Genomic DNA, 83,562 nt, shown 5'->3' with positions numbered 1-83,562 from the left:
CCCCCGTGAGAGTAGGACGCCGCCACATCAACCGTCAACCCTTCAGGATTTATTTCCTGAAGGGTTTTTTCATATGATCATTTTTTTGGAGGAAGAGCCAGGGTGTTAAAAAATTCTTGCTTGTCCATCCATTTATTAATGTCACCTTTATACCAACTGGTTATCTTGATCGAAAATTTGTATTTCTACCCGTAAAACAATTTTTTAACCAATCATGTATTTTTTTAAAAGGATTAAAATTCTATATAACGAATTATAAAATACATATATTAAGAGGAGGGATATTATTGAAAAAAATACTGTAGCCTCGGCACTTTATATCATTGGGATTTCTGCGATAACGGTGGGGATATTATCAGGGTTATATTATGGGTTAAATGAAGAGTTTATGGTTCTAGGTGCCTTGCAAGGTATTATCGGTTTAACTTTATTTATTAACGGTGTAGTCTGGGGGATAGTATTTTTTGGTTTTTCTGAAGTTATCAAATTATTACAAGGGATATATAATCAACGAGAAGTCTCCCTCTCTGAAACAAATTCTTCTGTTAAGGAAACTCCATCAAACTTAAATATTAGTGATCTTCTGGGAGATAATGATGTAAAAATTTCTGAAGTAGTACGGAATGAAATTATAAGCTTTTACTCAAGTAAAGGATTGACTGTTCAAGAAATAGCCTGTACTGACAAAGAAGATTTTTTCTTAGTAACCGTAGATGGTAAAAATGAAACAGTAGAACTAGGTGGTTTTAATCCAGTTATTCACCCTTCATGAAAAAAGATATTCAGAAAGAATGTTTGGCTGACTCTAAATTAAGATCAGCTATTTTTGTTTACATTGGAATATTTTATCTGATGTATGGACATAGGGGTACCATATATATTGGGCATTGGAAAACCGAGTATCCTATTTTAGTTAGTCTCTCATTAGCTCACAGAACTATTGAGAGGTTTTTTTTCTTCCAAATTTTCAGCAATGGCGCATATATGTTCAGTGTTGTAGAGAGGTCATATAACCAAATCGATGTCGAAAAAATAAATAAAATAGAATAAATTTTCAGAATACATTGACAAAAACGGATTCTTCTTTTAAACTTGGAATTGTTTCGAATACGTATTCTATAACATTACAGCTTTATCCGAGAGAATGGGAAATAGCTGTTAGTTGAAAGGACTTTATCCAAATGAGGCTCACAGTTCATGACATCGCGCGTGTCGCAAATGTATCACAAGCCACTGTTTCAAAAGTACTTAATAACTATTCGGGGGTAAAAGAATCCACAAGAAAAAAAGTTACGGATGCCATTGAAGAGCTGAAATTCACACCGGATTCTGTTGCCAGAAGCATGGTTACGAATAAAACCAATACCTTAGGGTTGATTGTAGGTGATATATCCAATCCTTTTTTTGCAGAATCTGCTAAGATCATTATCGGAAAAGCTCAGGAGAAGGGGTATGATGTCATCATCAGTAACACAGATCATGATGATGAAAATTTAGAGAATGCTATTCAAACGTTGATTTCTAAGCGTGTGGATGGGATTATCATTTCTTCTATCAGCAGGTCAAGCATGAGAATAAAAAAATTGCATGAAAACGGATTCCCAATTGTTTTGTACAACAGTAGAGTAGAAGGGGATTCTTCTAATTCCGTAGTCCTTGATAATTATAGAGGAGCCGTTTTAGCTGTCGATCACTTAGTCGGATTAGGGCATCAAAACATTGCATTTATTGCAGGACCTACAAAATATTTAACAACCTATGAACGTTATTTAGGTTACCGGGAAGCTCTTGAGAAACACGGATTGGTCCTTAACACAGATCATGTTTATGATGGGGAATATGATTACAGGAAAGTTTACGATTTTTCTTACAATTTACTTAGCTCCCCTGATCGGCCGACTAGTTTTTTTGCCACATCTGATCAGATGGCTCTGGCTGTCATGGACGCGGCTGCTAGTAGAAAGATTAGTATTCCTCAAGAATTATCAGTCGTTGGATTTGACAATATGAGTATATCTGCAAACGCATACATTGGTCTCACAACTGTTTCACAACAAAAAGAAAATATGGCAGAACTTGCTCTCAAGAAACTGATATCTTTGATTGAAAAAACAGAATCAGATGCTCTATCCATTCAATTATCTTTGAAGCCTGAATTAATTGTCCGTAAGACCACTTCTGCACCAAATAAAAAGTAACTTCAGGAGGGAGGGAATAGAGGATGGAACCTGAGCATCTATTCAAGTTGGATGGTAAGGTTGCGATGGTGACAGGGGCGAGTAAAGGAATCGGCAAAGATATCGCAAAACTTCTAGCCCGTGCTGGTGCGGATCTCGCCCTCGTAGCAAGAAACAAAGAAGAACTGGAGAATGTTGCAGCTGAAATAAAGGCATTGGGGAAAGATGCATTCATTCTGCCTTTTGATTTGTCAGTCATCCATGACATTCCGACAATAGTAAAGAGAGTAATAGATTATTTTGGGCACCTTGATATTCTAATCAATAATGCAGGATTGAATATTCCAAAAGAAGCAGAAAGTGTGACAGAGGACGACTGGGATAAAGTGATGGATATTAACTTGAAAAGCGTTTTCTTCTTATCTAAAGAAGTAGGACATTATATGAGAGAACAGCAATATGGAAAAATCATAAATATGTCATCTCAAATGGCCTTCGTCGGCTATTTTAAAAGAACCGCTTATAGTGCCAGCAAGGGAGGGGTTACGCAGTTGACGAAATCCCTTGCCATTGAATGGGCGCAGGACCAAATCAATGTAAATGCGATAGCCCCAACGTTTATTGAAACGGATATGACAAGACCTATGTTTGAAGATGATCGTTTCAAACAGGAAATTCTTAATCGAATTCCATTAGGCAGGTTAGCAAAGACGGAAGATTTATATGGTTCTGTACTCTTTTTAGCATCAGATTCTTCAAGCATGGTTACAGGACATACGATCCGTGTCGATGGCGGCTGGACGGTATGGTAATGGGAAAAAGAATATTTTTTTAGTTTTTATCGAATACGTATTCCAAAAATCGGAAGGGGAATTATGATGGAAGATACCAAAAAAACTAACATTACAAATGAAGAAATGGAAAACAACTGGATTGTACGGTTCGACGAAATGAAGGAAAGAGGCATTCCTTTAATGTTTATTGACAGCATTTTACCAGGTCATCAGCGTCTCAATTATGCATTAGTTGGGGATACCGCAAGCGAAAATCCAGAATATAACCCGATCATTACGGAACCACATGGTTTTCAGATTGGGATGGTGAAAGCCCCGCCAGGAAACGGTCCGGCTTACCATACGCACGATTATATTGAAGCTTTCCTTCCTCTTACAGGAGATTGGCGCTTCTATTGGGGGAACAGCCCGGATGAGATTGAAGGGGAAACCATTATTGGACCATGGGATCTTATATCTTTGCCTCCCCACCTTTATAGAGGTTTTGAGAATATCAGTGATGAAGATGCATGGTGCTTTGCTGTTTTGGAACAACATGAAGTTTTTGATAAACGGGATCCCAAGTGGGCACCGCAGATAGTTAAAAGAGCGGCCGAACATAACTTTAATGCAGATGAAAAAGGTAAAATGATTCCACCGGAAAACTTTAAAGAATTAGAAAAACAAATGGCTGAGAAACTTCGAATGGGTAAAAAGTAAGCGTTTACCTTTGCGGTTTTGAAACGATAACTCAAATGATAGGAAGGAGGAGGAGATACCTTGACACTTCAAAATGTGTTTGATTTTCATATGCCCAAAGTACTTCGAACGGGAGCAGGTTCCTTCTTGACATTGGCAGAGGAAGTCGAAAAATTTCATCCTGAAAAAGTAGGGGTCATTAGTGATAGAGGGTTGGAGAAGGCAGGCCTGGTGGATAGATTAGTAGACTCTATTGATCAAGTTCCAGATTCTATCGTCACATTTACGGATATCCAGGGGGAACCGACGTTTAAGCTTGTGGGTGAAGTTGTAGAGAAAATGAAAATGGAAGCGTGTGATCTCATTATCGGAATCGGGGGAGGCAGTGCTTTAGATGTAGCGAAAGCAACCGCTGCCTTAATGGATAAGGAAAATATCACCCCATACTTGAACGGTGAGTTAACAATCGAGTCCAGAACAGTTCCTAGTATTCTTCTCCCTACCACGTCTGGTACAGGCTCGGAAGTTACGATGAATGCTATATTTGGAGATGAAGAAGAACAATTAAAGCGTGGCATCGTCAGTGCTTCTCTTTTACCGGACGTCTCCATTGTCGACCCTGAATTGACCATATCCTGTCCGCCAAGAGTTACAGCATCATCCGGAGTAGATGCTTTTACTCATGCTATTGAGTCCTATGTTGCTGTAAAAGCAAATCCATTAACAAAGATGTATGCGGAAAAAGCGATGAAATTATTTGGACCGAACATCCACAGGGCCGTGCATAATGGCGATAAGGATTTAAAAGCCAGAGAAGGGATGAGCCTGGTCAGTTTATTCGGGGGGATTTCGCTGGCAAATGCAGGGGTAGGTGCTGTGCATGCGCTGGCTTACCCTTTAGGTGGAAAATATAAAATTGAACATGGGGTAGCGAACGCGCTGCTTTTACCCTATGTATTGGAAGTGACAGGGAAGACTTGTGCTACAGAAATGGTTCAAATAGCAAAGTTTCTTCAACTGGGAGATTATGATGAAAACCCCCATGAAGCTCTGGATGAAGTAGTTGGTTATTTGTATGAGCTACTGGACCAGTTAGACTTACCTAGTTCTCTATCAGAACTGGGTGTAGAAGAAGCTTCCTTGAATTTGCTGGCCGATCAGGCATCGAAGGTGGAGAGACTCTTATCCAATACTCCATTTAACTTATCAAAGGATAAGATAACTAAAATTTATCAAAATGCCTATCATGGTTTGCCACAAATGAGAAGGGAGGAGGTACAGAATGTTGAAAGAACGACAGGCCAAACTGTACATTAACGGAAAATGGCAAGAGGGGAGCGACTATTATGAGTTGAAATCTCCTTATAATGGTGATTTTATTACGGAAGTTTCTCTTACTACGCCACAAGAGGTGGAAGAAGCATTAGTGAGTGCAGAAAGAGGAAAAGAAAAAATCAAAAACTTGACTTCCCTTGAACGTTCAAAAATTCTTGAAAAAGCTTCGGCTATTTTTGAAGAGAGGTTGGAAGAATGCGCCCAAATACTGACACTGGAAAATGCCAAGCCTATTAAATCAGCAAGGGGAGAAATACGGAGAACGATAGAAACGTATAAGTTTGCCGCAGAGGAAGCAAAACGGGTTCATGGGGAAACGATTCCGATGGATGCAGCAGCCTCCGGAGCGGGGCGACTCGCTTATACGAGAAAAGAACCTTTGGGGATCATCGCTGCTATTACCCCATTCAATTTTCCATTTAATCTTGTTGCCCATAAATTGGGACCAGCCATCGCAAGTGGTAATTCTGTAGTGTTGAAACCAGCCTATCAGACTCCTCTCTCTGCATTACTAACAGCAGAAATTTTCGAAGAAGCTGGTTTACCTCCAGGTGTTTTGAATGTGGTGACAGGACGCGGGAGTATGATAGGAGATATTCTTGTACAAGATCCCCGGGTGAATATGGTTACATTCACAGGTAGTTTAGAAGTAGGACTTGGTATAAAGGCAAAAGCAGGATTAAAGAAAGTAACATTAGAACTTGGCTCCAATTCAGGTTTAATTGTAGATAGCACGGATGATTTGGATGAGGTTGTAGCAAAAAGTGTGGTAGGATCTTTTGCTTTTGCCGGCCAGGTTTGTATTTCTATCCAACGCATTTATGTTCAGCAGAGGCTTTATGATGAGTTTGTCTCGAAATTTGTGGAGCAAACGAAAAAATTGGTGACAGGTGATCCTAGAGATGAAAATACCGATATTTCTGCGATGATCCATTTTAATGAAGCGGAAAGAATAGAGCAATGGATAGAAGAAGCAAAAACTTCAAATGCGAAGATTCTTTGCGGTGGTACGAGAGAAGGCTCCTTATTCGAACCTACTATTATTACGGAAGCTTCATCCAATCTGTCCATAAATTCAGATGAAGCATTTGCCCCAATTGTGACGATCCAACCATACCAGGAGTGGGAGGAAGCAGTTACGATGATAAACGATTCATCGTATGGATTACATGCAGGTGTGTTTACCACTTCAATGGAAAAAGCGTTTGATGCTGCGGAACGAATGGAAGTCGGTGGGGTATTGATCAACGATATTCCTTCCTTCCGTGTGGATCACATGCCTTATGGAGGTGTGAAAAATAGCGGGATAGGTAAAGAGGGCATCAAATACTCCGTTGAAGAAATGCTGAACTTGAAAATGGTAGGGTTTAATTTTGGCTAGTCATTTTTAATTGTACATGGAAAGGTTGAACGAGATGAATAAGCCTCCACTTATTTTATTACCTGGTACCCTTTGTGATAAAAGGTTATGGCAGCACCAAGTTGAAAATCTCTCCAGCTTAGCGGACGTATCCGTAGTCATGTTAACGGAAGATGATTCTATTGAAGATATGGCCCGTAGAGTACTGAAGGAAGCACCCGAGCGTTTTGCACTTGCTGGTTTGTCTTTAGGGGGCATCGTAGCGTTAGAAATTGTGAAGCAGGCTCCGGAAAGAGTTCTAAAGCTTGCCTTACTGGATACAAACCCGCGATCTCCCCGGGAAGAACAAGCGGAAACCTGGGAGAAGTTCATAGACATGGCTGAAAGTGGGGAGTTCAGGCAAATCACAAAGGATTACTTGTTGCCCGTATTGATTCATCCTGACAGTCAAAAAAATGAGGAACTGACTTCTGAGATAGTAAAAATGGCAGACAACATTGGAAAGTCTGCAATGGTTCGGCAAATGAGAGCATTAATAAGTAAACCGGATGGGCGCGCGGCATTGAACAAAATAGGGTGTCCAACACTTGTGATGACAGGAGAAAATGACACAGTATGCACAATGGATATGCATGTGGAACTGGCTGAGAATATAAAGAATTCGAAGCTTGTAACGATTGATCATTGTGGTCATTTAAGTAGCATGGAGCAACCAGAAGCGGTCTCAGCTGTCCTTCAATATTGGCTCCAATGTTAGCTGGTACGTATTTGCTTTTTTAAAAAGGAGTTAACTATACCATGAGTAATCACATAAAGGACAAAATTAACAATGACGAAAGAGTTATGGGAGCCTTTATTAACATGTATGCTCCTTCCCTGGTGGAAATGATAGGATACGCTGGCTTTGATTTTCTGATCATTGATGATGAGCATGGAAGCTTCAGTTCTTCCGAATTGGAACACATGATCAGGGCTGCAGAAGTTGTGAATTTGACTCCTGTTGTCCGCGTTTCCTACAATCCCTCAAGTATTCAAAAAGCTCTGGATCGAGGGGCAAAAGGTATTCAAGTTCCTATGGTCAACAGTAAAGAAGAAGCGGAAGAAGTCGTCAAGAAGGTGAAATTCCCGCCACTGGGGAACAGAGGGACAGCATTTTCTATCCGTCCTGCTAAGTTTGGTAAGGATAAAGGCAAAGAATATATAGAGAGAACAAACGATGAAGTATTAATCGCAGTCCATATCGAAACGGAAAAAGCTGTACAAAATTTTTTGGAGATTATGGACGTACCCGGTATCGATATAGCCTTTATCGGTTCGACCGATTTATCGGTTAACATGGGTTATGCAGGAGATATAACACATCCACATGTGCAAGAAGTTATGGAAGAGTTGTTTGAAAAAGGAAAGAAGAACGGGGTACGAATGGGCGCAGTATCAGGTAATGAAAAAGGAATAAAAGAAGGTTACTTGAAAGGAGCTTCTTATATGGGAGTCGTAGCTAATTCTTTCATTATGGCTGCATTGGAAAAGGCAGTTCAAACAAAGGAAAATTACGATTGAACTTGTCATTGTGACACAGGACAAGTTGGTTCATGAATAGAGGCCTTTTAGTACGCCTTCCATAAAGAATAGGAAAAGTTTAACTGGAGCGTGGATGGATGTGGCAAATATGACGATTGAAGAATTGGTTAAGGGTTACAAGAACCAGGAGTATTCGCCGGTAGAGATAACCAATAAACACTTAGATCAATGTAGAATCTATAACGCTGAATACAACGCTTTTATTACTATTTGTGAAGAGAGCGCTTTGAGTGAAGCCAAACGAATCGAAGCTACCATGATGAATAATAGAGGGGAACAAGGTATTCTTCAAGCAGTCCCCATCTCTTATAAGGATTCTATTGATACAGAAGGAATTAGAACGACGAATGGTTCCCTCATTCACAAAAATCGTATCGCGACTGAGGATGCAAACGTAGTAAAGGTATTAAAAGAAACCGGTGCTTTAAATCTCGGGAAAAACAATATGTATGAATATGGATTTGGAATTACTTCTGACAACCCTTTCTACGGCCCAGTTAAAAACCCGTGGAATACAGATTATATGGCTGGTGGTTCCAGTGGAGGGTCTGCAGCAGCTGTAGTAGCGAACCTTAGTATGGCATCGATAGGTACGGATACAGCAGGATCGATTCGCGTCCCGGCAGCTTGTTGTGGTGTGATCGGTTTAAAGCCGACATATAACCTGATTCCAATGAATGGAGTAATGCCGCTGTCATGGACACTCGACCACGTTGGACCGATCACAAAAACCGTAAGTGACTTAAATATTGTTATGGAGGCGCTTACTAAAAGGCCTTATAAGAAGTCAGGAAAGGAAGGCATAAAAGGATTAAAAATCGGAGTTCCTAATCAGCATTTTAATGAAGGGTTAAATGAAGAAATACGAACGTTATATCATAAAGCTCTTAAAGATTATGAAAGAATAGGAGCTGAACTTGTTGCGGTAGATATGCCGTTTGCTACGGAATCAATAGACATCGCCACTACAATTGCCACTGCAGAAGTCGGTTATACACATAATGAGTTAATAAAAACGTCGCTTGATCTCTACGGGGAGGGTGCCAAAGAAACGTTTGATAAGAGCCGGTCCATCTCTTCTTTTGAGTATATTGAAGCTTTAAAAAAACGGGAGATAATGAGTCATAAAGTAAGTGAATTATACGAGAGTATCGATGTAATCGCTACCCCCACTCTCCCTGTGCCAACGACAAAGCTTGGCGAGAGTGAAGTGGATTTTGGTTATTCAAAAGAAAAAGTAGGGGATTGTATGATTCGGTACACGTGTTTATTTGATATAACCGGTCACCCAGCCCTGTCTCTTCCTTGTGGTATAACTAATGACTCGATGCCTGTTGGTCTGCAGCTTATATCAAACCATTACCAAGAAGATGTATTAATGAATGCAGCTCACATGTATGAAAAATATTACTTGAATGACTTTTATCAATTGAGAAATTCTTTAACCTCTCACTAAGATTAGTGATAAATGAAAAGATTGAAGCACTATCGAATCCATTTATAGAATACGTATTCGGTAAAATTTAGGTGGTGGTATGTGAGAGCCTATGAGTTTGTCTTTTATTCAAAAATAACGGCTAAACTACCGTGGTCCCTATAGGATGAACGTAATAAACCTTTAGAAAGGGTTGATGGAATGATTAAAAGGAAAAATGTCTCGACGATAATCAGTATGCTTTTAATTCTTTCCTTTTTGATAGCGGGTTGCAGTTCTTCAAGCAGTGGAGGAAGCTCTGATGATAATAAGATTTCTGTCCTTCTTTCAGCAGGAGAAGTTGGACAATTTAATGCCTGGCAAGCAAGGACCGAAGAGTTTACAAAAGAGACAGGCATTGAAGTGGAGTATATTATAGTACCCTACGAAAATTTGTTGGAAGATATAACTACAGCTGGTATCTCAGGTAGCGGCGCGTATGATGTTGTCGCATACCTGGACACTATGGGCCCTTCTATTCAACAGTTTCTTGAACCCCTTAATGAATATGCGGAAGAAGACGATTTTGAGTTCAACCGATGGCCGGAAGCTGTTCTTAATCTATCGACCTATGATGATAAAGTATATAGTTTACCAGTAAGATCACATGTTCAAATGCTGTTTTACCGCAAAGATATATTTGAAGAATTAAACATCGATAGCCCGGAAACATGGGAAGAACTAGTTTCAGCTGGACAAAAAGTCCAGGACAATACAGATCTATCAGGAATTGTTCCGTATTACGGCGCAGGGAATAATGGACAAAACCTCTATATGTGGACTTCTTATTTATGGAGTAATGGAGGGGAGATATTTGACGAAAATATGAAACCCGTATTTAACAATAAGAACGGGGTCGAAGCAACAGAACGTTACATTAGTCTTTTAGATACGATCGCTCCAGCCGGTTCAAAAACATTTGGAGAACAAGACGCTAGAACTAATTTCCAAAATGGTAAATCAGCTATGTGGATAGGCTGGTGGTGGGCATACAGTGGTTTCAATAGTGATGGTTCAGAATTGGCGGATAATGTAGGTTTTGCTCAAGTTCCTAAATGGGACGGAAAAGAAAGTGTTTCAAACGTTAGTTCTTTTCCAATGGCAATGACCAAAGGATCTCAAAACAAAGATGCTGCTTGGGAGTACCTTAAATGGCTGGCGGAACCTGAAATGGAAAAAGATATTGTGATGGACACTCTAACGAATGAGTCTCCAGCTGAACAACATTCCATTGTTGTTACACAGAAAGCTAACTTAAAAGATGAAAAATTAAACGAGCTTTCCGACAACTTTTATAATGTAGGTCTTAAAAATTTCCAAAGCGCTAAAACATTTCCTACCATCCCGGAATGGCCACAAGTGGCTGATATTCTTAGCACGGCCATGAACGAGATGGCCACAGGTAAAGAGGTTAAGCCTACCTTGGATCAAGCTGCACAAAGAATTGAAGAATTGATGAAAGAACAAGGCTATTATGAATAATGGTGATTGAAAAGTTTATTATTAATTGGGATTTGGAAGGTTTTACTCTTCCAAATCTTAATTAATAAACATAGGGGGAGTGACGTTGAAAAACAAGTTATTTAAATATATCTTACTGATCCCCGCTTTTATTTTGTTAGCGTTGACCACATTTTATCCTCTTGTGAGGTCATTTTGGATCAGTCTCCATGATTGGGACTTAAAAGAGACCGCTGAAATGGGTCCGTTCGTTGGTATTAATAATTATTTAAACGCTTTTTCCGATTATCAGTTTTGGAATACGTTAAAGGCAACCCTTATTTTTACAGGAAGTACTGTCATTACAACGATTGTATTAAGTATACTTGTGGGTTTATTACTCAGTAAAGAAAAAAAACATTTATCGTTTATCCGGGCTGTATTAATCATTCCATTTGCAGTCAGTCCAGCTTTAATCGGCTATTCCTGGCGGTTCATGCTCAATCCAGATTATGGTTTGTTTGATAGAATAATAGGTTTTTTCATACCAGCCTTGTCTGATGTGATTTGGTTATCGCACGAAGCAACAGCCATGGTTGCTCTTGTATCTGTAGTGGTGTGGATATTCATGCCTTTTATCAGCCTGATGTTCATCAGTGCATTGATGGGGATGCCAAAGGAAGTATTTGAAGCAGCAAAAGTGGATGGAGCTTCCTCGATGCAAACTTTTTTCCGTATTACGTTACCTATGTTACAACCGATCATTCTTATTGCAACGATCCTGACTACAATGTTTACATTAAAAGCATTTGATCCAATAGTTACACTTACACAAGGAGGACCTGGAGCTTCAACCTCTGTTCTAAATTTCTTCATTTATAAAACTGGATTCCAATTCTTTAATTTGGGTTATTCTGCAGCATTGGGATATATCTTAGCCGGAATAACGATGGTAGTCGTTATTGTTTATATGAGAAGGCTTGTGAAAGGAGACCAGTGGAACTAATGAATTCCCAAATGAATCTAGAGAAACAACCAAAAAAGGCAGAAAACCGTAGAAGTATAAGAAAGATCTTTCCTTCTATTCTGGAGAATATAAGTGTGCTTTTGATCGTACTTTTCCTTTTTGTACCGATATTTTGGATCTTCCTTACTTCGTTTAAACCTTATGAGGAAGTTTTTACTACCAGTATATTTTTTCAACCTACATTAGAAAATTATCTGGCTGTTTTCAGTTCCTCCTTCGATTTAGGGAAGTACTATTCAAACAGTACGATTGTAGTTGTTGTCACATTACTTATTACATTAGTGGTTAGTGTATTAGCCTCTTACAGTCTTTCCAGATTCTATATCCCAGGAAAGCAAATAATTATGTTTGGTATATTGGCAACTCAATTCATTCCATTAATCATTAATGTCATTCCTTATTTCGTCATGTTTCGGAATTTGGGTCTTTTAGACACAACCTTAGGTCTGATTATTGTGAACTTAGGCCATACCATTCCCTACGCAATATGGCTTATTAAAGGATTTATGGACAGGATACCTATAGCTATTGAAGAACAAGCCAGTATTGATGGCGCTAGCAGATTAAGGATTATATGGAGTATTCTATTACCTCTTGCCAAACCTGGAATCATAACAGCCTCTGTATTTTGCTTCGTTATTATTTGGAATGAATTCATGTTTGCATTAATTCTGACCAATCGGGAAGCAGTTACGTTACCAGTTGCCCTACAGTTTTTCATTGGAGAAGAAGGTGTGATATGGAACCAAATGGCAGCAGCTGGAACACTTTTCATTTTGCCTACTGTGGTATTTATGTTATTGGTTCGTAAGCAATTTGTTCAAGGGATGACCTCAGGTTCTATCAAGTAAATAACATGTGAAATATTTCTAAAAAGGATGGGTTTTAAATGGTAAAAAAAAGCGATGGTCAACAGGAAAGAACTAATATGGAAGATTTAAAGGATAAGGAAGAACGGAGAGAAAAAGGCCAGGATGAAATAGTCTCCTTACGTAATAAAGTTTTCTATGCGGATAGTAGAGAAGTGAATCGGATCGATCACAGAGATAATCAAGATTATTTAAACATGAACGAGCAGGAATTGAAAAAGCAAAGCATGGAAGGTTTTGACGATGAATACAACAACATTGTCGACTATATCGTCAAGATTACCAGGCAGATTTGGAAGGAAAAAGATATCGGTTTGATATATGACACGTATAGTACCGATATACAAATTCATAAAGGAAGAATTAATAGCCATGGGGTGAATGAAGTGATTTCCGGTACGTTGCAGACATTACAGGCATTTCCTGATCGGAAGGGCTCAGGCTGGAGTGTAGTGTGGTCCGGTAATGATAAAGATGGTTTCTTCACATCCCACCGTGGTCGTTCCATAGCTACCAATACAGGTGATAGCTTTTACGGACCTGCAACAGGAAAAAAAGTCATGTTCCGGACTACGGCTGATTGCCTTATACATTCCAATAAAATTTATGAAGAATGGTTAGTAATGGATACGTATCATCTCGTTCTGCAGTTGGGATATGACCCAATTGAAGTAGCGAAAATAATGGCTAAAAATACAAAAAAACTAGCTCCTCCTTTGAACTTTGGTCTTTCGGAAACTGCAGAAGTAGGGTTGCCACCTAAAGTTTATGTTCCTGAGCATAAAGGGTTTGAAATTGGTGATTTTATGCTGCAAGTTTTTAACCGCATATGGGAAAGACGATCAATTAATTATATTAAAGAGTTTTATGAAGATAATGCTACACTACATTTTGTTTGTAATAGAGACTTAGTTGGATTCAATGAAATTCAAGGTATGTTCATCAGCTTCTTCGCTTCCGTACCCAATGCAAAAGTACTAATAGATCGTGTTACTTGTAACAGACGAGAAACAGACGGAGAGTATGATGTTGCTGTACGTTGGAGAATTCAAGGAATCCATGAAGGTACTGGATACTTTGGAGCACCAAGTGGGAAACCTATCGAAATATATGGGATCAACCACTATAAGATTAAAGATGAAAAAATAACCGAAGAATGGTTTTTATTTGATGGCATGGAAGTATTAAGACAAATTCACATGGAGACAAACGAGGATGAAGACCAGGAAGACGGTGTTAATACAAGTGAAGATGGAAATTTCACAGGTGTCTCCTAATCAAATGATTAATAAGAGAAAAAATGGAGGGATAGATATGGAATTCTTAAAACAAGCTGAAATTCAAGAAAGTGATCAATCGGCAGACACGGAGAAAATTGTAAAAGACATTATTTCCAATGTCCGCTCTAATGGAGACGAAGCGGTTAAGAAATATGAGGAAACACTAAGTAATTCTTTCCGGCCCTTGAAGGTAGAGGAAGATGAAATTAAAGAGAGTACAGATTCACTTTCTCCAGAAATAAAAACACTAATAGAGCGTGTGGTAGAAAGAGTATCCTCATTCGCGGAGGCGCAACTTGAATGTCTTACTCCTTTTGAGAAAGAATTTGGACCAGGAATTCGTATGGGACACAAAATCATACCAATCGAGAAGGTTGGAGCATACGTTCCGGGAGGGCGCTTTCCTCTCCTTTCGTCTGGTCCGATGGTAGTTGCCCCTGCAAAGGTAGCGGGAGCTAAACAAATTGTAGCCTGCAGCCCGGCTAACTACAAAGGGGGAATTCACCCCGCTGTCCTGTATGGACTTAAGTGTTCAGGTGCTGATCATATATATGCCATTGGTGGGGCGCAAGCTATTTCAGCAATGGCATACGGGACGGAAACTATCCCAGAGGTAGATGTTATTGGAGGGCCGGGTAATCGCTTTGTAGCTGAGGCTAAAAGACAAGTTTTCGGCAAGGTGGGTATCGATTTAATTGCAGGTCCAAGCGAGATTCTTGTCTTTGCTGATGAGACTGCTGAGCCTAAAAAATGTGCGGCCGATTTATTAGCTCAAGCCGAACATGACCCAAATGCACGAGCGATTATAGTATCTACTTCCCGCACAATAGCGACCCGAACAATAGAAGAGGTTAACACTTATCTTAAAGAGTTCTCTTCAGATTCTCCTGCTCACGAATCCTGGGCTAATATGGGAGAAGTGATTTATGCTGAGTCTATGAATGAGGGTATAAGAATTTGTAATGAAATAGCTATTGAACATCTTCATTTACATCTAAAAGATAGTAGAAGTATCATGGATCAATTTACTAACTATGGATCGATCTTTCTTGGTGCAGATAGTTCTGTGGTTTTTTCTGATAAAGTCTCTGGAACGAACCACACATTACCGACACAGAAAGCGGCTCGCTATACGGGAGGCCTTTGGGTTGGAAACTATGTAAAGGTAGCCACACACCAGGAAATCACTGGTGAGGGAATTGAATATTTAGCTGATCATTCTACTAAACAATCAAATGTAGAAGGTTTAGAAGGACATCATTTATCAGCAGCCGTTCGACTGTCTGATATGTAAGATGTAAATTAAGTTTTTGAAGTTAGCTTTAGCATATAAAATGATAGTTTCCTATAGAGATAATCCTTTGTATACATCTTACGAGCTCAGAGATTTTTCTTCTTTAAATTCAGTAAAGTAGTATACTTTGCTAATTTGTCCATTTTCTTGAATATAACTAGCAAAAAGTTTTGGGGAATAATTTGCGCTTTAGGAACACTTAATGAGTATTTCAAATGATCTTTGAGGGGTGGAAAAATGAAAAAGAAGGTTCACTTTGGACTGCTGGCGGCTTTTTCTTTACTAATGGTGACTCTGATAGGGTGTTCAACAAGTGCAGGCTCGGAAGATAAAATTACGGTTGACGTTTTTCAATACAAGGTAGAACTTAAAGAGGAAATAGAAGAATTAGCAAAAATGTATGAAGAAGAAAATCCAGACGTCAAAATTAATGTGCAAACTCTTGGCGGAGGTAGTAACTATGGACAGTCTCTTGTTACAAAGTTCTCTTCTTCTGAAGAACCTGACATCTTTAACGTTGCCGGACCTTCAGAGGTAGCAAATTACCGTGAGCACTTAGCTGATTTATCTGATACAAAATCTGTAGAAACAGCGCTCGATGGAACACTAAATGGTGTTACGGATGGGGAAGAAGTCCTGGGAATCCCATTAAACCAAGAAGGTTATGGCCTAATTTATAACAAAAAAGTTTTGGAAGAAGCTGGTGTTGATCCTGATAGTATTAAAACATATGAGGATTTAAAAGCGGCTGCGGAAACGATTGATAAACAAAAAGATAGTTTGGGTATTGAGGCTGTGTTTGCTGAACCGGGGGCGGAAAAATGGCCAATGGGTTTCCATTTAGCAAATTCTTACTTAGCTCCAGAGTTTAATAATGATATTTCAGAGGCATACAATTCTGAAACAGTTGAGTTTGAAAGAGGAGACGAACTTAAGAGAATGCTGGATTTAATCAATGAATATGGGGCACAACCAATTTTAAGTATTAGCTATTCTCAACAAGTTGAAGAACTCTTTGCTTTAGGGAAGGTTGCGATGATCAAACAGGGTAACTGGGTTTACAACTCCATTTATGAAATTGATCCTGAATTCGCAGAGAACAACATTGGAATCATACCTTTACCGGTAGAAGGATTTGAAGGGACCATTCCGGTTGGAGTAGCGATGTACTGGGGTGTAAATAAGACAGCAGATGAAGAAGTAATTCAAGCAAGTAAAGATTTCCTGGATTGGATGAATACTTCTGAAACGGGTAAACAGTATGTGATGGAGGAATTCAAGTTTATTCCAGCCTTTGAAGGCTATGAAACATCTATGATATCTGACCCAATTTCTAAGGAAATTTATGAATATGCAGCCTCAGGTGAAGTAATGGGGTGGGTATTTAATGGATTCCCTGTTAGTTGGCCAGGTGGAGCGCTCCCTGTTAATATGCAAAAATATTTAGGTGGTAAAATAACTTGGGAAGAAATGATTGATGATTCTCAAGAAAAATGGGTAGAACTTCGTGAAAATTAACTAAAGAAGCCAATAAAAGAGGGGTCCCTCCTCTTGTTGGCAATTAATAGTACGAGCTAGGAGAAAAATGAGCAGGAGATAGGCGTGCTAGCATTCAAGGGGTATTACGAGAAGAATGTAGAGGCTTTAATTAAATAATTTACCGTAACTATGTTTTCTGATCTTACTATGCGGGAAAGCACTTCCCGCAATTTTTCGCCATAAATAAAGAGCGCTTCAGTCACGAAGCGCTCTTTATTTATGCCTTGTGGGTCTAGGGTGATTTATTCCGGACATTTTTGTTCAAAGCAATTATTTTTTCCATGAACTGCTCACTTGTGAAAGTGCCTGCCCCCAGTTCGTTAACACTTTAGCGAAGCGGGGGTCAGGCACTCTTTTATATAAAAAAAGAGAGCAGCTCTTCATTATAAAGAGCTGCCCGATTTAAAATTTAACCTTCTTTCATCTCTGTTTTCAGCTTACGGAGCGGCTGTGGTGGACAAGCCTTCTGGGTAAGACGGGAAACGATGATGATGGTCAGCAGTCCGCCTACCATCGCGAGCGTACGGAATGGGAAGAGGACGACGCCTTCTTCGACCATCGGATACGGTAGGAATGCCGGTAATCCTAGAGCTGGTTCGCCCCCTCCGAAACGAAGGAAGAAGGAAACGGAAAGTCCTGCAATCGCTCCGTATGTGTTTGCTTTTTTATCAAACAATGCTGTCGTCAACTGAGGGAATAACATACAGTAGACGAGGTCGGCACACAGATACCAAAGGGTGTACACACTGTCGATGTTCAGGGCGACGATGGTTGCTGTGAGTCCGATGATGATAATAGAAACACGGATTGTACGTTTAATGTCTTTTCCATTCGCTTTCGGTTTCACAAGCGGTCGGTAAATGTTCCATGCGGCCATGGAAGATGCTGATAGGATGGATGAGTCCATCGATGACATGACCGCTGCTGCTATGGCACCGAGTGCGACGATAGAGATGACATATGGCGACATATAGTTGATGACGTAAGCGAGAATCTCGGAAGCGGCTCCAGGGCCTTCGATTCCGTAGCTCGCCCAGTCAGCAGAGAAACCTGCGACACCGATCATGACGGCCGGTACGGCAAAAATGATACATAGGATACCTGCTGCAATCGAAAGCCACATCGCTGTATTTTCCGTTTTTGCAGAAAGAACCCTTTGGAAATAAACCTGCCAAGGAATACCTCCGAAGATAAGCAGCAATGCATAGTCCCACCAGTTCCAGTAATAATTTCCCCAATCCGGATGGTTCCAGCCATCAAGCGGCGGAAGGAGGTTCGTAAATCCGTCCATCCCTTCTTTATACGCTCCCCATGCCTGGCCGAGTCCTCCGACTTCCGAGAGTGCAAACGGAACGACGAGAAATAGCCCGATGATGATCATGATGATTTGAGCTACGTCCGTAAGAGCGACGGACCACATACCACCGACAAAAGTGTAGGCGATGGCGATAATGGCGGAAATGATGATGGATGTGGTGAAGTCCAGTCCGAGAATCAAGCCGAACGTTGTTCCGAGAGCAACGAGAATCGCAGCACTCCAAAAGAGTTCGCCTAGTAATGCAGGCAAGTAAAGAACCCCTGCGACTTTTTTTCCGAAACGTACTTCCAGTGGGTCGAGCATCGTCGTGAACTCGTACCTTCTCATTTTACGGGCGTAGAAAATACCGCCAATGATAAGGCTGAGCCCGTATCCCCAAGGCGCCTGAGCCCAGACGACACCTGAGGCGAACGTCGTCTCGGCTGTCCCGGCAATATATCCGCCACCGACCCAAGTCGCGGTCATGGTGAACATGGCGACCCATAATGGCATGGACCGGCCGGCGACCATCATATCTTTGGCGCTGTCCGATTTCTTCCCTGCAGTGATGGATCCGATGTAGAAGATGACAGCATAGGAGATGAACATAAATGCCAATGCTCCCCAATTGATATCGTTACCTGTAAATCCTACGTATATTGCGACGAGGAAAAGTAACCCTAAAAAACCAAATAAGCCTGCTTTTTGAACGTTATTATCCTGCTTTTTATTTGTCTGCTTTTTTTCAGTATGCTTCCTGTCTGGCTTTGCAGATGGTTGCGGTTGCACGCAATCACTCCTTTTACTTCTATGTCTAGTTATGGATTGATTTGGAAAGTAAATAAATCGATTTTTAAAAATGTAAAGCTTGCAACAGAACCGGTTCTTTTAATCGATTAAAAACATTTAATAATTATTAAACGATAACAACACTTACCTTAACGTAGAATAAATGTTTGTCAACTCGACTTTTGGGGAAAATTGCGGCTCAGACTTTTAGCGACAAGGGATGGACGGATTTTAGAAAAGTGTGAGATAAGGCGCGTAATTACGGTTTCGACTTGTTTTTTCATTTTCGAATTCCCCCTTGTTTTAAAAAGCAGGAGGAGTAGTAGTTTACAACAAGAACTCCCTATAGTATCATCAAATTAATTAAAAACGTTCAGAAATAATTTAACAAAATGAATTAGTAGAGCGAAAGAGGAGGGCAGAGCTCTTGTTACTATGCAGGTCTCAAAGGACAAACATGGGGCGAAGGTATTGAACCCCCGATCCCGGACAGTATGAGTAACTATGACAAAAGTAAAAAACGGGAATTACGGATGCTTGCAGAAAAAACTGCGAAAATCAGGCTGGATGAAAAAAACGTTTTAACCTGAGTCATCATAAGGAAATCTATGTTTAATAGAAGAAACCAGTAGGAGAGGTGGCGATTCATTGAAGAAAAAGACAGAAGAACTGATTGAAGAGGCAGAAGGAGCCGTCGTCAATTCAATCGCTGAAACGATGGACTTATATGGCATCACACCGACAACAGGGCGATTATTCGCAAGGATGTACTTCAAGCAAAAGCCGATGACGCTCGATGACATGAAGGAAGATCTCGGAATGAGCAAACCGAGCATGAGTATCGCTGTCCGGAACCTTCAGGAGGTCAGCATTGTCCAGAAAGTTTGGCAGAGGGGCTCCCGCAAGGATTCCTTCCTGGCGGAGAAGGACTTTTTCAAATATTTCTCCCACTTTTTTGGAAGCAAGTGGGAGCGGGAAGCCAAGCTGAATCTCACAGCAATTGAGGATGCAGAAAAGATGCTTAAAAAAGTATTGGACGATGAGGAATCAGGGGAAGAGGCGATAAAAAGAGCGAAGATTGATTATGAACAGCTAGAAGACTATCGCAAATATTGCAAGTGGCTCGAACGGCTGTCCGATTCCATCGAGTCCGGGGAGATTTTCGACTTTTTGCCGGTGGAAGAGGAGACTGGGTATAAAAAGAATTAGCGTTCGTGTAAGGTCCCACATCACCAATCAGAAGGCTGTTGTTCATCAATAATAATTAAAGCTGCTTATTTGATTTTAAATCTACTTAGGTTAAAACCCTGATCACATAGACATCTTCAGTTCTATATTAATTATAATTTCATGGACCAAGGGAATCTACCAAACAAAAGAAACCTACTTCCATTATGGGGGAGTAGGCTCTTTCATTTCTTATCACTTCAACGTGGTAGAGGGGCGGGGGTCAGGCACCGACACCAGCAACATCATAAATTTTTTAAAAAACTAAAAAGTGCATGATTGAATGAACGATAACTTTTGATTGGTACTTGGTGAGAAGATTTGCCGACCAGTACACTTTCCATTTGCGGGACTTGCCGTTTATACAGCTCTACATACGGGCGTATATGGCTGAATTGACCATATAATAGAAACAATGGACAGGTAAGTTTGTGCAAAAGGTGGGTACATTTATAGTTCATGCTTTGTTCATAAAAATCGTAAGCGCTTTGGGGGTTTGCTCGTAAACATTCATCAAGAAGAATACGTTGGTCTTCTTCCGTTACTTTATGAGACCATGCTAAAAGTTTACTTAAAAGCTCACTTTGTCCAGAGCGTACTAGTGCCAGACCGAATTGATATTGCTTTTTTAAAGCTAAGGTACTTACTTCCGGAAATCCCCCTGAAAGCACGAGCGCTTTGACACGCTCCGGATAGGTTAGTGCAAAATCCTGTGCAATTGAACCTCCTGCTGAATAACCAACAATAGTAACTTGATCAATCCCCAACGCATCTAGAAGACCCGATAAATCTGCGGCAAGGAGGGGAATAGTCACCTTTTCATCACTAACCCCACTTCTGCCATGACCCTGGATATCATATGTAATTACCCGAAAACGGTCCGAAAGTTCATGTTGGTACTTGAAGACATTCTGCCCCATATGCGGCGGGTGGATAAATACAACGGGAGAGCCTGTCCCCGAGGACTCATAGTACGTCGACAACGAAGAGGAAATTTTGACAATTGGCATGATGACTTTCCCTCCTTATTTAGATAATAATGTGTATGGATTTTCCTTTTCCTTTCTATTGCTCTTCTTGTTCTGTTAAATCGGGAACTAATGATGTATCTTTTGATTCACTTAATATATCCAGTTCCTTCATTAATAAATACGCCTCAATGTCTCCGGTCTGACAAAATATATTCCAAGATATATTGAACACAAAAATCCCGCCTTTCCCTTACTTCCTAAAGATAATACCGACATACTTAGGTTGCTCCATATATGAAAAACGATGAGGTTAAATATTTTCCAGTCCTAATAGTCATCTTTATTAAGACAGAAATTGACGGTAGATCCAACTTTTTTAATCCTTTTGGATGTGAGTTTAACCTCATACTGATATAGTGAAATGGAAGAGAAACTTTCCATTTAATGTTATTCAAGAAAGATGGTCTTTTGTTTTATTACCCGAAAAGCATTTTATGCCGTTTTATTTCTGGAGAAAGCAGGGTAGATCAAGAGCATTAGAATCGTAAGAAACGGAGGAGGAATTTCATGAACGGTAATTCAGAAGTGGTTTCCGTTACCACTAATCGTGGACGTATCCAAACCATTCTATCGCAATTGAAGGTAACACAAGAAAAAATCCAAAGTGATGAAAGGGCCTATTTTGATGAAGATAAAAATAGGGCAGCAATAGCTCAGTATTACAATGCCATTGATTTTAAAAACGATGACGCTTCCTTATTATCATCTCTGCAAAAATTGCTTATGGAAACTCATACCGATCCAGTGCGGTATGATCCCAGTGAACATGTATATCCCTGGGTTGATTTAAGGCCGGACGGAAACTTGAAAAGTATATACTCTGGTCAAGAGAAAAAGCCGGAAGCTGCCATACAAGAGGATTATGAAACATCCTTAAAACGAAAGTCAGAAATGGAAAAGACGAGTGATCAAAATCGAGTGGCCCGGATTGTGAGTGATTTTAAATATAACTGCGAACATGCCGTCCCTCAATCGTGGTTTGATGGACAAGAGCCGATGCGGGGCGATCTTCATCATCTTTTTACGTGTGAACCTACTTGTAATTCCATCCGGAGTAACTATCCATATTATGATTTTAAGGACTATCGACCAGAAGGAATCCAATATAATCGAATCGAAAAAGCGTGCGGCAAAGCTGACAACGGTTTATTTGAACCAGAATACGCGAAAGGCACAGCAGCAAGAGCGATGCTTTATTTCTTAGTCCGTTATCCACATCAAATGGATCCATCTTATAAGAAAAAGATCGACCTTGAGCTTTTGATAGACTGGCATCAAAAGTTCCCGCCAGATGTTTATGAAAACCATCGTAACCAGGCCATTTACAACATTCAAGGGAACCGCAATCCGTTTATAGATTTTCCAGAGGAAATGATAGAAGTCATGACTCAGTCCTATGGATAAGCAATCATTTAAAAACGACTCTACCGAATGAAATTCTTTTTTGTAGGCAGAGAGGGAAGCACCCCATTTTTGATGCTAATCATGGTCTTTCGAGAACTCCCGAAAATTAGAATTGGATAATTTAAAGGAATCTCAAGAAGATCGGGCTGTAATTAGGGCCTATTTAGATGAAAAAGGTATGTATAAAATATATATCATAACAGAAAATTGTTTCCCAACGTGGTGCAAGGATATATTGCGGGATGCTAAAGAATTAGAGGAGAGGATCGATCCTATGAATGAAGAGCAGCGCCAGCCAAAAATAGTTCCTTTATTTCCAGTATCTAAAGTTCGCAAAGTTGAGACCAGTTCTGCTAAGGATCTTATTCATAGGTCAGACGAGCTTTTAAATGAATTGGATGAACTACTTGAAAAACTGAAGGATAACAAGTGAGTCCACCTATATTAGGCCTACACCTCAAGTCAACTCAATTTTGCAACTTGGAATAAGTGATTATAACAAAGCCAACCGATTTTTGTGGTATTGGTTGGCTTTTTGTATTTTGTATTTTGCACAAATGAAGAAATACTAAGCGTACGATTTCCGTGTTTTGATTGCAGTACCCCTTATATAGCACCGGTACCAAAATTAATATTCCCCACAAAAAAAGACAATCGCAACAACCTGCGCTCGCCTTACTTTGATCTGTTTTTTCTCTTCTCCATTTCCCTTTTGATCATCGGTATCCCTTTTTCTTTAACCGCTTTTTTCACCTTAGGATTATTCAGCAGTTTTGCAACCTTAGTCAATTTTGACATGGCACGTACCTCCTATTTATCCTCGCAGGACAAACATAGTTGAGTTCCTATTCATTATAACTTGTTATCTGTCCGATATAAAATATTTCCCTTAACCACCTCTTTAGGTAATCCATTCTTCCATTTCACTTTTAGGATGGCAATCTCTTACCCAGTTTGAGCTTAAAATTATGTAGGTTTTAGAAATTTTGCCGGAAAACGGAGGACAAGAATAAGAAGCACCATAACAAGTTGTCTAGTTTAGACCAGAAGTTACATAAGGCCTCCTTGTTGAATGGGATGATTTGAAGGAGGAGCTTTTTCAGACGTTCTCTACACAGTATTGAATACTTCCTAAGATAAAAAGGAATCATACTACTATATTTAGTTAGTCAAAGGTGGTAAAGGAGTGCTTAAATGGATACTGCTCGTAAACCCATAGCGTCATCCGAACTTGCAACGCTTTGGATTGCTTATCAGAAAAAGACTATGATGGTACAAGTTACGAAGCATTTCTTGGCAAAAAGTCAGGACCCCGGAGCAATAAAATTGCTGCAGGATTTTCATGAGGAAGAGAAAAGATGTGTGGATGATATAAAACAAATTTTAGAACAGGGCAGTGTTGCCATTCCGATTGGCTTTACAGAAAATGATGTAAACCACGATGTCGGCCCATTATTTGATGATATTTATCATATTTCCTATTTACGAATGATGGCGAAAATTGCTACAGGTCTTCATGCCCTCCATATGACAATGACCTATCGAAAAGACATTTTGGAACTGTATAAAAACTTCACGGTGTTTGCTGAAGAAACATATATAAAAACAAGCCAATACTTGTTGGAAAAAGGTGTGCTCCCAAAATCTCCTGCTGTTACACCACCTAAGCAAGTTGAATTTGCGAAAGAGAAAGACTATAGGGCGGGGTTCAAACCCATGGGGCAGCGAAGGAGCTTAAATACAATCGAAGTTGCTTATCTATACCAGGGAATCGAAGCAAATATTACTGGAATGAAGTTAATGACTGGCTTCTCCCAAGTAGCACAAGAAAGAGAAGTCAAAGACTATTTTATCCGCGGAAAGAATATTTCTAAAGATATTATTAACACTTTCAGTAAAATGTTATTAGATAGTGACATTGTGGTACCCGCTACGTCTGGGGGGCGAATTACAGATTCAACGATGTCCCCTTTTTCGGATAAGCTAATGATGTACAATACTTCCATTTTAACGAGCTTTGGTTTAGGAAGCAATGCACTGGGTACTTCGTTCAGCCTACGAAAAGATCTGCCTTTAAAAATGGCCAAGGTGGCGAAAAATGTTTATGACTTTGCCACTGATGGAGGGGATCTAATGATTAAATACGGTTGGGCAGAGGAACCCCCACAAATGGAAGATAGAACGGCATTAGCTGAAGGAGAAAAAACGTAGAGATAATGGGGCTAACATAATAATGAAAAATGGAAGGAAAAATCACCAACTCCAGTAGAGTGAGAACATCATCAAAATGCAGATAGGGAAATGCCAATGAATAGGAGCAAAAACGATAAGTTAGAGAAACTCTTATGGAGCATGGCTTTCCCTGGTTTTGGACAAGTACTAAACCAAAAACGCGTAAAAGGGTTCTTTTTATCTTCTTAGAGATCGTTATTAATGTTCAAGCCTATTTCAATCAGATTATGGAAATATGGATCTGGCCATAAAACAGGCAGATTATTCGTGGTGGTTAATGTTTTATCCTTGTTTATCCTGTTTTGCAGCTTGGGATTTTCATAAAGATGCGCAAGGTAAGACGCCTATCTTAGCTTTTCTTCCATTCCTGGGGGCAGTTTATTTCGTTACAGTAGGGCTGATAATGTCTCCAATTTTTCAAGTTTCATGTATAAGGGTTGGTCCTGTATGGTTACCTATCCTATTTTTGATCCCGGGTATTGGCATACGTTTATTTCTCAGGTTTTTCCTAATAAAATTAAATCGGAAAAACAGTTATACGGACGATTACAGTATATAGCAATTGTAATCACGGATATGATAAATAACAGTGTTGTAATTGTTTGGAGGTCTTTTTGATAAGCTGTAATATCAGTTAAGAATGAGTCAGCAAGAAAAAGCAATTGAAATATGTAATTTAAATTAGTAAATAAGAGTACTATTGCAATGCTATCTGATTAGAGAAAGACGTAAGAGACAGGAACGGAATAGCTAAAGGTGTAGAGGCTCCAGCAAAATCTGGAGCCTTTTTTTCTAACTGGATAGCTTTCGTTTATAATTCTTGTAGCATATAATCAGGAATTTTAACTCCTTCTTCCATCATTCCTATAAAGGCGTTTACTAGGTTCCCGTCAAATTGGGCCCAAGCACAACTTTGTAACTCTTTTAATGCATCTTCGTAACTTAGGGTCTCTTTCTGATAGTTGCGCCTATCAATAGTCATGGTGTCAAATGCATCACAAATAGCAATTATACGCCCCTGAATAGTTGCTTCATCTCCTAATAATCGTCTTGGGTAGCCGGTTCCATCCCATCTTTCATGGTGATCTCTAATGAACTTAGCTGCCCTGGTCAAACCGAGGTGCTTTCGAACAATTACATTGCCCACATGGGAATGACTTTGAATAATAGTAAATTCCAAATCACTCAGTTTTCCTGGTTTCAATAATATGCTTTTAGCAATCCCCACCTTACCGATATCATGTAACAAAGATGCTACACGTAAGTCTTCATCATAACAATCCATTCTTTTGGCTAACATACTTGAGAGGAACATAACTCGAAGAGAATGGTATTTAAACATTTGGATGACTTCATTATCCTGAGCGATTTCGTAGAAAAGAGTTTCAGGGTCTTTTCCTAAACCTTGAGTAGATTTATCAAACATAAAAGTTGTGTCAGGCTCGGGGAGGTCTGCTTTTGTGCGAATAGTAAAAAGTGAATTTATCTTATTAAATATTTCATCATATGAAATTCTTTCTTCTCTTTGTTCTGCAATAAAATGAATAATCTTTAAATCTTCCTCGTCGTAAATGCCTTCATCATTTTCTATCTCAACAGTGTGGTTTAGTCTATTTTTCAATTCCTCAAACCATTCTTCAATAATATTAGGACTTTTCTCCACATAGTTAGAAATATCTTGTAAAGTGTACTCCTCCACATGAGCCCCTCCCATTTGAAAATATAAACAAAAAATGCATCACAGAACTCTCCCAACAGCGACAATATACCAATTTAAAGCTTTAATTTGATAAATTGATATAGTGGTTTATATATCGGAAAGTTTCTTTAAATTTCAAGTTGGTTCAGTACAGGTAGGACGCGAAAGACCCCCCCAAAAATTGATGGTGGAGTTCTTATCTTTAAATAAACATATATTTGAAATTTCATTATTCGATCCATTTCGATAGTTTTATGAATTATTGTTCTATTTTGGGTATCTATAAAGGAGTGATTAGAATGGATGGCGGAGAGTATTAAATTAAGAAGCAAAAACTTTACCCCACTTTCATTGTTAAGGAAGGGAAGGAGTATTGATTTTTGGAGAAAATATTAATGTGGAAATATTCTTTTTATGGTGGTGTTTTACTTTAGGAGTTATGCCATAGGTATTACAGAAACAGCAACACCAGTTGCTATGGGACAGTGAAAACATTTGAATAATGCAATAAATTATTCATGCTGAAGTTTACACTTATATTTATAGGAATGCATACTATCTTCCTTAAAACACTAATCGAGTTCGCTTTTTATAGCAAAAGAGAGCTTAAAGATTTAAATTGGAGGATTATTTTGGTTAATTTTACTTAAAATGGGGTATTGGGAAATTATCCATTATACATAGGTTTTAAAAGGATATAAGGATAAAATTTAATACGGGAACAGTAGGGGATATAGATATTCTAGCTTTTAGGATAATATATGGATACACCTTGATCTTAAAAAGAGTAATGCAGCCAGGATTTTTTCTTTGGCGGGGAGAGGTTAATACCGAAAGTTTAACAAAGCAGTTACAGGAGCGGAAGAAAACTTTTCGTCTCCAAAAATTACAGAATGAGGGGTAGGACCTACGAACCCATTGAGAGAGGAGGAGTTTAATAGTGAAAAAAGAATTATCATTACAGTTGGAATGCACTATGTTATTTCAAACAAATCCTTATATGAGTGAAACAATTACAGGTATAGGAACACGTTTAGGGAGAAAAACAGAAGACCTTCAATCCATAGTAGAATCACTGGTGCAGCAGGGTATTCTGCAGAAGTCAGGGGATGAAGCATCTCCTTTATTCCGCTACAAAGAGCCAGTAGTCACTACTGAATTGGATTTTACCAAAGAGTTGGATCGTTCATGAGAGAAAATGCGGAACTATTAGAGGAATTGCAAGAAACCTATGCCTGTCACTATGATCTTACTATAATGGTTACAGATGAAAGTGGAGAAGCAGTTACTCCGATCAAAGGGAAAAATTCTCTTTGTAATAAATTATTTGCTCAAAAACATGAGAATTTAATGGGGAAAATAAAAGAAAGTTTGAACGATATACGAACGATTTCTTCTCCCATTACTCATGATCTTATACCAGGAATCCATATGATAGTAGTCCCCCTGGAGATTCCAGGAGGAAATAAGGCGTTTTTGTGGTCCGGAGTTTTTGTGGAAGAGAACGGCCGCCAATTTGTTATAGAAAAACTGAACCAGCATGTTAATGAAGGGGTTTCCTGGGAATGTGTAATTGACGAAACGCCTGTACTTACTTCAGGAAATAAAAAGGAATGGCTTAATCTAGTGAGTAAACTGGCTAAGATCATTTCTCTTTGTTTTGATAGAGAGAAGGCTTCTTTTGACTTTAATAGCTTCTTACTGCAGCAAGCTGTGAACAATAAAACGGAAGGTATTATAGAAAAACTTGTTGCCCATCATCACGACCACGACTTTTTAGGTATAGCTGAAAAGGTGGATGGAGAGGAATACCGTGTTACACATATTGCGGGAGAAGGGGCAGCCTCTTTGCGGGGCGCACCTTTTTTCTTAGGCGAAGGATTCCTCGGCCGTGTGCTTATAAGTGGAAAGGCTGGCTACTGGGAAGACATTAAAAGAGACCCAAGATCCTATTTCTTTCACAGGTTCTCGCTCTCCCCTGGAGCACTTTTTTGTTATCCTATCAAACGATATGATGGTTCTTTATCACTTCTATTCGGGGGAAGCTTGTCAAACGGGGAGATTCCTAAAGGAAGTTTAGACTTAGGGAAAGCCCTTGCCAATGTTTTAGAAATGAAACTGTTAACAGAGAATCTACAAAAAGAGAATAGTGAGCAGCTCAATCGCCTTTCTTCTCTTGTTGAAATTTGTAAGTTGATGGCATCTACTCCAGAAACAAAACGAATTCTTTATATCCTCGTAGATATCAGCTTGAATTTGGTAGAAGGACCATTTTCGTGTGTTGTGTTAAAAGACAAAGATGATGAAAAAGCTCAGATAGTTGCAAGAGGCGATATGACCGATCAAGCTAAAGATTATGTGAAAGATGTAGTGAACCGTTATTACAGACAGTCTAGTAAAGATACTTCCGACGACTCCCTGCCAAAAGAAAATGTAACGCCTTGGGGCGGGACTGTGATTGAGTGCCCTTTATTTAATCGGGGTGAACTGTTGGGAGTTTTATGTGTAGGAGTAGAGCAGTTATCTGCACAACAGCTGAAGGAACATATAACATTCCTGCATACTTTGGGTATTATCGGGGGCATTTCCTTACATCTTGCAAAGGTAGAAAATGAAGGAACAACTTCGGGACAAGTAGAGACTTTACACAAAGCTATTGGCCAATTTGATGAAGAAGCTTATATGACTGCAAGAGAATCCGGGAAGTTAGCCAGTGAGTTTGCTCTTAAGCTAGGTTTACCTGCGCCAATTATAAAAGATATTATTAGTGCTTGTCAGCTTCATTTCTATACTGGTTCGTTTCTTGAACAATTTTTCCCTGATAGTAGGGTTCCCTGGATTGTCGAAGAAGGGAAAATGCTAATAGGGAAACCGCTTCAGGAGTGGGAAGAAGCAAACATATGCAGTCAAGTATTTGCAATTGTTTTCATGTATGAAAGAAAGAGGAGCATAGAATTGTTCGAACGCGGGGAAGCCGCTATTTTTCAAGATTTTATATCTTTTATTAAAGAAACGCACGTGATGGAACAGGAAATTTCGCTATCAGATGATCTGGAGGAGCCGGAACTTACGTCTTTCTCTGATACAATTAAGGAGCAGGCGAACCTTTCTCCTCGGGAACAAGAAGTCCTGAATTTAGTTATTCAAGGACTAAACAACAGAGAAATTGCAGAGGAACTGTATATAAGCGGTCACACCGTAAAAAATCATGTAACGAAGATCTTCCAAAAGCTTGATGTGCCTGACCGTGCCCATGCTATATCGAAGGTTTATCAATTAAAATATGCACACTCCTAAACCAATAAAACCTCCCATTCAGGGAGGTTTTTTATTGGTCAGAAAAATTATGAAGTAGATGATTTAATTTTTTTAGTGGCATAAGCAATCCGTCGTGTGAAGAAGACCACATTCCTCTGGCTGTTTTAACTTATCCATGTCGTGGCTTTCGGAGCGCTTACGCTTTTGTCCATAGTTGAAGAAAGAATAGGAGCAATCGGACTAAACTGGTTTTCCTATAGGAAGGATCCTTAAATGGAGCAGTATATAGGAAAGGTTTCTCATTGCGGCAGGATGTTCCATAACAGGAACAGAGGGGGATAGTTTATTATAATGAACAGCGGCATAATAGGGATTGTAAGTTGATCGCTCAAGAGTTCAACGAACCGGAACAAAAGCTGGGAGGTGACTCGTTGCAGGTAATTGATCGTCAATCCAACCAATTGATAGTAAAAGATTTACAAACAGCTTACACCTTTTGGTCAAGGCTAAGGGGACTAATGATGACAAAAAGCATACCAGACAATTATGGTCTGCACATTGCACCTTGTCCGTCGATTCATACGTTCTTTATGAAATACAGCATTGATGTTATCTATCTTAATGAACGAAAAGAAATCATTGGAACCGAAGAAAATCTAAGTCCTGGTAGGTTAGGCAAAAGGTTTTCAGAAGCGGAATCAGTTATCGAGCTTCCTGCAGGAGGAATAAAAAAAGTCTCGATCACTGTAGGACAAACCTTGGCTTTTGTAAATGGGGAAAATGAGCAAGTGAGTTAATCAAACACCAGCACTATATTCATAGTTAATAATACAAAGGGAGAGATTTTAATGGTAAACAAAATAAAAGGTTTATTTATCGAAGAAGAAGGTCAAGGCATGACGGAATACGGGTTAATTTTAGGGCTTATCGCTGTTGGAGTCATTACTGTATTAATTACTTTAGGGGACCAAATTAAACAAGTGTTTACTGATTTAACAAGTAAGCTTCCAACCTCTGGAGCGTAAGATTTAAGCTTTTAAAATAAACAAAGGACCCTATTTTCAAATAGGGTCCTTTCATAAAATCAAAAAATGAAGGAAAGGATGGACCATGTGATTAACGTTTTATTATTTTTCATTTTGCTCATTTGCGTCATTACAGATATTAAAGAAAGAAAAATTTATAACAAAGTTATTTATCCTGCTTTGCTGTTCACTTTTATCTTTCACTTCACCACACATGGGTGGGAAGGGTTAAGCCATTCTTTCCTTGGTTTTTTGATTGGCTTTAGTTTATTGCTGATCCCTTACTTTCTAGGGGGGATGGGGGCAGGAGATGTGAAACTGCTTGCATTAATCGGTGCTCTTAAAGGAAGTGCTTTTGTTTTTCAATCTTTCCTATATATGTCCATTATCGGGGCAATGATAGCGTTGGCCATTATCCTGTTTCGCCGCGGGGTCCTGCAATCAATCGTATACTACTTTGCTAGTTTAAAAAGCGGGATCAGACTTCCGGGTGGTATGTCTAAAGGTTCCTTAACAGCAACGTATCCTTATGGTGTAGCAATCGCCCTTGGAGCAACAATTCGTGTAATGACAGAAGGGAATTTCCCTTTATGGTAAAAAAAGAGGATGGTCAGTCCCTTGTGGAATTTGCTCTTGTCCTGCCAATTTTATTATTACTTCTTATAGGTATCATTGATTTCGGTCGGGTACTTTATATTCATCTTCAACTTGAGCTTGTCACGCAGGAGTCCGTTCGGCTTGGGGGTCTGGGGCAAGATGATGAAGCTATCCGTGCCTATGCAGCGAATCACTTCGAAGCGGGTGACTCCTCTAAATTGGATGTATCGATCACCCCTTCAGGAAGTACCCGAAAGACGGGGGATTATGTGACGGTTTCAATCTCTTATCCTGAGAGCTTCTTGCAGCCGCTAGGTAGCGCGTCTATTCCTTACATGATAGAAACCAGCTCAACGATCCGGGTTGAATAAGGAGAGGAAAATGAAGCGATTTTTTAGAGTCTTAAAAAGTAGAGAAAATGGAAACGCTGTTGTCCTCGTGGCCATAGCCATGGGAGGGATACTGACTCTTGCAGGACTGGTGATTGACGGAGGGCATTTATTTATGTCCAAAAGTCATCTGCAAAAGACTGCCAATGCAGCAGCCTTATCAGGAGCACAAGAAATTGTAAATGACCAGGATGATGTAGATTCGGTTGTTAACCATGTATTAGAGTCCCATGGAGAAACAGAAAGTCTGCTGCAATCGACAGTGGAAAATAATCAAGAATTGCACGTAGAGCTTGAAAAAGAAGTTCCGCTGTTTTTCTCTCCCCTTTTCGGAATGGGTCATATACGTGTGAACGTGGATGCAAAAGCTGGCTTGTATCCAATGGGGGAAGCAAAAGGGGTCGTGCCTTTAGGTATCGATGAATCCGTCCCATTATATTACGGAGAGACTTATCAGCTTAAGGTGGACGCAGGGGACTCAACATCTGGGAATTTTGGAGTGCTTGCACTTGAAGGTCCTGGAGCTAAATCTTATGAAGAAAGTTTAACTTATGGATTTGATGAAAAATTAAAGGTAGGAGATATCGTCAGTACACAGACCGGTAATATAGCTGGACCGACGAGGAACGGAATTGATTACCGAGTTACTAACTGCCCCGATGGAGAAGTCAATCAAAGAGATTGCTCAAGGGTCATGTTAGTCATTGTGTATAAACCATACAGCCAATCCAGCAATCAATTGAAAAGTGTAGAAATTACTGGTTTTGCTTATTTTTATATTACCGAACCAATGGCTCAAAACGATGATTCAATCAGCGGGATTTTTATAAAACGTGCGGGAGCAGGGACAGTCGGGGAAGAGGCCACACCCGATCGCGGTGCGTATGCAATCAGATTAATAGAGTAGGTGATGTTTGAATGAAACCTAAAAAAATATTATTGCTGGCTGTTATCTCTGGATTAATTACAACCTTTCTATTTTACACCATTATGAATAAGCAAATATCCAGTGCATCTGGGGAGGAAGCGATGATGGCTGAAGTAATAGTTGCAAGGGAAGATATCCAACAAAATCAAAAAATAACCGAGGAATTACTGACAAGAAAACAAATGCCAGAGGATCAAGTACACGCCCAAACAGCGAGGAAAGCATCAGATGTAGTGGGGCTCTTTGCTACTGCTGATATAAAAGAAGGAGAGTCAGTCATGCTGCACCGTGTTCAGCCAAGCGAAGATGAAGATGAATTTGTTACTAAAAAAGTGACAGAAGGACATCGGGCTGTTTCTATTAGTGTGGATTACGTTAAGTCTGTATCCAATTTGGTAGAACCAGAAGACTTCGTGGATGTTGTGCTAAGTGAAGGGACTGAAGGAGAAACGATAGAATCTAAAGTTATTCTGGAAAATGTACGTGTACTATCCGTAGGACAGCGAATGGTAGAAAAGAAATCTGATGAACCAGAGGAGGAGTATACAGCTGTAACTCTGGAACTGAAACAAGAGGAAGCCGTGAAGCTGGTTAATGGAAGCGAAAGAGGGAACCTTCAACTTGTCCTTTTGAGTGAACAAATATCAGAACGGGAGGAGAAGGAAGGAGCATCACCGGATACGGAAAACAAGACAACTGAGCATTCATCCTATATCACCTTACCTGAACAATCGCTTCTGCGAGAAGGTCCAGGACTGGATTACCCCGTGTCTGATGTTATTTCTAAAGGCTCAAAACTTAAAAATCTGAATGAACAAAAAACAGACGATGAAGAGCGGATGTGGATGTTTGTAGAAACACCCGGGGAGAAAAAAGGATGGATAAGCAGCCGGATTCTTAAACAGGTAAATGAATAACTGAAAGGAAGTGGAGAAACAGTGACAAACTATAAAAATCCAACATTAGGAACGCATGCATTACATGAAATGATCGCCGTGTGCGGTGCTGTTGGGGGAGCGGGGAGAACATCTGTCACTGTTAATCTTGCAGCCTCTTTAGCTAAAAAGAAAAGGAACATACGGATTGTCGATGGAGATTTACAATTTGGCGATACAGCTTTAGCCCTTGATCTACAGCCGCCGCAGACGTTGAAGGACATTGCCGAAAGAGTAGACGAAAGGGATTTCCAGGATTATTGGACAGTACACGATTCCGGGATCGAGCTGCTCGCAGCTCCCTACCGACCTGAACATGCGGACTTGTTTACGGCTGATATGCTTGCTTCGCTGATTGAATCAGTGAAGGCCGATTCCGATATCTTATTAGTGGATACGGAAGCAGGCTTAACGGAAAGTAGTTTGCAAGTAATGGAAAAGGCTGATCGTATTCTGCTAGTTACAACGCCGAGGATGGCGGCGTTAAAACATACTCGGTTAATGGTAGAGACACTCCAGGTGCTCGATATGAAACATAAAGTTGAAGTGATCGTTAATCAGTTCACTACTGGGTCGGTAATGAAAGCAAGTGAAATTAGAGATTTAATACAAACAGAAAATATACATTTTTTACCATATGAATACAAGGGTATATCCGAATCACTGGATTTAGGAATCCCACTGGTGGAAAGCCATCCAAAGCATTCCTATTCAATCCAAATCGGTCAGCTGGCAGAGGGGCTTTTCCCAACTATACAAATGAAAAGAGAAAAGTATAGTGTTGTAAACAAGGTGATTAATAGATTAAAAGGTTCAAGGGGGAGCAGGCATGAGTTTATTGGCAAAACTTCAATCAAAGACTCAGGAAGAAGCTGATGTAAATAAGAATAAAGAAGTGGCAGAAAATGATAGAACAATACAGCCGCCACCTCAACCAGCTCCTAAGAAGAAAAAGTTGGATAAAAAGCCGGAGATAAAACCAGATCCTAATAAAGAACTGAAGAGTTTGACGTTTAAATACATTTTAAAAGAACGGAAAGACGAAAATGTTGAAGAGATTGTCGATGATTTAGAGGAAATTATCAATAATATCATCATTGAAAATGATATGAATCCTAAAATAGAAGATTTAGATAAATTAAAGAAAGAATTAGCTAATGATTTAACAGGTTATGGTCCGATCAATCCATTACTTCTTGATGAGGACGTTTCCGAGGTAATGGTGAACGGCCCTTTTCAAGTGTATGCAGAACGGGGCGGGCGGTTAGAGCTTACGGATATTACTTTTCGTGATAATGAACATGTAATGGCGGTTTTGGAAAAAATTGTATCCCCTCTCGGACGGCGAATTGATGAAAGCAGTCCAATAGTTGATGCTAGACTTCAGGATGGTTCAAGGGTGAACGCTATCATCCCCCCATTAGCTTTAGGCGGTCCTACGATTACCATTCGAAAGTTTGCAAAGGATCCATTTACAATAAAAGATTTGATACGTTTTGGGACATTGACAAAAGAGATGGCGGACTTTATTCAAGCTTGTGTAGAAGCAAAGTTGAATATTTTTGTAAGCGGCGGAACAGGATCGGGTAAAACTACAACCCTAAATGTCCTCTCCTCTTTTATTTCTAATAAAGATCGTATAGTAACTATTGAGGATGCTGCAGAGCTTCAACTAGGGCAAGAGCATGTAGTTTCACTTGAGACCCGCCCACCAAATATTGAAGGAAAAGGAAACATTTCCATTCGTGATCTTGTTAGAAACTCTCTTCGGATGCGCCCCGATCGTATTGTGATTGGGGAGGTCCGGAGCGGAGAAGCTTTAGACATGCTGCAAGCAATGAATACGGGACACGATGGTTCTCTTGCTACTGGCCACTCTAACAGTCCGCGCGACATGATCGCCCGTTTGGAAACGATGGTATTGATGGCTGGAATGGAGCTTCCAATCAAAGCAATTCGCGAACAAATTGCTGGTGCTCTTGATGTCATTATTCAACAATCGAGATTAAAGGATGGTACCCGCAGGATCACGAATATTACCGAAGTTCAAGGATTGGAAGGAGATATCATTGTACTTCAGGATATTTTCACTTTTAAGCAGTCGGGTATCGATCAGGAAGGAAAAATCATTGGAAAGTTAGTGCCAACAGGGGTGCGGCCTAAGTTTTATGAACGAATGGAATATGAGGGCATACACTTACCCGCCTCTATCTTTATCGAAAAGGGAGAGTAATTCGAGTGACTATCTTATTCGTAGGAGCTGTATTTCTTACTATATTTCTCTTTTTACTGGCGCTTGGCACCAGACGTCCAGTTACAGTTGGGGAAGAGGAGGATGGAACTCCATCTTTGACAGCTAAAGAGTTATTAAGACAAAGTAACCAGCGCCTGAAAATGATGTTGATCAGAAAGAAAAAGCCGACAAAAAAAAGAAATCAATTAGAGGAGCAGCTAAGCGGAGCAGGTCTTAGTATGAAAGCCGAAGAATTTATTGCTTTTCGGTGGATTGTCAGTCTTATAAGCGGCGGCTTATTTTACCTTATACTGCAAACTATTATTGGGCTGATATTAGGCGCAATTATCGGTTTTTTTATCCCGCATTTTTTGTTGAAAAGGAAGCGTAGGATAAGAATTAAGCAGTTCAATAACGGGCTGCCAGGAATGATTACTTCTATTATCGGTTCCTTGCGTGCCGGATTTAGTTTTCCCCAATCCTTGCAAATGGTTGCTGAAGAGTCTTACTCCCCGATTAAAGATGAGGTCCAGATTGTATTAAAATCTATGCAATACGGGACAAGTTTGGAAGAGGCTTTAATTGAGTGGAAAAAGCGGCTGCCGAGCGAAGATCTCTCTTTATTAGTCGAAGCGATTTTGATACAAAGACAAGTAGGAGGAAATCTTGCCTATCTCCTCGACAAAATAGTAGAAACAACGAGGGAACGTACAAAGATAGAAAATCAGATTAAAACATTAACTGCTCAAGGACGTTTGTCAGGGGTGATCATAAGTCTTTTGCCTGTTGGTCTAGGGGGGCTCATTTATTTAATGAATCCCGAATATATCCTTACATTATTTACGAATCCTATTGGGCAAGTATTGATCGCAGCAGCTCTTATAGGTGGGATCATTGGCTTTATACTAATTCGGAAAATAACGACTATAGAGGTGTGAATCGATGCTATTATTGTATATTAGTTTCTTTCTATTTATCAGTCTATTAGTTTACTCTCTTCTTACTTTTAGAACAGTAAAAGCTGCACACCGTACGAAAAGAATAAAGGCTTATTTTACATCCTCTTACCAAGTGTCCGATCCTATCCAAGGAGAAGAAGAACCTTCATTCTCTTACCGCGTATTGGCCCCTTTATGGAAGAATATGAAAAGAAAGTATCAAAGAAAATGGAATAAGGAAAAGGTTGACCAGCTTGAAATCAAGCTTCTTCAAGCTGGTCAGCCTTTTGGGCTGTCTCCTGTCGAATTTAAAATATTCCAGCGGATTTTATTATTTATCTTACCGTTTATTGGTGGAGCTTTTTCCTTTTTCCTTAATGGGAGCATGTCTTTAACAACTTTACTAGTATTAACAGGAACAGTGGTAGCTTTTATACTTCCTAAGTATTATTTGAAATTAAAAGCAGATAACAGAAGTAAGCTTGCTGTAAAAGAGCTGCCTGATACACTTGATCTTTTGACGATCAGCCTTGAAGGCGGTTTAGGTTTTGATTCTGCTTTAAGCAAAGTAGTTTCAAAAAAAAGAGGTGTTCTTTCTAAAGAATTCAACCGTTGTTTGGAAGAGATTCGTTTAGGAAAGACAAGAAAAGAAGCGTTAAACGCGATTATTGATCGGTTATCTTCTGAGGAATTAAAGTCACTCATTTATAACATCGTACAAGCAGAAAAACTTGGCGTTGGAATGGTTAAGGTGCTAAGAGTTCAAACGGAGGAAATCCGTGAGAAAAGAAGGCAGATAGCGGAAGAAGCAGCTATGAAGGCGCCAATTAAGATGATGTTTCCGCTAGTTTTGTTTATATTCCCAACCTTATTTATTATTTTACTTGGACCTGCAGTCCTGCAATTTATCGACGCATTTTAGGGCCCATTCGCTTGCAGTATTTCCACTAAATAGTTTTAGGGGGAGTTGATATTATATTATTGAACTCCTTGCCCAAAAACTTAATATCTTTCTAAACAGATTAATTCTAGGTTTTAAATAGTTTTGACTGGATATTTCTCTTGGAAATTTAAAATAGCTGAAAGTCTCCCATAAAGTAATCAATCTTAAGGGAGATTTTTTTATGGATTTTCTATCTTCCACTTTTCTTCAATACATTTTTAAAGGAAATATCTGATTGGTGAATCCATCAAATGGCTAACCATTGAAGTAGTAAACGGGGAAATGACTTATGTTCTTATTGAACTGGACGCAGGAGGAGATCCGTGTCTGCTTGATGATCGAAGAGGCTTCTGTACCATAGAAAATCTCACATGCCGGGAGGTGGGCGATCCAAATCGCAGAGAAATCGTTACGATGCAGCTGCCGAATGGAGAGCAGGCAGAATTGCAGCTCATCCATGTAGCCATCACTTTCGAGGTGACCGTGACGATTGAAGGTACGAATGGAGTTTGTGTAAGTGGCCCTGTGGAGTGGACGATTTACGATCAAGTGATCATATGTGCACCCCCGGCTACCGTTATTGCGTGTTCCGTGGAATTAAGTGATTGTGCAGTCGATCTTGAATGCAGAAATGGAAGCTTAACTTCCGTCATCCTACGGTTGCTTTTGAACAATAATCTTCAAACACAAACCGGAGCGACTGTCCGTTTAAGCGGATTTCCTAGTGCAGCCAGAGGAAATGAAATGGAGCTCCAGCAGGAAGAGCAGTTATGTGTGAATGTGACACGTGTCTTGGATTGGGTGCAATTGTGTAGGGAAAAAGAAATCGTTATTGATGTAGAGAGACTCACTTTCAGATGCAATTTTGGTTAAAGTATAGGATAGTTTTTAAAGGATTTTTATAGAAAGGTGGGTAGGGATAGATAGGTATACAATTCAATTTCGGATTTTTTTACCTTTGGTTACACATTATTTCTAGATTCATACGTTTAGATTTAGTTTTGGTTAAGCGTTTTGGGCTATGGTTTTGACTGGTTTTTAAAACTTAACTTATAACCTCTCAAGAGTTTATAAACTCATGAGAGGTTTTTCTTTTTTTCTTGAATTTGTAAGAAGTGCATTGCCAATCTCAAAACTGAGTCTTCAAGTATATGGTAGTAGGATTGTGGAAGACTCAGATGCGAGATATTAACCTGAAACTTTTCTTTTAGAAGGGTTATTTCACTTCTTAAGTTGTGGTCATAGCAGGATTAAGGTGTGGCTGGTTACGGGTACAATTTATACTTAATATTGACTGGACACTTTTTGGTGTCGTATAATAAAGGGCACTGATGGGTGTCCTATTTTTAATGAAGGAGAGAAGAGCTTGAATACTATTTACCAAAAGAATGACGTTTTTGTAGCTATTGCAGATCCTACAAGACGAAAATTAATACATCTGTTGGCAAGTACTGAAGAGTTACCTTTACATGAATTAACTCCTTATTTCCAAATGGGTCGTACTGCTGTTTCAAAACATTTATCAATCCTAAAAGAAGCAGATTTAGTAACCAACCGTAAAATAGGTAGAGAAACAAGGTATCGGCTAAATGCAACCCCCTTACAGGAAGTGAAAGATTGGTTATCCTTTTATGAAAAGTTTTGGAATGAAAAGGCATTATTACTAAAGAATATAGTAGAGGAATAAAAAATTTCAGATTTTGTATAGGAATTTTCAAAGAAAAGGTTGCTCTTGGATGTGACTTCGAAAAGTTGAAGGAAGGTGTTTCTGAATGACTAGTAGTGAAGAAAGTCGTAAGGTTGATGGTTTTTTAAGAAAAGAAAAAAAGTGGAAGAGTGAATTTGAAAAGTTAAGACAAATAGTTTTGGATTGTGGTCTAACAGAAGATTTTAAATGGATGCACCCTTGTTATACGTTAGATGGAAAGAATATTGTTTTAATTCACGGCTTTAAAAAATATTGTGCTCTTTTGTTTCACAAAGGTGCTTTGTTAAAAGATCCTGATCAAATACTTATCCAACAAACCGAGAATACGCAGGCAGCACGCCAAATTCGATTCACCAATGTTCAGGAAATCATGGACATGGAGAAGACCCTGAAAACCTATATTCATAATGCTATGGAAGTAGAAAAAGCAGGTTTGGAAGTAGAGTTCAAGAAAACTTCTGAATATACCGTTCCTGAGGAATTAAAATCTAAATTTGATGAAATGCCTGAATTGAAAACAGCTTTTGAATCGTTGACGCCTGGACGACAAAGAGCGTATCTTTTTTATTTTTCTGGAGCCAAACAATCTAAAACCAGAAATTCAAGAATTGAAAAATATACGCAGAAAATTTTAGATGGAAAAGGATTGAATGATTAGCATTTTATAAATCATATATGGAGGGATAGATAATGGCAGATCTATCATTGGATTTTCAATTTAAGAGTCCGATCAATAAAGTATGGGAAGCCTTAACAAATTCAGATACTCTTGCACAATGGGTAATGGAAAATAATTTTAAACCCATTGTCGGATTCAAATGTCAGTTTCGTAATGAGGAAATAGATTTAATTGTAGATAGTGAGGTATTAGTTGTGGACGAACCTCATAAATTATCATACACATGGGTAGGTGGTCACATAAAAACAATCGTCACCTGGACATTAAAGGAAGAGGATGGAATTACATATTTACATCTCGACCATACAGGCTTCGACAAAGAAGACCAGGCATTCAACGGTGCGAAATATGGTTGGGCGTATAAAGTGGAAGAACTTAAAAAAGTATTGATGGAAATTGAAGAAAAAGGTGCAAACGAATGAGTTTTTTTCAAGATGCATTAGCAATGTTTAAGAAGAGAGATTTATTATTTTTAGAAAGCTACAAAGAAACAGAAGATGTTTATACCTTCCTATTTCAAAAAGAGAACGACTTAAATTGGAAAGCTGGGCAACATGGTTTGTTTACGATCACTCATAAGAAAATTAAAAACAAAACACGCCCATTCACTGTCGCATCGGCTCCTGCTGAGGGTGTGGTTAGAATATCGACGCGTATTAGTGAAAAGCCAAGTGAGTTTAAACAAGCGATGCTAGAACTGAAACAGGGAATGACAATAAACATGACCGGGCCTTTAGGGTCATTTAACCCGGAAGATAACAAACCTTCCCTTCTCATAGCAGGTGGAATTGGTATTACACCATTTCGATCAATTTTAAAACAAATAGAATTAGAAGAAAAAGGCATCAAGAAGCCAATGCAGTTACTCTATCTGGATAGCAATAAGTCTTTTATATTCAAAGATGAACTTGATGCGATTGCTAACCATCCTTTGATAAGTGTCACTTACCTGGACTCAAGGGATGGTTTATATCAGGAGATAGATACGTTCACCACCTTAAATGAGGGGGATGGTCAGTACTTTATTGCTGGATCTAAGTCAATGGTGAAATCAATATCCGACTTTTTAAAGAGTAACCAGGTTCCTAAGAAAAATATCAAAAAGGATGCCTTTTACGGGTATTAGTTATTGGTCTTCAGGGAAGCGCTGGCAGAAGCGCTGGGACGGTTCCTGCGCTTCCTAAGGCATATAAATGATCAAGATTGTTCGTCGTTTGAAATGCTTAATCATAAAAGGTAGAAGGTATGTAAAAAGCGAATTAAGGTTCATTCTGCACTTAGAAAAGGTCCAAAAATTTATTCTTGCTTTATATATTTATGTACTCAGAATGAAACTTTCTCCTTTTGTATTGAATTGAACTTGAGGAAGCATAAGGAACCGTCCCAGTGCTACTTGTTTAGTGGCTCTAAAGTCATTTTGGAAGCAGCTATTCGGGAATATGATGGGCGAACGATTACAAAGAACCCTGTCTTAAAACCTGCAAACAGGGGTACAAGTGTAAAACCTAGTATAAGGAAAAACATCCATAATAATGTAGAGAAGAAACTACCAGCAATATATAAGCCTTTCGCTGGTAGTCTCTTCAGTATTATTATTTACTTTTAACTAATACAGTCGTATGGGCGGGAACTTCTAGCGATGATTGGACTTTTTTTGTACCTTTTTCACTAGTGAATACCAATTTATCCTTTTTACCTACTGAAAGTTCGACAGAATTATTTGAGAGGTTGTGGTAAACCTTCACAGTTTCGTCTTGATAGGTTCGTGAATAAGCAATAACTTGAGATGTATCCGTTTCTAATGGTTGTAGATCTCCTTTTTCTAATGCTACGTGATTCTTGCGTTCGCGAATCAGTTCACGGTAATGATTCAATAAAGAATCTTTGTTTTTATCTTGTGCTTCAACAGATCTACCGTCATCACCCGTATTATAGACAGGCTCTTCCCAACTCGTTTGTCCTTTTCCATCTCCTTCATACCAGCGGAAGGGTTCACGAATGAGTTCATCTGGTTTTTCCCCAGTCATCCCTATCTCTTCACCGTAGTAAATAAAAGGATTGCCTGGAAGTGTTAATAAAATAGAAGCAGCGGTTTTGGCTTGGTCAACATTGCCGCTAAGCTCACTCATTACACGATTTTGGTCATGATTTGTTAAGAAAGTAGCATCAATCTTATTTGGATTATACTCCTTGTACAATTCATCTGTAGAATTGACAGCTGGAACAACTCCTTGATCTATGCCGTTCTTAACAGAGTTTACAATCGTTTCAGCTAAATCAAAGTTAAATAAAGAATCTAAAGATTGATAGTATGGAGCAACTACTTCTGGCTCGTCCCATACTTCACCGACTAAATAAGCATTTGGGTCAGCTTCTTTCATTGCATCTCTAAATTCATTCCACCACTCGATATTTTTCTCTGCACCTTCTTCCGTTTCCCCCTCAAAAATGTGCAAAGCGGCATCTAATCGGAAACCATCTGCCCCTTGATCCAGCCAAAATCTACCAATATCTTTAATTTCTTCTTTAACTTCCGGGGAGTCAAAATTCAAATCAGGCATACCGTGCCAAAATGTACCGTAATAATATCCTTCTCCATTTGGGTTTTTATGCCAAACTTGTTGCCCCCATGGACCTTTTTCATCGAGATCTGTATCTTCATCTGCCCAAACATAATAATCACGATATTTACTGTCTGGATCAGAACTAGCACTTTCAAACCAAGGATGTTCACTGCTTGTATGATTAATCACTAAGTCCATAATCACTTTCGTATCCCGTTTATTAGCTTCTTCTGTTAGTTTTTGAAAATCTTCAAGAGTACCATAATCAGGATCAATACTATAGTAATCGGTCACATCATATTTATGGTAGCTGGGGGAGGGGTTGATAGGCATTAACCACATACCATCAACTTGCAGGTCTTTCTTGTTATTAGGGTTACCATCATTTAAATAATCCAACTTCTTTGTAATCCCGTTTAAATCACCATGTCCATCTTCGTTTGAATCATAAAAAGAATTGACATAGATTTCATAAAAGACACCATCAAGACTATCTTTGGATACTTTAGGTTGTGGATCAGCTTGGACAACAGACGACAGACTGGCAGCTAGCATAAAGGATGCAGCTGTAGCTGACCATTTCTTTTTGTTCATTATTCCAACTCCTTATTAACAATGATGTGCAATCGTTTGCGCAAACTAATTACATCATCAGCATACAATCCTATGTAAACGATTTCAACTAGCTGTTACAATTTTTAGAATTTTTGAATAATATTACCTAGTTAATTTTAAGTGCGGTCATATAAGAACAAACATTCAGTATAGGTGGGAGTCACTGCTACCATACTTCCCAGTTTCAAAATACGTATCAAAAACCAAGTATCCTTCCATCATTAAGAACGGCTCTATTAAATGAGAGTCGTTTTTTTATGTAGGGAAATGTTTCCCTCAGCACGTTGATTCACCATTTAAACGCGAGGACGGTTTGTGGGCTTCTGGATTAACGCTTTAGAATTCTAAAGATAATTTCAAACAAATTTTTTTTTAGCATAAAAAAAAGTTTGTTGACAAAATGGGCTATTCACTTTAGAGTTAAATGTATAAAATATTCAGAAGATATAAAGGGAGGTGAACAACTTGGAACATATTAATGAGGAGCTGGATTTTTTAGAATCATTTATAAAGGGAATTGCTAATCATTTTGGCGAAAATTGTGAAACCGTTTTATTAGATGTATCTAATCCAGAGGAATACGGAAGTGGATTGATAGTTGCTATTGAAAACGGACATATTACTGGGAGAAAAGTTGGAGACACTGGAACAAATCTAGGCTTAGAAATATTAAGAGGTACAGAAAGTGATGGGGATAAACATAATTATATGACCCAGACCAAAGATGGGAAAATGCTACGATCAACTACGATGTATATTCGTGATTCACAAAATGTACCTATAGGTTGTATCTGTATTAATTTAGATATTACAGACCTAGTAATGGCTGAAAATACTATAAGACAATTTACAAAGGCAGATGAAATCAATACTGAGGTTAAAGAAGTATTCGTGAATAATGTAAATGATGTTTTGGATATGTTGATTCAAGAAGCACAAGAACATGTCGGGAAACCTGTTGCTCATATGAATAAAGAAGAAAAAATGAAAGGCATACAATACTTGGATAAAAAGGGGGCTTTTTTGATAAAAAAAGCAGGTGATACGATTTGTTCCTATTTTGGCATTTCAAAATATACATTATATAACTACCTGGAAAAGTCTAGAGTGGAGTAACTAATAATGAAAATCTTCAAAGGTTTACCCCAATACGAATCGTATACAAACTATTTAAAAAGTTCTCGAAAAATTGTATAAATTACTACCCTACCTAAATCTGGAGCGTGGATAAATATAAAAACCCCTAAGTGATATTTTCCTCCAAGAAAATTATATTTTTTCATATGTAGTTTTACTATATAAGAAAAATATTAAAGGAGAGGTATAAAAATGGGCGAAGCGCAGTTGATCTATTTTTTAGTGTTTCTTGGTTTTCTTCTTGCTATGGTAGCTGTTGGAATTATTGTGAGTAGAAATGTTAATAGTGGTGAGGACTTCCTGATGGGAGGTCGCGGTTTGACTACACCATTATTAATTGGAACTACTCTAGCAACATTAGTAGGAACTGGGTCAAGTATGGGAGCTGTAGGTTTTGGATTTGCTAACGGATGGGCGGGAGCTCTTTATGGCATAGGTGGATCTATTGGAATGTTTCTCTTACTAGTTTTGTTTGCAGATGTAAGAAAGTACAATTTTATGACTTTCTCAGAAGAATTAAGCTTTTATTACGGAGCCAATAAATTTGTTAAAGGCTTAACCTCTATTATTCTATATATGGCGTGTATTGGTTGGTTAGGAGCTCATATTATTGGAGGGAGTTTATACTTAAGTTGGATTACAGGCCTTAATCCGATTACATCTAAAATAATTGTTGCAGTGGGTTTCGGTTTATACACGCTTATTGGAGGTTATTTAGCTGTTGTTTACACGGATGTTATACAAGGTTTAATTTTATTTTTAGGTTTTATTTTATTGACAGCGCTTTCTATTATAAAAATCGGAGGGTTTGGGGAACTTAATGCCAATGTTACTCCTGAGATGAGCTCCTTTTTAGGATTGGGGCAAATAGGAGTTATTCCTGCTATATCCTTGGCAGTAGTTATTGCTATAGGGGTACTGGCCACCCCATCATATCGACATCGAATTTATTCCAGTAAAAATGAACTAACTATAAGAAAAGGATTTTTAATTACAGGTATACTATTTGCATTATTTTCTTTGTTCCCAGCTATTGTAGGGATGTCTGCAAGTATCCTTAATCCTGAACTTGAATCCGGTTATGCCTTTCCATATTTAGCCACAGAAGTATTTCCTCTCTGGATTGGAGCTGTTGTTCTTATTGCAGGACTTAGCGCCACCATGTCATCTGGAAGTTCTGATTTTATTGCTGCAGTAACCATTCTCCTTAGAGATGTGTTTGAAGTTTTTACAGGAAGACTTCCGAAGAAGGAAAAGATGGTTCTCTCATCAAGAATCTCACTCGTATTAACTCTACTACTAGCATTGTTTTTCACATTATTTACCAATAATATAATTACTTATATCTCAAACTTTGTTTCAACAGTCATGTCAGGTTTATTTGTAGCTGCTCTATTAGGTAAATTTTGGGATAGGGCGAACTGGCAAGGTGGTATAGCAAGCTTGATTGGTGGATCTGCAACTTCATTTATACTTTTAAACAATGAAAGTATGATGACTTTTTGGGGAAATCCTATCATTCCTTCAGTTCTAGTAGCTTTGGTAGCAAATATCGTTGTTAGTTTACTAACCCCAGCTCAAAAAATATCCAAAGAAGAGGCTCTTCGCTTACTAGAAGAAGAAAGAACTAGGTTGGACGAAGGGACTATCATTCCAGATAAAAAACATGTTCAATAGGAGGGGTAAAATGTCTCAAACGCCTTATATAGTAATAGATGAAAAAATTTTGCATAAAAATATCAGAAAAATGTCAAAATTGGCAAAAATGAACGAGGTTGATTTAAGACCACATATTAAAACACATAAAATCCCTCATATCGCTAAATTACAGTTAGCAGAAGGAGCGGTTGGAATTACCGTAGCAAAAATTTCAGAGGCTAAGGTAATGGCTAGTTATGGTATTAATGATATTTTTATCGCTTATCCAGTAGTCAGTGGAGCGAAAGCGAGAGAAATTTGTGTGTTAAATAAAGAGCTTTCTAATTTAATAGTTGGAGTAGATAGTATCGAGGGCGCCAGAGTCCTGAATGAATATGCTAATAAATACAATCAGATCATACAAGTCCGCTTGGAAATTGATACGGGCTTGGAACGGACGGGAGTGGATTTTCAAAAAGCTATAGTTTTGGCGAAAGAATTAGCCCAACTTGAATTTCTTTCCTTACAAGGTATCTTTACTTTTAAAGGTCCTGTATATAAAGGGGAGGCAACGACAGATGTCCAAAAGGCTGGTAGAGAAGAAGGAGAGCTTATGGTAGAAGTTGCTACTCAGTTAAGGGAGGCTGGAATTGAGGTGGACGACATCAGTGTAGGTTCTACTCCAACCGCAGCCTCGGCTGTTACCGTGGGAGGTATTACAGAAATTCGTCCAGGCACTTATGTATTTAATGATGCAATGCAAGTTAAATTAGGAGTTAGTGAATGGGAAGACTGTGCGGCTAAAGTGATTAGTACGGTGGTAAGTCGCCCCTCTGATAAACGTGCTGTTATTGATGGGGGCAGCAAAACTTTTGCAACGGATGTGCAACCGAATCATGCCCCGCTTTATTTGCAGGGGTTTGGTACCATGCAACAATATCCTAAAGCTCTATTTGCTCGGATGAATGAAGAACATGGAGTAATAATGACCAATGGTTCTGATCTTAAAATAGGGGAAAAGGTAAGTGTTATACCAAATCACATTTGTAGCACCATTAATCTTCATAACTATGTTTATTTGAAAAAGGGAGAAAACGATTATGAAAAACTAAAGGTAGAAGCAAGAGGTATGATCCAGTGAGGAGGTATTGTGATGCTAGATACGGTGATTAAGAATGGAAAGGTCATCGATGGAACAGGAAACCCTTGGTTTTATGGAAACGTTGGGATTAAGGAGGGGCGAGTTGTATCTGTTGGACCAAACACCTCAGATGATGCAAGAGAAACTATTGATATTAAAGGGAAAATTGTGTCTCCAGGTTTTATTGACGGACATTGCCATTCTGACCTTATGATTCTTGATTTTCCTGAAAGTGAAATTAAACTTCAACAAGGGGTTACGACAGAAGTAGTGGGTAACTGTGGTCTCGCACCTGTACCTGTTAATCCTTTACACAAAGCAGCACTTCAAACGTACGTAGAACCAGTTTTGGGTAAAGCCAACAAAGATTGGAAATGGGAGACGATAAGTGATTACTTTAATGAGCTTGATAAAAGTCTAATTTCAGAAAATGTTGCTTCTTATGTCGCTCATGGTTCCCTACGAATTGCTGTAATGGGATTTGATAATAGACCACCAACGAGAGAAGAAATGGAAGAGATGAAATATATTTTAGAAGAGGGAATGAAAGCTGGAGCAATTGGGCTTTCTATTGGACTTTTATATTCTCCAGGAAGTTATTCCACGAAAGAAGAGCTTGCAGAGTTATGTGAAGTCGTAGCTAAATATAATGGACTATTCTCAACGCATATAAGAGGAGAAGGCAATAATTTAATTCCTTCTATAAAAGAGGTTATATGGATAGCCAATAAATCAAATGTTCCTCTTCACATCAGTCACTTAAAGGCAGCTGGTAAACGAAACTGGGGCAAAGTGATAGAGGCTATGGAAATTATAGAAAATGCTCGAAGTAATGGAATGGACGTAACTTGTGATGTTTATCCCTATTCAGCTGGATCTACTATGCTTACCACCTTATTACCTCCTTGGTCATTAGAGGGGGGGATATCTTCAGTATTGTCTAAACTAATAGATCCAATAGAGAGAAATCGAATTAAGCAGGAACTAATTCACGAGCAAGAGGAATGGGATAATCTCGTAGTATCAACAGGATGGGATAGTGTTTTTGTATCTTCAGTAAACTCGATTAACCTAAAGAGGTATGAAGGGAAATCAATCCTTGAAATTAGTCATGAAACAGGAAAAGATCCAATTGACCAGGCTTTTGATTTATTAATTGAGGAGAATGGAAACATTGGAATAGTTTTCTTCCATATGGATGAAAAAGACATTCAACAAGTTATGCATTACCAAAACTCTTTAATAGCATCAGATAGTTTAACCTGTTATACAGGAAAACCTCACCCAAGGCTTTATGGTACTTTTCCAAGGGTATTTTCAAAATATGTTAAACAAGATAAAGTCCTCTCAATTGAAGAAGCGATTAGGAAAATGACATCATTTCCAGCTAAACGGTTTGGTCTAGGGAAACGAGGATTATTAACTGAGGGGTATGCAGCAGATCTAGTCGTATTCGATTTTGAAAAAATAGATGACCGAGCTACCTATAATACTCCTGAAGTTTACCCAGAAGGAATAGAATATGTTTTTGTGAATGGAAAACTTACAATGAATGAGAAGAATCATAATTCACAAAGGTGTGGATGTTTTATTAAACAAACAAATTCAACTATTCTCGCGAGGTGAAAAAATGATTAATGTAGAAGAAAAAATAAAAGAATTAGGGATTGTTATTCCTGAAGCCCCCAAACCAGGTGCTGTATACGTGCCTGCTAAAAGGGTAGGGAAATTAGTTTATACATCAGGGCAAGATTGCAGGGTGAATGGCAAACTTCTTTATGAAGGGAAACTCGGTAGCGATCTTACAGTAAAACAAGGTTATGAGGCTGCTCAACAGACCATGATTAACTGTTTAGCAGTACTAAAAGCTGAGATAGGAGATTTTAGTAAAATAAAACAGGTAGTAAAGCTTCTTGCTTTCGTAAACTCAGCTCCCGGTTTTGTAGAACAACCTTATGTAATCAATGGAGCATCTGAATTGTTGGAAGCAATTCTTGGTGATAAAGGTAAGCATGCGAGATCTGCCATCGCTTCAAATGAACTACCGTTTAATACACCAGTTGAAATTGAAATGATTGTGGAAATTGAATGATGTTTAAAGTAGAGATAAGTGTAAGAACGGAAGAACCTACTCCTCCATAAGGGGAGTAGGTTCTTTTGTGATAGCTTTATTAAGCAAGGAGAAAGTGTAAGGAATCATATAAATGATCAGGAATGTTCGTCGTTTGAAATGTTGGGTCAAAAGGTAGGAAGTCTGTAAAAAGCGAATTAAAGCACATTAAAAGCTAAAAAAGCTGTCGAGCGCGACAGCTTTTTTAGGGTTAAATCTCTTACGTATGTGTCAGCCTTTTTTTCCTTTAAGAAAGTACGAAAAGGAAATGCTGGGATTAACTTAACTAGTACTTCCCAACCAATGGAAACACTGTCAACCAATCTTTAAAACGATCGCAGCTCCATTATCACCTGCTGCACACCCTGTGACCAAGGCGTATCCTCCACCTTTATCTACAGTTTCTTCTATAGCTTCAATTAATAAACGGCCGACAGTCGGCGCCTGGGGATGTCCAAACACTAAGGAGCTACCATAGTTATTGAAATGCATAGGGTCTATTTCTAATGCTTTCCCTAAATATAAATCATTGACAATAAAAGGATTATGATTCTTAATAGTCGTAATGTTCTCTATGGATAACCCAGCTTTTTCTAAAGCCATCCTGACGGCAGGTACAGGAGCAGCCGGCATCCTTGCTTTCTCTACTCGTGAATAACCATAGGACAAAATTTGAATAGGGATGCTTGGATCTGTACTTAGACGCTCGGCATGCTCTTGTGTGGTTACGATAATCCCGGCATTGCCATCTGCCGGGTGTGTCTGACCTCCGAAGGATACAATTCCGCCTTCTATTGTCGGCTTCAGACGGTGTAAGGCTTCTGCTGATGTTTTGGTAACACCTTCATCTCTTTCCACGATCTTTGTTTCTCGTTTGGAGACTGCGATTTCTACTGGCTGCATATATCGTTTCTGAAAGACTGCATCATTTTTTAAAGAATCTTCGTATTGTTCGTATCTTCTTAATATAAGTTCATCTGCTTCTTCCTTGGTAAATCCGTTTTCTTTGGCGACGTTTTCAGCAGTCATTATCATTCCCTGTCCAGTGGAAGGGTCTGCAGCCATGTTATCTAAGTTCCAATTTTCCGATATAACCTGCCCGCCTAAACCTTTAGGGTTAGGCCATATAGTATGCGGTCCATTCGAACATCGGTCTGTTAATAAGCAGTATCCTGTATTCATATTTCCAACTTCAATGGAAGCGGCTGCATTATATAAGGAAGTGGATGATGTTGCACAGGCATGCATCACGGTTTGGCCTGGAACGTCTGGAGCACCCATCATTGTCGCTGCCCAGGAAGAACCATAAAATACACCTTTTTGACCAACGGTAATACCAAGATATAGGAAATCTAACTCTTCATTGGGATCAATACTTTTTGATTCAAACCATTTTTTACTGCTTCTTGCTCCTAACTCCATTGAATTTTCATTTTGAAAACTGCTCTGCCATTTGCTGAAGGGAGTGGAATAATATCCGCCATAAGGTATATATGCTTTATTAAACATGCTCATAATTATCAGTCTCCCCTATAAAAACCGGTTGGGTATTGCTGATAGAGGCGGTAAGACCTCTCAAAGCATCTTCCGTGCTGAAGATTGCCGTCAAGTGGTTTAACTCAAGCTCAATGCCATCGTCAATAGTAAGCTCTGCTTGTTTATTGACTAAATGATTTATCGTTTTTAATGCAATCGGTCCTTTAGCACTAAGTATGTTTATTAGTTTTTCTGCTGTTTCCTTGTTTATAGCCCCAGGCTTTTTGCCACTTAACAGCATTTCAACGTTATGGTCAGCAAATGCCTGCTTATATTTGTTTAATGTGTTTGGAATATTTCTATCCTCATATTTATCCGAACGACCTTTTTTAACCATTGCTTCCACAGTTTCTTGAATGTTTTCTAAATTCGTCAATTCTGTCACTAAGTTTAATTCTTTCGCTTCTTCTGCTCTAATAGCTTTGCCTGTCATAACATAATATTTTGTTAACTCTTTCCCGATATGGTGGTTTAAACGGAGCATACCTCCAAGGCCAGGGTAAATACCTAAACCGCTTTCAGGAAATGCCATAGATCCCTGATCTGTTGCAACAATGGCTTGACATGCCAGGGCCAGTTCACTTCCTCCTCCAAGCGATAGACCATCTAAAATGGCAACCGTCTTTTTATCAGATGTTTCTATTCTTCTGAATAAATGATGACCTCTTCTAGTGAAAGCTACATTTTTTTCAATATGATTATTTTCTATACAGTCGATAAAAAATTTAATATCCGCCCCTGCGACAAAGGCTTTTCCTGCACCTTGTATTGCAATTCCATTTATATCTGGGTTTTCTTCAGCGCTCTCAAAGGCCTCTTCCAGCTGTTCGACGACCCCTGGGTTTAGAGCATTCATTGCTTCTGGACGATTGATAGTAAGGTAAGCGATGGAATTTTTCACTTCTGTATCTACATATTTGAATGCAAATGGTTTATTGTTTTCTGCCTGTTCTTTCAGCATAGATGGATGGTGGAAGGAGGGCCGTTTGGAATATAGCTCATTCACGATGGAATAAGATTCCTTGATTCCCATTTTATTCATTAGTTCGAAAGGTCCCAGCTTCCATTTTAATCCGACTTTAGCTCCTATATCTGTGTCTTCTATACTTGCTACTCCTTCTTCGACCTGCGCTGATGCTATACCAAATACTACAGCAAGCAAATGCTTTTTAATATCATCGAAATTCTCCTCCAGGACTTCTCCGTTTAAATCCCATTCTTTTTGACTTTCTACCTGTTCTTTCAATAAGTTTGCTGGGGCATAAAATTCACTGATTTCTTTAGCTAAATGAGACGAAGAATGTTCAGCAATAGGAAGTCCGGTAACATTCATCAATTCGAAAGGTCCCATACCTATCTCAAATGCTTGCTTTGCTGCGGCGTCGATCGTCGGAATATTCCCGAACCCTTCTTCCAACAGATGTACCGATTCATTTAAAAAGGGAACAAAGTAACGGTTGACTGCAAATCCAGGGGAATCTTTCACCGTTATACATGTTTTATTATGAAGTTTTCCAATCAAAAGAGTGGTTTCAATCGTTTCTTTACTTGTTCCTTCATGGGGAATCACTTCTACTAGTCTATTTTTAGCCGGGTGATAGAAATAGTGCATGCCTATTACTTTATCCGGGCGAACCGTGCATTCAGCAATGTCTTTTACAAATAAACTGGATGTATTCGTAGCGAGGATTGTTTTCTCAGAGCAGATAGCATCAAGCTTTTGAAACACACTTGATTTTATTCCTATATCTTCGAAAACGGCCTCTACGACTAGATCGGCATCCTCTAAGTCTTCGTAGGAAGTGCTGCCATGAATACGATCCATTACTTCGGTTACCTGGTTTTCATTAAAAATCCCACGGGTTACCCCTTCTTCAAGAGTGGACCTTATATTTGTAACTCCTCGATTTACTTGTTCTTCTTTCAGATCAACTAAGATCACATGCAGGCCTTCTTGAGCCATCTTCTGGGCAATCCCGGCACCCATATTTCCTGCTCCAACAACGCCCAGCTTAAATTTCTTTCCCATATTTTTTTGCCTCCTACTATGAATAATTTCTATTGGATGATTTTCCTTGCACTATGATTGTCTTTATTCTATGACGCGGAATAGGGAAGGGAAAGGTTGATTTTCTTTTATATGGAACGTATATTAGGAGAAACTGGTCCTTCAGGGAGGGAGAAGATGAGTCATCGCACAAATACAAGCCTCGAAAATGCGCTGTATGCATTAAAAAGCTTTTCCGGCAATAATCCGGAACTGGGTGTTAGTGAACTATCAAAAAAATTGGATATAGGAGTGAGTACTGCGCATCGTCTGCTTGCATCATTAGCTGACGAGAACTTTATCGTTAAAAATAGGGAGACACAAAAATATTCACTTGGCCTTTCTATTCTTGAATTAACAAATACGGTGACGGAGCAGATCCATATTATTCGCGAGTCCATCCCAATTCTCCAACGTCTGAGAGATGAGACAGGGGAAAGTGCACATTTAAGTATTATCGAGGACACAAATGTTATTTATCTTCAAAGGTTAGAAAGTCCTTACAATACTCCATTAGAAACATTCCTTGGGAAAAGGAATCCCGTTTATTGTACAGGGGCAGGTCAGACTATTCTTGCCTATCAGTCTGAAAGCGAAATGGATAGAGTACTGGCCTGTGATATGAAAGCGCATACATCATACACCATAACAGATACCGATAGATTGAAAGCAAAGTTTGCTCAAATAAGGAAATCCGGATTTACGATCAGTGATCAGGAATATGAAAAAGATTTTTTCTCTATCAGCTCTCCTGTATATAATAAGGAAAACTCAGTGATTGCTTCTATGAGTATCGTTGGTCCTGTGCAGAGAATGAAACCGGCTAAAGATAGTCTCATTGATAAAGTGATCACCGCGGGAAGGGACTTGTCAAAAGTAATAAAACAACGGCTGGCTTCTGTCAATAGAAAAGGATGATAGGTATGTCTTCACAGAAATATCTGCTTACTTCAATCATTAATGCCATGAGAATCCTCAACCTATATAAAACAAGCAAAAGTAAAGAACTCAGTGTGACGGATATATCAACCCGAGCTGACTTGCCGAAAAGTACTGCCCACAGATTAATCACTACATTGCGAAGAGAAGGTTTTTTGTCCCAGAATCCCCGGAATGGTAAATACCGACTTGGATTATCACTGTTGACTCTCGGTGGTGTGATTTCTGTGCATAAAGAAATTTATCGTGATACTTTTCCTTTCGTAGAACAACTTGTTAGAGAGGTGGACGAAACTTGCCATATATGTCTGCTTGAAGAAAAACATTTAGTATTTTATTATCGTGAGAACAGAAATGAACCCGAAAATCTTGTAACAAATGAAGGCCGGAAAGGACCTATCCATTGTACAAGTGCTGGTTTAGTCCTGCTTGCTTATCAGGACCCGGCATTCAAGGAGCAAGTTTTATCCAACCCTCTCCGAAGTTACACCCCGCATACGGTAACTAACCCGGAGGAACTCCAGACTCGCCTTGATTCGATCGAAAAAGAGGGCTTTGCGGTCTGTGATGGAGAATACTATGAAGGGTTCTCCAGTGTAGCTGTACCTATAAGGGATTATTCCTCTAATGTTGTCTCCTCCTTGACAATGATATGTCCCACCAAACGGCTTAAGGCAAAGGAAATCTCGTTTTATGTAAATCGGTTGAAAGAAACAGCTGACGATATCTCGGAGGAATTGGGGTATTATGGGGAGCTGTGATAGGACGGAAATCATTTCGATTGAATGATTTCCGTTTTATATTGAAAGAAACTAGTGCATTGGCCTTTTCATACGGGAAATCTTTACAAATTATCCAAAAAGCCAGATAGTTCATTAGTAAGCCAAAACGACAAAGGATTCGCCTTGTTTCTCCGAGCAATAATACTATCAGATAAAACTTTTATAAAATTCAAAAAGTAATCAGTTGTTCCATATAAGAGAAAATTCTATGGCTTCGGGAGAATTCGTCTACTTATAATTGAAAGCGATTACAATCGTTGGGAGGTCAATGTTGGTAAAACACTGAATGTAAATAGGAATTCTAAAAGAGGTGAAATGATGGTGAAGACTCCATTCATAGAGACAATAAACGACGTAATAAAAGAGTCAGTGAAAAATTACGGAGATAGGGAGGCTGTATACGATCAATATGAACGGTTGACGTATATTGAATTATGGAAGCAAAGCATGAGGCTGGCGGAAGGACTCAGGAAATTAGGTGTTAAAAAGGGGGACAGAGTCGCTGTCTGTTTGCCTAACTGGAACGAAACTGTTGTGGTGTTTTTTGCGACAGCAAGACTGGGCGCAGTATTAGTTCCTTTTAACCCTACGTATCGTTCAAATGAAATAGAGTATATATTAAAAAATGCTGAACCCGAAGTTTTGTTTATTACTGAAAGGTTTAGTGAGAGTATGGAAAAATCAAGAGCATTGAGTTTAGTAAAACATGTGATTTCAGTTCGCTTTAATGATCGTGATTGCATTGCCATTCAAGAATTACAAATGAATGAAGGGAAGAGCTCCACAGAAACTGCCGTATCTCCTGAAGATTTATTTTGTATTTTATATACTTCTGGCACTACCGGCCTTCCCAAAGGAGTGATGATTTCCCATGGAAGCGTTTCGAAGTGTTCTACTGCGGTAGTAAATGAAATGCGGTGCAATGATGATGATGTTTTTATTGTTCCTGCTCCTTTATTTCATATATTCGGGATCGCCTGCAATTTAATTGCAGCAGTTGCTGCTGGCGCAAGAATGGTGCTTGTCGAGAAATATAACCCAAAGCTGATGCTGGAATTAATAGAACAAGAAAGAGTTACCGTCCACCAGGGGGTTCCAACAATGTTTTTGAAAGAACTTGAAGTTCCGGGTTTCGAAAACTATGATTTGTCGTCTCTTCGTACTGGAATGGTAGGAGCAGCTCCTATATCCCCAGAACAGATGAAAAAGATTCGAGAAAAAATGGATTTTCATTTATGCCAGTCTTTCGGAACTACCGAGACAAGCGGTGGTGTAACCATTAATGGTTATGACGATGATGAAGCTTCCATATTGAAAACTCTAGGGAAACCCTTCGAAGGAATAAAAATTAAAATTGTAAATGAATTCAAGGAGGAGCTTCCTGCTGGAAGTACAGGTGAAATTGCCGTTCACAGCTTTGGAAACATGAAGGGTTATTACAAACTCCATGAAAAAACTAAGGAAGTTTTGGGAGAAGGAGGCTGGTATTATACAGGAGATCTGGGGTTAATGGATGAGGAAGGGAATCTTCACTATGTAGGAAGAGAGAAAGAAGTGATCATACGCGGAGGACTTAATATTTATCCAAAGGAAATAGAAGCTCTGCTATACGAGCATGAGAACATCTCCGAAGCAGCCGTGATCGGCCTTCCAGATGAAATACTGGGAGAAGTAGTGTGTGCTGTCGTCCAGCTTCATCCAGGGAAAGCGATGACGGAGCAAGAAGTGAAGGACTATGTATCAGCTCACCTGGCTATATATAAAACGCCAGCTTCTGTAATTTATGTCGAGCATATTCCAATGACGTCCAGTGGTAAAATTCAAAAAGTAAAGCTTAAAAAACAGCTCATCCCCAAACATGGCTAAAACCAACGGTCAACAAAAAAGAGGAGGGTATCGATGAAGAAACACAAGCAACCTGAAGTTCAGTCCCATTGGAAAATAGGAAACTATCAGATGCGTCTGCCTTTCATTCATTATCGACTGGAAACTCCAGAATTAATTCAAGGAATTGTGATATTTACTATCGGATTAAGTATGATCGAAATCATGACTGGTCCTCTTGGCATGTCCTATAGCGCTGCACTGGCTATCGTTATCTTCGGTCAGTTCTTTATGCTGTTGCCACCGATGTTAGGAGTGCCTTTTGTTCCTGGGTTCATTACTCCGCTCATCCCTGTTCTTATTGTGTTTGTAAGCGGGTTTGAACCTGGGGCACAGGCTATACAAGCATTAATAGCTCTTCAATTAATAGTGGCCTTTATCTTCTTATTATTCGGGGTCACTGGGCTTGGGAGAATATTTGTAACAAAACTACCATCTTCATTAAAAGCAGGAATCCTGATTGGTGCTGGAATAGCAGCAATAATGACAGAAATTGAACCTGGAGGAAGACTTGCTGAAACTCCGATCACCCTTATAATAGGTGGGTTTCTATGTTTATATACCATGTTTTCAAAGTCCTTCCGCAAACTTCATGATAATAATAGATTCCTTCGTTTTATTGCCAATTACGGGATAATGCCAGCTATCATCGTGGCTATTCTAATAGGATGGATCATTCAGGAATATCCTTCGCCGCAAGTGGAATGGGGAATTACGATCCCTTCTTTAACCGCTATGTGGAATGTCACTCCATTTGCAATCGGTTTTCCAGGGTGGGATATTTTCATTGCTGCTGTCCCTACAGCTATCCTTGCCTACATTATTGCCTACGGGGATGTCATTGTTGGAGATAAACTCATTGAACGGTCGAGTACTTTCAGGCCCGATGAAAAGATTGAATACAATACGAATCAAATTCATATGTTGACATTTGTCCGGAACTTCGTCCATGCCCTGTTTTTCCCTCATCCAGGCTTGGCTGGTCCTATATTCACTGCAGGAACAGCTTCCGTTGCGGAAAGGTATACGTTCGGGAAAAAAGCGATGCAATCTATATTTTCAGGTACAAACTCCTTGCTAATTTCTTTAGCACTGGCAATTTTTATTCTTCCACTCGTTACTTTGTTTCAACCGTTTCTGCCCATAGCACTCTCGATTACTCTTATACTAACTGGATACTTATGCATTACAGTCGGTATTCAACAATTGAATAATGAAAAAGAGATCGGGGTAGCCGGTGTAATGGGGATCGTCCTTGCTGTATATGGTGCTGCTTATGGATTGGTAGTTGGTGTTTTCCTTTATCTTTTCATCCAGCGTGAAGACATTTTCCCAAGAAAATCCCAGTCCGAAGAGAATCTACAAGAAGAAGAAAGAATAGAGAAGATTTAACTGTCGTCATAACAAAATACACCCTCTAGAGTAAGAAGTTTAGAGTTTATAGGAAGTAAATGGGAACAGAGTTTTTTTACAGGAATTCTATAACGAATATAGCAACCAGGAGGAGTAACCATTGAAAAATACCCATCATCTTAAAGTTAGATTTGGGGATACTGATGCAGCCGGCATTGTCTTCTATCCGAATTATTATAAATGGCAGGATCAATCCACCCATGAATTATTTGAAGCCGCAGGCTACAGTATATCTAAGCTTCAGAAGGAAGATAAGGTAATCATTCCATTATTGGAAGCCTTTTGCCAGTTCAAATCTCCCCTTTTCTTTGAAGATGAAGTAAGCGTTCAGACAGAAGTTAGAGAGATCAATAAAAAGATTTTTAAAGTGGAACACCTGTTTTTCAGGGAGGAAGAACTGGTTGCTGAAGGATATGAGTTGAGAGCATGGACCTCCACAGCTAGTGAAAAGCCAAAAGCGATTCCTATCCCTGAGTCTGTACAAGAAACTTTATTGGATGATTGAAAAAAAGCAAAAAAGCTATGTTCTGAATTCGCTTTGGAACATAGCTTTTTATTTTGTAGCGGGGAGTAATGGTTGATCGATCGGACACAAAGCTTTTCTTACTCTCTATAAATTATTTGCTTTTAAATTTTCCGTTAGTGTTCCATATATAAGAATAACTCTCTCCTATAGACAAGTGCTTTATTTTATACTGAACTCACAATAAAAATTGTAAATAATCTGAAAAAAAGGAGCATTTGATTATGAGTGAACAAACGAAGAAGCGTACAGCTATCGTTGTAGGTGCTGGGCCTGTCGGTTTAACTGCTGCCCTTACCTTAAAGAGCAGGGGTATATCCTGTGCGGTGATAGAAGCGGATCCTGAAGATCGTCCCCGCCCTGGAAGCCGAGCCATCTTTCTGCACAATGCATCTTTAAAATTATTGGAAAGTCAATATAAAGGCTTAGGATTTACCTTGGCCAGAAATGGGATTGTCTGGCCAGTGAAACGCACCCTTTACAAAGGAAAAGAAGTGTATAAAAAAGATTACGGCATTACGAACACTCATGATCCCCATAAGCTTCCTCCTTTTACTGCCCTTCATCAGGATGAAATAGAAGGTCATATCTATGAGGCCTGTATGCATGCCGGTGTAGAGTTCATCTGGGGAACACCTGTGGCTGACTGTCAAACCACGTCTGAAGGAGTGACAATCACTACTGAGTCAGGAGACGTATGGGAAGCTGATTATGTAATCGGGGCTGACGGTGGCCGATCCGTTGTCCGAAATTCAGTCGGTTTAAAATTTGAGGGACCTCGTACGCAAGATACTTTTCTTGTTGTAGATTTGGAAGAAGACGAAGATAATCCTCTGCCACTTGAGCGGATTTTTCACTATCAACATCCTGCAATGGGAGGAAGGAATGTCATGCACGTTCCTTTCAAAGGAGGATGGAGAGTCGATTTGCAGTTACTTGAAAATGATGATCCAGAAGAATTCAAAGACGTTGAGGGTGTCAAGAAATGGCTTCCTAAAGTGATGGATTCTAAATACGCAGATAGAATTAAATGGGTCTCTTCTTACCGTTTTCATCAAGTTGTCGCTAACTCTTTTACGGATGAAAATCATAGAGTCCTGTTGGCTGGTGAAGCTGCTCACTTGTTCGCGCCTTTTGGGGCGAGAGGGCTTAATTCCGGGGTCCCTGATGCCATCATTGCAGTAAATGGTATTGAAAAAGCCTTGGAAAGTAAGAGTGATGAAGAGAGACAAAAGGCCATCTATGCTTCAGCAAAGGAACGGAGAATTGCTGCTAAATGGAATAGAGACGGCTCTACTACTGCTTTGCACCACTTGCAAGGAGAATCACCTGAAATGAATATGAAAAGGGAAGTAGCAGCATCTCTCACAGCGGTAGCACCTAAACTGGGACGCTGGCTGGATGAAGGTCCTTATGGTCCCAAATTTGGACCACCTGAATTGACTACTAAATACTAATCAAGGGAGCGAGGTCTATGGCAATAATATCAGATGCTCCGAAGAAAAAGCTCTTTGGACCCAATGATAAACGAGTCAAGACATTGATAGACAGACTGATAAATATGGATTGGTATCATCAAATAGGAACGAAGAATGTAAAAGTAGAAGAAAAACTGAAAAAATTCATGGAAGCCTTTGACTTATATGACTATGAAAAAGAATGGGTCTCTATACAAGAGGTTCCTGATAAAATTAGTAATTTAAATTTAGAAGATACCAAACTTTGGGATCGTCTAAAGGAGGTACCGGAGAGAATTAATAATAAGGGTATAGAAACTGGCAGAAAAGATGCTTTGGATCTGTTAGTCAGTGATATACCGGAGCTTGTTTATCATGGTTCATTTAAAGGGGCATATAGAACCTACCAAGATCAAAAAGCTGTTTCCTTGGTAGTAGGGCACGCCTTGTATGTCAGTCTTCTGGCTTGTACATGGGAAGTTATAGCAGACCAGGCTGGATGGGAAAACAACCCATTTCTTTATCTGATTGATATATTGGAAGAAGGACACCTACCTATTGGGCCGCAGCAAAATATTTTTTATTTAGTGTAGGAAAACAAGAAGTCATGGTGGCATTAGCGGAATCCATATTTCTCCTTGCTCTGGTGAAGCAGTCGTAAGAGAGTTCAAGGAAGTTAACGGGCTCAGAAAATGGGATGGAAGGTGGAAATTAAGTAGCAGGATGAAATCATATTTTCTGTAAATTTGAAAGCGCTTTTAAAGAGAAGTGACAGCTTAGAGTAGAAATGAAGTTCGTAATGATCAAGCACTATCACGATTTGAACGGCAGTCATGAAGGATCGAAGGTATGAAGTGAATAAATGAATATTTCTAAAAATTTAACCGGGATGAAATTTGAATGGAGGAGAGAAGCATATGAAACTAGTTAATTATACTGCAAGCAAACAAGAGAAGCGAACAGGAGTCTATAAGGATGGCCGGATTATTGATTTAAACAGAGCTTATGAGAATCACAAAGCTTCATGAGGAAGCCAGATGGCAAAAAAACTGGCTGATGTGTATGTCCCTTCAGATATGTCTTTACTGCTGGAAGGTGGAGAAGAAACGTTACAGGAAGCGAGTGAAGCGGTGAACTACGTGTTAGAAAGCGGTCTTGAAGCAGATGGAGAGGTCGTATTTGATAAAGAATCTGTCAAGTTGGAAGCGCCGGTCGGAAAACCGAACAAGATCATCTGTGTCGGTCATAATTATCGCGAGCACATTCTGGAGATGAAGCGGGAACTTCCGGAAAACCCTGTACTGTTCGCAAAATTCAATAACACCATTTCAGGTCCTCAAGATCCCATCGTGAAAAAAGACGTATCCGACCAATACGACTTTGAAGCAGAGTTTGCTTTCGTCATCGGCAAACAGGCAAAGAACGTAAAGGCGGAAGATGCTCTTGATTATGTGGCAGGCTATACAATTGCGAATGACGTAAGTGTCCGTGATCTCCAAAAACGTACGTTGCAATGGCTCCAAGGAAAAAGTGTGGATGGCACCCTTCCACTTGGCCCTTGGCTCGTGACGAAAGACGAAGTGCCAGACCCGCATGCTCTTGACATTGAGTTAAAAGTTAACGGAGAAACCAAGCAGAAATCAAATACTGGGAATCTAGTTTTTGATGTGAATCGTCTCGTTGATTTTGTCTCCCACCTCATCACCCTTGAACCAGGCGATATCCTTCTTACCGGAACACCGGGAGGAGTAGGCGTCGCCCGTGATCCTCAGGAATTCTTGCAAGAAGGAGATACAGTCACGATCAGCGTCGATCAGGTCGGTGTATTGGAAAACGTAGTAAAGAATGAAGCAAAAGCGGAGGTGCATGTATGAGCCTGACAGAACAATACCAACAACAAATCAAGGACAAAGTGAACACGTACTTGGTGGTCTCTAATGTCTCTGAGGAGATTGTGAGATGGAAGCCATCGGAAGACGAATGGTCAATTTTACAAGTCCATTCACACGTGAATGAGTCCCTTAATTTCTGGATCCAGGATCTTGTAGAAGCTGTGGACGGAAAAGCGAAATGGGGGCGTACGTTGAAACATGAAGGGCGTCTTAAAGCCGTGGAAGACGTGGAGGACCTTGATATTGCAGGCATTCGTGACGAAATTGATGCAAGTAAAGAGAGAGTCCTCACCGAGATCGGCAAAATGGATTCAGAAGTGTTTAAGCAGGAAAAAGAACACGTCAATCCAAAGTTCGGTGTGAAACCTTTATCTTTCCTGGTCGAACATTTCATTATCGAGCATATTGGAAAGCACATCACCCAAGTCGAAAGAAACATTGCCAATTATAAAGAGAAAGTCCATCAATAAGGAGGAGTTTTAAAATGGAACAAAACGATTTCATGAAAAGTAAGGAAGTCCAGCAATTTGATGAAGATATCAAACAGCATCACCTCGGCCCGCTCTGGCATGCGATTCCAAAGCTCGCTTCTAAAGAGCCGAATAAGACGGTCCAGCCTTACTTGTGGAAGTGGAAGCTGATCAAAGAAAAGCTGGAAGACGCTACAGAGATCTTCACTCCAGAGCGAGGAGGGGAAAGAAGGGCTATTTATCTACAGAATCCAGGGCTTGAAAATCGTGAGCCTTATGGATGGGGGTCCACGACATCCACCATGTATGTGGCTGTCCAGCTGATTCTTCCGGGAGAAACAGCACCTTCCCACAAGCACACGCAAAGTGCCTTGCGTTTTATCAAAGAAGGAGACGGGGCATATTCCATTGTGGATGGCGAACGCTTATTCATGGAAGAAGGCGATTTCCTTTCTACACCGAAAGGACGATGGCATGGACATTCTCAGCCTGGGGATAAGCCGATGTTCTGGATCGATGTCCTGGATATCCCGACCATTTACTTTTTAAACGGCTCCTTCTTTGAAGGACACCCGGATGGTCTCGAGAATCCGTCCCTTCCAGATAACTATTCTGCCAGAAAATATGCTGGAGGGCAGGTAAGACCCCCTCAAGACAGAGATAGCGCGCATACTCCACTTGGAGCTTATAAATGGGAGCAAACGAAAAGGGCACTGGACAGCATGTCGGATTTCGAACCGGACGCTTACGACGGCTACTCTGTTGAATATTTAAGTCCTTCCAATGGGGAAACAGCACACCCAAACATTTCATCAAGAGTTCAAAAGCTGGAAGCGGGATTCCATTCTAAAGCTCATCGTCATACAAGTTCTACCGTGGTCCATGTATTTAAAGGGGAAGGTTATACGGTGATTGATAACGTCCGTTATGATTGGGAAGAAGGAGATATTCTAGTCATTCCGAATTGGGCGTGGCATGAGCACGTTTCCACATCTACAGATGACACGTACCTGTTTACAGTAAGTGATCTGCCGATGATGGAGAAGTTCGGGTTGGAGAGAGAAGAAACTTATCAGGAGAGCGATGGTCACCAAGAGGTGAAAGACGTGTTTAAACCTGAACTGCTACGCATATAAGATAAATATTTATATAAGGTAATTTGAATAACAAGGTCAATCAGATCTATATCTGGTTGACCTTAACTTTATCATATTAGAAGCGCGGGGATGGTCTGGAAAAGGGTTCGTGTTCGTGGTAGCTTTATTAGTTTTGCAATTGACACAAGTCGTATACTCCACTCTGGTTTTACATGAATGTATTGCTCATAAATAATTATGCCTATTTTATAATCTAACCTATAGTGGTTTAAACACTGGTGAAATTGGGACTTTTAGTTTATAAAATAATTAATTCATGTACTCAGGGTATGGGCTGCATGATGTAAGGTATTCTTTTTACACTTTCTCCTTGCTAAATAAAGCTATCACAAAAGAACCTACTTCCCTTATGGAGGAATAGGTTCTTTCGTTTCCTAAACTAACTATCATTTTGAAATGTAAGATAGCACGAACGTGACTGAAATAGGAAGCGTGGGTAAAGAACCGTCCCCACGCTTCTTTACCAGAAAGGTTGGGGGTCAGGCATTTTTAAAAGTTTATATTTACCTTCTGAAATTTCCTATTACTTCTACCGTTTCACTGACACTAACAAATGCTTTGGGGTCAATACTTGTAATAAGTGATTTAACTAACGCAAGCTCATAACGCGTAATAACCGTATAGAGCACTTTTCGTTCTGCGTTTGAATACCCACCTTGACCATCCATGACAGTGATCCCACGTATTAAATTATCAAGCAGCTCAGCTTTCACTTTTTCCCCACGATTGGTTACAACCATTAGACTAAGCTTCACATGCCGGGTATGAACACGGTCGATAACTATTCCAGTAATATAAATGGATATCATGGTGTACAGAGCTAACTCCCATGAAAAAATAAAGCCAGATATAAAAACAACCACACTATTTATAGCAAAAATTAATATTCCTAACGGGATATCCCGCTTCAACGTTAGTAAAAGCCCAATTATATCTGCTCCACCACCGGACCCGTAAAACCTGATAATAAGACCAATGGCTCCACCAGCAATTGCTCCTCCAAATACACATGCCAACAATACATCCTCTGTTACTTGAATGACTGGGAGATATTGCATGGTGATGGAGGTTATAACTACAGAAAATATGCTATTCCCAATAAACTCTTTTCCCAGTTTCATCCATCCGAGAATAAAGATCGGGGCATTAAGCAGCACTAACCAAATACCAGAACTTATAGGAGTAAGTATGCCGAATACCATAGCTAGACCGGTTACCCCACCAGTTAAAACTTCATTAGGAAGCAAAAACAGGTTGAAGGCTCCACCTAAAATTATGGAGGCGACTAACAGTACTGATAAATTTTTCAAGCGACTCATTATACCACTCCAATTCATGTTAAAGAAATACCCAATGAATTCTAGTGGCTATGAATTTGGAAGTCAATAGTATAGAAAGAAAGAATAAAGAAGCGTGGGGAAGGTTCTCACGCTTCTTAAGCATAGAAATGGTACAACATAATTGTTCGTCGTTAAAAATGTTGGATAATTAAAGGTGGAATCTCTGTAAAAAGAGAAGCAATGTTTATTCTGACCTTAGATAAGATCCGAAAATAGGCCACAAAAGGAATGGAGCATATTTAAATATAGTACACATCACTATCATGTGGACGGGCGGGACTGTAAGGAGAAAGAACCAGAACCTTCTCCACACTTCCTAGCAGAGGAACAAGTTTTAAGGTAACGATATCTTTCAAAACTTTACACAATAATTAAAGATTTCATCCCCGGCAACTAGGCGTTATATCTACATGTGTACGGAAAAACTGAACCCCTTTACTCAATTTCTTTTGAATCCCTATGATAGCCGCTTATGAACCGTTTCTTCATTCAATGATTTCTTATTAATACTCCAGCGCTGTAGCCGTTCAAATATCGTACCCGACACATTCGCATCTTTTACATATTTTTAATGTGTTAGTTAGTATTGAAACCCCCGTGATGCAATAGCTATTAAATAAGAACCAGGTGACTGTTTCTTCATCTGGTTCTCTTAGTAATACGGCTTCCCTTAATCTTCTAGGGTATCTTCACTGTCTATCCAATTTTGAGACCATTTTTCCAACTCTTTCATAAGAGGCCTTAAATCTTTCCCTTTTTCTGTTAATGAATATTCAATTCGAATAGGGGTTTCAGGGAACACTTCCCGTTTTACAACTCCTTCATTCTCTAAATGTTTTAATCTATCCGATAACAGTCTTCCGCTAATTCCAATGGAAGATTCAATTGTACAAAAACGTTGTGGACCTGAAAGTAGCTGGTAAATAACCAAGCCCGTCCAACGTTGACTTAAAATGCTCATTGCTTTTTCAAATTTAGGACAGAGTTGAGATGTATTCATAATGACCACTCCTTATCATTTATTTTATCACAAGTAAACATAAGGTAACAAAATTACTATATGTGAATTAATGAGTTGACGTAAGTTAATTATTTGTATACACTTACTTACGAAAAGTAATTAAGTTACATTTTTAAATTATACTCTTTAGAAAGGAGTGATTAAGGATGAGCAAACAGGAAGCGGGCGCTACCTTCCTTAGGGTAATATTAGGAGTTATATTTTTCTTCCATGGAATGGATAAATTCCAGTCAGGAATTGAAAATACGGTAGGGTTCTTTGATAGTGTTGGAATACCTGGAATCGCAGCTTATATTATTGCGGCCATTGAACTTGTTGGCGGAATCGCTATGGTTTTAGGGTTGGGCACAAAGATCGTTGCCTATTTATTTGCGATTATTATGTTTGGGGCCATTATTACGGTTAAATTTTCTGCTGGGTTTCTCGGTGGATATGAATTGGACCTGGCGTTACTAGGCATGTCTATTTATATAGCCCTTTCCAATAGTACAGGACTCTCACTGGATAATGCCTTGTTTTCAAAAACACAGGATAAGTTATCTAAAGCCTCTTAAAGAGAGGAAATTATTAAAGAAAAGGTGAGGAATGAATGGGTATACTCAATAAATTATTTGGTCAGGAAAAGGAGAGGAATACAATGTCAAACGTTAAATTAGCCATTATCTACTATAGCTCTACAGGAACTAACTACCAAATGGCACAGTGGGCGAAGGAGGGAGCTGAAGCCACAGGTGCAGAGGTCAAACTCGTAAAAGTTCCTGAGCTTGCCCCACAGGAAGCTATTAATTCCAACCCGGCCTGGAAAGCACATGCAGAGGAAACTGCAGATGTACCAATGGTGGAAATGGAGGATCTGGAGTGGGCGGATGCCATTATCTTCAGTATGCCAACACGTTTTGGGAATCTCCCAGGACAAATGAAGCAATTCCTTGATACCACCGGCGGTCTTTGGGCGAATGGAAAGCTTATCAATAAGGTGGTAAGTGGTATGTCATCTGCAAGCAACGCTCATGGTGGTCAAGAAGCAACCATTCAGGCTCTGTATACCTCCATGATGCACTGGGGAGCGATTATTGCTGCACCAGGTTATACGGATGCCGTTCAATTTTCTTCAGGTGGAAATCCATATGGAGTCAGTGTAACGGTGGATCAAGAAGGAAATATGCAGGAAGACGTACAAGAAGCTGTGATGCACCAGGCAAAACGGACGGTTACCATCGCTACTTGGGTGAAACAAGGACAACAGCAATAATTAGTTAAAACCTTTGACTACAATAAATATAAACTCGTAAAAGAATATGCAATAAAAAACAGTGCCTAATATCTGCTGGGTATTAGGCACTTTTCAAATAGGGGAAATCTCACAATAATTGGAGGAATTTCATTGTCATTTCATCAAAAGCCCGTTACGTTTGTAAAACATGTGAACATTAAAGTGCAAAACTTGGAACGATCTCTTCAATATTATCAAGAAGTTATAGGGTTGAATATTGTAGAGCGAACTACAAACGGTGCTAAGTTAACAGCTGATGGGAAAACTTGTATTCTATCCATAGAGCAGCCGGAAGATGCGATACCTAAGAAGAGTAGGACGACCGGCTTATATCACTTTGCTCTTCTTGTCCCTCGCCGTTCAGATTTAGCTAACATTGTAAATCATTTTATTCAGAAAGGGATTCGGATAGGATCTTCTGATCATCTAGTTAGTGAAGCTCTCTATTTAAATGATCCGGACGGGAATGGCATTGAAATTTATGTGGACCGTGACCCTTCAGAGTGGGAGTGGAAGAACAATGAAGTCGCCATGACAGTTGATCCGTTAAATTTTACAGATTTGCTCAAAACAGCGGATTCAACAGAACCATGGGATGGCCTTCCTGCCGGTACGATTATGGGGCATATCCACTTACATGTTTCTCAATTAGAAGAAGCGGAGGAATTTTACACAAAAGGTCTTGGGTTTGAAGTGGTTAACCGATTTGGCGATCAGGCACTTTTCATTTCAACAGGTAACTACCATCATCATATTGGTTTAAACACGTGGGCTGGGGTTGGAGCTCCGGCACCTTCCAAAAACAGTGTTGGACTAGCATCGTTTACGATCATTTTACCCGATGAAGAAAATAGAAAAAATGTGGTCGCTAGTCTGGAGGAGCTTGGTGCACCTGTCAAAGAGGAGAATGGTATTTATATTACATCTGATCCATCTGGAAACAGCATTAACCTGGAAGTGTGACAGTCCTTGCACTAATTTAATTCTTTTAGGGTAAAAGAGCCTACTTCCTTTATGGAGGAGTAGGCTCTTTCGTTTCTTACACAAATTATTTGCACTTTAGTGTAGCAGAGTGCGGGGAGAGTTTAAATATATTACAAAGCCAGTGGGACTGTCCCCACTATTGTGCTTGTCTGGAGACGGGCTTGGTTTCTTTTATGCTTTTTCCTTCTGTGACCCGCTTTTTTGACCAGAAGGTTGCTAGAATCGGACCGGAAATATTGTGCCAGACGGCTGCGATGACATTAGGCAGGGCCGCTAATGGTCCGAAGTGAGCGGTTGCGAGAGCTACGCCAAGACCGGAATTCTGCATCCCGACTTCGATGGATATCGCTCTTCGTTTACTCTCATCCAAGCGCATCAATACAGCTGCTGCATATCCCAGGAAAAGGCCAAGCAAGTTATGAAGCATGACCGCTGAGAAAATCAGCAACCCGGAAGTGGTGATACTTTCTACGTTCGCTGCTACGACTGCGGAAACGATGATGATGATCGCGAGAACGGAAATCAGCGGAACGACGGTGGCACTTTTTTCAACGGTTGCCGGAAAGATTCTTCTGAGCAAAACCCCGAGGGTGATCGGAACAATGATGACTTGGACAATGGATAAGAACATCGCGACTGGGTCCACGGGCAGCCATTGTCCTGCTAGGGCTAACAGGATCAACGGAGTCAGAATCGGTGCAAGCATGGTAGATAAGGAAGTCATTGCAACAGAAAGGGCAAGATTTCCTTTCGCCAGGTAGACCATGACATTGGATGCTGTACCGCCTGGAACGGAACCGAGGAGGACCAGTCCTGCTGCCAGTTCAGCCGGTAAATTCATAAAGTAGGCAAGCATGAAAGCTACTAACGGCATTAAAACGAATTGGGCAGCGACTCCGATGATAACGGGGACAGGTTTACTTAATACCAGCTTGAAATCTACGGGTTTAAGCGTGAGTCCCATCCCGAACATGACGACTCCCAATAGAATCGTGATATACGCACCCAAACCTATGAAAGGTTCCGGGATGAAAAACGCGATGAGCGCTACACCGATCACCAAAAATGCAAAGTATTTTCCGGCTAGGTTACTGATCGTCTCTAGTAATTTCATTTGCCTCTTCCTTCCGTATCTATAAGTTTATGAGGATTCATGATTCCTTTCGGGTCCAGTGCCGATTTGATCTGTCCCATGACATTCAGTGCACTTCCATGTTCACGCTTCAAATACTTCATTTTCCCACGCCCGACGCCATGCTCTCCAGTGCATGTTCCGCCGCGTGCCAAAGCGTATTCCACGATGGCTTCATTGAATTGTTCCGCCATCCTTACTTCTTCTGGATTTTCTGTATCGATCATCAATAAGGCATGGTAGTTGCCATCACCGACGTGACCCAGGATGCCTGCTTCGAAGTCCAATTCCTCGATTTTTTCTCTTCCATGTTTGATGGCACTTGCTAATTCCGAGATAGGTACACAAACATCTGTGACCATGAGCTTTCTTCCAGGGTTGCCATGGATATAGGCATAGGCTAGGTTATGTCGTGCTTCCCAAAGCTTGGTGCGGGCTGCATTATCCTTTTCAAAATGGACTTCTTCACAGTGATGATCTGCGACGATTTCTTCCATAAAATCGACATCATGCTTGAGACCAGGTTCATTCCCATGAAATTCGAGGAACAACGTAGGTTTTTCTTTATAATCCATTCCGCTGAAGCTGTTCACTTGCCTGATGGAAGCTTCATCGACGAGTTCGACACGGGCGACCGGAACACCTGTCTGCAAAATCGAAACCACTGCCTCGACAGCATCATCGACAGTCGGGAAAGATGCTCTTGCCGCCATAATATTTTCCGGGATTCCGTATACTCTCAACGTCAGTTCGGTAATACAGCCGAGCGTTCCTTCCGAACCGACATATAGGCTTGTCAGGTCATAACCGGAAGCGGACTTCTGCGCCATGTTTCCTGTGTGAATGATTTCACCGTCCGGCAGCACTACTTCTAGATCATTCACCTGATCCTTCATAACTCCATATTTGACAGAGGTTGTTCCGCTGGCATTGGTAGCTGCCATCCCTCCGAGCGTTGCGTCTGCCCCTGGGTCGACCGTGAAAAACAGGCCGTATTTCTTCAGTTCCTTATTCAATTGCGACCGTGTGACACCAGGCTGGACCTTGACGAGAAAGTCCTTTTCCCGGATTTCAATGACTTTGTTCATTAATGTAAAGTCAATGGTAATTCCCTTATCATAAGGAATGACATGCCCCTCGAGGCTTGATCCCAGTCCAAAAGGGACGATCGGCGTATCATTTCTATCCGCCACTTTGACAATCTCACTTACTTCCTCCGAACTTTCGGGGAAAACCACAATGTCCGGATTATTCCCGGCATGATAGGATTCATCTTTGCTGTGGTGCTCAAGAATCGTTTCATTGGTAGAGATTTGGTCGTCTCTTAAAAAAGCTTTCAATTCATCTAGTAAAGTCTCGATACTAGTACTCATATGTATGTCACCTCTGTAGTCTAATTAAATCGTTTATTCCAAGGATTATACATAATACTCTGAAAATTTACAACCTTTCTTAAGGATGTTTGCATAAAATACTAGGATTCTGGTTATCATCCACCGGTATGTCTATATGGTGGGGGAAGTGCTAAAGAGGAGGAGGGGGGGAGAATTTTTTTCCTGAAAATGTGCTGCTAGCATTTAAAGGGTATTCCCAGAAGAAAGTAATTGTATTAATTAAATAATCCGCCGTATCTATGAATGTTACGTTTTTCAAAATAGAACATTTCTATTTCATGTCCATGTGTGGTTGAAATGCGGAAGCACTAGACCAATCCCGCGTTTCGAAGGGAATCCGTCGTCAAAAGTGGAAATGGCATAAATAACACGCTTAATCAGATAGATGAAGCATATTATTTATGTCATTTCACCCACAACTTTATGCACGCCAACTATCTTACTGTGGTCCGAAACTCTTATCCCTTCCTTTAAATAACCTGCCTCATTTAGTCACATGTAATTATTTACCTTAAAGTGAAAGGACTTCCAATTTTCGTTATTGAAGTGGTAATAGACATAAAAATTTGAAGGAGGATGATGACTGATGAGGAAAAAAGTCTTATCAATGGCTTTAGCAGGTACTTTACTTGCTGCTGGATCAGCTACAGGAACAGTATTAGCAGGTGACAACAGTGCCAACGGTCCAAACTATGGGGGCAACGAAACGATCAAAAATGAACGACTTCACAATTATGAAGAGATGGTTAAAGTATTGGAGAAGGCTGATAGCCAATCTGAAGCTATGGAGCTAGAAACCTACGGAGAGTCTGTAAAAGGACGAGACTTATACTTAGCAAAGTTCGCTTCTGATGAAGATAACCCTACTATATTATTTCTTACACAACAGCATGGAAACGAGACGTTAACAACAGAAGGAGCTCTTAAACTTATTCAGAAACTAACTTCAAACGGTAAGAAAACTCAAGAAATTCTTGATAACGTAAATGTTCTTATTGCTCCACGCTTGAATGTTGATGGGGCAGAAGGAGATGTTAATTTTTCTTTGGATGATTATGTATCAGGCACACATACGCGCTATAACGCAAACGGAGTTGATTTAAACCGTGACCATGTGGACCGCGAACAGCCTGAAACGAAGGCTTTTCATGAGAATGTTTTACAAAAGTACAGTCCGGATTACATGATTGATTTTCACCACCAGGGTACACAAACGACCCTCGGTGATTCAGATGAGCTTGTTTCAGGTTCTATTCTATATCCGACGACAGAAAATGTAGATAATGAAGTACTTCAACGTTCGAAGCAGCTTGGATCTGTTGTTTACAATGCTGTAAGTGATAAAGGGTATGGCTTACTTTCTAAGTATCCTGGTGGATCAGCAGAAACGATCAGTCGTAACGGTCTTGCAGTAGAATATGATATCGCCACGTTATTGTTTGAAATGCGTGGAATGGCCGATCACGAATACGATGATTATGTCCTAGGTCAAAAGAGCAACGGGAAATTGATTCAACAAGCTGTTACTGCAATGGAAGAAGCACTTGAATCTCTAGCTGATGGTTCTATTAATGAGGCAGACACGTCCTTTTGGGATGACCTTCCACGTAGTGGTTATGGCGAATAATTAGAAGCGCAGGGTACGCGCTTCCTAAGCATATAAATGGTACATGATTATGCGTCATTGGAAATATTGAATAATTTAATAAAGGATCTCTGTAAAAGAGAAGCAAAGTTCATTTTGGGCTTATAAAAGGGCAGGAGATCTATTCTTGCTTCATGATACGTCCAAAACAGCCCATACAAAAGAGCGCTTCAGTCACGAAGCGCTCTTTGTTTATTCTGTGATAACTTTTTCCGGACATTTTCATTCAATGCATCCATCTCTTCAATGAACTGTTCACTCGAAGCGATGATCCGCTCGGACGATTGTTCTGTCGTTTTCAGTGCTTCGAATACGTTATCGAAAGACTCTTGAAGAGCTTCCATACTGATCGCCGGATTCTCCATCATCTGTGTCGTTTCTTCGGCATTCTCTTTCAGATTCCTCGAGTTCGAAAGCAGCATCTCCTCGGTCGCTTTATTGACGCCGTTCACTGTATCGATCACTTGCCGCTGATTGTTCAAAGCGAGCTGGATCGAAGCGGAGACGGTAATGATATTTTTCGTCATTGTAACGGCATTACGGACTGATTCTTTCAGCTTTTCATTGTTTTTCTTGATGATATCGACGGAAGAAATACTCTGATGCAAGACACTTTTCATCTGAGTCATGTTCCTCGTACGCGTGATGATTTTCTCTTTTCCTTCTGTAAGCAGCGCCACATCGTATTCGCCTGTCGCTTCTTTTTCTTTCAAAAGCTCAAAAAGCTTCTTCCCGAGGTAGATTTGCTTGTCCAGGTCATAGATACGCTTCTGGGCGTTTTCTTTAATCAGCTGCAACTCGACACTGTCTTCTTCGAGCCGATCTTTCCCTGCCAGCAGACTGCGAACTACCGTATCAATCTTCGAGTCGACGGTTTGATATTTCCTCATATAGCGGTCGATCGGCTTTGTTTTGCTTAGCTTATAGAAGAACCGCTGCACACCGTTGCCTTCGGTGCGCTTTGGATCAAGGTCCGACACGATCGCCTCGAGTTCATTCAGCGATTCAGGTATGTCGTTATTGCCTCTTGTCATGAGGTCGTTTACCGGGTGCTTCAGCGTTTCCATCGTCTCCCCGGCGACGCGCTGTTCCTTTTCACCGAGGTCGCCAAGCTCTCTCATCACTTCGGATAGGGAGGCGTCCCTGGACGATTCGAACTTTCCTGCATAGGCTTCGGCCTCTTCGTTCAGACGGTCGATGTCTTCTTTTTCAATAAGCGTCATCGCTTCTCTCAGGTCCTGATGGTTCATTTCCGCTTCTTTGTCTCTATGCAAAGATTTTTCACTCATGTGTCTACCTCCTGTCTGAAAATTCGTTGGTTTGTAAAAAAACAAACGGCAGGTTGCTACACTTAAAAGAAACTCTCTTCTTCCTTGTTGTACTTGGAAGAGATGATCCCTTTGCTTCTGGCAAAATTGTGTGTATGACTTTCTTCTTCTTTTTGCTCCAGTGTTTCGATGAACTTATGCAAATCGTACATCGTCTCCAACAGTTCATGTTTCCGTGTTTCCTTATTCTCATCGGATAATCGCTGGAACGATCCGATGAAGTCAGGAACGTCTTTTTCCACCATCGTCTCAAGGCTGTAGTGTTCCTCGATATCGAGTTCTTCCATTCGTTGTAATTGGTTCACTGTCCGTTTTTTTAAAGATGTCCATTCCTGTTGAAGATCAGGATGGTTCTCAAGGAACGGGAAGTCCCAGCCTTCGAGTATCGTTTCTCCGGGATGTTCGGAAGTTGTTTCATCCCGCGATTTTTCCTTGTTCTTCTCTACATAGGAATCGAGATACGAGAACAACACCTTCGAAAATTTACGCAATGTGTCTCCGAGTCCTTTTCTTCTCGTGAATTCTTCTTTTAAAAACGTAGGGGAAAATGCCTGATTTTCTTCTTCTCCCATTTCAAAGCGTCCAAGCAGCGTTTGCGGTGGCTTCCCGTAAACTTCGATGGTGCCCCTGAACGTGTCGGAAGTTGGAATGACGGCGGTGAAAAAGACCCCGTTCCAAAATGCATCCAAAATATATCGATTGTTCATCTCTACCAGTTCTTTTATATTCAGATCGAAATAAACAGGGCGTTTCTTTTTAATCACCTGTTTCATATCTCTCATCGTGTGAAAGTCGATGTAGCGCTGATATTCGGAAGTGTGTGGCATGAATTTTCTTTCCAAATTCTCAAGTGCAGAAGAGTAGAGGGTTTCCATGCTTCGTCAGCCCCTTTGTGGTCCTTCTTTTTTCCACGATAAAATGTTCCATTCTACTTCAAGAATACCACAAATGGAAGTTTTACACTAAGAAATGCCTATGTTTTCATACCAAAAAATGGAGGAGGGACACCCTCTCATGTTACTCGTCTAGTCCTAAATATTATTAAGGTAACGGCACATAATAAGAATTGCATTCATTTTCCATCAACTATTAGGAAAGCTGGACCATACGATTTCTCCCATCTCTTTAGGAAAGGATGAATACTATGACGCAATCGAATATGCACCTTATTCTCCGTTTGGAAATCAATAAAAATCATAATTCTTTTGGAGAGATTGCTACCATCATTAGTGACTCCAAAGGGGACTTAACAGCTATTGATGTCATCAAAGAAGGCGCAGAAACAACGATAAGGGATTTAACGATTAAGGTGAGTAACAAAGAGGATCAGGAAACAATGGTCCAATCGATCAATGATTTAGACGGAGTTACTATACAGCACATTTCTGACAGGACATTTTTAGTTCATCTTGGTGGGAAAATCGAGGTTAGACCGACGCTTTCCATTGATAACAGGGAGGAATTATCCCACGTCTATACACCAGAGGTCGCCAGGGTTTGTAAAGCGATTGATGAAGATCCTTCCCTTGCTCATAATCTGACAATCAAAAGAAACGCTGTTGCTGTCATTTCAGACGGAAGTGCTGTTTTAGGATTGGGGAAATTGAAACCGGAAGCAGCTATGCCGGTGATGGAAGGGAAGGCCATGCTTTTCAAACAATTGGCGGATATAAATGCATATCCTCTTTGTCTCGATGAAGAAAATGCCGAAAATATCATCCAAATAGTCAAATCATTAAGTCCATCATTCGGTGGCATTAACTTGGAAGACATCTCATCCCCAAGGTGTTTTGAAATCGAGGAACGGCTAAAAGAAGAATTGGATATTCCTGTTTTTCATGACGATCAGCATGGAACAGCGATCGTTGTCCTTGCTGGAGTCATCAATGCCCTGAAGTTGGTGAAAAAAGATCTGAAGCAGTGTAAAATCGTTGTCTGTGGCATCGGAGCAGCAGGAATTTCCATTACCAAAATGCTGTTAAAAGCAGGAGCGGAAAACATCATCGGTGTAGATAAAGAGGGAGCAATCACTAAGGAAGAGCATTATGAAAACCCTATGTGGACATGGTATGGAGAGAATACCAATCCAAACCGTGAAACAGGACCTTTACCAACGGTCATCCAGGATGCTGATATATTCATCGGTGTAGCTGCAGCCAATATCCTTCAAGTAGAAGATATTAAAAAGATGGCCGAGGACCCGATTGTTTTTGCTCTGGCAAATCCTGATCCGGAAATAGCACCGGAAGTAGCAAACCCCTACGTAAGAGTGATGGCAACCGGAAGATCTGATTTCCCTAACCAAGTGAATAATGTGTTATGTTTCCCCGGCATTTTCAGAGGAGCATTGGATTGTAAAGCCTCCACCATCAATGATGAAATGAAGCTCGCCGCCTCTAAAGCTATTGCCGATGTGATTCCTGAGGATGAACTCAATGAAGATTATATTATCCCAGGGGTTTTTAACAAGAATGTCGTTCCTAAAATTAAGGAGGCAGTTGTTGAAGCAGCATACGCAACTGGTGTCGCCCGAAATAAGAAGGATATTTAAATGTATCGAGTATTAAGGGACAAAACCCTATGTTGTAAGGCTACTATTGATGTATTCCGAATCCAACAACCATATTTCTGGTTTTAAAAAGATGGGGCATTAGAGAAGAAATACTCTACTACTCATGCCCCATACATCTAAATTATGTGTCGTAAATCAAAAGAACAATCAGACAAAGTGATCAGGCTTAAAAAGGAACTTTAATAACAAAAGTCCCTTGTAGTAAGTGTGGTTACCTTATTGTTAACAGCAGGGTGTGCAACACGGGGTAGTACTGCTATTGTCGGTTTTCCAAAAGACTAGCTTTTTAAAGTTCCATTCCTTTTTATTATGGGAAGGAATAGGGGTAGAATAAATATTAGCTTTATTGCTCTTTATTTCTTCTAATCGCTTTTCAATAGCATAAAAGTTATCCATATCGTTTCCTCCTCATTTGCAGCAAGACTGCTCAGCTTTATTTTTCCCAACATCATCTTTTTTCGTATAGAAAAATTCCCAATCATTGCCTTCTGGATCCGTTATCCAGAATTTATCTTGAAGGGCATAGCAGCAGTTTGTATCCTTCTCTTCACGAGTGAAGAATCCGAGTTTTTCAAGACGCTGCTTATGCCGGTCAATATCCTCTTGGTTCTCCACTTGAATCCCAAAATGGCCCACCTGATTACCAGATACTTTAGGTGTTACATTAAGGGTGAAATTGAGTTGAAGACCCTCAGGTAAGTATTTTGCATAATCATCTTTCTTTTTCACAGGTTTTTCATCAAAAACATGATTATAAAACTCAATGGACTTCTCCAGATCCACTACATTTAATCCTACATGTACATTCATTTTCAGTCCTCCATTAATCAATTTTTTTTGATTTATTGTTTAAAAAAATTAGTCTCGACGAAACAGACAACAAAGTTCCTCAGATAAAACATGATTTATTTCTGAATGGTTTAACGTGTAATAGCTCCAAGTTCCCCTTGTTTCTTTTTCAATAAGCTTGGCATCCATTAAGATTTTCAGATGGTAGGATAATTTCGATTGTGGAAGATGCAACTTCTCTGATAAATCACAAACACAGACTTCACCATGTTGGGTTATTTCATATAGAATATGAAGGCGTTTTTGGTCAGCTAAGGCTTTAAATTTCTTTTCATAAAGATTAAAAGTATTTTTCAACGATACATCTGTATAGGAAATGACATCTGTATAGGAAATGGATTTATCCACATCATCTCCTCCTTAAATCAATTTATTTTGATATATAAAGTGTATGTCAGAAAAGTCAGAAAGTCAACAATTTAATCAAAAATAATTGATGAATAAGCTATGTCATTGTTACGTTTCCTTATCGGAGGTCTTTTATATAAAGAGTTAGTTTGACAATGACTTAGTATTCTTTTATAATTCGAAACATGTCGAACTATAATAATGAAAATCTTAATCAATTTAGTGAAATGTTCAAAGCACTTTCGAATGTTCATCGGTTAAATATTTTTCTTTATTTAGCCGAGTACTGTAATCCTGGCGAACTGAGCACAGAGAAAGAAATGAGATTAACAGTGGGGGAATTGGGAGAAGGATTAAATATTGCACCTTCCACGGTTTCGCATCACCTTAAGGAACTGAGGCGCACGGGATTAATACGCATGGACCGCCAAGGCAAAAATATAGAGTGCTGGGTTGAAGAAAAAACAATCGATCAGTTAGTTGAATTTTTTCAAACATCTAAAGGGGGGGAATAATTTTTTTAATAACAATTCGATATTTGTAGAATTGTAGAAATGATAGGAGGCTCGTATATGTTTAAACTATTGTTTAGTGGCCTTATTATAGGTTTTGTCTCATCTCCCACTTGCCCGAGTAATGGGGAAGAAATAAAACATGGTACGAAGTATGGGTTCGCTTCATCTCTCCTAGTGGGGGCAGGTGCTGTCACAGGGGATGCAATTGTCTTAGCAGCTATTTTACTTTGGCTCATGCCATTCATTGGATCAGACTCTATCATTGTCACTTTTCTGTGGCTTTTTGGAAGTATTGTACTTTTTTATGTTGCCTGGGGTATTTTTAAAGAAATCAGGACAGTTCAAGGCGTGGGAGAAAAACGCACGATGGATTTAATGAATCCGGTAAGGCATTATTTTAGAGCCTTTTGGATAGGAATAGCAATAACTACTTTTAACCCTTTTACTGTGTTGTGGTGGATGGGCTTGCTTACCCCAATCGTAAATGATGGAAATAGCATCTCTATGGTTTATCCATTAGCTGTTTTATTTGGTGCGTTATTATGGTTTGTTTTATTAGCTATACTTTTACATCTTGGAGAAAGATGGCTGAACAAAAAGAGTAGACAAGCTATTCTTTTAATAAGCGGTCTGGCAGTTCTAGGCTACAGTATTTATTTCTTGATTCAGTTTGTGAACCAAATATTTTAAAAATAGATTAGCCTAAACATATTTTGATGGAGCCTGACCCCCGATGCGTTAACCCTTTAGTGAAGCGGGGGTCAGGCACTAATGTTGACCCTTCCAAACTATGATTCTTCTTTTTCTTATTTCGAATTCTCCTGTATAGTGAAAGCATAAAGCAGGAAGAGAGAACGCGGAACTATATATAACCAAGGGGGAAATAGAATGCGAAGGATCATCCTATCGACCGAAAGCGGTGCCGACTTACCTAATGATTTAGCTGAAAAGTACAATGTTCAAGTAGTCCCCATGCATATCATTATGGATGGAAAGGATTATTTAGACGGTTCTTTGCCGGTCCAGGACATTTATGACTATTATGAACGCACGAAGAAAATACCCTCCACTACTGCCACGAATGCTCATGAGTACCAAGAGTTTTTTGCATCTATAAGAGAGAAATTCCCCGATTGCATCATCATACATATTGGTTATACATCAAAAGCGTCTTCTTCTTTTCAAAATGCTGTCATTGCTGCGGAAGAATTGGAAGACATTTATCTTATAGATGCTCTGAACGTTACAGGAGGACTAGCTGGGATTGTATTGTATGCCGCTGAAGTCTTGGAAAAAGAACCTGATATGGAAGCAGAACGTTTCGTTGAAAAAGTAGAGGCAATCGTTCCTAAAGCTAGGCTCGCTTTCATCCCAGGCAGCCTGGAGTTCCTTAAAGCGGGAGGACGGGTTAGCAATATGGCTTCACTGATTGGATCTTTGTTGAAAATCAAGCCATGCATAGAGCTGAAGGATGGCAAGCTTATCTCTACAAAGAAATACCGCGGGAAAATGATTAGTTCTACGGAAAAACTCTTGAGGGATTACTTCAATGGATTCAATATCGATCGTGAGCGGCTTTATTTTATCTATTCCATCGGGCTCGATGAAAGGATCAAGCAGCGGATGGATGAGATCGCCAAAGAAAACGGATTCCAAAATATAAGATGGATCCAAGCGGGCGGTATGATTTCGACTCATTCTGGAGCCGGTGGCTTCGGGGTAGCGGGGTTAGAGCAATAGAAAAAATCCTCGATAGGAACAATGAGTGATAGGGATCGATTGCTGATATATATAAAGAATTGAGGTGATGAGATGAAAATTTTGAATTTCGGATCTTTGAACATCGACCGGGTGTACCGTGTTCCTCATTTTGTAAGGGAAGGCGAGACGCTCAGTTCCAGTGGGTACGATGTTTTTGCCGGCGGGAAAGGACTGAATCAATCGGTGGCTCTAGCTAAAGCGGGAGCTGATGTGTTTCATGCGGGCAAAATCGGTCCTGAAGGGCTGTTTTTAAAAAAGGAACTCGCTGACCAAGACGTACATACAACATTCATTGAGGAAACGGGAACAGTGACCGGGCATGCGATTATCCAGGTGACGGATGCGGGGGAGAACAGTATTCTGCTTTTCGGCGGGGCGAACAAAGAAATCACAGAAGAACAAATCCATCGTGTACTGGATCACTTTGAGGCAGGGGACATGCTCGTCATGCAAAACGAGCTCAATGTACTCGAGACGGTTCTCGACCGAGCGTATGAAAAAGGGATGATCCTTGCCTTCAATCCTTCTCCGATGACCGACCAATTAAAAAAGCTGGATTTGAAAAAGCTGAGTTATCTGATTCTGAATGAACTGGAAGCGGAAACTTTAATGAAAGAAAAAGAAACGGAAAATCAGCTTATGAAACTGAGAAAACAAGCACCAGAGTTGAAAATCGTCCTCACACTAGGAGCTGAAGGTGTGATCTATGAAGATGAATCGCAGAGGATCACTCAACAAAGTTTTCCAACAGAGGTCGTAGATACGACGGCTGCTGGTGATACATTCCTCGGTTACTTCCTGAGCATGGTCGCATGTGGGAAACGGACAGAAGAAGCGCTGAGAATGGCGTCAAAAGCGGCCTCTCTTGCCATTTCTCGTGAAGGGGCGAGTGTCTCTATTCCTTTTTTATATGAGATCCGGGAAGATTAAGGCCAATATGTACAATTAATGAAAGGTGGGGAAGGGGTGGCTATTCATCTGCTCTGAACTTTAGAAAGGGGTAATGGAATGAGTTCTAAAATATCTGAAGATCTACGAATAAAAGGAACGGAGACCACAATTGTTGAATTTTGGCGCTGGGCTTATTCAGACCTATTAAGTAACACGAATAGAGGAATATTAGCGGAATTTTTAGTTGGGCATGCGTTAGGACTAACAACTGAACCGAGGATGGTGTGGGATAAAGCGGATTTCGTCTATAATGGAAACTCTATAGAGGTAAAGTCATCTGCATATATCCAATCTTGGGAACAAAAGCAGCCTTCTAAGATTGTTTTTAGTATATCTAAAGCAAAAGCTTGGGATTATTCCACAGGAGAAATGAGCTCAGAGGCACAAAGAAATTCAAATTGTTATGTATTTTGTGTCTTTACTGATAAGGATAAATCAAATCATGACATTTTAGATGTAAATCGCTGGGATTTTTACGTCCTCACAACGTCATTTCTTAATCAAAATTTTCTTGAACAGAAATCGATATCACTATCAACGATTCAAAAATTTTGCAGCCCTGTGACCTATAGTAATTTAAAGAAAGAAGTTGATAGTTTACTAAGTTGATAAGTGATTTGAAAAGGTCACTAGTAAGCCGTGTTATTTGTTGTTATGTTGTTCCTTTTGGGCTTGCTTCTTTTTTTATCCGTTATATATGCCAAAAAATAGGATGGAAAGTGAATTAGCGTGGGGGTTGAATAAAGGGAAGGTATGTAAAAGGAGCCCTGCGAATCCATTTGGTTCGTAAGGCTCTACTTGTATTTTAAGACGGAGTTTTGTGTCAGCCTCTTTTGGCTGTATTTATAGACTTATTAAACGCCTACTCCGCCGCCTCCACCTCCACCCAATAATCCACCATTCTCTGGTGTAGGGAGTGTGAAAGAAGGAGCAGTTGTAGAGGTATCACATCTATTTGGATTCACATCACACACTTGACCAAAGCGATCTTGTATCACTGGACGTGTGACCGTAATTGTTGTACGTAAAACGATTTTAAATAATATACCTTCCACAAGCGTTAAGCCTGCAACATCAACAACAGGTACGCCTGGTTGAGTAAAGATGCCCTCTACTTCAAGCGGAGTTTCTTGAAGCGTGTCTTCTGGACAAGCTCCAGGGAAATCTGTATGCTCTTGGAAAGGAATGGTAGTGTTTAATGTAACCGGTAAGTCTATACCTGCAATCGTAATAGTAATCGTAGCTGGTATGAGACCAATATTTACAACTTTATCTCTAATAATTCTTGCATTTTGAGTAATCGCATCTAAGTTAGGCACGACATTTATAGATACGATATCTTCTAAGTCAACTAACCCCTCAAAAAGTGAAATTGGCAAAGTTGTTTCTGCTACTTTTTGTACGGTTTTTGAACCAACTAATGAATTTACCAATACACAATCATTGGTTAAATGAGCTGGTTTTGGACCTGCGGCTTCATTGTTGCAATTACAAGTAGAAGTACAAGGTTTCGGATCTTCGTGACATTGTTCTGGTTTGCATTTCTTTTTACGCTTTTTAGGTTTGATTGGTAATTTTCCTGGAACTTCAATTCTTCTGCCACAATTTTTATTCCCCATATTTTGGATCACCCTTTTTTTAAATTTTGGAAATTAAACATTTCAAGGTATCATATTGCCAATGGAAAATTTTGTGCGGGATAATTTTGGATATAAAAATACCTAATCCTAACGCCCAAATGAAACGATGATAGAAAAAGAGGAAGCTGGCGATGGATTGGTGGTAGAGTTTAAAAAAGAGGCTCGCGTATGTTAGTCTTTGTAGGAACCATGGGGTAGAAAATGAGTCAAACTGTTAGTCTATATGCAGGTTTGTAGGAAGCTGATGTAATGAACTTCTTTCTTTTCTCTTTGAAAGTGCCTGACCCCCAGTCCGTTAACCCTTTAGCGAAGCGGGGGTCAGGCACTAATACGACTGAGCTCATCCAGGAATGTTTTGACAAATATTCTGAACATGTTACGATATGATTGAAAAACATTAAATTCATAGACGATCCACTAGGGGTGCCTTCTCATAAGGCTGAGATTAAAGTGTAGCTTTAAGACTCTTAGAACCTGATCTGGTTTATACCAGCGTAGGGAAGTGGCAGTTAGCGTGTATCTTAAGCTACATAATAGATTTTACACCTGAAACCACTTTCTTTACGCACCTAAAGAAAGTGGTTTTTTTGTGTCTTTTTTTTTTGACTGTGGATCGTCAGGAAGAGGAGAGAATGACGATGACATTTTCACAACAGATCCGTAAAGCGGTAGATCCCATTTGGGAGGCAAGTTTTCACCATCCGTTTGTACAAGGGATTGGAGAAGGAACGTTATCGCTTGAGCAGTTTCGCTACTACGTCCTTCAGGATTCCTATTATTTATCCCACTTTTCAAGAGTGCAGGCGATGGGTGCGGCTAAGTCAGAGGACATGAAAACGATGGCCAGTATGGCTTCTCATGCTCAGGGTACTTATGAAGCAGAGCTCGCGCTTCATGAAAATTTCTCAAAAAGGCTTGGGATAACAGATCAGGAGCGCAACGAGTTCACCCCTTCCCCGACAGCATATGCGTATGCATCCCATATGTACCGGGGAGCATTTCACGGAGATTTAGGTGATATCATCGCAACGATTCTTCCGTGCTACTGGCTGTATTACGAGGTCGGGGAGCACTTGAAAGAGCATCAACCACAAGAACCGATTTATCAAGAATGGATTGCCACTTATGGCGGGGATTGGTTTCGGACATTGGTAGAGGAGCAGATCCAGCGGCTCGATGAGCTGGCAGCATTGAAAACAGAAGCAGAGCGCGAGCGGATGAAAGAACTGTTCGTAATCAGCAGTCAGTATGAATACCAGTTCTGGGAAATGGCTTATAGAATGGAAGCATGGCCGTTTGACATGAGAACTTCTCTATTGGCAGGAAAAGGAGGATAACTGGTGA

The 83,562-nt window shown here is 39.8% G+C and carries 80 protein-coding genes, 1 pseudogene and 1 riboswitch (1 of these 82 only partly in view); of the genes and pseudogenes, 63 read left to right on the top strand and 18 right to left on the bottom strand.

Annotated features, from left to right (window positions below):
• Positions 1–388: 388 nt before the first annotated feature.
• The 15 genes from BMZ58_RS12685 (at position 389) to BMZ58_RS12610 (ending at position 16,827) form a co-directional block, all read left to right on the top strand.
• Positions 389–772 (top strand): hypothetical protein, encoded by a 384-nt coding sequence (locus tag BMZ58_RS12685; protein WP_167360075.1) that lies wholly within the window; start codon positions 389–391, stop codon positions 770–772.
• Between the two features lie 409 nt (positions 773–1,181).
• Positions 1,182–2,198 carry a LacI family DNA-binding transcriptional regulator gene (locus tag BMZ58_RS12675; protein ID WP_075036918.1) on the top strand — a complete coding sequence of 339 codons (1,017 nt, stop codon included), beginning with the start codon at positions 1,182–1,184 and terminating at the stop codon, positions 2,196–2,198.
• 23 nt (positions 2,199–2,221) lie between these two features.
• Entirely contained in the window at positions 2,222–2,989 is a 768-nt protein-coding gene (locus BMZ58_RS12670; RefSeq protein WP_075036917.1) for an SDR family NAD(P)-dependent oxidoreductase, read from the top strand.
• Between the two features lie 66 nt (positions 2,990–3,055).
• Positions 3,056–3,670: a cupin domain-containing protein gene (locus BMZ58_RS12665; RefSeq protein WP_075036916.1), complete on the top strand. Its 615-nt coding sequence runs from the start codon at positions 3,056–3,058 to the stop codon at positions 3,668–3,670.
• Positions 3,671–3,730: 60 nt separating this feature from the next.
• Positions 3,731–4,966, top strand: a complete 1,236-nt coding sequence (locus tag BMZ58_RS12660) for an iron-containing alcohol dehydrogenase (RefSeq protein WP_075036915.1) — start codon at positions 3,731–3,733, stop codon at positions 4,964–4,966.
• A complete protein-coding gene (locus tag BMZ58_RS12655) occupies positions 4,932–6,365 on the top strand; it encodes an aldehyde dehydrogenase family protein (protein WP_075036914.1) in 1,434 nt (477 codons plus the stop codon). Before BMZ58_RS12660 ends, BMZ58_RS12655 begins: the two co-directional genes overlap by 35 nt.
• Before the next feature lie 34 nt (positions 6,366–6,399).
• Positions 6,400–7,101 carry an alpha/beta fold hydrolase gene (locus tag BMZ58_RS12650; protein WP_075036913.1) on the top strand — a complete coding sequence of 234 codons (702 nt, stop codon included), beginning with the start codon at positions 6,400–6,402 and terminating at the stop codon, positions 7,099–7,101.
• A gap of 41 nt (positions 7,102–7,142) precedes the next feature.
• A complete protein-coding gene (locus BMZ58_RS12645) occupies positions 7,143–7,904 on the top strand; it encodes an HpcH/HpaI aldolase family protein (protein ID WP_075036912.1) in 762 nt (253 codons plus the stop codon).
• A gap of 109 nt (positions 7,905–8,013) precedes the next feature.
• Positions 8,014–9,381: an amidase gene (locus BMZ58_RS12640; RefSeq protein ID WP_075036940.1), complete on the top strand. Its 1,368-nt coding sequence runs from the start codon at positions 8,014–8,016 to the stop codon at positions 9,379–9,381.
• A gap of 216 nt (positions 9,382–9,597) precedes the next feature.
• On the top strand, positions 9,598–10,881 hold the full coding sequence (locus BMZ58_RS12635) for an ABC transporter substrate-binding protein (protein ID WP_244151548.1): 1,284 nt from the start codon (positions 9,598–9,600) through the stop codon (positions 10,879–10,881).
• An 85-nt stretch (positions 10,882–10,966) separates the two neighbouring features.
• The gene (locus BMZ58_RS12630) at positions 10,967–11,845 is read left to right on the top strand and encodes a carbohydrate ABC transporter permease (RefSeq protein ID WP_075036910.1); all 879 of its coding nucleotides are present in this window, start codon (positions 10,967–10,969) and stop codon (positions 11,843–11,845) included.
• A gap of 95 nt (positions 11,846–11,940) precedes the next feature.
• A complete protein-coding gene (locus tag BMZ58_RS12625; RefSeq protein ID WP_244151546.1) occupies positions 11,941–12,717 on the top strand; it encodes a carbohydrate ABC transporter permease in 777 nt (258 codons plus the stop codon).
• 38 nt (positions 12,718–12,755) lie between these two features.
• The gene (locus BMZ58_RS12620; protein ID WP_075036909.1) at positions 12,756–14,012 is read left to right on the top strand and encodes an ester cyclase; all 1,257 of its coding nucleotides are present in this window, start codon (positions 12,756–12,758) and stop codon (positions 14,010–14,012) included.
• A 37-nt stretch (positions 14,013–14,049) separates the two neighbouring features.
• Positions 14,050–15,309, top strand: a complete 1,260-nt coding sequence (gene hisD, locus BMZ58_RS12615; RefSeq protein WP_075036908.1) for a histidinol dehydrogenase — start codon at positions 14,050–14,052, stop codon at positions 15,307–15,309.
• A gap of 237 nt (positions 15,310–15,546) precedes the next feature.
• The gene (locus BMZ58_RS12610; protein WP_075036907.1) at positions 15,547–16,827 is read left to right on the top strand and encodes an ABC transporter substrate-binding protein; all 1,281 of its coding nucleotides are present in this window, start codon (positions 15,547–15,549) and stop codon (positions 16,825–16,827) included.
• Between the two features lie 430 nt (positions 16,828–17,257).
• Here the strand turns inward: BMZ58_RS12610 and BMZ58_RS12605 are convergent, their stop codons facing one another.
• Complete coding sequence (locus BMZ58_RS12605; protein WP_075036906.1) at positions 17,258–18,934, bottom strand: high affinity choline transporter 1; 1,677 nt, start codon at positions 18,932–18,934, stop codon at positions 17,258–17,260.
• 648 nt (positions 18,935–19,582) lie between these two features.
• On the opposite strand from BMZ58_RS12605, the gene cudC reads away from it, so the two are divergent.
• A complete protein-coding gene (cudC, locus tag BMZ58_RS12600; RefSeq protein ID WP_075036905.1) occupies positions 19,583–20,143 on the top strand; it encodes a choline uptake/conversion transcriptional regulator CudC in 561 nt (186 codons plus the stop codon).
• Between the two features lie 263 nt (positions 20,144–20,406).
• Here the strand turns inward: cudC and BMZ58_RS12595 are convergent, their stop codons facing one another.
• Both BMZ58_RS12595 and BMZ58_RS21630 read right to left on the bottom strand, forming a co-directional pair.
• Positions 20,407–21,171, bottom strand: coding sequence for an alpha/beta fold hydrolase (locus BMZ58_RS12595; protein WP_075036904.1), 765 nt, complete (start codon positions 21,169–21,171; stop codon positions 20,407–20,409).
• Positions 21,172–21,226: 55 nt separating this feature from the next.
• Entirely contained in the window at positions 21,227–21,364 is a 138-nt protein-coding gene (locus tag BMZ58_RS21630; protein ID WP_139207338.1) for a YqzL family protein, read from the bottom strand.
• 335 nt (positions 21,365–21,699) lie between these two features.
• Here BMZ58_RS21630 and BMZ58_RS12585 point away from each other — a divergent pair, with 335 nt between their 5' ends.
• Both BMZ58_RS12585 and BMZ58_RS21160 read left to right on the top strand, forming a co-directional pair.
• A complete protein-coding gene (locus BMZ58_RS12585; protein WP_075036903.1) occupies positions 21,700–22,596 on the top strand; it encodes an endonuclease I family protein in 897 nt (298 codons plus the stop codon).
• A gap of 112 nt (positions 22,597–22,708) precedes the next feature.
• The gene (locus tag BMZ58_RS21160; protein ID WP_167360074.1) at positions 22,709–23,029 is read left to right on the top strand and encodes a hypothetical protein; all 321 of its coding nucleotides are present in this window, start codon (positions 22,709–22,711) and stop codon (positions 23,027–23,029) included.
• Between the two features lie 242 nt (positions 23,030–23,271).
• Here the strand turns inward: BMZ58_RS21160 and BMZ58_RS21625 are convergent, their stop codons facing one another.
• A complete protein-coding gene (locus tag BMZ58_RS21625) occupies positions 23,272–23,394 on the bottom strand; it encodes a hypothetical protein (protein ID WP_279626134.1) in 123 nt (40 codons plus the stop codon).
• Positions 23,395–23,790: 396 nt separating this feature from the next.
• Here BMZ58_RS21625 and BMZ58_RS12575 point away from each other — a divergent pair, with 396 nt between their 5' ends.
• Positions 23,791–24,807, top strand: a complete 1,017-nt coding sequence (locus BMZ58_RS12575; RefSeq protein WP_075036901.1) for a DUF3231 family protein — start codon at positions 23,791–23,793, stop codon at positions 24,805–24,807.
• A gap of 832 nt (positions 24,808–25,639) precedes the next feature.
• Here the strand turns inward: BMZ58_RS12575 and BMZ58_RS12565 are convergent.
• Positions 25,640–26,527: an HD-GYP domain-containing protein gene (locus tag BMZ58_RS12565; RefSeq protein WP_075036900.1), complete on the bottom strand. Its 888-nt coding sequence runs from the start codon at positions 26,525–26,527 to the stop codon at positions 25,640–25,642.
• A 940-nt stretch (positions 26,528–27,467) separates the two neighbouring features.
• Here BMZ58_RS12565 and BMZ58_RS12560 point away from each other — a divergent pair.
• The 17 genes from BMZ58_RS12560 (at position 27,468) to BMZ58_RS12480 (ending at position 41,286) form a co-directional block, all read left to right on the top strand.
• Positions 27,468–27,719, top strand: coding sequence for a hypothetical protein (locus BMZ58_RS12560; protein WP_244151545.1), 252 nt, complete (start codon positions 27,468–27,470; stop codon positions 27,717–27,719).
• Positions 27,716–29,824, top strand: a complete 2,109-nt coding sequence (locus BMZ58_RS21330; RefSeq protein WP_075036899.1) for a helix-turn-helix domain-containing protein — start codon at positions 27,716–27,718, stop codon at positions 29,822–29,824. Before BMZ58_RS12560 ends, BMZ58_RS21330 begins: the two co-directional genes overlap by 4 nt.
• A 392-nt stretch (positions 29,825–30,216) precedes the next feature.
• Positions 30,217–30,582: a DUF192 domain-containing protein gene (locus BMZ58_RS12550; RefSeq protein WP_075036898.1), complete on the top strand. Its 366-nt coding sequence runs from the start codon at positions 30,217–30,219 to the stop codon at positions 30,580–30,582.
• Between the two features lie 51 nt (positions 30,583–30,633).
• Positions 30,634–30,810, top strand: coding sequence for a Flp family type IVb pilin (locus tag BMZ58_RS12545; protein WP_075036897.1), 177 nt, complete (start codon positions 30,634–30,636; stop codon positions 30,808–30,810).
• Positions 30,811–30,876: 66 nt separating this feature from the next.
• On the top strand, positions 30,877–31,407 hold the full coding sequence (locus tag BMZ58_RS12540) for an A24 family peptidase (RefSeq protein WP_244151544.1): 531 nt from the start codon (positions 30,877–30,879) through the stop codon (positions 31,405–31,407).
• Complete coding sequence (locus BMZ58_RS12535) at positions 31,401–31,778, top strand: TadE/TadG family type IV pilus assembly protein (RefSeq protein ID WP_075036895.1); 378 nt, start codon at positions 31,401–31,403, stop codon at positions 31,776–31,778. Before BMZ58_RS12540 ends, BMZ58_RS12535 begins: the two co-directional genes overlap by 7 nt.
• A gap of 10 nt (positions 31,779–31,788) precedes the next feature.
• Entirely contained in the window at positions 31,789–32,703 is a 915-nt protein-coding gene (locus BMZ58_RS12530; RefSeq protein WP_075036894.1) for a pilus assembly protein TadG-related protein, read from the top strand.
• Positions 32,704–32,714: 11 nt separating this feature from the next.
• Entirely contained in the window at positions 32,715–33,641 is a 927-nt protein-coding gene (gene cpaB / locus BMZ58_RS12525) for a Flp pilus assembly protein CpaB (protein WP_075036893.1), read from the top strand.
• A 21-nt stretch (positions 33,642–33,662) separates the two neighbouring features.
• Positions 33,663–34,535: a CpaE/TadZ family protein gene (locus BMZ58_RS12520; RefSeq protein ID WP_083412725.1), complete on the top strand. Its 873-nt coding sequence runs from the start codon at positions 33,663–33,665 to the stop codon at positions 34,533–34,535.
• Positions 34,489–35,892 (top strand): TadA family conjugal transfer-associated ATPase, encoded by a 1,404-nt coding sequence (locus BMZ58_RS12515; RefSeq protein ID WP_075036892.1) that lies wholly within the window; start codon positions 34,489–34,491, stop codon positions 35,890–35,892. The genes BMZ58_RS12520 and BMZ58_RS12515 overlap by 47 nt, the downstream gene beginning before the upstream one ends.
• 5 nt (positions 35,893–35,897) lie before the next feature.
• On the top strand, positions 35,898–36,830 hold the full coding sequence (locus BMZ58_RS12510) for a type II secretion system F family protein (RefSeq protein WP_075036891.1): 933 nt from the start codon (positions 35,898–35,900) through the stop codon (positions 36,828–36,830).
• A 4-nt stretch (positions 36,831–36,834) separates the two neighbouring features.
• Complete coding sequence (locus tag BMZ58_RS12505) at positions 36,835–37,752, top strand: type II secretion system F family protein (RefSeq protein ID WP_075036890.1); 918 nt, start codon at positions 36,835–36,837, stop codon at positions 37,750–37,752.
• A gap of 303 nt (positions 37,753–38,055) precedes the next feature.
• On the top strand, positions 38,056–38,646 hold the full coding sequence (locus BMZ58_RS12500; protein ID WP_139207337.1) for a BMQ_0737 family morphogenetic spore coat protein: 591 nt from the start codon (positions 38,056–38,058) through the stop codon (positions 38,644–38,646).
• Between the two features lie 493 nt (positions 38,647–39,139).
• The gene (locus BMZ58_RS12495) at positions 39,140–39,460 is read left to right on the top strand and encodes an ArsR/SmtB family transcription factor (RefSeq protein WP_075036888.1); all 321 of its coding nucleotides are present in this window, start codon (positions 39,140–39,142) and stop codon (positions 39,458–39,460) included.
• 85 nt (positions 39,461–39,545) lie between these two features.
• The gene (locus tag BMZ58_RS12490; protein ID WP_075036887.1) at positions 39,546–40,139 is read left to right on the top strand and encodes a YdeI/OmpD-associated family protein; all 594 of its coding nucleotides are present in this window, start codon (positions 39,546–39,548) and stop codon (positions 40,137–40,139) included.
• Positions 40,140–40,171: 32 nt separating this feature from the next.
• Entirely contained in the window at positions 40,172–40,582 is a 411-nt protein-coding gene (locus BMZ58_RS12485) for an SRPBCC family protein (protein ID WP_075036886.1), read from the top strand.
• Positions 40,579–41,286 (top strand): FAD-dependent oxidoreductase, encoded by a 708-nt coding sequence (locus tag BMZ58_RS12480; protein ID WP_075036885.1) that lies wholly within the window; start codon positions 40,579–40,581, stop codon positions 41,284–41,286. Before BMZ58_RS12485 ends, BMZ58_RS12480 begins: the two co-directional genes overlap by 4 nt.
• A gap of 466 nt (positions 41,287–41,752) precedes the next feature.
• Here BMZ58_RS12480 and BMZ58_RS12470 read toward each other — a convergent pair whose 3' ends face one another.
• Positions 41,753–43,318 carry an alpha-amylase family glycosyl hydrolase gene (locus BMZ58_RS12470; protein WP_075036883.1) on the bottom strand — a complete coding sequence of 522 codons (1,566 nt, stop codon included), beginning with the start codon at positions 43,316–43,318 and terminating at the stop codon, positions 41,753–41,755.
• A gap of 477 nt (positions 43,319–43,795) precedes the next feature.
• On the opposite strand from BMZ58_RS12470, the gene BMZ58_RS12465 reads away from it, so the two are divergent.
• From BMZ58_RS12465 to BMZ58_RS12445, 5 genes are all read left to right on the top strand, one after another.
• On the top strand, positions 43,796–44,455 hold the full coding sequence (locus BMZ58_RS12465) for a helix-turn-helix transcriptional regulator (RefSeq protein WP_341864787.1): 660 nt from the start codon (positions 43,796–43,798) through the stop codon (positions 44,453–44,455).
• A gap of 213 nt (positions 44,456–44,668) precedes the next feature.
• Complete coding sequence (locus BMZ58_RS12460; RefSeq protein ID WP_075036881.1) at positions 44,669–46,153, top strand: sodium:solute symporter family protein; 1,485 nt, start codon at positions 44,669–44,671, stop codon at positions 46,151–46,153.
• A gap of 10 nt (positions 46,154–46,163) precedes the next feature.
• Complete coding sequence (locus BMZ58_RS12455) at positions 46,164–47,255, top strand: alanine racemase (RefSeq protein ID WP_083412724.1); 1,092 nt, start codon at positions 46,164–46,166, stop codon at positions 47,253–47,255.
• Positions 47,256–47,267: 12 nt separating this feature from the next.
• Complete coding sequence (locus BMZ58_RS12450; protein ID WP_075036879.1) at positions 47,268–48,881, top strand: N-acyl-D-amino-acid deacylase family protein; 1,614 nt, start codon at positions 47,268–47,270, stop codon at positions 48,879–48,881.
• A 4-nt stretch (positions 48,882–48,885) separates the two neighbouring features.
• The gene (locus tag BMZ58_RS12445; protein WP_075036878.1) at positions 48,886–49,347 is read left to right on the top strand and encodes a RidA family protein; all 462 of its coding nucleotides are present in this window, start codon (positions 48,886–48,888) and stop codon (positions 49,345–49,347) included.
• A 333-nt stretch (positions 49,348–49,680) separates the two neighbouring features.
• On the opposite strand, the gene BMZ58_RS12440 is transcribed toward BMZ58_RS12445, so the two are convergent.
• Together BMZ58_RS12440 and BMZ58_RS12435 are read right to left on the bottom strand one after the other, a co-directional pair.
• Positions 49,681–50,880 (bottom strand): thiolase family protein, encoded by a 1,200-nt coding sequence (locus tag BMZ58_RS12440; protein WP_208601418.1) that lies wholly within the window; start codon positions 50,878–50,880, stop codon positions 49,681–49,683.
• Entirely contained in the window at positions 50,867–52,930 is a 2,064-nt protein-coding gene (locus BMZ58_RS12435; protein ID WP_075036877.1) for a 3-hydroxyacyl-CoA dehydrogenase/enoyl-CoA hydratase family protein, read from the bottom strand. The genes BMZ58_RS12440 and BMZ58_RS12435 overlap by 14 nt, the downstream gene beginning before the upstream one ends.
• A 96-nt stretch (positions 52,931–53,026) precedes the next feature.
• On the opposite strand from BMZ58_RS12435, the gene BMZ58_RS12430 reads away from it, so the two are divergent.
• The 10 genes and pseudogenes from BMZ58_RS12430 (at position 53,027) to BMZ58_RS12385 (ending at position 63,444) form a co-directional block, all read left to right on the top strand.
• Entirely contained in the window at positions 53,027–53,866 is an 840-nt protein-coding gene (locus BMZ58_RS12430; RefSeq protein WP_083412723.1) for an IclR family transcriptional regulator, read from the top strand.
• A gap of 5 nt (positions 53,867–53,871) precedes the next feature.
• Positions 53,872–54,648 (top strand): IclR family transcriptional regulator, encoded by a 777-nt coding sequence (locus BMZ58_RS12425; protein ID WP_075036875.1) that lies wholly within the window; start codon positions 53,872–53,874, stop codon positions 54,646–54,648.
• 339 nt (positions 54,649–54,987) lie between these two features.
• The gene (locus BMZ58_RS12420; RefSeq protein ID WP_083412719.1) at positions 54,988–56,535 is read left to right on the top strand and encodes a class I adenylate-forming enzyme family protein; all 1,548 of its coding nucleotides are present in this window, start codon (positions 54,988–54,990) and stop codon (positions 56,533–56,535) included.
• Positions 56,536–56,568: 33 nt separating this feature from the next.
• Positions 56,569–57,945 (top strand): xanthine/uracil/vitamin C permease, encoded by a 1,377-nt coding sequence (locus BMZ58_RS12415; protein ID WP_075036874.1) that lies wholly within the window; start codon positions 56,569–56,571, stop codon positions 57,943–57,945.
• Positions 57,946–58,066: 121 nt separating this feature from the next.
• Positions 58,067–58,471 carry an acyl-CoA thioesterase gene (locus tag BMZ58_RS12410; protein WP_075036873.1) on the top strand — a complete coding sequence of 135 codons (405 nt, stop codon included), beginning with the start codon at positions 58,067–58,069 and terminating at the stop codon, positions 58,469–58,471.
• Between the two features lie 242 nt (positions 58,472–58,713).
• Positions 58,714–59,946 carry an FAD-dependent monooxygenase gene (locus BMZ58_RS12405; protein WP_075036872.1) on the top strand — a complete coding sequence of 411 codons (1,233 nt, stop codon included), beginning with the start codon at positions 58,714–58,716 and terminating at the stop codon, positions 59,944–59,946.
• A gap of 17 nt (positions 59,947–59,963) precedes the next feature.
• Positions 59,964–60,539 (top strand): hypothetical protein, encoded by a 576-nt coding sequence (locus BMZ58_RS12400; protein ID WP_075036871.1) that lies wholly within the window; start codon positions 59,964–59,966, stop codon positions 60,537–60,539.
• Between the two features lie 324 nt (positions 60,540–60,863).
• Positions 60,864–61,820: pseudogene (locus tag BMZ58_RS12395) on the top strand (fumarylacetoacetate hydrolase family protein).
• Positions 61,817–62,308 carry a DinB family protein gene (locus BMZ58_RS12390; protein WP_075036870.1) on the top strand — a complete coding sequence of 164 codons (492 nt, stop codon included), beginning with the start codon at positions 61,817–61,819 and terminating at the stop codon, positions 62,306–62,308. Before BMZ58_RS12395 ends, BMZ58_RS12390 begins: the two are co-directional and overlap by 4 nt.
• Before the next feature lie 14 nt (positions 62,309–62,322).
• On the top strand, positions 62,323–63,444 hold the full coding sequence (locus BMZ58_RS12385; RefSeq protein WP_075036869.1) for a cupin domain-containing protein: 1,122 nt from the start codon (positions 62,323–62,325) through the stop codon (positions 63,442–63,444).
• 524 nt (positions 63,445–63,968) lie between these two features.
• Here the strand turns inward: BMZ58_RS12385 and BMZ58_RS12380 are convergent.
• Both BMZ58_RS12380 and BMZ58_RS12375 read right to left on the bottom strand, forming a co-directional pair.
• Entirely contained in the window at positions 63,969–64,784 is an 816-nt protein-coding gene (locus BMZ58_RS12380; RefSeq protein ID WP_075036868.1) for a YitT family protein, read from the bottom strand.
• A 691-nt stretch (positions 64,785–65,475) separates the two neighbouring features.
• Entirely contained in the window at positions 65,476–65,805 is a 330-nt protein-coding gene (locus BMZ58_RS12375; RefSeq protein ID WP_075036867.1) for a winged helix-turn-helix transcriptional regulator, read from the bottom strand.
• Positions 65,806–65,972: 167 nt separating this feature from the next.
• Between BMZ58_RS12375 and BMZ58_RS12370 the strand changes: the two genes are divergently transcribed.
• The 3 genes from BMZ58_RS12370 to BMZ58_RS12360 all read left to right on the top strand — a co-directional run bounded on the left by BMZ58_RS12370 (position 65,973) and on the right by BMZ58_RS12360 (position 68,062).
• Positions 65,973–66,380, top strand: a complete 408-nt coding sequence (locus BMZ58_RS12370) for a DoxX family protein (protein ID WP_075036866.1) — start codon at positions 65,973–65,975, stop codon at positions 66,378–66,380.
• A gap of 35 nt (positions 66,381–66,415) precedes the next feature.
• Entirely contained in the window at positions 66,416–67,078 is a 663-nt protein-coding gene (gene wrbA, locus BMZ58_RS12365) for an NAD(P)H:quinone oxidoreductase (RefSeq protein WP_075036865.1), read from the top strand.
• A gap of 132 nt (positions 67,079–67,210) precedes the next feature.
• Positions 67,211–68,062: a VOC family protein gene (locus BMZ58_RS12360; protein ID WP_075036864.1), complete on the top strand. Its 852-nt coding sequence runs from the start codon at positions 67,211–67,213 to the stop codon at positions 68,060–68,062.
• A 157-nt stretch (positions 68,063–68,219) separates the two neighbouring features.
• Here BMZ58_RS12360 and BMZ58_RS12355 read toward each other — a convergent pair whose 3' ends face one another.
• Positions 68,220–69,197 (bottom strand): bile acid:sodium symporter family protein, encoded by a 978-nt coding sequence (locus tag BMZ58_RS12355; RefSeq protein WP_075036863.1) that lies wholly within the window; start codon positions 69,195–69,197, stop codon positions 68,220–68,222.
• Positions 69,194–70,588 carry an FAD-binding oxidoreductase gene (locus tag BMZ58_RS12350; protein ID WP_075036862.1) on the bottom strand — a complete coding sequence of 465 codons (1,395 nt, stop codon included), beginning with the start codon at positions 70,586–70,588 and terminating at the stop codon, positions 69,194–69,196. Before BMZ58_RS12350 ends, BMZ58_RS12355 begins: the two co-directional genes overlap by 4 nt.
• Before the next feature lie 607 nt (positions 70,589–71,195).
• Between BMZ58_RS12350 and BMZ58_RS12345 the strand changes: the two genes are divergently transcribed.
• A complete protein-coding gene (locus BMZ58_RS12345; RefSeq protein ID WP_075036861.1) occupies positions 71,196–72,236 on the top strand; it encodes a M14 family metallopeptidase in 1,041 nt (346 codons plus the stop codon).
• Positions 72,237–72,424: 188 nt separating this feature from the next.
• On the opposite strand, the gene BMZ58_RS12340 is transcribed toward BMZ58_RS12345, so the two are convergent.
• Together BMZ58_RS12340 and BMZ58_RS12335 are read right to left on the bottom strand one after the other, a co-directional pair.
• Positions 72,425–73,543 (bottom strand): toxic anion resistance protein, encoded by a 1,119-nt coding sequence (locus tag BMZ58_RS12340; RefSeq protein ID WP_075036860.1) that lies wholly within the window; start codon positions 73,541–73,543, stop codon positions 72,425–72,427.
• Between the two features lie 62 nt (positions 73,544–73,605).
• A complete protein-coding gene (locus BMZ58_RS12335) occupies positions 73,606–74,457 on the bottom strand; it encodes a hypothetical protein (RefSeq protein WP_075036859.1) in 852 nt (283 codons plus the stop codon).
• A gap of 260 nt (positions 74,458–74,717) precedes the next feature.
• Here BMZ58_RS12335 and BMZ58_RS12330 point away from each other — a divergent pair, with 260 nt between their 5' ends.
• The gene (locus BMZ58_RS12330; protein ID WP_083412716.1) at positions 74,718–76,133 is read left to right on the top strand and encodes an NAD-dependent malic enzyme; all 1,416 of its coding nucleotides are present in this window, start codon (positions 74,718–74,720) and stop codon (positions 76,131–76,133) included.
• A gap of 243 nt (positions 76,134–76,376) precedes the next feature.
• Here BMZ58_RS12330 and BMZ58_RS21155 read toward each other — a convergent pair whose 3' ends face one another.
• From BMZ58_RS21155 to BMZ58_RS12320, 3 genes are read right to left on the bottom strand one after another with little or no spacing between them, the layout of a single operon-like run.
• Positions 76,377–76,550 carry a hypothetical protein gene (locus BMZ58_RS21155; protein WP_167360072.1) on the bottom strand — a complete coding sequence of 58 codons (174 nt, stop codon included), beginning with the start codon at positions 76,548–76,550 and terminating at the stop codon, positions 76,377–76,379.
• 12 nt (positions 76,551–76,562) lie between these two features.
• Positions 76,563–76,964, bottom strand: coding sequence for an ArsI/CadI family heavy metal resistance metalloenzyme (locus BMZ58_RS12325; RefSeq protein WP_075036857.1), 402 nt, complete (start codon positions 76,962–76,964; stop codon positions 76,563–76,565).
• Positions 76,965–77,012: 48 nt separating this feature from the next.
• A complete protein-coding gene (locus tag BMZ58_RS12320) occupies positions 77,013–77,321 on the bottom strand; it encodes an ArsR/SmtB family transcription factor (protein ID WP_279626135.1) in 309 nt (102 codons plus the stop codon).
• A gap of 215 nt (positions 77,322–77,536) precedes the next feature.
• Between BMZ58_RS12320 and BMZ58_RS12315 the strand changes: the two genes are divergently transcribed.
• The 5 genes from BMZ58_RS12315 (at position 77,537) to BMZ58_RS12295 (ending at position 81,187) form a co-directional block, all read left to right on the top strand.
• Entirely contained in the window at positions 77,537–77,866 is a 330-nt protein-coding gene (locus BMZ58_RS12315) for an ArsR/SmtB family transcription factor (protein ID WP_075036856.1), read from the top strand.
• A gap of 57 nt (positions 77,867–77,923) precedes the next feature.
• Positions 77,924–78,556, top strand: a complete 633-nt coding sequence (locus tag BMZ58_RS12310; protein ID WP_075036855.1) for a LysE family translocator — start codon at positions 77,924–77,926, stop codon at positions 78,554–78,556.
• Positions 78,557–78,754: 198 nt separating this feature from the next.
• Entirely contained in the window at positions 78,755–79,606 is an 852-nt protein-coding gene (locus BMZ58_RS12305; protein ID WP_075036854.1) for a DegV family protein, read from the top strand.
• Positions 79,607–79,678: 72 nt separating this feature from the next.
• Positions 79,679–80,557: a ribokinase gene (locus tag BMZ58_RS12300; protein ID WP_075036853.1), complete on the top strand. Its 879-nt coding sequence runs from the start codon at positions 79,679–79,681 to the stop codon at positions 80,555–80,557.
• A 78-nt stretch (positions 80,558–80,635) separates the two neighbouring features.
• Positions 80,636–81,187 carry a hypothetical protein gene (locus tag BMZ58_RS12295; protein WP_075036852.1) on the top strand — a complete coding sequence of 184 codons (552 nt, stop codon included), beginning with the start codon at positions 80,636–80,638 and terminating at the stop codon, positions 81,185–81,187.
• Between the two features lie 245 nt (positions 81,188–81,432).
• On the opposite strand, the gene BMZ58_RS12290 is transcribed toward BMZ58_RS12295, so the two are convergent.
• Positions 81,433–82,197, bottom strand: a complete 765-nt coding sequence (locus BMZ58_RS12290; RefSeq protein ID WP_075036851.1) for a hypothetical protein — start codon at positions 82,195–82,197, stop codon at positions 81,433–81,435.
• Between the two features lie 430 nt (positions 82,198–82,627).
• Positions 82,628–82,736, top strand: a riboswitch (TPP riboswitch).
• Between the two features lie 120 nt (positions 82,737–82,856).
• Here BMZ58_RS12290 and tenA point away from each other — a divergent pair.
• Entirely contained in the window at positions 82,857–83,555 is a 699-nt protein-coding gene (tenA, locus tag BMZ58_RS12285) for a thiaminase II (protein WP_075036850.1), read from the top strand.
• Between the two features lie 3 nt (positions 83,556–83,558).
• Positions 83,559–83,562 carry the 5' portion of a thiamine phosphate synthase gene (locus tag BMZ58_RS12280; protein WP_083412712.1) on the top strand. Its footprint extends 614 nt past the window's final position, so only the first 4 of its 618 coding nucleotides appear in the window; its start codon is at positions 83,559–83,561; its stop codon lies off the right edge, out of view.

Origin of the sequence: Halobacillus dabanensis, assembly GCF_900114165.1 — a bacterium.
Taxonomy (GTDB): domain Bacteria; phylum Bacillota; class Bacilli; order Bacillales; family Halobacillaceae; genus Halobacillus; species Halobacillus dabanensis.
Note: the sequence above shows the minus strand (reverse complement) of the source record. Positions and strands in the feature narration are given on the sequence as shown.

Bases quoted from the DNA above. Each gene is read 5' to 3' on its own strand.
- BMZ58_RS12345 (WP_075036861.1), top strand. From the start codon at position 71,196: ATGAGGAAAAAAGTCTTATCAATGGCTTTAGCAGGTACTTTACTTGCT.
- BMZ58_RS12440 (WP_208601418.1), bottom strand. From the start codon at position 50,880: ATGAGCATGTTTAATAAAGCATATATACCTTATGGCGGATATTATTCC.
- BMZ58_RS12645 (WP_075036912.1), top strand. From the start codon at position 7,143: ATGAGTAATCACATAAAGGACAAAATTAACAATGACGAAAGAGTTATG.
- BMZ58_RS12405 (WP_075036872.1), top strand. From the start codon at position 58,714: ATGAGTGAACAAACGAAGAAGCGTACAGCTATCGTTGTAGGTGCTGGG.
- BMZ58_RS12675 (WP_075036918.1), top strand. From the start codon at position 1,182: ATGAGGCTCACAGTTCATGACATCGCGCGTGTCGCAAATGTATCACAA.
- BMZ58_RS12300 (WP_075036853.1), top strand. From the start codon at position 79,679: ATGAAAATTTTGAATTTCGGATCTTTGAACATCGACCGGGTGTACCGT.
- BMZ58_RS12470 (WP_075036883.1), bottom strand. From the start codon at position 43,318: ATGAACAAAAAGAAATGGTCAGCTACAGCTGCATCCTTTATGCTAGCT.
- BMZ58_RS12325 (WP_075036857.1), bottom strand. From the start codon at position 76,964: ATGAATGTACATGTAGGATTAAATGTAGTGGATCTGGAGAAGTCCATT.
- BMZ58_RS12335 (WP_075036859.1), bottom strand. From the start codon at position 74,457: ATGGAAACCCTCTACTCTTCTGCACTTGAGAATTTGGAAAGAAAATTC.
- BMZ58_RS12545 (WP_075036897.1), top strand. From the start codon at position 30,634: ATGGTAAACAAAATAAAAGGTTTATTTATCGAAGAAGAAGGTCAAGGC.
- BMZ58_RS12595 (WP_075036904.1), bottom strand. From the start codon at position 21,171: ATGCCAATTGTCAAAATTTCCTCTTCGTTGTCGACGTACTATGAGTCC.
- BMZ58_RS12500 (WP_139207337.1), top strand. From the start codon at position 38,056: ATGACTTATGTTCTTATTGAACTGGACGCAGGAGGAGATCCGTGTCTG.
- BMZ58_RS12415 (WP_075036874.1), top strand. From the start codon at position 56,569: ATGAAGAAACACAAGCAACCTGAAGTTCAGTCCCATTGGAAAATAGGA.
- BMZ58_RS12390 (WP_075036870.1), top strand. From the start codon at position 61,817: ATGAGCCTGACAGAACAATACCAACAACAAATCAAGGACAAAGTGAAC.
- BMZ58_RS12385 (WP_075036869.1), top strand. From the start codon at position 62,323: ATGGAACAAAACGATTTCATGAAAAGTAAGGAAGTCCAGCAATTTGAT.
- BMZ58_RS12450 (WP_075036879.1), top strand. From the start codon at position 47,268: ATGCTAGATACGGTGATTAAGAATGGAAAGGTCATCGATGGAACAGGA.
- BMZ58_RS12585 (WP_075036903.1), top strand. From the start codon at position 21,700: ATGAACGGTAATTCAGAAGTGGTTTCCGTTACCACTAATCGTGGACGT.
- BMZ58_RS12655 (WP_075036914.1), top strand. From the start codon at position 4,932: ATGTTGAAAGAACGACAGGCCAAACTGTACATTAACGGAAAATGGCAA.
- BMZ58_RS12455 (WP_083412724.1), top strand. From the start codon at position 46,164: ATGTCTCAAACGCCTTATATAGTAATAGATGAAAAAATTTTGCATAAA.
- BMZ58_RS12420 (WP_083412719.1), top strand. From the start codon at position 54,988: ATGGTGAAGACTCCATTCATAGAGACAATAAACGACGTAATAAAAGAG.
- BMZ58_RS12290 (WP_075036851.1), bottom strand. From the start codon at position 82,197: ATGGGGAATAAAAATTGTGGCAGAAGAATTGAAGTTCCAGGAAAATTA.
- BMZ58_RS12610 (WP_075036907.1), top strand. From the start codon at position 15,547: ATGAAAAAGAAGGTTCACTTTGGACTGCTGGCGGCTTTTTCTTTACTA.
- BMZ58_RS12490 (WP_075036887.1), top strand. From the start codon at position 39,546: ATGACTAGTAGTGAAGAAAGTCGTAAGGTTGATGGTTTTTTAAGAAAA.
- BMZ58_RS12355 (WP_075036863.1), bottom strand. From the start codon at position 69,197: ATGAAATTACTAGAGACGATCAGTAACCTAGCCGGAAAATACTTTGCA.
- BMZ58_RS12515 (WP_075036892.1), top strand. From the start codon at position 34,489: ATGAGTTTATTGGCAAAACTTCAATCAAAGACTCAGGAAGAAGCTGAT.
- BMZ58_RS12535 (WP_075036895.1), top strand. From the start codon at position 31,401: ATGGTAAAAAAAGAGGATGGTCAGTCCCTTGTGGAATTTGCTCTTGTC.
- BMZ58_RS12445 (WP_075036878.1), top strand. From the start codon at position 48,886: ATGATTAATGTAGAAGAAAAAATAAAAGAATTAGGGATTGTTATTCCT.
- BMZ58_RS12295 (WP_075036852.1), top strand. From the start codon at position 80,636: ATGAGTTCTAAAATATCTGAAGATCTACGAATAAAAGGAACGGAGACC.
- BMZ58_RS12530 (WP_075036894.1), top strand. From the start codon at position 31,789: ATGAAGCGATTTTTTAGAGTCTTAAAAAGTAGAGAAAATGGAAACGCT.
- hisD (WP_075036908.1), top strand. From the start codon at position 14,050: ATGGAATTCTTAAAACAAGCTGAAATTCAAGAAAGTGATCAATCGGCA.
- BMZ58_RS12575 (WP_075036901.1), top strand. From the start codon at position 23,791: ATGGATACTGCTCGTAAACCCATAGCGTCATCCGAACTTGCAACGCTT.
- BMZ58_RS12685 (WP_167360075.1), top strand. From the start codon at position 389: ATGGTTCTAGGTGCCTTGCAAGGTATTATCGGTTTAACTTTATTTATT.
- BMZ58_RS12350 (WP_075036862.1), bottom strand. From the start codon at position 70,588: ATGAGTACTAGTATCGAGACTTTACTAGATGAATTGAAAGCTTTTTTA.
- BMZ58_RS12330 (WP_083412716.1), top strand. From the start codon at position 74,718: ATGAATACTATGACGCAATCGAATATGCACCTTATTCTCCGTTTGGAA.
- BMZ58_RS12540 (WP_244151544.1), top strand. From the start codon at position 30,877: ATGAAGGAAAGGATGGACCATGTGATTAACGTTTTATTATTTTTCATT.
- wrbA (WP_075036865.1), top strand. From the start codon at position 66,416: ATGGGTATACTCAATAAATTATTTGGTCAGGAAAAGGAGAGGAATACA.
- BMZ58_RS12505 (WP_075036890.1), top strand. From the start codon at position 36,835: ATGCTATTATTGTATATTAGTTTCTTTCTATTTATCAGTCTATTAGTT.
- BMZ58_RS12370 (WP_075036866.1), top strand. From the start codon at position 65,973: ATGAGCAAACAGGAAGCGGGCGCTACCTTCCTTAGGGTAATATTAGGA.
- BMZ58_RS12340 (WP_075036860.1), bottom strand. From the start codon at position 73,543: ATGAGTGAAAAATCTTTGCATAGAGACAAAGAAGCGGAAATGAACCAT.
- BMZ58_RS12650 (WP_075036913.1), top strand. From the start codon at position 6,400: ATGAATAAGCCTCCACTTATTTTATTACCTGGTACCCTTTGTGATAAA.
- cpaB (WP_075036893.1), top strand. From the start codon at position 32,715: ATGAAACCTAAAAAAATATTATTGCTGGCTGTTATCTCTGGATTAATT.
- BMZ58_RS12425 (WP_075036875.1), top strand. From the start codon at position 53,872: ATGTCTTCACAGAAATATCTGCTTACTTCAATCATTAATGCCATGAGA.
- BMZ58_RS21625 (WP_279626134.1), bottom strand. From the start codon at position 23,394: ATGTCAAAATTGACTAAGGTTGCAAAACTGCTGAATAATCCTAAGGTG.
- BMZ58_RS12485 (WP_075036886.1), top strand. From the start codon at position 40,172: ATGGCAGATCTATCATTGGATTTTCAATTTAAGAGTCCGATCAATAAA.
- BMZ58_RS12460 (WP_075036881.1), top strand. From the start codon at position 44,669: ATGGGCGAAGCGCAGTTGATCTATTTTTTAGTGTTTCTTGGTTTTCTT.
- BMZ58_RS12620 (WP_075036909.1), top strand. From the start codon at position 12,756: ATGGTAAAAAAAAGCGATGGTCAACAGGAAAGAACTAATATGGAAGAT.
- BMZ58_RS12635 (WP_244151548.1), top strand. From the start codon at position 9,598: ATGCTTTTAATTCTTTCCTTTTTGATAGCGGGTTGCAGTTCTTCAAGC.
- BMZ58_RS21330 (WP_075036899.1), top strand. From the start codon at position 27,716: ATGAGAGAAAATGCGGAACTATTAGAGGAATTGCAAGAAACCTATGCC.
- BMZ58_RS12400 (WP_075036871.1), top strand. From the start codon at position 59,964: ATGGCAATAATATCAGATGCTCCGAAGAAAAAGCTCTTTGGACCCAAT.
- BMZ58_RS12310 (WP_075036855.1), top strand. From the start codon at position 77,924: ATGTTTAAACTATTGTTTAGTGGCCTTATTATAGGTTTTGTCTCATCT.
- BMZ58_RS12670 (WP_075036917.1), top strand. From the start codon at position 2,222: ATGGAACCTGAGCATCTATTCAAGTTGGATGGTAAGGTTGCGATGGTG.
- BMZ58_RS12435 (WP_075036877.1), bottom strand. From the start codon at position 52,930: ATGGGAAAGAAATTTAAGCTGGGCGTTGTTGGAGCAGGAAATATGGGT.
- BMZ58_RS12665 (WP_075036916.1), top strand. From the start codon at position 3,056: ATGGAAGATACCAAAAAAACTAACATTACAAATGAAGAAATGGAAAAC.
- BMZ58_RS12380 (WP_075036868.1), bottom strand. From the start codon at position 64,784: ATGAGTCGCTTGAAAAATTTATCAGTACTGTTAGTCGCCTCCATAATT.
- tenA (WP_075036850.1), top strand. From the start codon at position 82,857: ATGACATTTTCACAACAGATCCGTAAAGCGGTAGATCCCATTTGGGAG.
- BMZ58_RS12305 (WP_075036854.1), top strand. From the start codon at position 78,755: ATGCGAAGGATCATCCTATCGACCGAAAGCGGTGCCGACTTACCTAAT.
- BMZ58_RS12480 (WP_075036885.1), top strand. From the start codon at position 40,579: ATGAGTTTTTTTCAAGATGCATTAGCAATGTTTAAGAAGAGAGATTTA.
- BMZ58_RS21155 (WP_167360072.1), bottom strand. From the start codon at position 76,550: ATGGATAACTTTTATGCTATTGAAAAGCGATTAGAAGAAATAAAGAGC.
- BMZ58_RS12640 (WP_075036940.1), top strand. From the start codon at position 8,014: ATGACGATTGAAGAATTGGTTAAGGGTTACAAGAACCAGGAGTATTCG.
- BMZ58_RS12375 (WP_075036867.1), bottom strand. From the start codon at position 65,805: ATGAATACATCTCAACTCTGTCCTAAATTTGAAAAAGCAATGAGCATT.
- BMZ58_RS12315 (WP_075036856.1), top strand. From the start codon at position 77,537: ATGTCGAACTATAATAATGAAAATCTTAATCAATTTAGTGAAATGTTC.